Origin of the sequence: Hyphomicrobium sp. (assembly GCF_047600905.1) — a bacterium.
GTDB lineage: Bacteria > Pseudomonadota > Alphaproteobacteria > Rhizobiales > Hyphomicrobiaceae > Hyphomicrobium_B.
Window position 1 is genome coordinate 3,190,027 of record NZ_JASGKD010000001.1, and the last position, 115,343, is coordinate 3,305,369.

Here is a 115,343-nt window from a genome sequence, read left to right on the forward strand (position 1 = left end):
CGTGATGAGTTCTTCACGTGCTGCATCCATGATATGGACGTTCGTCGCTCGGCCTGAGGGGAGATCCGACGATGTGGGAAGATATCAAAGTCGTCCTCGCGATCGGCGCGCCGCTGGTTCTTGGCGTTTATCTCATCGGCCTTCTGCGCAGCGACGTCCAGCGCAAGAAGCGGAAAGCAAAATAGCAGCGCGCGGCAGATCAAACCGGCGAGTTGTGTTTGCGGTGCTGAAGCCAAACCCCCAGTTATCTTAGGCGGTTAGGTGATTGACTTTGCCGTCGGCACGTTGCGTGCGCAAGCCGTGCCGAGCGCGGGAGACGCCACATCCGACCAAATAGGGCATGGAACTCCGGACGGTGAACGGAGTATACAGGCGGGGTGGGGACCGATAGATATCGTTTTCGGGGGAAAACGGAAAATCATGACCCTTTGTCATTACAGCTCGGAAGAGCTTGATGAGCTGCAGCATTTGCTCGACAGCATCATCGCCGAAGCGCATCAGAGATCGCTCAATATCTCGGATGAAGACATTATCGAGAAACTGTTCGATTTGGCCGATCAGGGCGAGCGGGATCCCGGGCGACTTCGCGAAGCCATTCTGAACAAGGCCGCCTAGCGGCGTTGGCAACGCGCTGGGATGCACTTTGGCGGAGCCCAATTTTTCGGCGCTTGCATCTCCACGGCGATATACGTGAAGCCACCTCAGCATTTATGGGGATGGCGGTGGAAAATCTCAGGGCGCCCGTTCTTGGCGACGCGCAAATCGCTTACGCTACCGCGAAGTGATGCGAATAAGCCTTTGGAACGTGTGACCATTCACGATGGCGGTCGCTGCTAAACCTGCAATGCTGACCGACGGTGCCGAGGCTTCAACGCCAGATTCCGCGCGCGACACGCAAGCCCTCGTTGCCGTCGATCCCGAAACCGCTGAAATCCTGTCCGCTAACGCCGAAGGCAGTGCGGCGCTTGGTCTTTTTTCCTATGCGACGTTCCCGATCGCGCTCGATCCGGCGATGCCGGCTGTCGCAAGGCTACGTCAGATCGCTAGCACGGGCAGCGTTGGGAAAGGCGATGTCGAAACCCTGCTGTTCTGGAGGAGCGGGCAGCTCAAACGCGTCAAATGCAAGATCACGCAGGGAAAAGGGCGAGACCGGAAAGTCCTGATCCTTCATATCGAGACGGTGGAAGCACCGGATGAAGCCTTGCGGCGCCGCGAGCACGGGCCTTCCAGTCCTCCAAACAAGGACAAGGCGGCTGGTGTTTCATCGCCTGTATCCAACACACTCGATCCCGATGTCATCGCGAAGCTCGCGCATGAGCTCAAGACGCCGCTGACGGCCATCGCGGTTGCCGCTGAAATCATGCGCGACGAACGGCTCGGCGAGATGAAGAACGCGCGCTATCTGAGCTACGCAGCGGATATTCACGAGAGCGCCACGCATGCGCTTGACGTGATCGCGGCGCTGCTTTCGGAACGGGCGAAAACGGCTGCGCCGGCGTCGCGGCTGATCGCGATCGACCTCAATGCCATTGCCGAGCGCACGGTTTCGAGCGTAAAGGCGCTTGCGGAATCCTGCGGGCTCAATCTGTCGTTCGACGCTGGTGGCCGCAAGCCGTACGTCATCGCCAATCCGACTGCGCTGCGTCAGATCCTGCTCAATCTGTTGACCAATGCGATCAAGTTCACGCCGGCTGGCGGCGATGTTTGCATCGCGACGGGGCTTATGGACGATGGACGGGTATTTCTGACTGTTCGCGATACGGGGCGGGGGATCACGGAGCCGGGCGCAACAAGCGGTGCGGGTGCTCAGTCGGCGGCCGAGCTGCAACTGGCTTGGGCGCGCGGACACGGCATCGGATTGCCGCTGGTCGAAGCATTGGTGCGCGACATGGGGGCGGACATCGCATTCGACAGCGCGCCGCAAAAGGGTACGACGGCAACGATCCTTTTTGGCGATTTCACGCAGCGCTTCAAATGACGCTGCGACACGCTTCGATGGCTCTCTTAGCTACTTGAAAATTATAAAAATTCTAATGTGAGGCGCGCAGCTTACTAAGTGTTGACCGCATCGCTTTCGTCGCGTTACGTCAGGCTATGATGTCACCACGACGTCACGCGCCGGTTGACTGGCGCCAACCCGATACCGGGGCCTTGAACCTCGAATATTGGAGCAGACGATGACCCGATCCATTCGCGCTGTCGACAGCGCTTCTTCCGCGCTTATCTCATCCGATAATGGTGCCGCGCGCACGTGCTTCTCTGAGGAGGGCTTGTGCAATGGCTAGCTCGTCGACGAACACGGCTCCCGGACAATCGGCGCGTTCGGCCAAAATCGTGCCGCTGCCCGCACGCGCACCGGAACGGCTGGTCGCCGTCGGTTTCCGTTGCTGGCTCGCAGGACTTTCGACCGGCGACATCAAATGCTGGGAAGACGCATGGAACACGTTTTCCGGAATGCTCGGGCCCGAGAACGCCAAGACGCTTCTGCTCGACCTTTCCAAGTTTGTGCGCGCGGTCAAAGCCAACGCGCAGCGCGATATCGAAATCTCGCCCGCCGGTTGCCGCAGCTTCTGCCGCGACGAATGTCTGGCCATTTCGATCATTGCGGCGTGCCAGCACGATGAGCGGCAAGCGCTCGCTGCTTCGGCGGCGGCGCTGATCGGTTCGGACGACATCGGAGATACGCTCAACGGCGCGCAGGCGCTCGCTGCGGCGTTGCGCAAGACCAACCAGATGCTTTGCCCGGAGTCGGTCTGTCCGGCGACGTGCGCACTTCGCGCCTCGCGGCGCAAGTTGATGTAGGCGGCTCGCGGTCTAGGCTTTATCGACGCATGCCTGAATTTTTTCGGCGACGCGCTGGCGTTCGGCCGGCTGAAGATGCAGGCCCGCCTTCGTTCTCCGCCAAAGAACATCTTCGGCGGTCGTCGCCCACTCTTCGGATTTGAGATAGCAAACTTCGCGGGTGGTGAGGCCGCCGCCGAGCGCTTCGCCGAGATCTTTCTCGGAGCGCGCGCCAGCGAGTAGATCGGTCGCGCGCGTCCCATAGCGGCGCGCAAGGCGGCTCAGGAACGGCGGCGCGAAGCCAGGGTTGTTGCGAGCGAAATCTTCCGACCATGCAGCGAACGATCGACCGCCGAAGTCGCCGCCGGGAAGCGGTGTCGTCGCCGTCGATCCCTGTCTCATGTTCGGGAAATGCGGTTGCAACAGCGATAGAGCCGCTTCGGCAAGCTTGCGGTAGGTCGTGATCTTGCCGCCAATGACATGAAGGATCGGCGGCGTGTCGCCTGCGCGCAATTCGAGGTGATAGTCACGACTGGCGGCGGATGCGCTTTCGCGGCCGTCATCGTCGAGGGGGCGAACGCCGGCAAAGCTCCAGACGATATCGGCCCGCGAGGGCGCCGCGCGAAAGAAGCGGGCGGCGATGCTGAGCAGATAATCTTCTTCGTCGCGGGTCGGGGCCGCAGCGCGCGGATCGCCGGAGATCTTTTCTTCGGTGGTTCCGATCAGCGTGAAATCGGTTTCGAATGGAATCGCGAAGACCACGCGGCCGTCGCTGTTCTGGAATGTGTAGGCGTCGTCGCCGGCTGGAATGCGCGGGACGACGATGTGGCTGCCTTTGACGAGCCGGACAACAACGGGTGATCGGGACGAGGACGGGTGTGCAAGATTGGCGACGTCGGCGACCCAGGGGCCTGCCGCATTGACGACGGCTCGGGCGGCGCGGCGCTCGTCATTTCGACCAAGCGACGCGATCCATAGATTGCCTTCGGCCTTGAGCTCCGTGACTTTGGTCCGCGTTTCGATGCGCGCTCCTGCGTTTCGTGCCGCGACGGCGTTGAGGACAACGAGGCGGGAATCGTCGACGGCGCAGTCCCAATAGCTGAAGCCGCGGGTGAGGTCGGCGACCAGCGGTGCGCCGGCGGGGTCGGCGTGCAGAGCGATGGCGCGCGAACCCGGAATCGATTTGCGCGCTGCCAAATGATCGTAAAGGAAAAGGCCGGCGCGCATCATCAGGGCCGAGCGCATGCCGGGGACTTGAGGAAGAACAAATCGCAGGGGGCGAATGATATGTGGGGCTTTCCCGAGCAACACTTCGCGCTCGGCAAGGGCTTCGCGGACGAGGCGGAATTCGAAATGCTCGAGATAACGGAGGCCGCCGTGGATGAGCTTCGAACTCGCCGACGATGTCGCGCTCGCCAAGTCGTCGGCTTCCGCCAGCAGAACGGATAAACCACGTGCGGCTGCATCGGCAGCAATGCCGGCGCCGTTGATGCCGCCGCCGATAACGAGCAGATCGTAGATTTCGTCTGCCATGGAGCGCGCTCCCGCGACGTTGGCTCTAGCGCGGAACTCTAGGTGACTCGCATGCCCGAGCGAAGGCTCAGGCTTTGGCTGGGGCGGCGGCCCGGCGGGTGCGGAAGAGCAAGCTGAACAAAAGTCCGGCGACGAAGCCCGCAGGGACCGACACGAGGGTGATCGCGGCAGGTTTCAATCCGCCCCAGTTGGCAATCGCCGTCACTTGCCTGGCGAGAGCCGCGTGGGCGGCGGCCTGGGCTTCGGGGGTCGTCGCGGCGGCGAGGGCAGCCTGCAAGTCGGCGAAGCGTTTCGCGGCTTCGGGCTGGGCGTCGGACAACTGGCCGGTCAGGTTGAAGAATTCGACGGGCCAAAGGTTGACGCCCAGCAGGTAAATGCCGGTGATCGCGATGCCGACGGTCATTGCGGCGATGGCCCCGGCCTTGTTCATGTGCCGCCAATGCAGCCCTAATACGAGCGCCGGGAAGAGACCCGCGGCCAGCACGGCAAAGCCTTCCGCAGCCAGCAGCCCGGTTCCGATGGCGGCATAGAGAGCGACGAGAGCGCCTGCCACGATCAGGAAGCCGCCGACGGTCGCCGAGCGGAAATCGACGCCGGAGCGACGGTCGCCATCTCTTGTCAGCCTCACTTCGCTGTCGGCGACGACGATGCCCGAGACGAGGGCGTTGCCGGCCAGTATCGATGCTAGAACGGCACCGAGCAGCAACGGATAGGCAAGCCACGGATCTAGCCCGGAAAGCTTCGGCGCGGCGACAACGAAGCCGTCGGTCGTAAACGCGAGATCCTGCAAGCGCACGAAGCCGCGCTGGCCCGATGCTTTCTGACAGGCTGCGGTGAGATCGGCCGTTGCATCGCTGTTGCGATCACACACCTTGACCCAACCAAGCGCGCTCGCTTCCGCCAGCGATTGCGGAATATCTGCGATCTCGATGCCTTTCGACATCGCCTGCTCGAAGCCGATGCGGCTGTAGACGGCGAGCGGCGGCAGGCTGGCGATGATGATCGCGACGGCGAAGAGGGCGGCGGCCGTGCGCTTCACGGCGGCACCGGGCGCGACGGCGGATTGCGACATGTGGCGGCCGAGCAGGTGCGGCGCGGCGACGATGCCGAGCGCGACGGCGAGCAGGAGGCCGGCGAAGTTCTTCATCGACAGCAGAAGGAACGGCGACGTCATCGGTGTCAGCGATTCGACGTTCGAGAGGCGATTGATGATGAGCTTCTGATTGAGGTCGGCGTGGCTTTTGAGGGCGGCGCCGAGCGACAGATGCGGTAACGCCGATCCGCCGGTGACCAGAGCGATCGCGATCAAGGTTGCGAGCAGCCCGGCGCAGATGGCGAGGAAGCCGAGGCCGTCGATTTTTTTCGGCGGGAGAAGCGCGCTCAGCAGCCAGACAGCGGTGATCGCGAGTGTCAGGATCAGAATGGCCTGCGGCAGGGCAAGGTCGGCCAGGCTTTGGAAGGCAAGCGATCCGGCACGAATGTCGGCCGCCAGCAAAAGGCCGGTCCCGGCGAAGGCGATCAGGAACGCAAGCCGTCGCGCCAGCGTGCTGCCGTAGCGGAGGGCGAAGAAGCCGCTGATCGACTGAACGGGGTAGAGGACGAAACGGGGCGCAACGAGAATGGCCAAGAGGGCAATGCCCGCGACCATGCCGAGCGGGAGTGCGAGGCCGTCGTAGCCCATTGCCGCGATGTAGCCGGTGAAGCCGAGAAGGACGACGGCGCCCACGCATTCGCCGGCAAAGACCAACGCGGGGCCAAAGCCTTCACGCGCCGAAGTTCCGCCCGCGCGCCAGGCGTAGACAGCCACTAAGGCAACGAGGCCGATGATCGCGCCCTGGGCTGCGATCCAAAAGCCCAACGGAAAGCCGGCAAAACGAACGACATTGAGCGTCAGGGCGCATAACGGCAGCGCGACGGCCAGCAGCAGCCATAGCAGCAGGCTGGCCAGCAAAAGGCGGCCTGATGGCCGGCTCGCGCCTGCGATGTCCCCCAGACCCATTCTCGAACCTCTCCGCGTCCCCACTTTGTATCGAACGCGCGCTATTGGCGTCAGAAACGCGTTCCGATCAAGGCAAGCGAGATTACGATTGTGGGGCGTTAGGCTGCGATCGGCGAAAAGCGGAGAATGGCGGCGATAAAACCCGAATTCCGGGCGTTAGTCCCAGAAACTGAATGGGGTGGCTCGCTAAACGAGCCACCCCAATAGTTTCGTCCCTAGACTTGGACCTTTATTCGTTTTTTTTCCCCTGCGACCGGTCCCGACCATCGCAAGTGCGGGCACCATGTACCATTGTGTCTTCTGCGTCAAGTCACCGCGCGACATAAATAATTTCGATTTTGTGACTGCCTAATCGGTGGTCAATTTGCTGGTTCGAAGGCGGTCGGGAAATTGCCCTCTCATTAGTCATGGCGCGAATTGAGGCAGATATTTCGGCTTAACGCTCCACTTGCCGGAATATGCTAAAATGACTGCCGGTCGGAATTGAGCATCGGATTTGTCGCGGTGGCAGCGGGCAAGAATATTCTTCTGATAATTGGCGGCGGTATTGCAGCTTACAAATGCCTTGAGCTCATCCGCCGGCTGCGTGATCGCGGTCACCGCGTCCGTGCGGTGATGACCAAATCGGCGCAGCAGTTCGTTACGCCGTTATCGGTCGGTGCGTTGACCAACGAGCGGGTGCTGACCGACCTCTTCAACCTCGATGAGGAACGCGAGATCGGACATATCCGGCTGGCGCGCGACCCGGATGTGATCGTCGTGGCGCCCGCCACAGCTAATTTGCTGGCGCGCATGGCCGGCGGCCACGCCGACGACTTGGCGACTGCAGTACTGCTCGCGACCGACAAGCCGGTGCTGGTTGCGCCGGCGATGAACCCGGCGATGTGGCGCAATAAGGCGACGCAGCGGAACGTGACGCAGCTGAAAGCCGACGGCATCCGTTTCGCCGGCCCGGCGGTCGGCGAGATGGCCGAGCGCGGCGAGGCGGGCCCAGGGCGGCTGGTCGAGGTTCCCGAGCTCATCGCCGCGATCGAAAGCATATTCGAGGGTGAAGCTGAAACCAGCGGCGCACTGGCTGGCCGTCACGTGCTGATAACGAGCGGTCCGACGCATGAGCCGATCGATCCGATCCGATATCTCGCCAACAGATCGTCTGGAAAACAGGGTTTCGAGCTTGCCGCCGCCGCGCGAAATCTCGGCGCACGCGTGACGCTCATCACCGGGCCTGTCGCCTTGCCCGAGCCCCAAGGCATCACCATCGTGCGCATCAAAACGGCGGCAGAGATGCTTGAAGCGGTGCAGGCGGCGCTTCCCGCCGACATCGCCGTGTTCGCGGCGGCGGTCGCTGACTGGCGGGTCGACGCACCACAAACGGAAAAGATCAAGAAGGCCGAAGGAAAACGCGCGCCGACGCTGACGCTGACGGAGAACCCTGACATCTTGCGGACAATCGCGCAGTCCGGGCCGCTTCGACCGCGACTCGTCATCGGCTTTGCCGCCGAGACGGAGGACGTGCTGGCGCACGCGAAGAAGAAGCTCAAATCGAAGCGCGCCGATTGGATCATCGCAAACGACGTTTCGCCGGCGTCGGGTGTGATGGGTGGGGAGAGCAATACGGTGCACGTGATTACGGCAGGCGGCGTCGAGAACTGGCCGGAGATGAGCAAGGCGAAAGTCGCGCAGCGGATCATGGAGCGGGCGGCCGTCGAGCTTCACGCCAGGCGGACGGCGGCGGAATGAACGTGAAGATCAAGCGGCTGCCGCACGCCAAAGGCCTCGCGCTTCCCGATTATCAAACGGCCGATGCTGCAGGATTCGATCTCGTGGCGGCGATTGGCGCGAACACGACGGTGACAATTCAGCCCGGTGCGCGCGTGCTGATACCGACGGGTTTCATTTTCGAGATACCGAAGAAGATGGAAGCGCAGGTGCGGCCGCGGTCGGGGCTTGCGGTCAAGCATGGCGTGACTGTTCTCAACAGCCCCGGCACGATCGATGCCGATTACCGTGGAGAGGTTGCGGTCATCCTGATCAATCTCGGCCGGGATCCGTTCGTCGTTGCGCGGGGTGAGCGGATCGCGCAGATGATCATCGCGCCGGTCGCGCGCGTAAAACTACGCGAGGCCGGTAAACTCTCCGAGACGAAGCGTGGTGCCGGCGGTTTTGGATCGACCGGCAGCGGCGAGACATCGTCCCAAGCGAAGTCGGTCAAGAGGAATGCTGTTGCTAGCCGACGCGCGAAAACGCAAACAAAATCTCGCGCGCCCAAGCGGAAGACACTACGTTAAGCACTAAAAGTGCAATGCTTATGGGCCTCTGTGCGCGCCAATCACCTCTTGAGGCCGGGACTCGAACCTGCGAGAAACGAGCCCATCTAGTAGGTGCGGACAAGCGCCAGCAACACCCGAGACAGGCCATGACAGAGACACTTGAGATCAAGACGCTTGAAGCCACCAAAAGCTGGGGACGCGGACGCGTCTACGACAGTATTACCGAGACGATCGGACATACACCGCTTGTGCGTCTCTCAAAGATCAAAGCGGCGGCCAATCTGAAGGCTGACATCCTTTTGAAGCTCGAGTTCTTCAATCCGTTGTCATCGGTCAAAGATCGTATCGGCGTTGCGATGATCGACGTGCTCGAGGCGGAAGGGCGGATCAAACCCGGCAAGACGGTCCTGATCGAGCCGACGTCGGGCAACACGGGTATCGGTCTGGCATTCGTCGCGGCGGCACGCGGATATCGAACTCATCCTGGTGATGCCGGAGACGATGTCGATCGAGCGCCGCAAGATTCTGGCGCATCTCGGCGCCGAACTCGAATTGACGCCGGGGCCGGGCGGCATGCCCGCAGCTGTGGCTCGCGCCGAAGAACTTGCAAAATCTCTTCCCGATGCCGTCATTCCCGGACAGTTCGACAATCCGGCCAACCCGCTGGTGCACGAGAAGACAACCGCAGAAGAGATCTACAATGATACCAAGGGCAAGGTCGATGCGCTTGTTATCGGCGTCGGCACGGGCGGAACGCTGACGGGCGTCGGGCGGGCGCTGAAAAAGCGAATCCCGGGACTCAAGATTTTCGCAGTCGAGCCGACGACCAGCGCCGTGCTCTCCGGCCAGCCGCGCGGTCCGCACAAAATTCAAGGCATCGGCGCAGGCTTCATTCCGACCATTCTCGACAAGGGATTGATCGACGAAGTCGTGACGGTTTCCAGCGATACGGCGTTCGAAGTATCGCGCACCGTCGCCAAGGTCGAAGGAATTCCCGGCGGTATTTCGACGGGCGCCAATGTTGCGGCCGCCATCACGGTCGCGCAGAAGCCCGAGTTTGCCGGGAAAACGATCGTCACGTTTGCGCCGTCGTCGGCCGAGCGGTATTACTCGAGCGAACTGTTCGTCGATCCGCAGGCGCGGAGCTGATCGTTTCCAGAGGTATCGATGGCGACGCTCACGTCAGAAGAGGTGCAGCGCTACAAGCGCCACCTCGTGCTGCGTGATGTCGGCGCGCCTGGGCAACAAAAGCTCAAGGGCGCGCGGGTACTCGTCGTCGGGGCCGGCGGACTTGGTTCGCCGGTCATCACTTATCTGGCGGCGGCGGGTGTCGGAACGATCGGGATCATCGACGACGACCGCGTTTCGATCGATAACCTGCAACGGCAGATCGCACATCGCAGCGAAGACGCCGGCCGACTGAAAGTCGACAGCGCGCGAGATACAATTCTGCGTATCAATCCGCTCATCAAAGTCGAGACGCATGCGATGCGGCTTGATGCGTCGAACGCGCTGGTGCTGATCGGCGGTTACGACATCGTGGCCGACGGCTCGGACAACTTCGCGACCCGCTATCTCGTCGCCGATGCCTGCTATTTCGCGAAGCGGCCGCTTGTTTATGCGACGCTCGGCTCGTTCGATGGATATATTTCGACGTTCAAGCCCTACGAGAAAGATGCGTCGGGCACGCCATTTCCGACGCTGCGCTGCCTATTCCCTGAAGCGCCGCCCGCCGGGCTCGTCGCCAACTGTGAAGAAGTCGGCGTGCTCGGGCCGGTCGCCGGAGTGATCGGAACGCTGCAGGCGACGGAAGTCGTCAAAGAAATTCTCGGTCTGGGTGAAAGCTTGGCCGGGCGACTGCTGATCTGTGATGCGCTGGCGACGCGTTTCGAGACGGTTACCATCGCGTGGGATCCCGACAATCCGCTTTCGGGCCGACATCCGACAATTTTCGATCTCAAATCCCACCAACTGGCCGCCGGTCCGGCCTGTGCCGCGGAATGAAGCTGTCGTGATGGGCATGGATTCAAAGCACACTCTGTGCGATGGAGCGCGTGGTTCATTGCGCGCTGCTGAGGGCTCGCGGTCCTAGCGAAAGCGTCCATCGCGAGGTCGCCCGAATATGCCCTTGCTGCGAAATCTGCTGTTCTTGATCATAGAGCTTTTGCGAGTGCCGCTCGATATTCTCTCAGGCACGCGGCGGCGCATTTATGAGATCTCCCGGCCGGTCGATGCGCCCAAAAGCGTCGCTTGGGATGTTGTCTCGGCGAATAAGATCCGGCTCGAAGGGCCGCCGCAGATGGAACTCGACACCGATCCTGATCCGGCGCGGCCCGGGGTTTTTACCGGGATCTGCCAATATGGCGATAAACGGTTGCGGTTTGCTTATCAGATTCTGTCGGAAACGCCGGGCGAAGCTTTGAAGCTGCGTCTGCTTCCGGACGAATGCGATCCGATCTATCACTTCGGCGCCGATTACATCGGAGCTGTCGCGGTTTCGGGAGACGATAAACAATCCGCCATCACCGAATGCTGCGAGCTGACGCATACGAAGTTTTCGACGCGGCTGCTGATGCCGTTCACCGTTCTGCGCAGTCTCTATAGTCTGAAGCGGACCGCGGAAATTCGCGCCGGCCGGCGCGCAGTTGGCGGCGGCGGTCAAATCAAGAACGCGATCATCACAGGGGCGCTGACGCTTGCTAGCTTCTCGGCGCTCTTTGATCTGTCGATTGCGGTGATGCTGCTGATCGTCGTGCTGCTGCACGAACTCGGGCATGTGATCGCGATGCGCTCGGTCGGTATTCCGGTGCGCGGAATTTATTTCATTCCGTTTTTCGGCGGCGTGGCGGTGGGGGAGCATTTCGGCAGGAGCGAGGCCGTGCGCGGTTTCGTGGCGCTGATGGGTCCAGCCGCGAGCATGCTGACGACCGCGCTTTTCCTATGGCTGTCGCGGCAAAACGGCGATCAAAATCTCGCCGACATGGCCTTCATCAGCGCCGCCGTGAACGGTCTCAACCTGCTTCCGATCATGCCGCTCGATGGCGGCCGCATTCTGCAGGCGTTGACCTCGCGGCTGCCGCCGGGCGCTGCACGCGCGGTTCACGGCGCGACGCTGATGATCGGGATCGGACTGGCAGCGCTGATCAGGGATTACCTTTTGATGGGGCTCATTCTGCTCATCGTGCCGAGCGTTTTGTCGATGCGAACGAACACGCTCAATCAAGCGGCGCCGCTGACACGCAAGGAAGCGCTGCTGCTGACTTCAGGTTATGTTGCGACGCTCGGGTTCTATGCGGCGATCACGTTCCGCATGCTGCAGGATGCGATGGCCGAAGGCGGCTTGTAATCTCGCCTTCGGCCGGTCGCGATTAGAGCATCGCTGGATGGACGCGATCGGGCGGCGCGTGGCCGTCGGCGAAGGCCTTGATGTTGATGATGACTTTCTCGCCCATGTCGACGCGACCTTCGATCGTCGCCGAGCTCATGTGCGGCAGAGCGATGACGCGATCTGAGGCGAGAAGTCGAGGGTTCACGGCGGGCTCGTGCTCGAAGACGTCGAGGCCTGCGCCGGCGATGGCGCCCGCTTCGAGAAGGCGGACAAGCTCGTTTTCATCGACGACTTCGCCGCGGGCGGTGTTGACGATGTAGGCCGACGGCTTCAAGAGCTTCAGTCGGCGCGCGGACAGCAGATGGAACGTCGCCGGCGTGTGCGGGCAATTCACGGAAATGATGTCCATCCGCGTCAGCATCTGATCGAGGCTTTCCCAGTAGGTGGCCTCAAGCTCCTCCTCGATCTCTTCGAGGACGCGGCGGCGATTGTGATAGTGAATCTGCAACCCGAAAGCCTTCGCGCGCCGGGCGACGGCCTGGCCGATGCGGCCCATGCCGATGATGCCGAGGCGCTTGCCATAAATGCGATGGCCGAGCATCCAGGTTGGCGACCAACCGGTCCATTTGGAGTTGGGATCATGCATGTAGGCGGCGCCCTCGGCGAGCCGGCGTGGAACGGCGAGAATGAGCGCCATCGTCATGTCGGCGGTGTCTTCGGTCAAAACGCCCGGTGTGTTGGTGACGAGGATGCCGCGGTTGCGTGCCGTGTCGAGATCGACGTTATCGACGCCGGTGCCGAAGTTCGCGATCATGCGCAGGCGCGGCCCTGCCTGGGTCAGTACGGCGCGATCGATGCGGTCGGTGACGGTCGGGACGAGAACGTCGGCGTTTTTGACGGCTTCGACGAGTTCGGCATGGCTCATCGGCTTGTCATCGACGTTCAAGCGTGTGTCGAAGAGCTCGCACATGCGCGTCTCGACGACGTCCGGGAGTTTTCGGGTGACAACGACAGTGGGCTTCCTGGGGGACGTCGGCATTCTCTTCCCGTTGCTTGAAGGACGCGGCCATTCGAACGGCCGACCGCGGCGCTTGAGAAAGTGCGGCCCCGTGTCTATCAGATGGCCTTTGCGAAGACAAAGTCCTGAAATCAAATAGCAGCGCCCCGTTGGCGGGCTTCGCATCCGATCCATGCTCGAACGCCGGGGCCGCGCGCTTTCTCGAATGACTGAATTCGTCACCATAAGGCAAAACCGCTATTATTTTGGGCTGCGGTCCGGCAATTTGGGGCCGGTTGCGGCCGTCTTGCTGGCGCTCGCCGCGCTGACGGCTGTTTTTCCAGCGGCGGCTGATGATTCGCCGGCCGTCGTCGGCAGCGGTCTGCCCGTCCCACGGTTCGTCAGTCTCAAGTCCGACAGGGTCAATCTCAGGAACGGTCCAGGCACCGACTATCCGACAGGCTGGGTTTATCGTCGCGTCGGGCTGCCGGTCGAGGTCATCAAGGAGTTCGAAACCTGGCGGCAGGTTCGCGATTCGGAAGGGGCAACCGGCTGGGTCTTGCAGTCGCTGCTGTCGGGGCGCAGGACAGGCCTTGTGCTGCCGTGGGAACGGAAGACGGGTACAACGCCGCCGCTGGTGCCGATCATGGCGAGCGACAGCGAGCGCTCGGGCGTGATCGTCAACGTCGAAGCGGGCGTCATCGCCGATCTGCATTCATGCGACGGCCGCTGGTGCAGAGTGACCGTCGATCAATACAGCGGCTACATCGAGCAAAAAAAGCTCTGGGGCGTCTACGAAGGCGAGACGTTCAAATGAGATCGGCCGATTGGCGATTTAAATCTTTGCAAGACGCACGACGACGTCGACGTGCGTGATTTTCATGCCTTCCGGCGGCTCCGGCAGGCCCTCGACCGAAATGGCGTCGCCGGCAATGTCCATCAGCTCGCCGTTCGGTTCGAGCAAGAAATGATTGTGGTTCGAGGTGTTGGTGTCGAAGTAGGCTTTCGATCCCTCGATCGCCAGCTCACGCAAGAGCCCGGCACGTTTGAACTGGTGCAAGGTGTTGTAAACGGTCGCAAGCGAGACGTGCTCTCCGAGACCCGCGACCTCGGCATGCAGCTGCTCCGCCGTGACGTGGCGATCAGCGCCCTCGAACAACAAACGGCCGAGTGCCATGCGCTGCCGTGTCGGCCGCAAACCCGCCTTTCGTAGGAGATCGGACGTGGTTACCAGAGTGGCGTCTTCCATATGGTGCGGAGATTTCTCGGACATTTATGTTTGCAGAACCGTGTTGGCATCCCCACGTTGCAGCGACGAGACTGGCCGCCGAAGCAACGCGTATTGTACGCTTCAGTATAGTCACTTGCTGGAAAACCCGCAACTTTTGGGCAAAACAGGGCTTTGAGGCCAGCGATCGGCCCGTTACAGGCTCGCTGCCGGCCACGCTAGGCGGGGGCCCAAGCCTGTGTTAGGACCCCCGCTGATCTTGAGCGGCCGGAGCATATTGTGCAGCAATACGACACCATCGGCCATGAAACGAGGGGATCCATGGCGGAACGCCGTTCTAGCTACGAATTCGAAGATCTGCTGGCGTGCGGCCGGGGCGAGCTGTTCGGGCCGGGCAACGCCCAATTGCCACTGCCGCCAATGCTGATGGTGGACAGGATTGCGACGATTTCCGAGGCCGGTGGGGCGCATGGCAAGGGACTGATCGTTGCCGAGCTTAACGTCGCGGGAAATGAACGTCTCGATTGGCTGTTTGCCTGCCATTTCAAGGGCGATCCGGTGATGCCCGGCTGCCTCGGCCTCGACGCCCTATGGCAGTTGACCGGCTTTTTTCTGGGCTGGCTCGGACTTACCGGGCAGGGCCGCGCCTCCGGCGTCGGCGAGGTCAAGTTCATGCGTGAAGTGACCCCTGACGTCAAAAAGCTCGAATATGTCATAGACATCAAACGGGTGATCGCCCGCAAACTGAAGCTTGCCGAAGCTGACGGGGTCCTGAAAGCCGACGGCGAAGTGATATACACAGCCAAGGACTTGAGGGTCCTACTCAAGTCGAGTGAAGGCCCTTAAGCGTTGCGCAATGGGCCCGGCTGCCACGGCAGGCGGCAGCAGGAACCGCAGGAGTGAAGGAGCGCATGCGGCGCGTTGTTGTGACTGGCATGGGTGTGGTGTCCTCGATCGGCAACAACACCCAGGAAGTTCTCGCTTCGTTGAGAGAAGCGAAGTCCGGGATTTCTCGCGCAGAGAAATACGCTGAGCTTGGATTCAAATGCCAAGTTCATGGTGCACCCGTCATCGAATGGGAAAGCATGGTGCCGCGCAAGCCCAAGCGATTCATGGGCGCGGGCGTCGGCTGGAACTGGATCGCGATGGATCAGGCCATTCGCGACTCAGGCCTTGACCCCTCCGACGTCGTGAACGAGCGGACCGGCATCATCGTCGGTTCGGGCGGGCCTTCGACACGCGCGATTGTCGAAGCCGCCGAGACGACGCTCAAATCCGGCAGCCCGAAAAAGATCGGTCCGTTCGAAGTGCCCAAGGGCATGTGCTCGGGGCCGTCGGCGGCGCTTGCGACCGCATTCCAGATCAAGGGTGTTAACTATTCGATCGCGTCGGCCTGCGCGACGAGTTCGCACTGCATCGGGAATGCCGCCGAGATGATCCAGTGGGGCAAACAGGATGTGATGTTCGCGGGCGGCTGCGAAGAACTCGACTGGACGCTGTCGGACCTGTTCGACGCCATGGGCGCGATGTCGACGAGCTTCAATGCAACGCCGGAGCGCGCCAGCCGACCGTTCGACAAGGACCGCGACGGGTTCGTAATTGCCGGCGGTGCGGGCGTCGTAGTGCTCGAAGAGCTGGAACGTGCCAAAGCGCGCGGGGCGAAGATTTATGGCGAGCTCAAGGGCTATGCCGCGACGTCCGACGGCTACGATATGGTCGCACCCTCGGGCGAAGGCGCAGAGCGCTGCATGCGGCTTGCGATGAAGGGGTTCGACGGCAAGGGTTTGCCGCAGATCGATTACATCAATCCGCACGGCACCGGCACGCCGGTCGGCGACGCCAAGGAAATCGACGCCATCCGTGCCGTGTTCGGCAGCAAAATCCCGGCAATCTCGGCGACCAAATCGTTAACGGGGCATTCGCTCGGGGCCATCGGTGTGCAGGAAGCGATCTTCTCGCTTTTGATGATGAACAACGGCTTCATCGCTGAAAGCGCCAATATCGATGAGCTTGACCCGGCGTTCGCCGATGTGCCAATCGCTCGCAGTCGCATCGACAACGCAAGCCTTAACTGTGTGATGTCGAACAGCTTCGGTTTTGGCGGCACCAATGCCACTCTGATCTTCTGCCGGCATGATGCCTGATTAGCCGAAGCGTCCCCTGTCTCCGCTGGGACTGCTCAGCTGCGGACGGTCGAGGACGATGAGAGTATATAAGCGCGGTGCTGGTTGGTTTGACGTACGCGGGCGTACATTTGGTGACAAAACGAGGCTTCCTATGACCGATTTCGACATCACCAAGCCCGGGCCGATCATGGCCGGCAAGCGCGGTCTCATCATGGGTGTCGCCAACGATCGCTCGATCGCATGGGGCATCGCTCGCGCTCTGCACGGACAGGGCGCCGAGCTTGCTTTCACATATCAAGGTGGCGCCTTTGGCCGCCGCGCGGTGCCGCTGGCGCAAGGTCTCGGCGCGAAGATTATCGAGGAATGCAACGTTCTCGATCTCGAAAGCGTCGACCGGGTTTTCGATCGCATCAAAACCGAATGGGGCGGTCTCGATTTCGTCGTGCACGCGCTCGCCTATTCCGATCCGAAAGAACTCGGCGGCCGCTACGCCGACACGACGCGCGAGAACTTCATCAACTCGATGGTCATCTCGTGCTTCTCGTTCACCGAGATTGCGAAGCGAGCGTCGGCGCTGATGCCCAACGGCGGGTCGCTGATTACGCTGTCTTACGGCGGCGCGACGCGCTGGGTGCCGTCCTACAACGTCATGGGCGTGGCGAAGGCTGCGCTTGAGGCATCGGTCCGCTATCTCGCCGCCGATCTCGGACCGCAGGGCATTCGCGTCAACGCGCTTTCAGCCGGGCCGATGCGGACGCTTTCGGGCGCCGGCGTTTCGGACGCGCGCGTGATTTTCAATTTCCAGCGCGATAATTCTCCGCTGCAGCGCACGCCGACGCTCGATGAAGTCGCGGGCTCGGCGCTTTATCTGCTGTCGCCGCTCTCGGGCGCTGTGACGGGCGAAGTGCACTTCGTCGACTGCGGCTATAATACCGTGTCGATGCCGTCGCTGCAGAGCCTCAAGGAGCAGGACACCGAAGGCAAGGCCAAAGGGCCGAGCACGTCGCCCTCCGCCGCAGCGGAGTGATGCGGCGAAGGGCCGTTGACGTCCACAATTCTCCGTCGCAAACACTGCGGCCATGATCGGGGTATTCGATTCAGGGCTTGGCGGTTTGACGGTGCTTCGGGCACTCGTCGCGCGATTCAACACGGTCGATTTCGTCTATCTCGCCGATCACGCTCACGTTCCTTATGGAAACAAGCCATCTGAAGACGTGATCGGATACACGCGCGATTGCGTCGAGGAGCTGTTTTCACGCGGATCGAAGCTGGTCCTGCTCGGCTGCAACACGGCGACGGCGGTGGCGCTGCGCCGGCTGCAGCAGCAGTGGCTTCCTGAGAGCAAATGGGCTGCGGGTCACAACGTGCTCGGGATCGTGGCGCCGACGGTGGAGGGCGCGACGCAGACGCCGTGGGCGGTGACCTCGCCGCAGTACCCGCAGAAGTACAACACCGACACCATCGCCGTGTTCGGGACGACGCGCACGATCACATCGGGCGTCTACCCGGAAGAGATCCGCAAGCGGTGTCCGAAGGTCACCGTCGTGCAGCAGATCTGTTCGGAGCTTGCCGGCGCGATCGAGGACAAGCGGCCCGAAGCGGAGCTTGACCGTCTCGTGCGCGAGGGCGTCGAGGCGATGCTTGCGAGCAACGGCAACATGCCGCCGCATCGCGCCATCCTGGGCTGCACGCATTTCCCGCTGGTTGAGCATCTGTTCCGGAAATATCTGCCGCCGTTCACGCGCATTCTTTCCCAGCCGGAGGTGGTCGCCGACAGTTTCGAGGATTATCTCGCGCGGCGGACGAACTACTTGAACGGCGATGAGCGCGGGTCGGTCACGCTGCTTACGACCGGTGATCCGCAAGACGTCAGCGAAAAAGCACGGGTTTTCTGGTCCGACGTGCCGGCCTTCGCCAGGGCCTGACGCGCGGCGGCAACGCTCCCACATCATCTCGATTGCCGCCCGACATTGATCCGTTGTCGGAAGGCTTGCCGTGCTGCTAGCGTCGCGGGGGAGAAAAATGCTGGCGGGCGGCTACCGCCGGCAGGGGAGAGGAGAAACACCGGATGTCAGGAAAGCTTTCGATCGTCGCCGCGGCCTTGGCGGCCGGGATGGTTCTGGCGGGAACGGCCGGCATGGCGGCGACTGGAGCGTCGCTTGGTCAATTGAAGGGTGTTGCGGCCTCTTCGATAGTCGAAAAGGCGGGGTGGAACAGCCGGTGTCATTGGGGCATCGGCGGATATCACAAATGGATTCCAGGCGTCGGCCGCGTGCAGTGCACGGCGCGCAAATGCTGGCGCAACAGCTGGGGTGTTCGCCGCTGCCGTTGGTATTGATCTGACGAGGCCGTCATTCCGGGTAAGCTTCCTTGCGAGATCCGAGACCTAGAAAACATGTCGAGCGCGGTTCTGGGTCCCGGCTCTGCTCTACGCTCCGGGCGGGATGACAATCGTCGTGATTAGAGGGCGCAAAAAAAGCCGCCGGACTGCGGGTTCCGGCGGCTTTGCTATTCAGTGATTTCAGATTTCAGAACGGCTCAGCCGCGCTCGCGGCGTGGACCGCGGTTGCGGTCGCCGCGGCCGCCTTCACGACGCGGAGGACGGCTCTCGAAGACTTCTTCCGGCTCGCCTTCGGCGCGCGGGATTTCCTGGCCCGTCGTCTGATCGACGACCTTCATCGACAGGCGGGTCTTGCCGCGATCGTCAAAGCCCAGAAGCTTGACGTAGACTTCCTGGCCCTCCTTGACGACCTCGCCGACCGTCTCGGGGCGGCCCTGCGAAAGCTGCGAGATGTGGACCAGGCCGTCCTTGGCACCGAAAAAGTTCACGAAGGCGCCGAACTCCATGACCTTGACGACCTTGCCCTTGTAGATGTGGCCGACCTCGGGCTCGGAGGTGATGCCGCGGATTCGTCCGAGCGCCTTCTCGATCAACTCGCGGTTGGCGGACGCGATCTTTACCGTGCCGTCGTCCTCGATGTCGATCTTGGCGCCCGATTCGGCGACGATTTCGCGAATAACCGAGCCGCCCGAACCGATGACCTCACGGATCTTGTCGACCGGGATCTTGATCGTTTCGATGCGCGGCGCGTACTCGCCGAGCTCGGTGCGTGCGCCCGTGATGGCTTTCGACATTTCGCCAAGAATGTGGATGCGGCCTTCATGCGCCTGCTCGAGAGCGACGCGCATGATCTCTTCGGTGATGCCGGTGATCTTGATGTCCATCTGCAGCGACGTGACGCCCTTTTCGGTGCCAGCCACCTTGAAGTCCATATCGCCCAGGTGGTCTTCGTCGCCCAGGATGTCGGAGAGAACGACGAAGTCGTCGCCTTCCTTGATCAAGCCCATCGCAATACCGGCAACGGGTGCCTTCAGCGGCACGCCGGCGTCCATCAACGCGAGCGAGGAACCGCAGACGGTTGCCATCGAAGATGAGCCGTTCGAACTCGGTGATTTCGGAGACGACGCGGAGCGTATAGGGGAACTCCTCCTGGCTCGGCAGCATCGGATGGATGGCGCGCCAAGCGAGCTTGCCGTGGCCGATTTCTCTGCGGCCGGGCGATCCCATGCGGCCGACTTCACCGACCGAGTAGGGCGGGAAGTTGTAATGCAGCAGGAAACGTTCTTTCTTGGTGCCTTCGAGGCTATCGACGAACTGCTCGTCCTCGCCGGTGCCGAGCGTCGCGACGACGAGCGCCTGCGTCTCGCCACGTGTGAACAGCGCGGAGCCGTGCGTGCGCGGCAGGACGTGGACTTCGGAAAGGATCGGACGGACCGTTTTCAGGTCGCGACCGTCGATGCGCCGCTTCGTCTTCAAGACGTCGCCACGCATGATGTCCATTTCGAGCGACTTGAAAGCGTCGCCGAGAAGGACCTTCTCGTTCGGGTCGTCGGTCGGGATAGCGATGCCTTCGCTGATGGCCTTTTTGGCTTCCGCGACGAGATCCTGGCGCTTGCCCTTCTCTTTGGTGGAGAAAGCTTCCTTGAGGGTCTTTTCGGCGAGCTTCTTGACGTCGCCCGCGTACTTCGCCTTGTCGGCGATCTTGATGTCCCACGGCTCTTTGGCCGCTTTTTCTGCGAGCTTGATGATCGCCTGGATGACGGGCTGCATGTGCTTGTGGCCGAACATCACGGCTTCGAGCATCTGCGATTCAGGAAGCTCCTTGGCTTCCGATTCGACCATCATCACGGCGTCAGTGGTGCCGGCGACGACGAGGTCGAGCTGCGTTTCCGCCATCTCGTCGATCATCGGGTTCAGCACGAACTCGCCGCCGATCAGGCCGACGCGGGCAGCGCCGATCGGTCCGAGGAAGGGAAGGCCCGAGAGCGTCAGCGCAGCAGACGCTGCGACCATGCCCAAAATGTCGGGATCGTTCTCGAGGTCGTGCGACATGACCGTCACGACGACCTGGGTTTCGTTCTTGAAGCCCTCAACGAAGAGCGGGCGGATCGGGCGGTCGATCAGGCGCGACGTCAGCGTTTCCTTTTCCGACGGCCGGCCTTCGCGTTTGAAGTAGCCGCCCGGGATTTTGCCGGCTGCGTAGGTGCGTTCCTGATAGTTCACGGTCAAAGGAAAAAAGTCGATGCCCGGCTTGGCGGAACGGGCGCCGACGACGGTCGCGAGCACCGTGGTATCGCCGTACTGCGCCATGACGGCGGCGTCTGCCTGGCGAGCATAATGGCCGGTCTCAAGCTTCAGCTTGCGGCCACCCCAGTCGATTTCGACGCGATGGATGTCAAACATATTGGATCTTTCGTTTTCGCTTTTCTGTTCGGTCGGTCAGCTCAAGCGGCCTCATGCCGAATGAGCGCTCATAGCGCCGGCACCGATCTGGGCGCCGACGTCTCTCTCGTTCATTGAATTATGCGACTGGCCATCGGGCCCGTCCTGTCTCGAGCGCCCTAGGCGCGCGCAATTAGCGGCGGATGCCGTTCTTTTCGATGATCTTCTGATAGCGGGCGTTGTCCTTGGCCTTGACGTAGTCAAGGAGCTGGCGGCGCTGGCTGACCATCTTGAGCAAGCCGCGGCGCGAGTGGTTGTCTTTTTTATGGGCCTTGAAGTGTTCGGTCAGCTCGTTGATGCGGTGGGTCAGCACGGCGATCTGGACTTCCGGCGAGCCGGTGTCGTTGGCCTTCGTCGCGTTGTCCTTGATGACAGCGGTCTTGGCCTCACGGCGGTGAGGTGCGATCTGCGACATCGAATGCTCCTTTCGAAATTGGAGTTTGAGGAGAGCGGCCGCGGCCGGGATGTCGTCCAGCAGGGTCGCAAATGAAAGCCGCGCGGAACCGAGGCCCGCGCGGGTGGGCTACTTATACACGAACTCCGGCCAAAGGCGAGTTGGATTTCGCATGTAATTTAGTGTTTTTATTCAAAGTGTTATTTGATTTCATCCGAGGTTGAAGACCCGCGTCGGGTGGAGCGCGCCCTTGGCGAGCTCCCCGAGTGCAATCAGGCGCCCCTTCGACGTTGCGTAGGCGGGTCCGGTCAGAATCGGTGCGTCGCGGCCACGGATCAGCACGGTCTGGCCGCGGGCCAGCGTGGCGGCGTCGCTCTGCGAGACGAGCAACTCAGGCAAGTCGGCGAGCGCCAATTCGACGGGCAGCAGAAGCTTGGCGATGTCGTTGGGGTCTTCGAACTCGGCGGCGGCGAAGAGGGCATCCAAGCTGACAGCGCGGGCTTCGTCGAACGGTCCGACCTCAGTGCGACGGAGCGCGATGACGTGGCCGTAGCATCCCATCAGACGGCCCATGTCGCGGGCGAGCGCGCGGACATAAGTGCCCTTGCCGCAGCGGGCTTCGAAGACGCTGGTCGTGTCGTCGGGCATGTCGACGAGCTTCAGCGACTCGATGACGACCGGGCGCGGCTCGAGCACGACCGTTTCACCGTCTCGCGCCAGATCATAGGCGCGGTTGCCGTCGATCTTGATTGCCGAATAGGCGGGAGGCACCTGCATGATTTCGCCGTGGAAGCGCGGCAGCAGCGCTTCGATGTCGGCACGGGCGGGGCGCTTGTCGCTCGTCCGGCTGACGGCGCCTTCGGTGTCGTCGGTTTCGGTTTCGGCGCCCCAACGCACAGTGAAGCGGTAGGCCTTCTCGCCATCGACCGCAAACGACACGGTCTTTGTCGCTTCGCCGAGCGCAATTGGGAGAATGCCCGTTGCGAGCGGATCAAGCGTGCCGGAGTGTCCGGCTTTCTGCGCGTTGAACGCGCGCCGTACCGCGCCGACGGCCTGCGTCGATGTCATGTTGATCGGCTTATCGAGAACGAGCCAGCCGTGAACGGCATTGCCTTTTTTACGTCGTGCCATGTCTGCTTATTTCTTCTGTGTGTCTTGACGAACGCGATCGCTGTCGAGCAAGCGATCGATGCGGGTTGCTTCCTCGAAGGTTTCATCCTCACGAAAGCGGAGATCCGGCGCATAGCGCAGATTGAGCGTGTGGGCGACTTCGGCGCGGATATATTTCTTGTTGCGTGTCAGCGCTTCGATGACCGGCTTTACGTCATTGCCGCCGAGCGGCATGACGTAGACGGTCGCGAGCTTTAAGTCGGGTGATAAGCGCACCTCGGGGATCGTGACGACGTGGGATGACAGAACATCATCATGGATGTCGCCGCGTGCCAGCATTTCCGACAGCTTGTGCCTGATCAACTCGCCAACGCGCAGCATTCGCTGCGACGGGGCTTTCGAAGGCAGGGATTTCGATTTCGATCGCACGGCTAAAAATCCTCGTTCACGCGTCGCCGTCGGCTTGGCGGGATAATGTTTCTGATAGATCGGCAAACGCGCGCATGTCGTCTGCCGAGGAAAATGCCCTGACCGGCACGATGACGGCACTGCGCGGCGTCAGGCACAAAAACACATGGGCGGGCGTATCGATCACGCGTGCGATGCTGCTCCAGGAGAGCTTGCGAGGCGCGCGCCCGTCGCTGACTTGCAAATCCGATTGCGAGGCTTCGATCTCGATTTCATTTATCGGAATGTCGGCCTTGGCGATGCGCCAGTTGGTGCGAACCGTCAACGCGATCGTGCAAATCAGGTAGGCGAGAAGCGCGGCGGCGATGGATGAGACGATGTTGCGATAGTCCGTCAGCCATGAGGGCAGGATGCCGGCGATTTCTTCGTCGAAGAGGGCGAGGCCCATGCCGCAGACGAAGAAGACACCGAAGAACATCAACGTCCCCATGCGGGTGAACTCGCGCGGCAGGCGCTCGTAGGCAGCGACGTCGGCGCGCGTCAATTGATAGGAAAGCCTGAGCGGCAAGGTGATATTTTCGTCTGTCATTGTCCGACCGCTGCGGGATTGGACCGCGCGCGGCTTCTTCAATCAATTGAACTATTCTTCATGTCTCACAGCATCGCAATCCAAGCTACCTGAGGTCGCGCGGATAGCGATTGCAAGGTCGCTTAGAGCGACCTTGCAATGATCTCGACCTGGAAGCATTCGATCTGGTCGTTCTCGCGGATGTCCTGGTAGTTGGCGAAGGACATACCGCATTCCTGACCGGCGACCACTTCCTTCACGTCATCCTTGAAGCGCTTGAGGATCGACAGCGTGCCCTCGTGGATGACGACGTTGTCGCGCAGCAGGCGGACTTTGGCGCCGCGTTCAACCTTGCCTTCGGTGACAACGCAACCCGCAACCTTGCCGACCTTCGAGATGTTGAAGACCTGCTTGATCGTGGCGTAGCCGAGGAAGATTTCGCGTTTCGTCGGCGCGAGAAGGCCGGACATCGCCGCTTTCACTTCATCAACCAGATCGTAGATGATGTTGTAATAGCGGATCTCGACGCCTTGCGCGTCGGCGGCCTGCTTCGCCTGGGCGTTGGCGCGGACGTTGAAGCCGATGACGACGGCCTTGGCCGCTGCCGCAAGGGCGATATCGGATTCGGTGATGCCACCGACGCCTGAGTGCACCAGTCGGGCCTCTACCTCGTCGTTGCCGACCTTCTTCAACGCACCGGCGATGGCTTCGACGGAGCCCTGGACGTCACCCTTGACGACGAGCGGGAATTCCTTGCGGCCAGCATCTTTCAGCTGCTGCATCATCTGCTCGAGCGTGCTCTTCGTGCCGGCGGAGCCAAGCGTCTCGCGACGCTTTCTCAGGCGGTAATCGGTGAGTTCGCGGGCGCGGGCCTCGTTTTCGACGACGGCAAACTGGTCGCCGGCTTCGGGAGCGGAGTCAAAGCCCAGAACCTCGGCCGGAACCGAAGGTCCTGCCGTCTGGATGTTGGCGCCGCGATCATCGAGCAGGGCGCGAACGCGTCCCCAGGCGGTGCCGGCAACCATGATGTCGCCGACGTGCAGGGTGCCGCGCTGAACGAGCACGGTGCCGACAGGGCCACGGCCACGCTCGAGCTTCGCCTCAATGACGACGCCCTCAGCGGTGCGGTTCGGATTTGCCTTGAGGTCGAGGATTTCGGCCTGCAGGTGGATCGCTTCCAAGAGTTTGTCGAGGTTGGTGTGCTTCAGCGCCGATACCGGCACTTCCAGCGTTTCGCCGCCCATGCTTTCGACCACGATCTCGTGCGAGAGCAGTTCGGTGCGGACGCGGTTCGGATCGGCCTGCGGTTTGTCGATCTTGTTGATCGCAACGATGATCGGGACGCCGGCGGCCTTGGCGTGATTGATGGCTTCGACCGTCTGCGGCATGACGCCATCGTCGGCGGCAACGACCAGAATGACGATGTCGGTCACCTTGGCGCCGCGGGCACGCATGGCCGTGAAGGCTTCGTGGCCGGGCGTGTCGATGAACGTGATCTTGCTGCCGTCGGGCGCCGTCACCTGATAGGCGCCGATATGCTGCGTGATGCCGCCAGCTTCGCCGGAGACGACGTTCGCCGAACGGATCGCATCGAGAAGCGATGTTTTGCCGTGGTCGACGTGACCCATGATGGTCACGACCGGGGCGCGCGATTCGAGCGAGGAATCATCGGCATCCTTATCGCCGACGAAGCCGATTTCGACGTCGGCTTCGGAAACGCGCTTCGGCGTGTGGCCGAATTCCTGGACGATAAGTTCCGCCGTGTCGGCGTCGAGCACGTCGGTGATCTTATGCATCGCGCCTTGCTGCATCAGGTATTTGATGAGGTCGACGGCGCGTTCGGCCATACGGTTCGAGAGTTCCTGAATCGTGATGGCTTCAGGGATGACGACTTCGCGGGCGATCTTTTCGCGCGGCTGCTGAATGCCCATGGCCTTCAGCTTTTCCTTCTCGCGCTTGCGCTTGAGCGAGGCGAGCGAACGGACCTGAGCTTCGCGATCGAAGTTCGTGATCGTCAGCTTCTGACGCTGACGGCCGTCGTCGTTGGTCTTGACCGCGGGACGCGGGACCTTGACGCCGCCGGGGCCGCGCTTGCGGCTATCATCCTCGTCGGTCTGCTCGCGGACGATAACCGGCCGGGCTGGACGCGACGGCTTCTCGATCGTTGTGGAATCGGACGGACCGGCGCTGCGGCGCGCGGGCGTCGGAAGTTCGATTTCGCGCGGACGGCCAGCTTCACGCGGCATCAACGCTGTGTTGCCGGACGGGCGCGGGCCCCGCTGGTATTGCGGGCGACCGCCGTCGCCGCGCGGCGAAGGGGCATGGCCGCCGTCACGGCGGTTTTCGCGCGGCGGAGCATTTTCGCGAGCCACCGGCTGCGGTTGTGCCGGAGCGACGGCAGGCTGGGCCGCGGTTGCCGGGGCGGAAACTTGGACTGGGCTCGGCGCAGCCGGAGCGGCAGCAGGCTCGCTATGCGCAGGCTGGGAATGTTGTTCTTCGATGCGCGGCTGCGGCTCAGGAGCACGCGCAACGGGTTCGAAACGGATCGGCTCGACCTCTTCGGCCGGACGACTTGAATCTTCGGCGCGCGCAGCAGCGAGCGCGCTCGCACGGGCGGCGCGTTCCTGGTTTGAGAGGACACGGCCGGTCGGACGTTCGCCCGATGGCTGTTGTGCGGGAGGCGGCGGCGCAACGCGTGTCGGCTGGTGAGCCTTCTCGACCGGTGGCGGCGCTGAAGGAGCGCTGGCTTCGCCTTCCGAGCCAAACCTGCGCGTCTTCTTCTTTTCGACAACGACGGACTTGGAACGTCCGTGGCTGAAGTTTTGCCGCACGTGGCCAGACTCGACCGTTCGCTGGAGCGATAGCGGTTTTCGCGCTCCGGCCCGGATGGTCTTATCGGTCTGGTCGTTCGAATCCGTCATGCGTTATCCGTTCAGCCTTCAGCTAGAAAGTTCCGAAATATCATCTGCCGCGCCCGGGTCGGTTTCGGGTGCGGCGGCTTCAATCGTGGAGCGCCGGTAGCGGCAAAGCCGCTCCGCTTCCTCCAGAAACCGATCCGACAGTCCTCCGGGTATGAGCGCAGCATGTACCACACTTCCGCGCCCAATGGACAAGCTCATTTGTTCGATCGTCAGAACATTGACAATGGCGGCCCGCTGGCCACGATCTGCCTGAATAGCCTTGTATTTTCGATCAATTTTAGAGCAACCATCGGCGGCAGCGTCGGCGCCATGGACGATGGCTCGCACCGGGCCTTTGTCGAGAGCCGAGAAAACCTTCTCGAAACCAGCGATCGCGAGCCCGGCCTTGTTGGCGAGGGACAGCGCTCCGGCGACGCGCTTAACGATAAGGGCGTCGACCCGATCGGCAAGGTCCGGCGGGGCTTCCGCCTTGGTCTTGAGGCTTTTTGAGAAGGCCTGCGTCCGGACGGCCTTTTCCACCAAATTTCTGTCGCAGCCGATCCAGACACCGCGTCCAGGAAGGCGTCGATCGAGATCGGGAACGACGATACCGTCAGGCGACAGGACGAAGCGGATCAGATCGCGCGCGTCATGGCTTTGCCGCGTGACGGCGCACAGCCGCTCCGAACCGGCAACGGAATCTTCTTCCGTCCGGTCGAGCGTCTGCCGATTTTGCCGCTTTGCCATCACGCGCGTATGTCGCCTTTCCAGTCATTCCCGTCAGCCTTCGGCGCCGACGCCAGTGGCGTCGGTCGCTTCGGCTTCGTTTTCGGCGGGCTTCTCGAGATCTTCCGGCTTGATCCAGCCGGCGTGCACGCGAGCCGCCATGATCATGTTTTCGACGTCGGTGCGCGAAAGCTCGAAGCCGTCGAGATAGCCTTTGTGGCGAACCGGCTCGGCGTCCTTTTCCTTCTTGCGCTCGGTCCAGCCGATCAGTTCGTCGGTGGCGCAGTCGGCGAAGTCTTCGACGGTTTTGACGCCGTTTTCACCGAGCGCGACCATCATGGCCGTAGTGACGCCGGGAATCTCAGACATGTCGTCGGCAACGCCCAATTCGCGGCGCTTGGCATCGCGTTCGGCTTCCTGCTGCTCGAGATATTCGCGGGCGCGGCTCTGAATTTGCTCGGCGGTATTCTCGTCGAAGCCCTCGATGTGGGCGATTTCGGCGAGATCGACGTAGGCGACTTCCTCAATGGTGGCGAAGCCCTCGGTGACGAGAAGCTGGGCAATAACTTCGTCGACGTCGAGCGAATCCATGAGCAGTTGCGTGCGCTCAGCGAATTCCTTCTGGCGACGTTCGCTTTCTTCCTGCTCGGTCAGGATGTCGATGTCCCAGCCGGTCAACTGTGAAGCAAGCCGCACGTTCTGGCCGCGGCGGCCGATGGCGAGCGAAAGCTGCGCTTCCGGCACCACGACTTCAATGCGATTGGAATCTTCGTCGAGGACGACCTTCGTCACTTCAGCGGGCGCAAGCGCGTTGACGATGAAGCTCGCGGCATCCGGGTTCCACTGGATGATGTCGACCTTTTCGCCCTGCAATTCGTTGACGACGGCCTGGACGCGGGCGCCGCGCATACCGACGCAGGCGCCGACCGGATCGATCGAAGAATCCTTCGAGATAACGGCGATCTTCGCTCTGGAGCCGGGGTCGCGGGCGACCGACTTGATCTCGACGACGCCGTCGTAAATCTCGGGCACTTCCGAGCGGAACAGCATCGACATGAATTCGGGGCGGGCGCGAGTGAGGAAAATCTGCGGACCGCGCTGCTCGCGACGGACCTCGTAGATGTAGGCGCGGATGCGATCGCCGAGGCGGACGTTTTCGCGCGGGATCATCTCGTCGCGGCGGATGATACCTTCGGCGCGGCCAAGATCGACGATGACGTTGCCGTATTCGACGCGCTTGACGGTGCCGTTGATGACGTCGCCGGTGCGATCCTTGTATTCGGAGAACTGGCGGTCGCGCTCGGCCTCGCGCACTTTCTGGACGATGACCTGCTTGGCGTTCTGAGCAGCGACACGGCCGAACTCGAGCGGCGGCAGGGTCTCGGCGATCATGTCACCGGATTTGGCGTCGGGATTGCGCTTCTTGGCGTCTTCGACGTTGATTTGCGTCGCGTCGTTCTCGACTTCGTCGACGACGGCGAGCACGCGCGTCAGCTTGGCTTCGCCCGTCTTCGGGTCGATTTCGCAGCGGATGTCGTTTTCGGCTCCATAGCGCGACTTGGCAGCTTTCTGGATGGCGTCTTCCATCGCTTCGATGACGATCTTCTTGTCGATCGTCTTTTCGCGTGCGACGGCATCTGCGATTTGCAGAAGCTCAAGCCGGTTGGCACTGATGCCTGCCATGGCCATGGGATCAATCCTCCAGATCGTCTTCGTCGAGTTCGGCACCGTCGCCGGGCCGGGTTGAATGGCGCTCTTTGGCGCGTTGAAGTGCTTCGCGAACGAGTTCGTCAGTCAGGACGAGCTTGGCGTCCGAGATCAGATGGACGGGAAGCCCCAAATGCTGAATGCCGTGTTCGCCGGTGTCTGCTTTGATGCGGATCTCGCCGTCCTCGAAACCTTCGAGAACCCCCTTGAATCGCTTACGGCCGTCGATCGGCTCTTTCAATTCGATTTTGGCCTCATGGCCCGACCAGTCTTCGAAGTCGCTCGGGCGAACGAGCGGGCGGTCGATGCCGGGTGAAGACACTTCGAGCCGGTAGGCGCCTGAAATCGGATCGGCGACATCGAGGACCGGCGACACGCCCTTCGAGATCGTCTCGCAATCATCGACGGTGATCGAGCCGTCCGGGCGCTCGGCCATCAACTGCACGATGCGATCGCGGCCATCGCCCTGGATTTTGACGCGCACGAGACGGAAGCCGAGATCACCCAGCACCGGTTCGACAATGGCGGCGATGTCAGCCGCAATGCCGGTTTCGCGCAAAAAGCGCTCCGTCCCCGCGCTCTCTATCGCGGGCGAATCCTGGTTGCTTGCAATGGTGTCTTGCAACGGCGTTCCTGAGCTTAAAGTCCGTCTGGAGCGGGCCCTGCGGTCCACTCTCCAATCAATGCATCGTGTTATTGGAATAGCTGCTAAATAGGCGAGTTTTGCCGTTTGCGCAAGGCTTGGATCCGATCAGGCGCGCAGAAAGCGGAAATAATAGCGTCTGCGACCTTCGCGAACGGCCTTGGCCTCATAGCGCGTCTGCGGCCAATCGGACGGCCGGACGCGCCAGTCATCGGGGCTTTCGGCTTGCCACACAAAGCGCGGCTCCAGGCTAAAAGCCTCAAGCATCGTGCGGGCATAATCGCCAATGTCGGTGCCGATCCGCAGCTCGGCGCCTGAGCGCATGACATCGGCCAAAAGGCCGAGCAGGGATTTGTTAACCAGGCGCCGCTTTCGGTGTTTTCGTTTCGGCCAGGGGTCCGGAAACAGGATGAAGGCCCGGTCTATGCTGTCTGGATGAAGCTCGCGGACAATTTCTCGGGCGTCGGCCATGTGGAGGCGAACATTCTTCAGGTCTTCGTCCGCGATCGCCGTCAGAACCTTAATCACCCCGTCCTCGAAGGGTTCGCAGCCGAGCAGCAGAACATTCGGATTATGTCGGGCTTGCCAGAGCAGGTGCTCGCCGCCGCCAAAGCCGATTTCAAGCCAGGTTTGTCGATAGCCTTCGGGCGCAGCTGCGGGATCGAATGTCAGTCGCGGAAGATCGTCGCGAAGCAATGCCGACTGACGTGCGCTCGGCTTGCGGCCGCGGCGGCGCCCATATGATCTGAGCTCGTGTTCTTCGGGTTTATCGTCTGACTTCGGATTCATAATCGGTAACATCATGGCCAGGCGTGACCCGGCCATGGAGTGAGTAGAGGAAAAGGAGCCGAAAGAAAACGGCCGCCGAAGCGGCCGTCTCATAAGACTTTTAGCAGGCACCGTGGTTAGGCGACGGCCTTCGCGATCTTTTCTGCGAGATCGGTGCGTTCCCAGGAGAAGCCGCCGTCCTTTTCCGCCGGGCGGCCGAAGTGGCCATAGGCGGAGGTGCGCGAATAAATCGGTTTGTTGAGGTCGAGCTGGCTGCGAATGCCGCGCGGCGTCAGATCCATCACTTCGCCGAGTGCCTTTTCGATCAAGGCTTCGTCGACCTTACCCGTGCCGTAGGTATCGACGTAGATCGACAGCGGTTTGGCGACGCCAATGGCGTAAGAGAGCTGGATCGTGCAGCGTCCGGCGATACCGGAAGCGACGACGTTTTTCGCCAGATAGCGCGCTGCGTAGGCGGCGGAGCGATCGACCTTGGTCGGGTCCTTGCCGGAGAAGGCGCCGCCGCCATGAGGCGCTGCGCCGCCGTAGGTATCGACGATGATCTTGCGGCCCGTGAGGCCAGTATCGCCATCGGGTCCGCCGATGAAGAACTTGCCCGTCGGATTGATGTGCCAGACGGTATCATTGCTGATCCAGCTTTCCGGCAGTGCCTTGCGAACGTAGGGCTCGATGATCTCGCGAACCTGCCGCGAGCTCAGGTCTTCGACAATGTGCTGATGAGAGACGACGATCTGCGTCACGCCGACCGGCTTGCCGTCTTCGTAGCGAACGGTCACCTGGCTCTTGGCGTCGGGCCCGAGCTTGGCGGCATCGCCCTGCTTGGCTTTGCGAGCCGTGGCGAGGTCGAGCAGGATCTTGTGGGCGTAGTAGATCGGTGCCGGCATCAACTCCGGCGTCTCGTTGCAGGCATAGCCGAACATGATGCCCTGGTCGCCCGCGCCTTCTTCCTGGTTCGTCGGCTGCTTGGCATCGACACCGGCTGCGATGTCGGCTGATTGCGAGTGCAGCAGAACTTCGATGTTGCAGTTGGCCCAGTGAAAGCCTTCCTGCTCGTAGCCGATATCCTTGATGGCTTTGCGCGTCAGATCTTCGATGGCGGCGACGGTGACGCCTTTCGGTCCGCGCGATTCGCCCGCGATCACGACCCGGTTGGTGGTCGCGAGCGTTTCGCAGGCAGCGCGAATGCTCCACGGGTCGATGCCCTCCTTGGCGCCTTCGCGATAGAATGCGTCGACGACTTCATCGGAAATGCGATCGCAGACTTTGTCGGGATGGCCTTCTGAGACGGATTCACTCGTGAAAAGGAAGGACTTGCGCGCCACTTTTGGCCCCCATGGTGAAAAATTCGGTCTGCGTCTGCCGCCTTGGTCCTGCGCGGAGCGCGGCATTTCCGTTGATGAAAAGCGCCGGGTTGTCGCAGTCTTGTCGAATGCGGTCAAGCGACCGCGCGCGGAGCCCCGGTAAACCGTCTGCGACGTAGCGACCCTTCCAATAAATTGGCCGTTGCGCCGCTGTCACAAATGTCAGCTTTCCTCGCCAGCGAGAGCGCGAACGAGATCGACGATCGAGCGGCGGACTTTGGGATCGGTGACGCGGGCGAAGGCCTTGTTGAGTTCGAGCCCTTCGCGGGTGCCGAGGAAATCGACGACGTAACTTTCGTCGGGTTGCTCGGCGAAGCCCGGAGCCGAGGCGCCGGCGCTATGTGCGCCGGACGGAGCTTCGTCGTAGAAGAACTGCACGGGTACGCCGAGAACCTTGGCGAGGTCAAAGAGGCGGCTAGCACCAATGCGGTTGACGCCTTTTTCGTATTTCTGAACCTGCTGAAACGTGAGGCCCAAATGCTCGCCGAGCTTTTCCTGGCTCATGCCCAGCAGCATGCGTCGAAGCCTGACGCGCGAGCCGACATGAACGTCCATTGGGTTAGCCCGACGCGACCCCTTGGGAGACTCTTCGCCCGACTCGTCTTCGATCGAAATTTGATTGACCATCACTCTTACAGCCAGCAGTTCCAGAAACAAAGGCTCTGCACTTCCTAGGTGCACGCACGCGAGGCGTCAATGTCAGACCGCTTCCGCGACAAGTTGACTTCAAGACTTTGATTAACGGCCATTTTTCCGGAGGCCGAGAGTCATTCCGGCGTAAAGCACTAGAATGGCGGCGAACATCCAGTCGTGAAAGCGGGCGTAGGGCGTGGATGCGACCGCCTTCGGGAGCGCGCTATCGATCTGGCCGCGGACGTCGAGGCCCAAAGACTGGAGGACGCGACCGTATGGGTCGACAACCGCCGAAATGCCATTGTTGGCGGCCCTGACCAGCGGAACACCCACTTCGACGGCGCGGACGCGTGCCTGGTGGAAATGCTGATATGGGCCGGTCGTTTCGCCGAACCAGCCGTCGTTCGTGACGTTGATGATGACGCCCGGGCGTTCCGGGCCCTGAACGACGTTTCCGGGAAAGAGCGCTTCGTAGCAGACGAGCCCCAAGGCCGGGGGCAAGCCCGGAATGTTCATCAGCGGGCGCGGTTCAGGGCCGGTCGAGAACGAGCCTCGGCCGTGCGTCAGTTTTTCGATGCCGATCGCGGCGAGGGTTTGCTCGTAGGGCATGTATTCGCCGAACGGGACCAAATGCGTCTTGTCATAGGAGGCGAGGGCTCGAGCCTTCTCGTCGAGAACCAGGATGCTGTTCAGCGTCCGCGTTTCCGGCGTGATCGGCGATCCCGGCGGCAAAAGGGGATCGTGTCGCAGCGCGCCGGTTATCAGCGTGGTTCCCGGCGGCAGGATGTTGGCCAGGATGTCGAGGGCGACGGGGGCTTCGAGGGGAAAGAACGGCATTGCCGCTTCGGGCCAGACGAGATGCGTGATGCCCGCGAGCGAATCCGTCTTTCCGGAGGGATCAGTCAGCGACAGCGCGACGTGGTCGTCGAAAATGCGGCGCTGATATTCGGCCATCCATTTTTCGCGCTGGGGCACGCTCGGCTGGACGATGCGGAATTTCACGTTCGGCACGAACTCCTGCGGCGTTTCCAGTCGCCAGTTGCCGTAAGCGAACATCAGGCTGAGAGGGGCAGCGGCAAGAAGAAATGCGTCGAGCATCTTGCGCGGCGTGACGCGGCCGACGGCATCACCCAAGTAAACGAGCGGCGCAGGAAATACGAACAGGGCGATCGCGGTCAGGCCATAGGCACCGAACAGCGCCGCGCTTTGCATCAGCGGCAGCGGATAGGTGAGCGCGTACCCGGGAAGGTCCCACGGAAAGCCGGTCAGGATATGACCGCGCAGCCATTCGACAATCGAAAGCGCAATGGCGAAGACGAACAGGCGCGCGAGACCCTCGGGCCAGACCGCGCGCGCGGCCGCCGCGCCAGCGCCCCAAAAAAGCGCGAGGCCCGCGGGCAGCAATGTGATCGCAAACGGCAACAGCCACGCGAACTTGTCGGCTTCGACAAGGAAAGCTTCGCCGACCCAGAACAAATTGCAGAAGAAATAGCCGAAGCCGAACAGCCAGCCGGATGAAAATGCACGCCGCCAGTTCGTGCTGCCATCGATCAACCAGACAAAGACCGGAAGGGTAAGAAACAGGATCGGCGTGATGAACATCGGCGCGAACGCCAGCGCCGATAGACCGCCCGCCAAAATGGCGAGAAGGGCCCGGCGCCATCCGTCGAGCGTCATGATTTTGGCCCGCGCGGCTGCGATCGGCGGCCGATTTATCGCTGCGGCATCCATCACGCCTTCGGCGTTTCAGGCAAGGACTTGGCGTTGGTGGCCGGTAGACGCGGCGGATGGACCTTCAGCTTTTTGACGCGGCGCGGATCGGCATCGAGGACTTCGAATTCGACACCGGTCGGATGACGGATCAGTTCGCCGCGCGCGGGCACCCGGCCAAGCATCGAGAAGATCAAACCGCCGATGGTGTCGACATCGGATTCCTCGTCGTCGGGAACGAGCTTCACGCCAAGGTGCTTTTCAAGCTCCTCGATCGGCGTGCGTGCGGCTGCTACGATGCCGAGCTTCGGATCGACGACGATGTTGGTTTCATCATCGTCGTCGTGCTCGTCCTCGATGTTGCCGACGACTTGCTCGATCAGGTCTTCAATGGTGACGAGGCCGTCGGTGCCGCCGTACTCATCGACGACGAGCGCCATGTGGATGCGTGTCGTCTGCATCCGGATGAGAAGGTCGACTGCGGGCATCGAGGGCGGCACGTAAAGGATCTGGCGGCGGATCTTGACCGTCGTGATCGGCTTGTTGAGGTCGATGGCACGCAGATCGAAAACGTTCATGGGCTGCGGTTCAGCTTCGGCGTCGACCTTGGTGTTTTTCGGTGCCTGCCCGGTCGCTTCCGTCATCAGCCAGCGCAGCACATCCTTGATGTGGATCATGCCGCGCGGGTCGTCGAGCGTTTCGCGAAAAAGGGGAATGCGCGAAACGCCGGCTTCATTGAAGGTGTTGAGCAGCTCGGAGATCGGCTCGTTCTCATCGAGGGCCGTGATGTCGGCGCGGGGCACCATCAACGAGGCGACGCGGCTCGACCCGAACTGGAGCAGGCGCTCAAGCATCTTGCGCTCGGCGTCGGTGAAGTTCTCCGTGCCGCCGGTCTTGAGCGCGCCTTCGAGGGCGTCGCGGACGTTTTGGGGAACGATCAGTCCGAGCTTGGCGCCGAGCGCCTGGAGCCAGCCGAGCGAGCCGAAAGGTCGGGGATCGTCGGCGAATGTTTCGGACACTGGCTTTGTGTGTGTGTTGTCAGTCATGGCTATGGGTTGAAACCCGGTCAGCTCTTTGTACCGGTTTCCAACTCGCCGGTGTAGGGATTTGCGATGCCTAATTTGGAAAGTATTGCTATTTCAATGGCTTCCATACGTTCCGCATCCGCTGCCGTGAGGTGATCATAGCCTAAAAGGTGGAGCACGCCATGGACGACCAAGTGCTGCACATGGTGCGCAACGGGAATGCCCTGCTCCGCGGCTTCGCGCTCGACCGTTTCCAAACCTAGGATGATATCGCCAATCTGGCCGGGCGGCGCTCCCTCGCCCGATGGAAAAGACAAGACATTCGTGGGCTTAGGCTTGCCGCGAAAGCGGCCGTTGAGATCGCTCACGATTGCGTCGGAGGACAGGGCGACGGACACGAAACCGGAAGCGGGGCCCTGAACAGCCGCGACGGCGGCTCGGGCGGCGGTCTCGATCAGGCTTTCGAGACCCGGAATGCGCGACCAATCACCATCGTCTTCGACAATCTCGACGTCGAAGACCTGATCGGCCGCCTTGATGGACGCAGACATGGGTTACTTCGGCTTTTCGTAGGCGTCGACGATTTTGGCGACCAGGTCACGCCGGACGATGTCGCCAGCCATGAAGTTGATGATGGAGATGTCGTCGACATTGGCGAGAAGATCGACCGCTTCGACCAGGCCCGACTTAGTGCCGGGCGGAAGGTCGATCTGCGAGGGATCGCCGGTAACGACCATCTTCGAGCCTTCGCCGATACGGGTCAAAAACATCTTCATCTGCATGCTGGTGGTGTTCTGTGCTTCGTCGAGGATGACGAAGGCGTTGGACAGCGTGCGGCCGCGCATGAAGGCGAGCGGCGCTACTTCGACGACGCCGGTTTCGATATCGCGTTCGACCTTTTCCGGCGGAAGGACATCGTAAAGCGCATCATACAGCGGGCGGAGATAGGGATCGACCTTGTCGCGCATGTCGCCCGGGAGAAAGCCCAGGCGTTCACCGGCTTCGACCGCTGGCCGGGAAAGGATGATGCGCTCCACGAGGCCGCGTTCCAGGCAATGGGCGGCGAAGGCGACGGCGATATAGGTTTTGCCGGTGCCGGCGGGACCAAGACCGAACACGAGATCGTGCTTCTGGATCGCACGCATGTAGTCGCTTTGGGTTGGTGTGCGCGCCTTGACGACCTTGCGGCGCGTCGCGATCTGGGCCTGGCCGTCGCCCGCCGAGCCTTCGGCCCGGGCGTGGCGGATCAAGCCGTCGATATCGCCGGCGCCGACGGCTTCGCCCTTGCGAATGCGAGCGTAAAGCCGTTCGAGAACATTCCGGGCGATTTCGCAGGCCGGCGCCGGGCCCGTGAGAATGACGACATTGCCGTGAGCGTGGGCGTCGATGCCTAGTCGGTCTTCTATCAGGGCCAGGTGGCTGTCGTATTCCCCAAGCAGCTGCGTCAGCAGCCGATTGTCTTCGAAGGGCACAACGACGCGAGCGGTTTCAAGTTCGGCCTTGCTGGGCCTTCTCGATGCCGACGCGGAGGACCCGCGGAATGCTGCCAATCCTGACACTCCTTTGCTGGCGGTTCTTCTACCCGTAGCGTTCAAAATCGAATCGACCGTGACCTGACGTTAGCATGCGTCATAACAGTTCGGCATAGGCTGGTGTGGTTAACGCACAACAAGCCCCATTATAGGCCGATTATGCTGCCGCGATGACACCCGACAGGCTGACGCGGCGGGTTTCCGTCACCGCCACATTTGCCGTCCGACCGACGAGGTCGCCTTCAGCCGCTGCGTGAACGAGCTGTAGATAGGGTGTGCGGCCGACAAATTCACCCGGCTGGCGGCCGCGGCGCTCGAACAGCACCGGCACGACGCCTCCCAGGCTCCTGGCGTTGAAATCGGTCTGTTGCTCTTCCAGAACGGCTTGGAGACGCTGCAGGCGCTCGGATTTGACGTCTTCGGGCACTTGGGCGTCTAGCGTGGCGGCGGGCGTTCCCGGCCGGGGGCTGTACTTGAAAGAGAAGGCCTGAGCAAAACCGACGGCGCGGATGAGCGAGAGGGTATCCTCGGCGTCGGCATCCGTTTCGCCTGGAAAGCCGACAATGAAGTCACTTGAAAGCGCGATATCGGGTCGGGCCGAGCGGATGCGCGCGATGAGGTCGATATATTCCGACGCGTTATGCTTGCGGTTCATGGCGGCGAGCATGCGGTCTGAACCCGACTGCACCGGCAGATGCAGGAACGGCATCAGTTGCGGGATGTCGGCGTGGGCGGCAATCAGATCATCGTCCATGTCGCGCGGGTGGCTCGTCGTGTAGCGGATGCGTTCGACGCCATCGATGTCGGCCAGTCTGCGGATCAATTCAGCAAGGCCAATCGAGCGGCCGGCTGGGCCTTCGCCGTGATAGGCGTTGACGTTCTGGCCGAGAAGAACGAGTTCCTTGGCCCCGGCGGCGACAAGCTCGCGTGCTTCTGTCTCGATCTTCGCCAGCGAGCGGGAGAACTCGGCGCCGCGCGTATAAGGCACGACACAAAACGTGCAGAACTTATCGCAGCCTTCCTGCACGGTGAGAAAGGCCGACGGCGACGAGACGCGGCGCGGCGCTTTCAGCGATGAGAATTTTTCATCACCCGGAAATTCCGTTTCGACGATGCGCTCGCGCGTGTTTTCCGTACGGGCGATGAGTTCGGGCAGGCGATGGTAGCTCTGCGGGCCGATGACGAGATCGACCGCGGGTTGGCGCGTGGTGATCTCGCGGCCTTCCGCTTGCGCGACACAACCCGCGACCGCGATCACCGTTTCCTTGCCGTTGCGTCTGCGGGCGTCCTTCATGTCTCGCAGACGTCCGAGATCGGAATAGACTTTTTCGGCGGCCTTCTCGCGGATGTGGCAGGTGTTGAGGATCACGAGATCGGCGTGGGCGACGTCGTCGGTTTCGCTGTAGCCGTCGCGCGCAAGAGCCTCCGTCATGCGCTCGCTGTCGTAGACGTTCATCTGACAGCCAAACGTCTTCAGGAAATAGCTTTTGGTCTTGGAGCGCTGCACGTCGGTCGGCCGGTTAAGGGTGGACTTTTCGAAGGGGTTCGGAGGCCAAGCGCATAGCACAGAAAGCGGCAATCATGTCCACTTCTCGCTGCGGACCTGGGGCGAGACGAGCTTGTGGCGGCGGATTTCGTGGCTCGGTTCCACCGGCACGATCGCCGGATCGTCGGGGCGTCCGCGGAGAACGCCGAGGACCGCGGCACGGACGGTGCGTTCGGTCTTGAGAGCCAAGTCCTTGCGATCCTTGAAGGCCGAGAGCGGTACGGGCGGGCTGATTTTGATCGTCGCCGTGATCGGACCGAGTTTCAGGACGCCCCAGGCATGCGACGTCAATTCCATGTCGCCGTACCAGCCGATGCGCGGACGATCGGCACGGGTCAGCGGAACGCCGCGAACGTGGGTGTAGACGATGGCTATGGTCTGCACGACGACATCGCCGTTGGAGCCGTTCTCGGGCGGGCTGCCGTTGGCTGTGACGGCGCCGAACAGCGAGGTCTTGAATGGCAGCACGCGGTTGCCGTCGCTCGACGTTCCTTCGGCGAAAAGAACGATGGCGTCGCCCTGTTTCAATCGGGCAGCGATTTCGCCGGCGGCTTCGCCTGTTGCCTGACGGCGCGTGCGGTCGACGAAGACGGAGCGCTGCAGTCGCGCCAGTGCCGATACGAAGGGCCAGCTGCCGACTTCGAGTTTGGCGACGAACGAAACTGGCGCGACGGCGGACAGCACGGGAATGTCCAGCCAGGATGTGTGATTGCAGACGAGAAGTACGGGTTTGTCGCTGACGACGGCGCCGTCGACGTTCAATGTGATGCCGAGAATGCGGCAAACGTTCTTATGATACCAATTCGGAAAGCGACGCGCGGCCGAAGGCGAGACCTTGAGCAGAAGCGCCTGCACCGGCATCAGCGGCAGCGTGAAGCCGAAGAAGCCAGCCAGGACGGACGAAGCGCGGAGCGATCCCTGAGCCATCGCGTTGGTCAGCCTCTGCGGCCGGTCGATTTCTTCTTTGCGATCGGCACGCCGTAAAGTTCGAGGCGGTGGCCGACAAGCTCGAAGCCCAATTCGCGGGCAACACGTTCCTGCAGGGCTTCGATGGCGGAGTTGGAAAATTCGATCACGCGGCCGCTTTCGATATCGACCAGATGATCATGGTGTTCTCTCGGCGCAGGCTCGTAGCGGCCGCGGCCGTGTCCGAAGTCGTGTCGTTCGAGAATGCCCTTCTCGGAAAAGAGCCTGAGCGTGCGATAGACGGTCGACAGCGAAATGCGCGCATCGATCGTGTGGGCGCGGCGGTGGACTTCTTCGACGTCGGGATGGTCGGTCGCCGACGACAACACCTGCGCGATGACGCGGCGCTGGCCGGTCATCCGCAAACCGCACTCGGCGCATCGCAGTTCGATCGTTGTTTCAGGCTTGGCCGAAGGTGCGGTCATGACGATCAAGCTTTGGCTGAAGGCGATTCCTCGCCGCACGAATATGGCGGCGTTATAGGCAGTCACAAGCCGCCGCGTCTATATCGGGACTAAGCTTCGGCGGAATCGAAGTTCAGAACGAGCGTCAACGCGTCGGCGCGCGCGCCGCCGGGGCGTTCATAGTAGCGCTTCCGGCGGCCTGCTTCGACAAATCCGAGTTTGCGGTAAAGCGCAATGCCGGCTGCATTGTCCTCTGCAACTTCGAGGAAGATGCGCTTGGCGCCACCGCGACGGGCGGCCCGGGTCAAACCTTCGAGCAAGCCCGTCGCCAGGCCGACACGCTGCCAATCCGGCGAGACGCCGATCGAAAGGATTTCGGCTTCATCGGCTGCCAGTTGGCCGAGCACGAAAGCGATCACCGATTTCTTCTGGCTACCGGCGACGGCAACCAACGAGGTGGCGGCAGGATGTTCGAGAAGGGTCTGGATCGCGGCGGTGTCCCATGCCGGATCGAAGAGCTTGGCGTGCAGAGCCGCGATTTCTTCCGCCCGGTCCGGCGACGCCCAGAGCATGCTTGCGTGCTTGACGTTTCGGAATGGCGTGACGTTCGTCATACGCCGGCTCCGAGATAAGGGCTCGGGGCGGGAGGCTTGGCATCGGGTGGCCTGAGGTACAGCGGCCGCAACATGTCGGTCACGGGCAGCTCGCATGCGGGAAACAGCACGTCGAGCGCATCAGGCAAAAGATCTGGCAAAATGGCGGTTGCTTCGATGCCGTTGCGATTGGCCTTCGCAGCAAGCCGTTCGGCGCCGGAGCCCGCGATCACGATAGGGCCTGGCCCCAGAACGCCGGCTGCGTCTTCGATCGCCAGGCATTGCGGGCCATTCACGCTTTGGAGCGAATGGCGGTCGAATACCTCGATATAAACTTCGTCGCGTCGGGCGTCGGTCGCTATGGCGATGTGCCGGGTGGGAGCAGCGGGGATCCGCGCGCTCATCGCCATCAGCTGCAGGCTCGAGAGCGCGACGAACTCGGCGCCGGTCGCGAGCGCCAGGGCACGCGCGGCTGAGACGCAAATACGCGTGCCGGTAAATGTACCGGGTCCAAAGGTTGCGGCGATGCGATCGAGGGATTTGAATTCGAGGCCTGCCTCGGCCATGACCATTTCGATCATGGGCATCAATCGCTCGGAATGGCCTTTCTGCATGCCTTCAAATGCGAAGGAAATGCCGGGAGTGAGCGAGCGCAGCCCCCGGCCCGCCGCGACGGAGCAGGCATCGAAACAGGTATCCAGCGAGAGAATATTCATTCCGAGCGGGTCTTTTATACGATTGTAGCCATTTCGTCGAAGCTAAATCGTGGCGAACGCGGGTAAATGCCCGCCGGGTCCCCATATCCCAAATTACATAGGAAATTCGATTTTATATCGGTTCCAGAGAAGAATTCGGCATCGACGGCAGCATTGTTAAATCCGGACATCGGGCCGCAATCCAATCCCAAAGCGCGCGCCGCGAGAATGAAATAACCACCTTGCAGGCTGCCATTTCGGAATGCCGTCGTATCCGCGTGGTCCTTTTTTCCGACGAACCAGCTCTTGGCATCGGCGGGAGGATAAAGCTTCGGCAGATATTCGTAGAACTTCAGGTCGTAGCCAATAATTGCCGTTGCCGGCGCGGCCATCGTCTTTTCGACATTGCCTGGGCTCAGATGCGGTTTCAGTCGCGCCTTTGCTTCCGGCGATTTGACGAAGACTAGTCGGGCCGGAGAACAGTTCACGCTGGTCGGGCCCCATTTCATATGCTCGACGATCTGCTTCAGAAGTTCGTCGGGGACTTCGCGAGGCAGCCATTTGTTATTTGTGCGCGCCTTGTCGAACAATTGATCGAGTGCTGCCTGATCGAGAGAAACGTTCATTAGAATTCCTGCCTTGCAACGGGGCCAAATACGAAGAACCCCGCCGGGGCGGGGTTCGAAGGAAGACATCTGAAGCTCAGGCCGCCTGGACCGACCGCACTTCCGGGCAGAAGTGCTTCAGAAGGTTTTCGATGCCATTCCGCAGCGTGGCCGTCGAACTCGGGCAGCCGGAGCAGGCGCCGCGCATGTGGAGATAAACGACGCCGTCGCGGAAGCCGGAGAACGTGATGTCGCCGCCGTCCTGTGCGACCGCCGGGCGAACGCGGGTTTCAAGCAGTTCCTTGATCGTCGCGACAACCGATTCATCTTCCGGATCGTAATTTTCGGCCGCGCCGTCGTTGGAATCTTCCTCGTCCGTCGCGGTCGCGCCGGACATGTAATGCTCCATGATGGCGCCGAGGATCATCGGTTTCAAATGCTGCCACTCGATGTCGCCCTTCGTCACGGAAATGAAGTCGGAGCCGAGGAACACGCCGTGGACGCCTTCAATGGCGAAAAGGCGTGTCGCGAGCGGGGAAGCCGCGGCCTCGCTTTTCGAGCGAAAATCGGCGGTGCCGTCCGAGAGGACGTCGCGGCCCGGGATGAACTTCAGCGTCGCCGGATTGGGCGTGGCTTCGGTCTGGATAAACATGCTGCCTCACTTCGTATTCGGCGTCCGTACTGGGCACGGTCCGAGGGCCACCAATTAGAGAAATTCTAATATAGGTATGCCCACCAACGGTGTCGAGTAATCGGCCGTAGAGCTACGCCAATTTAGGCCAATGCCTTAATCTCGGCGAGTGAAAGTTGCCCGGGCACGACCGTGACGGGCACCGGAAATCCGCCCGCCGCGCGGCCCGCCGCGAGAGACGCGACAAGCGGTCCCGGTCCCTTGGCGTCGATCGAAGCGCCAAGGACGAGAATGGCAATGTCTTCATCGTCGGCGATCAGCTTGTTGATCTCTTCGGCGGTCCGGCCTTCGCGGATGACGTCTTCAATTTCGACGGCTTCAAAACCGGCATGAGCGAGCTTGCGACGGAAGAGCCGGAACAAGGCCTTGGCTTTTGTCGATTCCTCTTCGATCTGCACCTGTCGGATGCCGGCCCAATTCTGAAGCTCGCTCGGCTCGATGACGTAGAGCATGACGATCAGACCTGACGAGCGCTGCACGCGGCTCGCGGCATAATAAAGCGCGCTCTCGACCTCCTGGCTCTCGTCAACGACGATCAGGAACTTGCGGCGATGGCCTTCTTCGAATGAGCGTCGAAGTTTCATAGCGGCGATGCTGCCATTCCGCGCGAGCCCCCGCAATGGTCTCGCGTCGGCATCCTATGCAACCTGGGAGCGGCCGGGCTACGGCTGCTCAGCTGCGGATGAAGCCGACGATGTCTTTCACCTTGTCCATGATCGGCGTCGCGATTTCGCGGGCTCGCGCCGAGCCGTCGCCGAGGATGCGGTCGATTTCGGCGGGATCGGAGGAGAGGCGCTCGATCTCGTTTGCGATCGGCTCGAGGCGGGCCACCAAAGCATCTGCCAAGAGCTTCTTGAAGGACGAGAACTGTTGACCACCGAATTCGGCCAGAACTGCATCGACCGGCTTGTCGACCAGCGTCGCGTAAATGCCGATCAGATTTTCGGCTTCGGGGCGGCCCGCGAAGCCTTTTTCGTCGCTCGGCAGCGGCTCAGGATCGGTTTTAGCCTTCTGCACCTTTTTCGCGATGGTGTCGGCGTCGTCCGTCATGTTGATGCGCGAAAGATCGGATGGGTCCGACTTCGACATTTTCTTGGTGCCGTCACGCAGGCTCATGACGCGTGTCGCCGAGCCGGTGATGACGGGCTCGGGTTGCGGGAAAAAGATGCCGTCGGCGAAGCCGTTGGCGATGATCGAGGATGCGAAGTCGTTGTTGAACTTCTGAGCGATGTCGCGGGCGAGTTCGAGGTGCTGCTTCTGGTCTTCGCCGACCGGAACATGGGTCGCGCGATAGGCGAGAATGTCGGCCGCCATCAGATTCGGATAGGCGTAAAGGCCGACGGAGGCCTGCTCGCGATCCTTGCCGGCTTTTTCCTTGAACTGCGTCATGCGGTTCAGCCAGCCGAGACGGGCGACGCAGTTGAAGACCCAGGCGAGCTCGGCGTGGGCCGAGACCTGCGACTGGTTGAAGAGGATGCTTTTCTTCGGATCGAGGCCGGCGGCAATATAGGCGGCCGTCACCTGGCGGATGGCGGTTCTCAATTCAGCCGGATCTTGCGCGACCGTGATGGCGTGGAGATCGACGACGCAGTAAATGCACTCGTGCGTCTCCTGCATTTTGATCCAGTTGACCATCGCGCCGAGATAGTTGCCGAGATGCAGGCTGCCAGTCGGCTGCATGCCGGAGAAGACGCGCGGCGTGATTTTCATGGGATCTGCTACCGTGTTGAAGGCGAATTGGGCGGCCTTATCGCGTGCGGGCGGCGTCGGCGCAAGTCCGAAGGTCGCAGCTAACGGCGGCCGCGGGTCAATCGGCCGAGCTGGCCGAAGGTCATGACGCCGCTCGCGAGCACGATCAGGGCATAGACGGCCAAGCCGACGGAAATTTCCGCCGCCAGGATCGATGCCTTCACGAAGAAACCGCTGCCGGGTGACAGAAAGTGGCTCGTTCCAAGGAGCGCGGCGACCATCAGCGCGCTCGCCAACAGGATTAACGGGATGTTGCGCTTGATGCGGCTGTCGGCGACGAAATCGCCGCGGCGGCTCAACGTGGCCCAAAGAAGATAGGCGTTAAGCCAGCCGCCGAGCGCTGTCGCGATGGCGATGCCGAGCTGAGGCATCATCCCCAAGTGACGGAAAACGAAGAACAGCGCGATCGAGCCAAGCGTATTGGCGGTCAGGCTGATGGTCGCGTATTTCATCGGCGTCTTGGTATCTTCGCGTGCGTAATAGGCGGGCGAGAACACCTTGATCATCACAAAGGCCGGAAGGCCCAACGCGAACATCGCCAATACGGAGGATGTAACGTGGGTGTCGTTCGGGCCGAAGGCTCCGCGTTCGAAAAGCACGCGAACGATATCGGTCGGGATGGCGACGAGCGCGAGCGCAGCCGGGACCGTCAGCAAAAGCGCGAATTCGAGCGAACGGTTCTGGCTGTCCATCACGGCGGTGGTATCGCCGGCGCGCAGCTGACGGGCGACGTCCGGCAACAGGACGATACCGACGGCGATGCCGACGATCGCGAGCGGAAGCTCATAGACGCGATCGGCGTAGTAGAGATGCGAAACAGCGCCCGGCTGCAATGATGCGATGATCGTTCCGATGGCAATGTTGAGTTGGGTGACGCCGCCCGAAATAACGCCCGGAATGCCGAGTTGAATGAGATGGCGGACGTCGCCGGTCATGCGTGGCCGGCGGATCCGAAGATGCATGCCGGCGCGACGCATGCCCCACATCAAAAGTGCAAGTTGCAGGAAGCCCGCTACGAAAACGCCCCACGCCTGGATGACGCCGGCCTCCGGTTCGGCTTTGTAGCCGATCCACATCGAGATCAGCGTGGCGATCATCATCACGCCGTTGAGCACGATCGAGACGGATGCGCTTTCGGCGAAGCGGCCGACGGAATTCAACGCGCCCGACATCAGCGCGACGATCGACATGCAGAGCAGGTAGGGCATTGTGATGCGCGTCAGCATCACGGAGAGGTCGAACTTCTGCGGCGTGGCGTCAAAGCCTGGAGCGAGCGCATACATCAGCACCGGCATGGCGATTTCAGAGACGACGGTGACGATCAGCAGGATGAACAGCAGGCCTGCCATGGCGTCTTCGGCGAAGCGGCGGGCTGCTTCCGGTCCGTCGCCTTCGAGCTTTTTTGCAAAGATCGGGACGAACGCCGAGTTGAAGGCCCCTTCGCCGAACAGCCGGCGGAAGAGATTGGGAAAGCGGAAGGCAACGACGAATGCGTCCGCGACCCAACCCGATCCGAGTGTGGCGGCGATCAGGATGTCGCGCATGAAGCCGAACACACGGCTCAGCAGCGTCAGGCCGCCGACGGTGGCAAAGGATTTATAGAGTTTCATTGCCTATACGGATGAATGATTTGCGGTTTCGACCCAAACAAAGACTGGCCCTCATAGACCGGGTTGAGGCGGCACACATCGGGCAATTTGATGGCTCGCGGGCCTCGCCTGTGGGCCGTGGCCGCGAAGTCACGGCCGGACCAGAAAAGTTTTGCTGTGACCTCGCAAGCCTTAGACGTGGGCGGCTTCCGATGCCGGTTTGGTGCGAGTGGGATCGAGAATCGATCTGAGGCGGGTGCGAAGGGCCGCCTGGCGGCTCTCGTTGATGATCTGCTTGCCGACGAGATCGGTCACGTAAAAGACGTCGACGGCCTTCTCGCCGAAGGTCGTCACGTGTGCCGATGAGATGTCGAGCGACAGATCCGATAGAGCCGACGTCAATTCGTAAAGCAGGCCCGGCCGGTCCCGGCCCGCTACTTCGAGCACCGTCAGGCGATCGGACAACGCGTTATTGATGACGATCTCAGGTTCGACTGTGAACGCGTCAAGACCGCGTGTTCCGATCCGCCGCTTTCTAATAAGTGCCGCAAGCTGCTCTTTGCCGTTCAGCAGCCGCTCGATGGTGTCGGTGATGCGTTTGGCGCGACGAAGCTCGTCTTCGTCTTCAACGAATTCCCGGTTCAACAGGAACGTATCGAGGGCGTAGCCGTCGCGCGTGGTCGTGATATGGGCGCCGGCGATGTTGGCACCTGCAGCAGCGCATGCGCCCGCGAATAGCGACAGAAGCCGGGCGTGGTTCGGTGCGAATACCGTCAGCTCGGTGATCGCCGTAAAGGCGTCGGTTTTGACGTTGGTCGCGAATTTGGTGCGCGACGTCATCGCGTCGCGGACGACGTTGGCATGCACGACCTGGGTCGCAAGATCGGTGCGCAGCCAGTAATTGGGATAATGCCGGTCGATGAAGTCATCGACGGCCTTCTCGGGCCAATCGGAAAGCATCTGACGCAGCGCCGCCTGCGCTTTGCCAATCCGTTCGTCGCGCGGGATTTGCGTGTGGCCACCTGCCACGAGCGGCTCGGTCTCGTGATAAAGCGTGCGCAGAAGCTGGCCCTTCCAGCCGTTCCATACTCCCGGCCCCACGGCGCGGATGTCAGCGCAGGTGAGCAGAAGAAGCAGCTTCAGGCGCTCCGGACTTTGCACGATGTCGGCGAAGGCGCGGATGGTGTCGGGATCGGAAATGTCGCGCGAGTGAGCGAAATTGCTCATCGTCAGGTGTTCCTGCAGCAGCCATGCGACGAGTTCGGTCTCGGCAGCCGTCAGGCCGAGTCGCGGACAAAGCTTGCGCGCGATGCGAGCGCCGACGAGCGAGTGGCTTTCCTTCCGGCCCTTGCCGATATCGTGGATGAAGGCTGCGACGAGCAGCGCGCGACGGTTCTGAATCGAGGAGAACACCGCCGTACAAAGGGGCAGCTCGGAGGCAAGCTCGCCGCGCTCGATCGCGACGATGTTGCCGAGCGTGCGGAGCAGATGTTCGTCGACCGTATAATGATGATACATGTTGAACTGCATCATCGCGACGATGCGTCCGAACTCGGGCAGGAAGCGGCCGAGCACGCCTGCGTCGTTCATATGCCTCAGGGAGGCTTCGGGATTTCCCTTGGCGGTGAGCAGCGAAAGAAAGATGGCGTTGGCTTCCGGATCATTGCGAAGCTTGTCGTCGATCAGGCGAAGCGAACCACGAAGCAGGCGGATGGCGTCGGGGTGAAGGTATGCGCCGGTGTTTGCGGCTTGAGCAAAGAATCGGATGAGGTTGACGGGATCGCGCGCGAAGACCTCGGGATCGGAGACGTTGAGGCGATCGTTATCGATGCGAAAATCGGTCTTTTCGCGCACTTCACGGCGGGTCTTCCAGCTTGCCGGGCTGGGAACGCTTTTATAGCCGGGCGACGTCTTCAGCTGCTGCATTTCGAGCGCGCCGCAGAGAATCGTCGTCAGGTCGCCGACGTCTTTGGCGATCAGGAAGTAGTGCTTCATGAAGCGTTCGACGGCGCGCAAGCCTTCCCGCGACGTGTAGCCGAGATTGTTCGCCATCTGAGGCTGGACTTCGAACGATAGAACCTCTTCGGCGCGTCCGGTCATGAAATGGAGGAAGCAGCGCACGCGCCAGAGGAAATCCTCGCAGCGGCGGAACGTCTGGACTTCCTCGGGTGTGAAAATGCCGGCTTCGACGGCGGCGGCGCCGACTTCCTGATTGAAGATGTATTTCGAAAGCCACTGCAGGGTGTGAAGGTCGCGCAAACCACCCTTGCCGTCCTTGATGTTGGGCTCGACCTTGTAGCGGCTTTCACCGGCGCGGCGCGTGCGCTCGTCGCGCTCGGCCATCTTGGCATCGATGAATTGGCGTGCGGTGCCGGCGACGACGTCGGCGCGGAAGCGATCCTCGAACTCGGCAAAGAGCTGGCCGTCGCCGAGGATCAAGCGCGAATCGAGGAGCGCGGTGCGGATGGTGATGTCGGCCTGGCTGAGCTTGACGCATTGCTCGACCGTGCGGGTGGCGTGGCCGACTTTGAAGCCCAAATCCCAGAGCATGTAGAGCATGTATTCGGCGACGCTCTCACCCCATGGCGTCTGCTTGTAGGGCAGCAGGAACAAGAGGTCGATGTCGGAGCCGGGCGCCAGAAGGCCGCGGCCATAGCCGCCGGTGGCGACGATCGCCATACGCTCGGCATCGGAAGGGTTGGTGGCACGATAAACATGGGTGACGGTGTAGTCGTAGATCAGACGGATAAGCTCGTCCTGAAACAGGCTCAGGCCCGCCGCGCAGCGGCGTCCGTTGCCGTCGGCGTCGAGTGCGATTCGGGCTGCTTCGCGTGCATCTTTCGAAAGTCTTTTCAGGGTTTCGAGCACGGCCGGACGGGCGTCGGCGGCAGAGGCGTTATTGTCGTTGAAATGCGCCGTCAGCTCGCGACGGGCCGCAAGCCGGTCGAAGTAAGGCGGAGGGATGAGCAGGTTCGCGGTATCGTCGGTCAAGGCTTCGTCTTCTTCAGGGTTTCGGCCAGAGCCTTGAGTTCATAGAGCTTCTCGAGCGCCGCTTTCGGCGTCAGATCGTCAGGATGCATGGCAAGCAGGAGCTTTTCAACGGCTGAGGGCGAATCGTCTGGTGCTGCGCCTCTCGGCCGCGCCGCCGAGAATAGGGGCAGATCGTCAATACTTTCGTCACCGACACGCGGGCGGCGATCGGCCTTTTCGAGCCGAGCCAGGACCTGACGGGCGCGGGACACGACGGTTTCCGGCAAGCCGGCGAGCTTGGCGACCTGGATGCCATAGGAGCGGTCGGCGGCGCCGGGTTTAACCTTATGCAGGAAAACAATGCTGTCCTGCCACTCGGCGACGTCCATCGTGACGTTGGCGATGCCGTCGAGGCGGCGCGCGAGCGCGGTCAGCTCGTGGTAATGGGTCGCGAACAGAGCGCGCGCCTTGGTGACGGCATGGAGGTATTCGACCGTCGCCCAGGCGATCGAGAGACCGTCGAAAGTCGCAGTTCCACGGCCGATTTCGTCGAGAATAACGAGCGAGCGCTCCGTTGCCTGGTTCAAGATCGCAGCCGTCTCGACCATTTCGACCATGAAAGTCGAACGGCCGCGCGCGAGGTCATCGGAGGCGCCGACGCGCGAGAACAGGCGATCGACGATGCCGATGCGTGCCGAGCGGGCGGGCACATAGGAGCCCATCTGGGCCATCACGGTGATGAGCGCGTTCTGGCGCAGGAAGGTCGATTTGCCCGCCATGTTCGGGCCGGTGACGAGCCAGATGCGGGCGTCGGGGAGGGCTGAGGCACCGTCGGTCTCTTTGGCAGCGGGGCCATTTCCCAAAATGCAATCGTTCTCGATGAAAGCGGCGGCGGCGTGCTTGGCGAGGGCTTGCTGGACCACGGGATGGCGGCCGCCACGGATGTCGAAGACCGTACTTTCGTCGATGATCGGCCGGACATATCCCTGTTCGAGGGCGAGCGAGGCTAACGCCGTATAGACGTCGAGTTCCGCCAAAGCCGCGGCGGCGGCAGAAAGGGCGTCGTTCGCGGCGGCGATGTCGCGCGTCAGGGACGTGAAAATCTCCTGCTCGAGATTGAGCGCGCGTTCGCTCGCGGAGGCGATCTGGCCTTCGGTTTCGAGAAGCTCGGCGGTGGCGAAACGGACGGCGTTGGCCATGGTCTGGCGATGGCGAAAGCGCTCGGCCAGCGGAGGCGACATCAGCGGCTTGGCGTTGAGCTGCGTGACTTCGATGTAAAACCCGAGAATGTTGTTGTGGCGGACGCGCAAGGTTTTGATGCCGGTTTCTTCGATGTAGCGCGCCTCGAGTTCCGCCATGACGCGGCGGCTGTCATTGCGCAGGGTGCGGGCGGCATCGAGGTCGGCGTTGAAGCCTTCGCGGATGAAGCCGCCGTCACGACGGAGCAGGGGCGGGTCATCGACAAGGGCGTTATCGAGCGCCTGCGAAAGGGATGCGGGGACGGCTTTCAGGCGCGTGCAAATCGACAAAAGCTCGGGCGGAAGCGGCAGGGCGCTCGCGTCATCATTCAACATGCCGACGATGCTGGATGCGGCTTCGAGGGCATCGCGAACGGCTGCGAGATCACGAGGGCCGCCGCGACCGAACGCCAAGCGTGGGAGTGCGCGCGCTAGGTCGGGCGTGCCGCGGAGTGCGAAGCGAATATCGTCAGTCAGGCTGCGATTATCGACAAGCGACGACACGGCATCGAGGCGTGCCTCGATCGTGGCGGCGGCGATGAGCGGGCTGGATATGCGAGCCTGAAGCTCGCGTGCGCCGGCGCCAGTGACGGTGCGATCCATCGCGGCAAGAAGCGTCGATGACTTGTCGGACGATGTTGTTTTTACGAGTTCGAGGCTGGCGCGGCTTGCAGCATCGATGAAGAGCGAGGCGTTCCCCGACCGGCGCGGGGCGCGGAGCAGCGGCTTCCGGCCCATTTGTGTCAGATCGATGTATTTGAGGATGGCGGCGATGGCCGCGAGTTCGGGGCGCGAAAACGAGCCGAAGCCCGCGAGATCGACAACGCCGAGGCAGCCTTTGAGGTCGCGCGATCCGGATGCGCTGTCAAAATAGGCGGAAGGGACAGGCGTGATCTTGCCGCCGGAATATTCGACCATGCGCGCGAGCGCCTCGTCTCCGATCAGCGTGTCGGGCGCGATTACTTCGCTGGAAGCCAGTCGGATCAATTCGCCGGAGAGGTCGATGCCCGAGACTTCCGAGACCTCGAATTCGCCGGTCGAGATATCGACGGACGCCAGGGCGATGCGCGCTTGAGGTGCGGCTAACCCATTCTCGGCCGGTGTCGCGAGGAAGATTGCGGTCAGGTAGTTGCGCGCCTTGGCATCAAGAAGCGCTTCCTCCGTCAGAGTTCCGGGTGTCACAAGTCGGACGACGTCGCGTTTTACGACAGCCTTGGCGCCCCGCTTTCGGGCCTCGGCCGGGTCTTCCATCTGCTCACAGACGGCAACGCGAAAACCTTGCCGGATCAGACGTTGTAAATATTCGTCGGCCCGATGCACGGGCACCCCGCACATCGGAATATCTTCGCCCCTGTGCTTGCCGCGCTTGGTCAGGACGATCGAGAGCGCTTCAGATGCAGCCACGGCATCGTCGAAGAACAGCTCGTAAAAGTCACCCATGCGGTACCAGAGCAGGCTGCCGGGGTTTGCAGCCTTAATTTCAAGATATTGGGCCATCGAAGGCGTTGCCTCGGCGGCGGCGGTGGGGGCATCGTCATTGTGCGACACTTCGACAGGCGCAGCCGCCGTCGATTGGGCCTGCCTGTTCTTGCGCGGCTCAGCGGTTCTGGACATCAAGAGATTACGTTTCAATTTGCACTGTTCGGATTCACGGATCGCGCAATAAGGAACGCCCCACCGTCCCTGTCCCCGCGCCCGATATGCATAGGTTGCCGTTCCGGCCGCCGCAACCTATCGTGCCGGCCCTTATCCCCTGATGTGTGCCCCGGCTGCCCGCCCTGGCGCACGGAATCCTGAACGGTCAACACCATGCCTTCCCTTCACCGCGCGGCCCAAGTGACGGCCCAAGAAGCGCTCGCCTTTCACGCCAACGGCAAGCCCGGAAAACTCGAAATTACGCCGACCAAACCGCTGGCGACACAGCGCGATCTTTCGCTTGCCTATTCGCCGGGTGTGGCGATTCCGGTTCAGGCCATCGCGGAAAATCCGCGCGACGCTTACGCCTACACGAGCAAAGGCAATTTTGTTGCCGTGGTGTCGAACGGCACGGCGATTCTGGGGCTCGGCAATCTCGGCGCCCTGGCGGCAAAGCCCGTGATGGAAGGCAAGGCGGCCCTGTTCAAGCGATTTGCCGATATCGACTCCATCGATCTGCTCGTCGATACGCCGGATCCGGACGCATTCATCAATTCGGTGCGGTATCTCGGGCCTTCGTTCGGCGGGATCAATCTCGAAGATATCAAATCGCCGGACTGCTTCGTCATCGAAGAGACGCTCAAAGGCCTGCTCGACATTCCGGTTTTCCATGACGATCAGCATGGGACGGCGATCGTCGTGGCGGCGGGCGTGTTGAACGGACTGCGCGTCGTCGAAAAAGACATCGGCGATGTGAAGCTCGTGTGCTCGGGTGCGGGGGCGGCGGCGCTGGCATGCCTCAATCTGCTCGTGAAGATCGGAGTGAAGCGCGAGAATATCTCTGTGTGCGACATCAAAGGGCTCGTCTACGAGGGCCGCAAGGAATTGATGGATCCTTACAAGGCGCCTTTCGCACAGAAGACGAATGCGCGGACCTTGGCCGATGTCATCGGTGGCGCCGACATCTTCCTTGGGTTGTCCGCGGGCGGCGTGCTTTCTCAGGACATGGTCGCGCAGATGGGGCCGAAGCCGCTGATCTTCGCGATGGCGAACCCCGATCCCGAAATCACGCCCGAGGAAGTCAAGGCTGTCCGCTCAGACGCGGTGATGGCGACGGGGCGGTCGGACTATCCGAACCAGATCAACAATGTTCTGTGCTTTCCCTTCATCTTCCGCGGCGCGCTCGATGTGCATGCGACGACCATCAACGACGCGATGAAGATCGCGGCGGCGGAGGCGATCGCGGCGCTGGCGCGGGCGGAGGTTCCCGATCAGGTCGCGGCGGCATTTCTTGGCGAGCGGCCGACGTTCGGGCCGGGCTACATCATTCCGGCACCGTTCGATCCGCGCCTGTTGCCGCATGTCTCGGCGGCGGTGGCGAAGGCGGCGATGGATTCGGGCGTCGCGCGCAATCCGATCGTCGATATGGACGGCTACGTCGCCCGGCTCAACGCGCGGCTCGATCCAGTGCAAGGATGGTTGCAATCGACGTTCGATGCGGTTCGCAACGATCCAAAACGAGTGGTTTTCGCCGAGGGCGAGGAACCTGCCGTCATCCGTGCCGCGCATACATTCTTTCAGCAAGGGTTCGGTCAACCGATCCTGGTCGGACGCAAGAAGGTCGTCGCGGACCGCTTTCGCGAACTCGGAATCCAGCTCAGGCCAGAGTATGAGCTGATCGATACCAGCGAATCACCGTTTATCGAGGAATTCACGGATTTCCTTTATTCGCGCCTGCAGCGGCGAGGATATCTCAAGCGCGATTGCGAGCGGCTCGTGACCAACGAGCGCAACGTGTTCGGGGCGCTGATGGTGGCGCACGGTCATGCCGATGCGATGGTTTCTGGTGTCACGCGCAACTGGACCAGCGTTTATGCGGACATCCATCGGGTGATGGACGAAAAACCGGGTCGGCTCGTCATCGGCGTGTCGCTGGTGTTGATCCGCGGCCGCGCCGTGCTCATTGCCGATACCAGCATCCACGATTTGCCGACCGGCGAGCAGCTTGCGAACATCGCAGTCGAAGCCGCACACGCGGCTCGGGCGTTCGGAATCGAGCCGCGGGTGGCGTTGCTCGCCTATTCGACCTTCGGGCAGCCGCGAAGCGAGCGCTCCGAGCAGGTGCGCCAGGCCGTGCGCCTTCTCGACGAGCGTCTTGTCGATTTCGAGTACGACGGCGACATGGCGGCCGACGTGGCGCTCAACAAGGCGCTGATGGAGCACTATCCGTTCTGCCGGCTGTCGGACACGGCCAATGTACTCGTGATGCCTGCGTTTCACGCGGCGTCGATCTCGACGAAGATGATCAAGGAACTCGCCGGGGCGACGCTCATCGGCCCGATCGTCGTGGGCTTGTCGCATCCCGTCCAGATCTGCACGTTCGGCGCGACGGACGCCGATATCGTCAACATGGCGGCATTGGCCGCTTACGGTGCGCGCCGGGAGTGATGCGGGGTTGCGTTCGGCCTAGGCGTCGACAGCGATCCGGCTCTTGGTTTCGTGCGGCGTGCCGTAGTGCTCGAAATAGCGTGGATCGATGTTGGCAACCGGCATGATGACGAGAACGTCCGTCGTGCCGAACTGCCTGTCGATCACCGCTCCGTCGCCGAAATAGGCGCCGAGCCGCAGATAGGCTTTGATCAGCGGCGGCATCGATTTCAGGGCCGATTTCGGATCGAGCTTCGATTCCGGAACGAGGTTCATCGCAACCGACAGCGGCGCACGGGCGGAACAGCGCCATTCCTCAGGCGCCAGTGCCTTATGGTAGAGATAGCTCAGCGCCATCTTGTGCTCTTCCAGATCGATGCCTTCGAAGCTGGCGCAGCCGATCATGACGTCGATGCGATTTTCGCGCACGTAGGTCCAAAGGCCGTGCCACAGCAGCTCGACCGAGCGCTTGCTGCGATAGGGCGCGAGGACGCAGGAGCGGCCGAGTTCCATAAACCGGTGTGTCGGCGATTTGCTTCTCAGGAGCGGGGCGATGTCGTATTCGCCGGCGGAATAAAATCCGGGGCCGCGCTCGGCAACTTCCTGGCGCAGGATGCGGTAGGTGCCGATAACTTTGGGACGCTCCGGGCGGCCATGGCGGCCTGGCGTCGTCTTGTCGAGATCGACGACGAGAAGATGATCACAGAGCGCATCGTAGGCATCTTCGTCGCGGCGGCGGAATTGCGCGAGGCGGGACGGGACCGCCGACATCTCCTCAAAGAACACCTGATAGCGCAGCCGCTGCGCGAGCTTGATTTCAGCCCAGGTGCGGGCGAGGCGCACTTCGAGGTTGCCGACGCGGCCATAGATCTTGGGTTCGATGTCGCGAGAAAATTTCTTGAAGGGGCGGGTCGAGGCGCTCAGGGCGCCGAGCGCGGCGAGGCTAGGCGGAAGTTTCGCGGCCCGGGCCGGGCTACGCTTGCTGCGGTCTGCGATTGCCTGCCACATCGAACGCCAATCCTTAGAATGCACCGGGAACGCGGCTAGCACGATTCCGTGACAGTTTTTAGATCGGACAGTCGTCTGATCAAGCGGCAGGTGGGGCCGCACGGGCCGAAGGGGGCGCCCATCGCAACAGGAGATCGTGGAGATCGCGGGCGTCAAATGGCTTGGCGAGATAGTCATCCATGCCGGCGGCCCGGCAACGGTCGCGGTCCTCGGCGAAGGCGTTGGCCGTCAGCGCGATAATCGGCGGGCAGGGATGATCGAGATCTTTTCGTTCCCGGTAGAGAGCCTTGATCGATTTTGTCGCCATGATGCCGTCGATCTCGGGCATCAAGACGTCCATCAGGATCAGGTCGAACGGCGGCCGCTTGCGTTCGAGCGTCTGCCAGATCGCCGCTATCGCGGACCTGCCGTTCTCGACGACGGATGCCCGGCCGCCGGCGCGTTCGATGATCTTGCAGGCGAGAAGGGCATTGATCTGGTTGTCTTCCGCCACCAGGACGCGAAATGGAGGTTGGGCGACAATCCGGCGGCCGTCGTTGTAATGGCCTTCGGCGATTCCGTTGTTTGCTTCTGCGAATACGGAATTTGCGGCGCTGGGGGCATCGGCTGCGCGAAGCTCGATGCGGGCCGTGAAAACGGCGCCCCTGTTTGGACCGGCGGTGGCTACAATCTCGCCGGACATCGCTTGGGCGATCCGTTTCGATATCGCAAGGCCGAGGCCAGTGCCAAACGGGTTTCGATTGATGGCGCTGGCATCCTGCTCGAACTCGCCGAACAATCTACGCGCCGCCTCGAGCGAAAATCCGATGCCGGAATCGGCGACTTCGATTGCGATGCGTACGCCCCCGGTTTCGGCGGGCCGATCGTTGGCGATGCCGACGCGCAAGGAGACGCTACCTTTGTCGGTGAATTTAATGGCATTCGACAGCAGATTGAGAACGATCTGGCGCAGACGGATCTCATCGCCGTGCACCCATTCCGGCACAGTCTCCAATACGGAAGACGTCAGCAGAAGTTTTTTGGCGACGGCTTCGGGCGACATGAGCTGGATCATCTGGGCGATGCAAGCCCGCAGGGAGAAGATCTCGTTTGCGAGTTCGAGGCGGCCCGCTTCGATCTTGGAAAAATCGAGAATGCCGTCGATCAGTCCGAGCAGAGCGCGCGCGGAATCCTCTGCAACCCGGGCAAAAGTTCGCTGTTCGGGATCAAGCTCGGTGTCGCGCAGCAAGCTAATCATGCCGATGATGCCGTTCATCGGCGTGCGAATTTCGTGGCTCATTGCCGCCAAGAACCGAGATTTTTCACGGGTTGCGCTTTCGGCGCGGTCGCGCGCGCTTCTCAGCGTTTCCTCGATTTCACGTTCGATCGTCACGTCGCGACCGACGCTTTGGATTTCGATGTCGCCTGCCGTCGCCGCGATCTCTGTCTCGTCCCATGCAATCCAGCGATCGCCGGCGCATGTCGGCAAAAGCTCAAGTGTTCGACGGCCCAAGGTCAATGAGCCCAAGGGCTCTTCCGTTCTGAGAGCCGGCGGGCGGTAGCGTGAACCCAGTACCTCGTCGTTGCGCAGGTTGAAGGCGTCGAGAAACGCCGAATTGGCAAAGACGATACGACCATCGCGCGTGCGGCGGACGACGAACTCGCGCTGTGAATCGAGAAACTGGCGGTAGCGGATGGCGCTATCGGACAGGCGCCAACGGGCGTCGTCCAAATCTTCGAGTTGCGCGCATAGCAGCGACCGATCTTGTGCCCGTTTCTGTCTTATCCGCGGCCTCGGCGATCGGAGGACCAACACAAGATTGCAAACGGCGGCGGCGGTCAGCGTGGCGAAGCCGACCAGCGTGGCGAGTATTCCGGTTTCAAAGCCCGCGAGGATCGCAACAAGGCCGAGCACGATCAGCAGCATGCCGGTGGCCGCCGCGATCGAAGCGCTCATGCGCAATGTCCAAGCCGCTCGCTTTTGCCCGTCGTAGGATGAGGACGTATCCACGCCCTCCTCGACGGATTGCGAGTAGATTCTTTTCCGCAGCAATGTTGTGGCCCCTGAATGCGCGGAGACAGTCGGCCGGGGGCCTTTTACAGAATCTAAAGAGACGTGGTTAAGCGCAGCATCGCGGCGATCAAATTTTTTGCATGAGCAGAGGCGCCGGTCGTGCGCGTCAGAGCCGGCGAAGATCTGCGTCGGTCAATTTTCGCGCGGCTTCCTCGATCATCAGCGGCACCCCGTTGCGGATCGGAAATGCCAGACCCGCCGCCTTGCTCAAAAGCTCTTGCGTGTCGGCGTTGTAAACGAGCCTTGTCTTGGTCAACGGACAGACCAGAAACTCGAGCAGTTTCGGATCTACGGCGTTCAAGGCTTCCTCGCCGCCGTCCTCGACGTCATTGCTCATCGTCAATCTCCGGCACTATTGCAGCGTCGTGCCGCTGCTGCCGTTGGAGGCCAAATCGATTTCGGCCAAAGCAACAAGAACTTCGGCTCGCGAGCGCAGATCCTTAGCTTCGAGCAACGCTTGCTTCTCTTCGGGGCCGTAGGGGCACATCACCGACAGGGCATTGATCAGGAATTCGTTCGAGGCGCGCTGGATCGTAGACCAATCCGTCTTGAGGCGGTTGGCTTCAAGGTAGGTTTTCAAGACGCGCAACAAATTCTGGCGGTCGACAAGCTCTTCGCCGAGGCCCTCGGTCAAATCGCTGGCGAACTTGTCGTAGCTTGCCGTCATGATGCGATAAGGCATTTCGGTTTCGGCTTCGCCGACGCATTCGAAACGTGTGATGCCCGTCAGAGTGATGATCAGGCGGCCGTCGTCGAGTTCCTGATAGGACGTCACACGACCGGCACAGCCGACGGTGCGAAGCTCTGCGGTTTTTTCGATCGGGCTTTCCTGCTCGTCATCGCCTGCCACGGCAGGCTGCAGGATGCCGATGACGCGGGCGCCGGACATGACGTGGTCGATCATTTCGAGATAGCGCGGCTCGAAGATGTTGAGGGGCAGGGTGGCCCGCGGCAGCAGGATCGCGCCGCGTAGAGGAAAGACGGGAATCCTCGAGGGCAAATCGGCCGGTCGGCGATAGCGGTCGGTGAGCGTCAAGAGGGATCGTCTCCGCTGGAGGTCGACGGGATCAGCTGAACAGGATGGATGATAGCCTTCGCCGGCCCTCGGCGACCAGCGGCTCTTTCGGGCCCCAGGCGTCGAAAAACTGCAGAAGCTGCTTGCGGGCGGCTTCGTCATTCCATTTGCGGTCCACCCTGACGAGATCAAGCAGAAGTTCAAGCGCGTCCTGGCGGTCGCCGGATGCGCCCAGACCCACAGCGAGATCGAGACGGGCCTGGAAATCCTGGGGATTTTCGAGCACGCGGTTTTTCAGCTCAGTGAGGGCGCCAGTGTCGGCGCCCTTTTCGGCGAGCAGGATCGCCGCCTCGATGCTTTTGACGGCTGCGAGTTCCCGCTTGTCGGGCGGCACGAGTTCGAGCGTCTGCTTGGCGCGTTCGACGTCGCCGCTTTTCATATAGCAGGAGGCGAGACCGGCGATGGCTTCGGCGTTGGTGCGATCTTCCTGGAGTACGGCGGCGAATACCTCGGCGGCGCCTTGCAAGTCGTCCTGCTCGAGAAGTTCAGTGCCGGTCTTCAAAAGATCGGCGATGCCGACCTCGGCGTCGTCGGCGACGAGGCGGTCGATGAAGGCCTTGATGGAGCTTTCCGGCTGCACGCCGACGAAGCCGTCGACGGGCTGACCGTCGCGAAAGGCGTAAACGGTCGGCAGCGATTGAATGCGAAGTTGCGCAGAGATCGCCTGGTTTTCATCGACGTTGACTTTGACGAGGCGAACCTTGCCGCGATAGCTGCGGACCACCTTCTCGATTACCGGTGTCAGTTGTTTGCACGGACCGCACCACGCCGCCCAAAAATCGACGATGACCGGCATCGACTTCGAGGCGTCGATGACATCGGCCTTGAAGGTGGCGGTCGTCGCGTCCTTGACGATATCGGCAGCGCCTGTCGCGCCGAACTCTGCGCCCGCTCCCTTTGCACCGAATTCCATAGAACCAATCTCCTCCCCGCCTAAACCTTCAAGCTGCGGTCAATACCATGACGCGGGGTTCATGACCGGTCGTGCGAATGAACCGCAAAAGGTCGTCGCACGCAATGTTTGTGGTCGCCGTGTTTTCAAGAGGATGACAATTCAGCGTTTCGTCAGCCATCAACGCTTCGTCAACCACGATCTTCACGCGGTTGGCGGTGTCGTTGATGACGGCAAATGCCGTGACGGAGCCTGGCGTCACGCCAAGCGTTTCCATCAGCAACTCGGGTTTGCCAAAGGAAAAGCGGCCGGCGCCCAAGCGCTTTGAAAGGGCTTTGAGATCGACGCGCGTCTCAGCGTTGGCGATGACGAGAAAAAGCGCGCCTTTGTCGTCTTTGAGAAAAAGGTTCTTGGTATGGGCTCCGGGCAGGGGAATCTCGACCTTGTCGCTTTCGGCGACCGTGAAGACGGCGGAATGGTCGACGGTTTCGGTTTTGATCCCGAGGTCAGCCAGGGCGGAAAAGAGTTCTTGACGCGTCAATGGCATCGGTTCTGGGTTCTCTTCATTGGCATAATCGTTGTCCAAGGCGGCTCGCCCGGCCTTCCCGTCCCCGATATATAAGGCGAAGAGCCGCTTTTGCCGCCGTGACTCAAGGGCCTTGCATTGCCCGAACACTTGCGCCATAAGGCGGGTCTTCCGCCGCCGCAAGGCGGCGTAAGCATCTGGATATGCGGGTGTAGCTCAGGGGTAGAGCACGACCTTGCCAAGGTCGGGGTCGAGGGTTCGAATCCCTTCGCCCGCTCCAGTCTCTTCGGATTTCAGCCATACCTCCTGAAATCGACTTTCGGCCAAGCCCGGTTTGGCTTTTCGTCAGGCGGGGTTCGCCTTTCGAAGGGTAGGGCGGCGCCGCATTGTAACACTCGGGCGGCGCATTAGGCCGACCCGTCTCTCTTTACCAAACCGTATTGAGGAGCCGCGCTTTGGTGCGGCTATAGATGGCGCCGCGTCCGGCGTCAGACCGACGCGCGCAAGCAAGGAGAGACTTGATGAAATCAATGTTGGGAGTAGCTATTGCCGCTGCAGTGATGGTTCTTGGCGCGAGTTTCGCGAACGCGGCGAGCCTCAGCAGCGACGTGCATTCGCTCAAACTCATTTCCGAGCAGTCTTCTTCGACTCAGGATGTCTACTGGCGTCGTTGGCATCATCGCCATTGCTGGTGGAGAAATGGTCACCGTCATTGCCGTTACTGGTGAGATCGCATACGGCGCCCGATGCGGCGCCGTATTTCTTTTGACTCATTTCCTTCGCACCGCCGCCGTCGCGACGCCCATCTCACGCCACGAGAAGGGAGAATAATTGCATCCTGCTGGGGTATGAAAGGGTGCAACTCACTTGAAACGCTATGTGCAGTTTCTTCAGGCGGCACTTATCGGCGGAATTCTGGTCGTTCTGATTTTCAGCATTCCGGTCGTCATGGCCGCAACGCCAATCCGCCTTGGTATTTCGTTCATGAGTCCCGCGCAATTTATGCTTGGCCACCAAGGCACGAACGGATAGCGCGCGCATCTGATGCCGCAAACGAAACCGGCCCCTTTCGGGGCCGGAATCGACTGATCGTCAATAGTAGCAATAGGGATGGTGGCGACGATACCAATAGTCGTCGCAAGCGTATCCGCCATAATAGTCGTCGTAATAGGGACCACCGCCGTAGAAATAGATGCCGGGCCCCCAACCGTAATAGCCGCCGCGCCAACCGCGATGACCATACCATCCGTGTCCGCCGTGCCATCGTCCAGCGTATGCGTAATGGCCGCCGAAATGTCCGCCACGGAACCCGCCTCCGTGGAAGCCACCATGAAAGCCGCCACCGCCGTGATAGCCATGCGCATCGGCCGCTGCGGAAAATCCGCCGAGCGCCAAGGCTGCTATCGCCCCGGCGATCACCTTTTTAAATTTTTCCATCTTTTGCTCCATACGATATCGAATCTCGAAACGTTCGATCGCCGGCTGGAAGGAACGTGGTGTCATTAAACAACGTTTCCAATGCATTTCCTGCAATTTTGCATGGCAGGCAGACGACATTCGCGAGGCAGTTTAAGGCGTAGACCAACGATCCATTTTCCATGGCAACGCGGTCCCGTGAGCTTGTGTGAGCGAGTGCAGAAATCTGGGTTTCGTTGGCTATGCGCCGCGAACAATTGCCGTTAAGACACGCGAACCTTAGGTGCCGTTCCAACTTTCGCGGGACCGGACAAACGTTTCGGCATCCATCTAAGAGGATGAATGTTTCGTGCCATAGACAAGCTCTGGCGCGGCTTGTGTTATATTGAGGCCGGTAAACTGAACGCTGGCTGAATAATCGTTAGCCGCGGCGCATCGGGCAAACGGTCGAGGTAACTCTTCCCGTGTTCGCGCTGACGTTTGCTCTAAAGTCGTGACGGTGTCGCTTGAACGTTGCAAACGAAAATCATACGACAAGCGTGCGGTTCAAAGACCGCCTGACAGCATTTCCATCGTCGACACCGAGACCTTCCGATCAGCAACGAGGATCACCTGCGCCATGATCGCCAGCACAAGAACTCTCATTGTTCGTCCGATCGCATTTTTCGCGCTCATCGCCGCGGCCCTGGCGATGGCCGGGTGCGGCGTCAACACGATCCCGACCAAAGAACAGCAGGCCAAGGCTGCCTGGAGCGAGGTGCTGAACCAATATAAGCGCCGCTCCGATCTCATTCCGAATCTGGTCGAGACGGTGAAGGGCTTCGCCGATCAGGAAAAGAGCGTCCTGACGGAGGTGACGAAAGCGCGCGAGCAGACGACGAACATCCAGTTGCCGCCAGATATTCTGACCAATCCGGATGCAATGAAGAAATTCCAGGATGCGCAGGCGACACTCTCAGGTGCGCTCGGGCGATTGATGGCGGTCGTCGAACGCTATCCCGACATCAAATCGGGACAGAACTTCCTGGCCTTGCAGAGCGAGCTTGCGGGAACGGAGAACCGGATCGCCATAGCGCGACGCGACTATATTGCCGCCGTGCAGTCTTATAACACCGAGATCAACACGTTCCCGGGCCGGTTGTGGAAGATGGCGATGTATCCGCAGGCGAAAGACATGGCGACGTTCGACATCTCACCGGCGGAGCAGCAGGTTCCGAAGGTCGATTTCAGCAAGCCTTGAGACGCTGACCGCGTCGACTTTGCCAGGAGCCTGTCCGATGGCTGGCGCCATGCACGCCGCTCGGTCTTCGACATCGCGCAGCGGCGCGTTCGTGCTGCTGCGAGCGATGGCGATACTGTCGTCGCTCGTGGTCATGGTGCTTTCGGTTCCGGCCTTTGCCGATCCGGTCTATCCCGAGCTTGCAGGGCGGGTGACGGATGAAGCGGGCTTGCTGACGCCGGCGGAAAAGGCGGATATCGAAAGCGATCTGGCGTCGCTCGAGCAGACGTCGACTGATCAACTCGCCGTCGTGACCGTCAAATCGCTGCAAGGCTATTCGATCGAGGATTACGGCATCGGCCTCGCGCGAAAATGGGGGATCGGGCAGAAGGGCAAGGACAACGGCATTCTTCTGATCGTCGCGCCGAATGACCGCAAGGTTCGGATCGAGGTCGGCCGCCGGCTCGAACCGTTTCTGACCGACACGATGTCGGCGCTGATCATCGAGAATGCCATCCTGCCGAAATTCCGGCGCGGCGACTTTGCCGGCGGCATCAAGGACGGCGTGCGCGACATCAAATCGGTGGTGCTCGGCGACGCCGAAGAAGTGAAACGGCGCGCGGCGGGATCGCGTGCGCCGGAAGATGATCCGACTGTGATCCTGCATCTCGTCATCTTTTTCCTGATCGTCGCTTTCATCATTTGGGTCAACTATCGCAACGCCCAGGCGATGCGGGCCGGCATGCCGGGTTCGCCGCGGCGGCGCGGAGGCGTTATCATCATTCCAGGCGGCTCAGGCGACTGGGGCGGCGGCTGGTCGAGCGGTGGCGACGGCGGAGGTGGCGGGGGCTGGTCCGGCGGCGGTGGCGATTTCGGCGGTGGCGGGGCTTCGGGGGGCTGGTAACGATGACGATGGCAACGCGAGCGGGTGGCCCACAACGATGAGCTTCATCAGCGCCAAAGATGCGGAACGGATTTCGGCGGCCATAACAAAGGCCGAGCGCCATACGTCGGGCGAGATCGTTGCTGTGGTCGCCGATCAGAGCAGCCGGTATCAGCACATTCCCTTCATGTGGGCGGCGCTGCTGGCATTGATCGTGCCGTGGCCTCTGATCCATTTCACTTGGATGAAGGTGCAGTGGATCTTCCTCATTCAGCTACTGGTCTTCCTCGGACTGCTGGCGCTGGCCTGGCATCCGCGCGTGCGAATGTCGCTCGTGCCGAAAGCGATTCTCAACGCCAACACGCGGCGGCGGGCGAGCGAGCAGTTCCTTGCGCAAAACCTGCATACGACGAGCGGGCGGACCGGTGTCTTGATTTTCGTGTCGGTCGCGGAAAAACGCGTCGAGATCATCGCCGACAGCGGCATCGATGCGCTGGTCGAAAAGGGGACGTGGCAGAACATCGTCGACGATTTCACGGCGGACATCAGCGCACGAAAGCAGGTTGAAGGTTTCGAAAAAGCCATCGCGCGCATCGGCGAGCGGTTGGCCGCGCATTTTCCGCCGGGGACAATCGATCCGAATGAACTGCCAGATCATTTGATCGTCTTGCGAAGCTGATGTTCTGACGAGGGGTTCACAGCCGGAAAACGAGGGGCGGGGATGGCAATCGCAGAACTTGGCACGGGAGCTGTGGCACGTGCGCCGCTTCGCGCGCGCATTTCGTGGATGCTTTTCGATTGGTCGGTTCAGCCTTACTACACGCTGGTGCAGACGTTCCTGTTCGCGCCGTATTTCGCCAATGCGGTGGTTCAGAATTCCGTGTGCGGGACGATGATCGCGGAAGGCAGCGCGAAAGCCGCGTGTGGACAGGCGTTATGGGGATATGCCGCGTCGGTCGCTGGATTGCTGATTGCGATTCTCAGTCCATTGCTCGGCGCGGCGGCCGATGGGCGAGGTTCGCGCAAGCCGTGGATGGCCTGTCTGTCGTTGCTCTTTCTCGCCGGGTTATCAAGCTTGTGGCTCGGCGTGCCGGACGCGGACATGCGAACCGTGCTCATGGTACTTGCGAGCTTCATCGTCGCGACGCTGGCGGCGGAGCTCATGGGGGTGTTTTCGAACGCCATCATGGCCGGCCTGGTGCCGAACGACGAGCTTGGCCGGCTTTCGGGGACCGGATGGGCGGTCGGATATTTCGGCGGGCTTGTCAGCCTTGCAGTCGTCGCCGGATTGCTGGTGCCGATGCCGGGCGAAGCGACGACGATGCTCGGGTTCGAACCGTTGCTACATCTCGATAGCGCCACGCACCAGGGCGATCGGATCACAGGGCCGTTCTCCGCGGTCTGGTTCGTCATCTTCATCATCCCATTTTTCCTGTTCGTCCCCGATCGACACAAGGCCGTTGTTCATCAGGGACGATCGGCCGTGGGCGAACTGTGGGATACGATCAAGTCGTTGCCGTCGATGCCGAGCCTGATGATCTTCCTGATCGCGCGGATGCTCTACACCGATGGGCTTACGGCGATCTTCACCTTCGGCGGCATCTACGGCGCATCGGTGTTCGGATGGGGTCCGCTCGAACTTGGAATTTTTGGGATTGTGCTGGCGCTGGTCGGTGCCTTCGGCGCTCTGTTGGGCGGTTGGCTCGACGACAGCATCGGTGCCAAGACCGTGATCATTCTGGCGCTCGTCGCGCTGATCGCCGGAGCGATCGGTATTCTGTCGGTCGACAAGAACCATATTTTCTTCACGACCGAAGTTGCGGAGAAAGCGGCGGGCTCGAAGCCGTTTTCGTCGCCGGGCGAGCAAGTTTTCCTGGCGTTCGCAATCCTGGTCGGCATCGTATCGGCGCCGGTTCAGGCGGCCAGCCGCTCGCTCCTTGCGCGCATCGCTCCGGCCGACAAGATCACGCAGTTTTTCGGGCTGTTCGCCTTTTCGGGCAAGGTCACGGCGTTTCTGGCGCCGTTCTTCGTCGCGTTTCTCACGCAGGAAACCGGCAGCCAGCGGATCGGCATGAGCGCGATCCTGGCATTTCTGGCAATCGGGGCCGTGATGATGCTGTTCGTCAGAGCGCGGCCGGCGCGCTGAGTTGCCTGCCGGTCAATGGCGGAAGTGGCGGACGCCGGTAAAGACCATCGCGAGCCCGCGCTCGTCGGCGGCCTTGATGACGTCGTCGTCGCGCATCGAGCCGCCGGGCTGAATGACGGCGGTGACGCCTGCTTCAGCCGCTGTGATCAAGCCGTCGGCGAATGGGAAAAACGCGTCCGACGCGACAACCGATCCAATCGTCAGCGATTGGCCAAGACCGAGCGCCTTGGCGGCTTCGGCGGCCTTCCACGCGGCGATGCGTGAGGATTCGACCCGGCTCATCTGGCCGGCGCCGACGCCGACGGTCGCCTGATCTTTCGCATAAACGATGGCGTTCGATTTGACGTGCTTTGCGATCTTGAAGGCGAAGCGGAGGTCTTTCAGTTCGCCTTCGGTCGGGGCGCGCTTGCTGACGACCTTCAGATCGAGATCGTCGGCGTTGCTTGCGTCGCGCGATTGGACGAGGAAGCCTCCGGCGACAGATTTGAAATTGAGACCGGGTGCACGCGAATTTGCCAGCCCACCGGTCAACAGCAAGCGCAGGTTTTTCTTGGCGGCGAAGATGGCCTTGGCGTCGTCGGTCGCATCCGGCGCGATGACGACCTCGGTGAAGATCTTCGTCATCTCTTCAGCGGTTTCGGCGTCGATCATCTTGTTGAGAGCGATGATGCCGCCAAAGGCGCTGACGGGATCGCACGCGAGCGCTTTGCGATAGGCTTCGGCAAGGGAAGCATTGACCGCGACACCGCACGGGTTGGCATGTTTGATGATGGCGACGGCCGGTGTTTTCGCGTCGAATTCGGAGACGAGTTCGAAGGCAGCATCGGTGTCGTTGATGTTGTTGTAGGAGAGTTCCTTACCCTGGACCTGACGCGCCGTCGCGACGCCGACGCGCTCGTCGGCCGACAAATAGAGCGCTGCCGTCTGGTGGGCGTTCTCGCCGTAGCGCAACGCCTGGCCAAGATGACCGCCGAATGCGCGCCAGTCGGGCGCAATCGTGGCAAGCTTGCGGGCGAACCAATTGCTGATCGCCGCATCATAGGCAGCCGTGCGTGCGAAGGCCTTGGCGGCGAGCGCCTGTCGCGTCGCGCGCGTCGTTGCTCCGGCATTCGCGGCGATTTCGGCGAGTATACGTTGATAGTCGGACGGCTCGACCACGACGGTGACGCTGTCGTGGTTCTTAGCGGCGCCGCGGATCATGGCAGGGCCGCCGACGTCGATGTTCTCGACGCAGTCGTCGTAGGATGCACCCTTCGCGACTGTCGTCTCGAACGGATAGAGGTTCACGACCAGAAGGTCGATCGGAACGATGCCGTGTTCGCGAGCGGCGGCGTCATGGACGGCGTTGCCGCGGATGGCGAGAAGGCCGCCGTGAACTTTGGGGTGCAAAGTTTTCACTCGGCCGTCCATCATTTCAGGAAAGCCGGTCAATTCGGAAACGTCCTTGACCGCGAGCCCGGCGGATTTCAAGGCGGCGGCGGTGCCGCCTGTCGAGACCAGCTCAATACCGCGCGCTGCGAGCGTGGCGGCAAATTCGATAAGTCCGGTCTTGTCCGAGACGGAAAGTAAAGCCCGGCGTATTTTTTGATCGGCCATGTTCACCCCAGCTTTTTGCACTGGCCGTTATCACGCGGGGACGCGCGAGGCCATCCCACCGGCGAGCGGCCGCGCGATTGTGCCGCGCAGCGCGCCGGCCATCAGACCCTAGTGACTTCCGGAGCGTCGATCCGCATCGACCAATGGACCGAGGTTTCGCCGTAGGTGGTGCCGCGAAGTACGATCTGGAGGCTCGGGCGCGGGCCGGCGCTATCGACGAAATAAAGACTTTCCTCGATCGAGGTTCGGGCCGTGTCGTCGGCGGTAAAAATCCAGTTTTCGCCGTCGGGGAGCGTAATGCGGCATCGGCCATGACCGTCGGCGCTGCAGCGGCAATCGGGGTGGAGATGAAAATGGATGGCGTACGGCAGATCCTGTTTCAGCCGCAGCGTGCCTTTCGGCGGTTCCAGCGTGTCGACGCCGTCAAGCCTGTCGCCTTTGGACGACAGTGACAGACGTCGGCTGTGAATCAGTCCGAAGCGTTTGACGTAGCCATCGTGGCTGGCGAGCACTTCCGCCTGATTGGAGCCGTCGTGGAATTCGCAGGTGACGGTGTCGGGTCCGCGAATGGGCAGGCCGTCGATCATCGTCTCCAATTGGTCGTGGCGGATGAGGCGCGAGGAGGATGTTTCGGCGAGGCAAAGCGTGTTGTGACTGACGGTTGCCCGTGCGGCGGATTCCCAATCGCGGTCCGCTGGTCCCGGAAAGCCGCCGTTGGCAAAAATCAGATGTTGTCGCGAGGTCATTTCGAACGACAGAGCGCCGGCCTGAGCTTCGGTCGAGAGTTCAAGCGGCGGCGGCGAGCCGATATCGACCAAGACGATGGTCGGGCCGCGCTCGAGCCGGGCGTAGCCTGACGGACGCGCGATCGGCATCACATCGAATTCGCCGCTGGCATAGCCGAGGACGGTGGCCAGTGCGGCGGGCGATCCGGTGCTGACGCCGTTGAAGCGCGCGAGCATGCCATTGCCAAGGCGCATGAAACGCAAGAAGCGCAGAGATTTCTTGATCGCGGCGTTGATTTCCTCCGGCGCAACGAGGGCACGCGAGCTGAAGCATTGGCCGAGAGGCAGAAGATCGAGCACGAGATCGGAGAGGGTGCTGGCGCTCCGGCTGATGTGGCCGCCGTCGTCGAGGATCTGCCGTTTCAGCTCGGCGACGAGCAAGGCTTCCGTTTCTTTCAGCTGCTTGTCGTGGCCGGAAATGGCCAATCCGGACAAGACGAGCGCGATGAGGCAGATCATACGCGGGACGCCATCAGGAGCGTTCCGCCATGTCGTCCGCAGCGCCACGATCTGTTGGCCGATGCTCGACATGATCTGCGTGTAGGCCCGCGCATCGAGGTTTTCGAGCAGCATGTTGGCTTGCGAGATCCAGGAGATCAGCCGTCGGGCGATCACCTCGGGCTCGTAAGCGGTGCCGTGCGACATCTTCTTCAGCGCGATCCATTCAAGGACCAAATCGCGGGCGGCGGTCGCGGGTTCTTCCTCTTCGGTCGCGGCGAGGTGACGAAGCCAGCCGAAGCCGTGGAGTTCGCGTTCCCAGGCGATGCTCGGCGGCGCGATGCGAAACGGAGAGGCACCCTTGAGGTCGGCGATTTGTGCGGCGAGGCCGAAATAGCCATGAGCGACTTCGGTCCAGAAGCTTGGATCGGCGGCTCTCAGCTCTTGCGGAACGATGAGGATTTGATCGGCGCCGTTGCTCGCGTAGCGCCAGCGCAGAAGAGGTGAGGATAGCGTCAGGGTCACGGCGCGGCGACGCAATCGCTCGACCGAGAGCGAGCGGATCTTCAGCCGTTCCGAGACGTTGAGGCTCAAAGTCCGGCTCCCCTCCTGCGCCATGCCGTTTCAGAATGGCTTAGACGGCGACCTCATTCAAAACAAGGCGGACCTGTTCGCTGGCCGGCGCACTCAACAGGACTTCACCAGAGTGGCGGCGAAAAAGCCGTCAAGTCCTTGGAGACCTTCGGGTAAATCGGCGAAATGCGTCGGCAGCGTCCGAAGGTCGCCGCCTTCTGTGCGCCAGGACATCGGAACAGTCATTTCATCGAGCATGACCGGTCGCCGGGTGAAATTCAGGTGACGGGCAAGGAAGGCTGCGACCTGCTGCTCGCCTTCTTCAGGCTCAAGCGAACAAATGCAATAGACGAGCGTGCCGCCTGGCTTCAGCAACTCTGTCGCATGGTCGAGCAGCTTGGCCTGCAGCGCGGCGAGCGCAGGGATATCCTCCGGCCGCTTCAGGTAGAGAACATCGGGATGGCGCCGAATGGTGCCGGTTGCCGTGCAAGGCGCGTCGAGAAGGATGGCGTCGAACGCCTTGCCGGTGGGGAAGGTGAGCGCATCGGAGACGACGGTTTTTGCGGTGAGCCCGAGGCGTGAAAGGTTCTCGGTGAGACGCGCCAATCGGCCGGAGGATTTGTCGACGGCGGTGACGTCGGCGCCTGCGGCAGCAAGTTGGGCGGTCTTGCCGCCCGGGGCGGCACAGAGATCGAGTACGGACTGTCCGGCGACATCTCCGAAAAGTTTGATCGGCAAAGCCGCGGCGGCGTCCTGGACCCACCACGCTCCTTCGGTATAGCCAGGAAGATCTTCGATGCGTCCGGCTTCGGCGCAGCGAACCGATCCTGTCGGCAGAACGACTGCGCCGATTTTGGCGGCCCACGCTTCCGGATCGGATTTGACGGTCAGATCGAGAGCAGGCTCGATCAAAGATGCTCGCGCGATCTGCCGCGCGGTCGCGGCGCCATACGCATCTGTCCAACGCGACAGCATCCAATCGGGGAACGTCAGCGCGACGTTATCGAGGGAAGACAGTCTTCCCTGTCCGCTTTCACTGACGCGGCGCAGAACGGCATTCGCCAGGTTGGCGAACCGCTTGGCCGAGCGGTCGGCGCGGCACTGATCGACGGCGAGCGAAATGGCGGCATGCGGTGGCGTCTTTAAAATCAAAAGCTGCGTGACGGCAGCGAGCAGAATTTCGTCGAGGCGGCCCATACGTTCGGGCAGGGGCTTCGCCAGATAGGTGCTGAGCATGGCTTGCAAAGCTCCGCGCTGGCGCAGCGCCGTCGTCGCGATCAGGCGGGCGAATGCACGATCGCGGGCGGGCAGGTCGCGGGCGGCCGCGGCGCGCGAGAAGGCTTCATCGAAGGGCCGGCGTTCGACCAATACCGTGTAGAGCGCTGACACGGCGACATCGCGTGTTTTCAGACCGTCATTGGTCTGGGCGCCGCGTCGGCCTGCGGCGGGTCCTGGCGAAACGCGCCCGGCGCGCGCCGGCCCCGGCTGCGCGGCAGATTTCCTGGATTTCGTGATGTCTTTCACATCAACCCCAGGGGCTCGGCGGCTTCGTGTAGTTTTGTCCGCCGATCCAGACTTCACCCGGCGTGCCGTCCCTGTCCGATGGACGCGAACTTGCCGATCCGGAGCTGCCGCTCACGCCCATTTCGCGCGCCAAGGCTTCGAGGGCGGCGATGCGATTTTCGACGTTCGGGTGGGTCGAGAACAGGTTATCGACGCCGTGGCCGTTGAGCGGATTGATGATGAACATATGCGCGGCCGCGGGAACGGCTTCGGCCTCTTCGTTTGGAACACGGCGCGCGATGCGGTCGATCTTGCGAAGCGCGGTGGCAAGCCATATCGGATTGCCGCAGATCATCGCGCCCATCCGGTCCGCCTGATATTCGCGCGAACGGCTGATCGCCATCTGGACGAGGCCCGCAGCCATTGGGGCGACGATCACGGCAAGAAGCGTTCCGATGATGCCGAGGCCACCACGATCGCTGTCACGATTGCCGCCAAAGATCATGCCGAACTGCATGTATTGCGCAAACATCGACACGGCACCGCCGATCGTGGCAGCAACGGCCATCGTGAGGGTGTCGCGGTTCTTCACGTGCGCAAGCTCATGCGCGATGACGCCTGAAAGCTCTTGCCGGTCGAGCGTTTCCAAGAGACCGGTCGAGGCGCAAACCGCCGCGTGAGACGGGCTGCGGCCGGTCGCGAATGCGTTCGGCTGCGGATTGTTCATGATATAGACGCGCGGCATCGGCAGTTCGGCACGGCGCGCAAGGTCACGGACGATGCCGACGAGTTCGGGTGCGGTCGCGTCGGTCACTTCCTGCGCATTGAACATATGCAGGACGACGCTATCGGACTTCCAGAGGCTGAAGGCGTTCATCGCCAGCGCCATGAAGAACGCGAATATAAGGCCGGTTTTACCGCCGACGGCGGCGCCGAGCACAAGGAAAATGCCGGTCAGCACGGCGAGAAGCAGCGCAGTCTTGGCATAGTTCATAGGCATTGGTTCACTCGCGACGTCATGGCCCGGATCTGGTTTACGACCTTACAGCCGCGTATATATTGATCGTTCGACCATTCATAAAGGTGACGTGCCGAAAAAGGTAGCGCTGCCCTATAGGGAAACAAGTCCGGAGATGACGGTCAACGACGACGCTTCGACTGAAGATCATGGCCAATCGGTCCGCGTCCTGACACCAGAGGCGAAACGAGCGCTGGCGGAAGCGGAAGCGCGCCGAAAGCAGCAAGACGGCGCTCCGGCAAAGCCCAAGGAGGTCGGCGGCCGCGACGGTCCCGAGCCGACCCGCTTCGGCGATTGGGAAAAAGGCGGCATAACCTCCGACTTCTGATCAATGGATCAGTCCTCGCAAAAAATATTTTGAACAGGCGAAAAACGGGGCGGCGCAAAGTCGATCGCGAAATTCTGCGTGTCTTATCTGCCTGTCCGGCATCCGAGTTGCATAACCGCATAAATAACGGCGGGGATGTATCAAGGAGGGACAGATGCTGATGCGTCGGATTGCTGGCGTTCTACCTTTCGACCGTAATGAACGCCATTCGAGCCTGATTATTTTTCTCGCGATGATCGTGGCGCTGCTGTTTGCGACGGGCGCTGCGCTCGACTATGCGCGGGTCGTCAATATGCGCGAAGGCATTGCGCTCGCGGTAAATGCGGCGTCTGCGGCGGGCCTCGAAGCCATGGACGATACCGCGCTTACGGACGAAGGGATCAAAGCAATCGTTTTGTCCCATTTCGACAAGGTGGCGACCTTGGCTCGTCATGTCGGGACAGTGGCGTCACCGTCCATCAGCATCGATCGGCAGGCTGGCGCGATCACGGTCGACGCAAAGGGTAGCGTCGCGATGGTCATCAGCAGCTGGTGCGGGGTCAGGCAAGTCGCGGTGCCGGCGACGTCAACGGCAAGCAGGGCGCCGCGTAACGCGGACGCCCTGTAGAGCAATTTTTCTGACCTTAGGCCGGCCGGCGGTTCTGCCGGTTGGAAATCAGATCGTCGACGACCGCCGGATCGGCGAGTGTCGAGGTGTCTCCGAGGCTGCCAAAATCATCCTCGGCGATTTTCCGCAGGATGCGCCGCATGATCTTGCCCGAGCGCGTCTTGGGAAGGCCGGGTGAGAACTGGATCAGATCGGGCGAGGCGATCGGACCGATCTCCTTGCGCACGTGGGCGACGAGATCCTTTTTCAAGCTGTCGTCGCCGTTCTCGCCCGAGTTCAGGGTAACGTAGCAATAGATCCCTTGGCCCTTGAGATCGTGGGGGTAGCCGACGACAGCGGCTTCGGCCACCTTCGGGTGGGACACGAGAGCGCTTTCGACTTCGGCTGTTCCCATGCGGTGGCCCGAGACGTTTATGACGTCATCGACGCGGCCGGTGATCCAGTAATAGCCGTCTGCATCGCGGCGGCAGCCGTCGCCGGTGAAGTACGTGCCGGGATAAGCGGAGAAATAGGTCTGCACAAAGCGATCGTGGTCGCCGTAGACCGTGCGTGACTGGCCGGGCCAGCTGTCGAGGATGACGAGATTGCCCTGCGTATCGCCGTCGAGGACTTTGCCCTTGTCGTCGACCAGCGCGGGTCTCACCCCGAAGAACGGCTTCGTCGCCGAGCCGGGCTTCAGCTCGGTTGCGCCGGGGAGCGGCGAAATCAGAATGCCGCCAGTTTCCGTCTGCCACCAAGTGTCGACGATCGGGCAGCGACCCTCGCCGACGACGTTATGATACCATTCCCATGCTTCGGGATTGATCGGTTCGCCAACCGATCCCAAAAGGCGCAACGACGCACGGCTCGACTTTTTCACCAACGCATCGCCGGCGCCCATGAGCGAGCGGATGGCGGTTGGAGCGGTATAGAAGATCGAGACTTTCCATTTGTCGACGACGTCCCAGAAGCGCGACGCCGACGGATAGGTCGGGATGCCTTCGAACATCAGCGTCGTGGCGCCGTTCGTAAGTGGGCCGTAGACGATGTAGCTGTGGCCGGTGACCCAGCCGACGTCGGCGGTGCACCAATAAATATCGTTGTCGCGGCAGTCGAAAACGTATTGGTGAGTCATCGAGGCGTAGACGAGGTATCCGCCTGTCGTATGCACCACGCCTTTCGGTTTTCCTGTCGAACCGGACGTGTAGAGAATGAACAGCGGGTCTTCGGCCGCCATTTCCTCCGGTTCGCATTGCGCAGGGACCGTGATGATTTCTTCGTGAAGCCAGAAGTCTCGCCCCGGAGTCCAAGGGACCGGATTGCCGGTGCGGCGGACAACCAAGACTTTTTCATCGCCCGCGCATTTGGAGAGGGCGGCGTCGGCGTTTTTCTTCAAAGCCACCGGCTTGCCGCCGCGCAGGCCTTCGTCGGCCGTGATGATGAGCTTCGAGCCCGCATCTTCAATGCGGTTCTGCAGGCTGTCGGGCGAGAAGCCGCCGAAAACGATCGAATGGATGGCGCCGATGCGCGTACACGCCAGCATCGCATAGGCGGCTTCCGGGATCATCGGAAGATAGATGGTGACGCGGTCGCCTTTCTTGACGCCATGTTTTTTCAAGACGTTGGCAAAACGCTGCACGCGGTCGTGCAGCTGGCGATAGGTGATCTGCTCGCTTTCGTTGGGATTGTCGCCTTCCCAGATGATGGCGACTTTGTCGCCTCGCGACTCGACATGACGATCGATGCAGTTCGCCGAAACGTTGAGCGTGCCGTCTTCGAACCAGCGAATGTCGACGTGGCCTGGCGCAAAGCTCGTATTCTTGGCGCGGGTATAAGGCGTGATCCAATGCAGGCGCTTGCCAGCTTCCGACCAGAAGCCCTCGGGATCCTCAACCGAGCGCCGATACATTTCATCGTAACTGGCGGCATTGACATATGCCCGTTCCGCCCACGCAGGGGGAACCGAATAAACCTTATCCGACATCGAGCGCTCCTCCGTTTGGCCGTCTACGTTGCAGCCATTTCTTCGTATTATGCGGCGACGCGCCGCGCTCCACAACATATTCGATCGTGGAGGGATGGGGGTTGCCGGCAAAATGACCAGGATCAATCTCGCACTGCGGCGCGGCTTCTTCAGCCACGCCAGACCGTCGTCCGCTTGATCTCGAAGTCCTCAAGTTCGCGGGTGACCGGTACCTGATATTCGACCAGCGGCATAAACTTTCCTTGCGGAAAGTAACTACGGCGCGGATCGCCGATGTAGACCGAGCAACCTTGTTCTTTAGACCTATCGATAAAGCGCAGGACCCGGTCGGCAAGCTCGCGCTCGTAGAAGAGGTCGCCTACGATGACGACGCCTGATCGGGGAGGGGGCGACGACAGGAGATCGCTATCAGTCGTTTCCAGTGTCACGGCGTTGGCCGCGGCATTGATCGAACAGGCCGCGAGCGCCAGCCGGTCGATATCGGCTGCGAGAACTTGGGCGGCGCCTGTCATCGCGGCCGCGATTGCGGAAATTCCCGAGCCGGCGCCGAGGTCTAGGACCGGGAGGCCTGCGCAGGCATTGGGGTTATCGAGAAGGTAGCGGCTCACGGCCTGGCCGCCCGCCCAGGCAAAAGCCCAGTAGGGGGGCGGGACATTCAGCTCGCCCAACTCATCCTCGGTCTTTTGCCATATCGGGAGGGATTCTTCTGCCAGCCGCAGCGTGATCTCCGGCACCAGCGGCGGCGCGATCGCCTTGGTATTTTCGAGGATGAAGCGCTTGGCGTCGCGAGGGTCGGAGGGATCGAGCCTGCCCGAGGTCATGTGCCCTTAAGCTTCTTTAAGTCGACGCCGCCCATTTTGCAGATTTCCTTCCATTCGTCCGGGGCAACGGGCTGCACGGACAAACGCGAATTGTTAACGAGAACCATGCGCGCGAGATGGGGGTTCGCCTTCACCGCGTCGAGGCTGACGGGCGTCGGGACCGGCGTGACGGACGCAACGTCGACGCATTCCCATTTGCCGGTTTGATCTTTCGCTTCGGGATGCGCGAGCGCAATCACGCGCATGATTCCGACGATCTCCTTGCCTTCATTGGAATGGTAGAAGAAGCCAAGGTCGCCGACCTTCATCGCCCGCATGTTGTTGCGGGCTTGGTAATTGCGGACACCATCCCAAGCTTCCCCTTTTGGCCCGCGCGCCACAAGGTCGCTCCAGGAGAAAACGTCAGGCTCGGATTTGAACAGCCAAGTTTGCATGAGAGTGAGCATTCCACGAGACAGACGTGCGTAGCGTGGAACGCAGACGACCTCAAGCGTGCAAAACGCAGAACCTCCGCACCCTGGGGGTACGGAGGTCCGGACGCGACACAACCTTGAAAATCTAGTTGCCGTACGGTGAGCGTTGTCCCGTATGGCCGTGAAAGCCAATGTTAGTCGGAAGACACTGATTTTGCGTAAACGTGCAGGGTTTCCAATTCGTTTGCATTTGACGCCGGCGCGAACACGATCCAGCGGCGCAGCAAAAAAACGGCGAGGAAACTGACGACGACGGCGATTGCCTTGGCGAAAATTGCCGATGCGGCAAAATGCGTTGTGAGCGCCGCGATGATAAAGCCGGTGAGGACGAGCCCAAGCAAACCGGAGCCCGCGAATTCGGCCAATCGGCGCGGCGCGGACTTGCGCGCGTGGGCGACGTCGAAGACGAAAGCGGACGACAATGCGTAGTGGGCGATCATGCCGACAGCGTATCCGATAACACCTGCTACCGGAGCGTTAACGGCCAATGCGCAGAGCGACAGGTAGACGCCAAAGTCCGTGGCAAGCGCGATGACGCTGACTACGGAATAACGTGAAAGCTGCGGCACGAACGCTGCGGTGCCTGGGCAAGCGCCGCTTGCTATCGTTGCCTCATTGGTCGTTGCGAGTGCCATTCAATCAGCTCGCTTTGCGAAGCCTGGTCGGGACCATGCGGACGCTCTTCAACGCTTCCTCGGCGCCCGAGTCACCTGCCTCGTGATATTCGGCGTCCTCGTTGACGTTCCAGATGTCGTAGAGCATTTCGCCAGCAGCGATGTTCTTGACCGTCAACATCGAGGTCATCATCGCGTGATCCTGGTTGTTGTACTTGTGCATGCCGTTGCGGCCGACGAGATGCAGCGTCGGATATTTTTCGACAAGCTCGGAGCGAATGGCTTCGACGTTGCGCTTGTAGCCGTCGTCGTAAACCGGATAGGCCTTCTTCTGACGGACGACGCAGCCGTCGATGCACTCGTCTTCCGATGCGAGGCCGATGATCGCCAGCTCTTTGCGGGCGAGCGCGAGGAGATCGCTGTCGGCGGCAGCCCAAAGTCCGTCGCCCTCGAAGCAGAAATATTCAAGACCAAGGCAGGCGAGGTTGCTGTCGGGCACCATTTCCGGCGACCAAGAGCGGAAATTCTGGATGCGGCCAACCTTCACGCTCGGTTCGTGAATGTAGATCCAGTTGTCCGGGAAAAGGTCGGGCTTCTTGACGATGAGCGAGACCGTGATGAAGTCGCGATAGCGCAAGGCATCAGCGGCGGCGAGGCTCGACGGCTTGTCGGCGAAAGAGTGCATCAGTTCGCGGATCGGCGCTGACGAGATGACATGGCGTGCGGTAAACGTTGCGGTATCGCCGGAGGGCGTGTGCGCCTTGATGGTCCAGAGGTTCTGTTTCTTGTCGTAGGCGAGGCTTGAAAGTTCGGTGCCCATGTGGATCTTGCCGCCCTGAGCGCGTGTTTTCGCGGCGGCGGCATCCCACATCATGCCCGGGCCCTTGCGGGGGTATTGGAAGCTGTCGATCAGTGTCTTGATGACCTCGCCGTCATGGGCGGAGGTGCCATCTTTAACGCCCTTGGGCTTGACCGAATTGCGCAGGGCATTCGCCATCGCCGACCAGAGGTCGAGACCCTTGATGCGCTGGGCGGCCCAATCGGCCGAGATCTCATCGCAGCTCATTCCCCACACCTTCTCAGTGTAGGTCTTGAAGAAGATCGAGAACAGGCGCTCGCCGAACTGGTTGGAGACCCATTCGTGGAATGTTTCCGGCTTCTCGTTCGGGAAAGCCTGCTTGTACATGAACGAAAGCACGCACATTGCGCTCTCGACGACGCCGAGGTTGCCGAGTGCTTCGAAGGCTTTCAGCGGATAGGAATAGTATTTGCCGTCATAGTAGATGCGGCTCATGCGCGGACGGCTGATGAAATCCTGAGGCAGGATTTCCTTCCACAGATCGACGACCTCTTTCGACTTCGAAAAGAAGCGATGGCCACCGATGTCGAACAGAAAATCCTTGTAGTTGACGGTTCTGCTGATGCCGCCGACGTAGCGCGGATCTGCTTCGATGACCGTCGTCGAGATGCCTTGCTTTGTCAGAAGGTAGGACGCGGTGAGGCCGGCCGGGCCTGCGCCGATGACAAACACTTCGCTGTGGGACATGTGGTACGCCTACGCCTACGCTTGCGAACAGATAAACAAACGGTTTCCGGCGCGGCCGATATCACGAGCTCAGTGCACCTCAGGTGTCAGACTAGGGATTATGGGTAAACAAAAGCTGATATTTGCGAATAATTCGACGAAAGCCTCGGATGAAATCGCGCACTCTTTTTTGTGATCGGCCAACCAAAGTTTACGGTCCCCTAATTGCGCTTGGATAAACTGCGGGCTTTCCCAGGGACCAACGCATGCATTCCGCCACACTGAAAGCTTCGGCCGAACGGCAGGGCATTGCCCGCATTCGCGACATTCCGAACTGGGCGTGGTGGCTGCTCGCGCTAAGCTATGTCGGCGTCCGCAGCTGGTATGTGGGCGGCGTCGGGGTCTACGGCTTTTTCGGCGATCCGGACGACGCGACGCGCCTCATTCAAGTTCGCGAACTGATGGCTTCGTGGCATTGGTTCGATACCACGACGATGAAAGTCGGCGGCGATGCCGGAATGCTGTCGCATTGGTCGCGGCTCGTTGATCTTCCACTTGCGACGCTGATTGCGACATTCAATCTTGTCATGCCGCTCGATGACGCCGAGCGGTTGACGCACATCGTCTGGCCGCTTTCACTGCTCGGCGCGCTGATGTGGGTGTTGTTCAGGGCGACCGCAAAGGTCGGCGGTGAAACGGCCGGCCGTCTGTCCATCCTCTTCGTGGCCTTGACGCCGCTTGCCTGGTATCAATTCGCAGTCGGGCGCATCGATCATCACAACGTCATGATCGCTGCCACGGTTTCCGCCGCATTGCTGATGTGGGCCTATCCTTGCCGTATCGAGGTGTGGCGGGTTGCGGGACTGTTGCTCGGTCTTGCCTTGGCGGTGGGATATGAAGCGCTGGCTCCTGCCGTTGCGCTCAGCACCTTCGTGGCGGCGTGGGCTCTGTTCGATCGTCAAGCGGAGAAGAGCGCTGCAGCATTTGCGATTGCACTGGCGCTGACGTTCACGGCGGCATTCTTTGCGACAATCCCGCCGTCGCGATGGATGGATATCCGCTGCGATGCAATCTCACTCAACATGGTGGCGCTCATTGGTTCGGGCGTCACAGGATTTCTGGTCGCGCTTGGCCCTGGAAAAGGCTGGCCACTTGCCGCGCGAATTGGTGCGATCGCCGCTTGCGGAGCCATCGGTATCGCCATTTACGGCATGCTGGAGCCGAAATGCCTTGCCGGCCCTAAGGGTCAGCTGCCGCCGTTGGTGCTTGAGATCTGGCTCAATAAAGTCGCTGAGAACGCAAGCTTCGTCGACGATCTCGTTCATCGGAAATTGGAGCAATCGTTTGGATTGCTGATTTTCTTCAGCATTGCCATCGCAGCACAGGTTTACCGGCTGAGAGATCGCTGGCGGGCGGCGGATTTATTTCTGCTGGCGTCGCTCGTGACGTTTATCGGGCTTGCGTGCTGGCAATACAAATTCATGTCGTATGCGTCGTTTTTGAGCCTTGCGCCCGTGGCGATCGTTTTCAGCGGGCTCGGTTCGATCGGGGAGATCAGCGCCGCGACGGTGAAGCTCGGCGCCATCGTCCTGCTCAACCAATCGACGCTCGCCTGGATGTCGGGTGGCGTTAACGCACTGCTGGGCGCGCCGAACGTCGAGACCGCCGAAGCGATCGAGGATGCTCGTGCGTGCTCCAAGCCCGAGAACATTCATGACCTCGCCGGTTTGTCGCCGGGGATCATCGCGTCGCATATCGATGTCGGCGCCTTCATTGCCGTCAACACGCCGCTCAGGGCGTTGGCGGCGCCGTATCATCGGATCGCCAATGCGATCATTGCCAACCATGAAATTTTTTCGGCACACGATGCGAGAACGGCCGCGGGCTTGCTGAAGCAGCAGGACGTCGACTACGTGGCGATCTGCGACGGGCTCGACAAGCCGATGCTGAAAGATCCGGAGTGGAAAGGCACGCTCAAAGCCGATCTGATCAACGGAAAGGCGCCGAGCTTTCTTACGCCCGCAACGCTTTCCAACCCACATTCCATCTATCACGTTTGGAAAGTCGATCGGGCGGCACTCAATCTTCAGCTTTCAAAGGCCGCTGCATCAGCGCCGTAATGGCTTCTTCGACCGTCAGGCGGCCTTCGATGATGCCGTTGACGGCTTTGGCGATCGGCATATCGACGCCGTTGTCGTGAGCCAGCCGGACGAGCGCCTTGCACGTATAGACGCCCTCCGTGACGGCGGCACGCGCGCCCAGAATGTCTGAAAGTGCGCGGCCTTCTCCAAGGGCACGACCCAGGGACATGTTGCGCGATTGAGGGCTGCCGCAGGTCAGGATGAGGTCGCCCAATCCGGACAAACCCAGCAGCGTTTCAGGACGCGCTCCCATGGCTTCGCCAAAGCGGCGCAATTCGGCGAAGCCACGGGTCACCAAGGCGGCATGCGCACTGGCACCGAGGCCGCGGCCTTCGACGATGCCGGCGGCGATGGCGAGGACATTCTTGACGGCGCCGCCAAGCTCGGCACCGAGCACGTCGCTCGACCAATAAAGCCTCATCTGACGGGACGACAGGGCGGTGGTAAGATTCCGGCCGACCGTCTCGTTGCGGCAGGCAAGCGTCAGAGCGGAAGGAAGGCCGCGGGCCACATCGGCCGCGAAGCTCGGGCCTGAGAGCACGACGCGCAGAACGTGGGGCGCAACTTCCTCGAGAACGTCGCCCATGAACCGGCCCGTCGCTTGCTCGATGCCTTTGGCGCATATGATGACGGGCGTGTCGGGCGCGATTTTTTTTGCCAGCGTCGCCATGATATCGCGAAGATGCTGAGCGGGGACGACCGCAAGAATTGTGTCGGCGGTCGCGACGGCTGTGAGATCGCCGGTGGCGCGAATGGCAGGATTGAGATCGACGCCCGGCAAGAAGGTGCGATTGACGTGACGAGCGTTGATATCGTCGACAACTTCCGACTCGCGCGCCCACAGGGTGACGTCTATGCCGCCGTGCGACAATGTTTGAGCGAGCGCCGTTCCCCAGGCGCCGCCGCCGACAACACTGACAGAACGAATTTGCAAAAGCGCCCCCGAAGACAATGTCGAATTCAATCTAGCACGGCAATTTGACTTCTGCGTACTAGGCCTTGACGCCGGCGCCCGCAGCTTTGGGTGCCTCCGCATCGAGCGGCCAGCGCGGCCGTGCGGGCGCGTCGAGCGGATCGGCAAGCCCACGAGCCAATCGTTCGGCGCCGGCCCAGGCAATCATGACGCCGTTGTCGCCGCAAAGCTCGAAGGGTGGCGCGTAGAATGTGAAATCATGTGCGGTGGCGACCTTTACAAGAGTTGAGCGGAGCGCCTTGTTCGCAGCGACGCCGCCGGCAACGACGAACGGGCGATGGCCGGCATCGGGAAAGAGTGGCAAGACCGCGCGCATGGCTCGTTCGACGCGATCGCTGACGCTGTCGCAAACCGCGGCCTGGAACGACGCGCAAAGGTCGTCGATATCCGTCGCGGCCAACGGCGCGTTCTGCATCGCGGCGTGGCGGACGGCCGTTTTCAATCCGGCGAAGGAAAAGTGCGGGTCTTCGCGGCCTTTCATCGGCCGGGGCAAATCGAAACGCGCGCCGTTGCCGGCGAGCGCCGCCTTTTCGACCGACGGTCCGCCGGGCATCGGCAGCCCGAGCAGCTTTGCGGTTTTGTCGAAGGCTTCGCCCAAGGCATCATCGATCGTGGTGGCGAGGCGGCGATAGCGGCCGACGTCTTCGACCAGCAGCAATTGCGTATGGCCGCCGGACACGAGCAGCATCAGATAAGGCGGGCGGACATTCTCCGTCAGGCCGACCGTCAGGGCGTGCGCTTCGAGATGGTTGATGGCGAGAAAAGGACGTTTGGTCGCGAGCGCCAAGGCTTTGGCCGTGGTGGCGCCGACGATCAAGCCGCCGATGAGGCCGGGTCCCGTCGCCGCGGCGATGCCTGATAGGTCAGGCAGGCTGACGCCGGCCTGATTGAGAGCGGCCTTGATGAGATAATCGAGGCTTTCGGCGTGTGCGCGAGCGGCGATCTCGGGGACGACGCCGCCATAGATCGCGTGCTTGTCGAACTGCGAAAGGACGACGTTGGCAAGGATCCGCCCGCGGCCCGCCGAATTGCGGGCGACGACGGCCACGGCGGTCTCGTCGCAGCTCGTCTCGATGCCGAGAACAAGCGCGTCGGAAGATGCAATATCGGAAAGCTCGGTCATCTGTTCAGGAAGTTATCGGCGCGAGGTTGGAATCCGCGCCTCTTTGGAGCATACCTGTCGCCCGAATTACCGGCACCCGGGCCCGACGGCCCCCGCCTAGCATCCGGAGAAACCTTTTTGCAAGCTATCCGCATCGGGACCCGAGGTTCACCCTTGGCCCTCGCCCAGGCGCATGAGGTGAAGGACAGGTTGATCGCCGCCCATGGCTTTAGCGCAGAGGCGGTAACGGTCAACGTCATCAAGACGACGGGTGACCGCGTTCTCGACCGGCCGCTCTCGGAGATTGGCGGCAAGGGTCTGTTTACGAAGGAAATCGAGGAAGCGCTGCTCGCCAACGAGATCGACGTCGCGGTCCATTCGATGAAGGACATGCAGACCGTGTTGCCGGACGGCCTCGTCATCGGGGCGGTGCTGCCGCGCGAAGATCCGCGTGACGCGTTCATTTCGCTGCGGCACCGGTCGTTCGATGGACTTCCCAAAGGCGCAGTCGTCGGGACGTCGTCGTTGCGGCGGAAGGCGCAGGTGCTACACGCACGCCCCGATCTTCGCGTCGTCGATTTTCGCGGCAATGTGCAGACGCGGTTGCGCAAGCTCGAAGACGGCGTCGCTGAGGCGACGTTTCTTGCTGTCGCCGGTCTCAAAAGGCTTGGCCTGCAAGAGCGGATCACGTCGCCGGTTTCAGCCGAACAAATGCTGCCGGCCGTGGCGCAAGGCGTGATCGGGCTCGAAATCCGGGACGGCGATGAAACGATCACGCCGATCGTCTCCGCTTTGAACGACGCGAAGACGGCATTCGCCGTCGCCGCAGAGAGGGCATTCCTGGCGCGGCTCGAAGGCTCCTGCCGGACACCGATCGCGGGGCACGCGACGATCGACGGGACCAAGGTCCATTTCCGCGGGCAGCTCCTCTCGCCGGATGGCGCCAAGTGCTACGATGTCGCCCGCAGCGGCAGCGTCGAAGATGCTCGAGCGCTCGGGCTTTCGGCAGCCGATGAAATCCTGGGCAAGGCCGACGCCGCGCTTCTTGTTCGTTCGAACGCCTGATGCACGTTCTTGTTACGCGTCCTGTTCAAGATGCCGGGCCGTTCAAGACGAGCCTGGAAGCTCTGGGCTGCCGTGTCAGCATCGCGCCGCTGATCGAGACATTGGCAAACGATATTTCGCTGGACGCTCTAAGCGGGGCGACCGGGATCGTCGTCACGAGCCGGAATGCGCTGGCGGCGCTCGCCAAGTCGCCGGCATTGCCGTCGGCGATGACACTGCCATTGTACGTGGTCGGTCCCGGGACGGCGGCTGAGGCGCGCCGGATAGGGTTCACGCAGATTGTCGAGGGGACGAACGGGCGAGCCGAAGGCCTCGTTCCCGTCGTCGCCAAGGGCGCCCCCGCTGGCGGACGTTTGATCTATCTCAGAGGCGACGAGATTGCGTACGACCTCGCGGCCGCCTTGGCCGAAAGTGGCGTTAACGTCGTGTCCGTTCTCGCTTATCGCTCGATCGCCGCCGACACATTACCCGCTGCGGTCATCAAAGAGCTGCAAACGGGCGGCATTGATGTCATCACGCTGATGTCGCCGCGGACGGCAAAAATCTGGTCAAGTCTTACCGCCGAAATCATGCCGCCGGTACAACTTTCCGGGGTCATATACGTGTGTCTATCCGAGCGTGTACGGGGGGCCTTGGGCCCGTCAGCAAAAGCCGGTAAGGTTCTGGTCCCGTCGCATCCCAATGTCGAGGAAATGCTTGCGCTGGTAAAACGTCTCGCGGCAGGTTGGAAAGCGGAGTAACACAGGCCGGCTGGCAGCCTCGGCGGGAAAGCTCTCTCAAAACATAAATTTCGCCTGAAACACCCGGATGGTTGGAACGGGACTGAATGGCATATCGAGTTTCGTAAGAAGGATTAGGCGCCGATGGCAGACGAAAAATCGGGTGCAGGATCGAACGGTGGCGCCGGCAAGCGGCCCTATGCCACGATCGATCTCAAGGCGACCGAAATCAAGGTGACGCCGGTCAAAGGTTCGCAGACGGAAAGCTCGAGCGCGGCGGCGGGCGATGTTCCGCGTCCGGCAGCGGCGCGGTCCTATGCCGAAACGGCAGGCGAAGCGAAGAGTTCTGCAAGTGCGGCGGCCGGGACATCCGCTAAAAGTGAAAGGCCCGCCGCAGCGGCCTCATCAGCCCGGTCTGGTTTCGACGACGATGCGCCGAAGACCATACCGGCGAAAAAGGCGGGCGGCTTTTTCAGCCATCTCGCTGCCGGCATCGTCGGCGGTGCGCTGGCATTCGGGGCGGCGATCTGGGCATTGCCGCAGCTTGGTGTGGAGGAGGGCGCGGAAGATCAGATCGCGAACCTCTCGCAGCGTCTCGCCATGGTTGAGAAGAACGACCAAAAAGTGCCGCCTGCGCCGGATCTCAGCGAAATCCAATCGCGCATCTCGAATCTTGAAAACGCGGCGCAGAAAATTCCTTCGCTGATCGAGAGTCAGGCGCGTCTCGTCGCGGAAACGAAGGCGGCATTGGCAGCTGCCGCATCCGATGCAGGTTCGACGCAACTCATCGAGCGCCTCGGCAAAGTCGAAGACCGGCTCAAGGCAATGGCGGACGCCGGCGTCAATGATCCCAACGGAACGCATAGCGAGCAGCTTGCAGCCTTGATCGGTAAAGTCTCCGATCTTCAGACCAGTCTCGCCACGCAGCTCACAGAGCTTCGGACCAATGTCGCTAAGGACGTCGACGGCCGCATTCAATCAGCGACGGAAGTGAGCGAAACGGCGCGGGCCGGGACGCAGCGGATCGACAAGGATGTCGCCGGCCTCAAGACCGACAATGTGCGAGTCGGGACCGAGATCGACGCGGTCAAAACGACAGCCGATCACATCGCCGCCGATCTTAAGGTGACGCAGGATCAGCTACAAAGTCTGAAGACCGCGCTGGAGGGCCTCAGCACCGCCGCGGCCAAGCCCGCCGATATCACCGCCGCCGTGCGCCCGGTCGAGGAGAAGACGGCGGCGCTCGAAAAGAGCGTGCAGGATGTGGTTCAGAGCGACGCTCTGCGCAAAGAGAGCGCGCAACGGATCGTCCTTGCGCTCGAACTGCAGAACTTGCAGCGAGCGCTCGACAGTGGACAGAATTTCTCGGCGCAGCTTGCGGAGGTTAAAAAAATCGCCGGTCCGCAACTCGATCTATCGGCGCTCGAAAAGCTGCAGGAATCGGGCGTTCCGACTCTCGCGGAGCTGACACAGCAGTTTCGTACCGCCGCTGATCGCGCCATCGATGCAGATTCAGAATCGGAAAACGCCGGCGTCGTCGATCGGCTGTGGGCAGGCGCGAAATCGGTCGTGAGGGTGCGCCGCATCGATCTCAAGGCCGATGACAAGAGCACGGAGGCGGTCGTCGGGCGCATGCAGGTCGCGCTGGCGGATGGGCGTCTTGCCGACGTTCTGTCGGAAGCCAAGGATCTTTCGCCCAAAGCGCACGATGCGATGCAGCCGTTTCTAGACAAGGTCTCTGCGCGCGTCAGCGTCGATGACGCCCTCGCCAACCTCAATTCGCAACTGAAGACGTCGATTGCGGGCGTTGCTCAGCCATCGGCAAAGCCGCAGCCATAATCGATAAAGGTAAAGCGTCATGGTGCGCCTCGTCGTCTATCTGCTAACGATCGCCCTTATCGCCTCAGGCCTCGCGTGGCTTGCCGACAGGCCCGGCACGCTGCAAATCGTCTGGCAGGGTTACGATATCGAGACGTCGGTTTTTCGCGCCATTGTCATGTTGGCTGCGGCGGTCGCTTCCTTGATCTTTCTGTGGTCGGTGTTCCGCACGCTTTGGAACAGCCCGGCCGCGCTCGGAAATCGGCTGGCGCGGCAACGCCAGCGCAAGGGCCTCGACGCACTCTCGAGCGGCATGATCGCGATCGGCGCGGGCGACAGCGCGCTCGCCGCACGCTATGCGCTGCAGGCGCGCAAAGCGTTACCGCATGAGCCTTTGACGCAGCTTCTGCGCGCGCAGTCGGCAGAGCTTTCGGGCGACCGGGCGGCGGCAAGACGGATTTACGAAGCGATGCTCGCGTCGCCCGAAACAGAGCAGCTCGGGCTCAGACATCTGTTTCTCGAAGCGCAGCACGAGGGCGCCGGCGAAGCCGCCCGGCAATTCGCCGCCCGTGCGCTCAAGGCCAATCCGAAGCTCGAGTGGTCGTCGACGGCTCTCTTCGATCAACAGTGCAAGCAAAAAGACTGGTCGGGGGCGTTGGCGACTCTCGATCACGCGCGAAAAGGCGGCCACCTGCCGAAGGCTATTGCCGATCGCAAGCGCGCGGTGCTGTTGACTGCCAAGGCGATCGGGGCGGAAGAGGATAGTCCGGACAAGGCGCTTGGCTGGGCGCTCGAAGCGCATGCGCTGGCTCCCGATCTCGTGCCGGCGGCCGTCCTCGCCGGGCGAATTCTGGCGTCGCGCGGAAACACGTCCAAGGCCGCGAAGGTCATCCAGAAGACGTGGACGAAGTCGCCGCATCCCGATCTTGCGATGGTCTATGCCCACGCCCGCGTCGGCGACAGCACGCGCGATAGGCTCGATCGCGTGCGCCAGCTCGCCGCCCTCAATCCGCATTCGATCGAAAGCCCGATCGCGGTAGCAACCACGGCGACCGAAGCGCGGATGTACGATGAGGCCCGGCGCGCGCTCGAGCCGCTTCTGGCCGAGCGTCTTACGCAACGCGTGGCACTTCTGATGGCGCGTATCGAAGCGGGCGAGAACGGCGAGAAGGGACGCGTCCGCGAATGGCTGGCGCGGGCGATGAACGCAGCGCGCGACCCTGCCTGGACCGCCGACGGCGTGATTTCGGATCACTGGGAGCCGACGTCGCCGGTCGATGGCCGTCTCGATGCTTTCCAATGGCGCGTTCCCGTCGAGACGCGGGATGCCGGCGGCACGGAAATCCTGGCGACAAAGCTGGACGAACTCATTGCCATTGCGCCCGCGAGGACTGAGATCGAGGGTGCGGATGCGGAAAGCAAGGTTGAAGAGCAGCCAGCACATCAGCCTGAAACGAAAGTGGACGAGCCGGACGTCGTGACGGTCGAGCCCGTGACAGTCACTGTTGCGCCAGTTGCCGCTGCGGGAGGCCCGAAGGAGCCCGCGGCGGAAAATGCAAACGGCGCGGCGCGCCCGTCCGCGATTGGCGTGGCGGGATCTCCAACTCAGTCCAACGATGGGGTGAGCGCCACGGTGAAGACACTCCCGCAGGAGCGATCGTCCACAGCGCGCTCCGACCCTGCGGTATTCGTTGCACCCCGAGCGCCGGACGATCCCGGAACTGAGCCGCTCGAGCCGGAATTGGAGCAGCCTGTCGCGCGGCGAACCTACCGCTCGGTCAATTAGTTGGCGGGTCGACGGGGTGCTTGCCTCGCCGTCCGCGCAAGGCCTGCGGCAGTCGAGCCTTTTGGGGCGCCGACCCTTGCAATTCCCAGCGGCGCAGAGTATCCCTCGCGCCTTCCCGGGGTGCCTCGTCGCCCGACGGAGAAACGCCGCTTTAGCTCAGCCGGTAGAGCACGTCATTCGTAATGACGGGGTCGTGTGTTCGAGTCACACAAGCGGCACCATGAATTTAATCCAATAAAATCAGTGGTTTCTTGGCGGAAGCTCTTACTTCTCTTGAGCTGGGTTTCGTCCCCCGAAATCGCTCCCTGGTATAAGCCTGGTATATTCCGCACATAAAGGTGGCCCTTCTGCGCCCTCTTCTGGAACCGCCGCAAATCACCGATGCTCGCCGCTCAACGATAGGCGGGGGCACCGATGCGGCGGGTCACATTGGAAGAGGCGAAAGCGCTTGCTGACCAGTGGAAGGCGCAACGCGAAGACGTCGAACGGATGCCCAACGCCGACTACTTCCGCGATGCCAGTCCGCATGACCTTATTCGAATGTGGAAGACCGGGAAGAGCACCAGCGGCAAGAAGCTGACGGATCGCGAGTTCGGTTGCCTGGTTGAGCGCTGGGTTCAAGTCTTCGATGCTTTTCCGCCTTCGAATGACGAAGCCGACGTCAGTGAGGCGGTTCCGCTGGCCAAGCTTCCGGAGCTGCCGCCCGACGATACCGTGGTGCGCCCTGTCGAAGTTGTGCGCCTGACTGGCCTGTCGAAGAGTACCATCAATCGCATGGTCTCGGCCGGCACGTTCCCACCACCGCTACGCATTGGAGAGCGTGCACGTGGATGGCTGTCGCGGGACCTGAAAGCCTGGCGTGAATTGCTCGACGAACAGCGCCGTCGTCCCCGGCAGTAGCCCCCGCGAGATGCCGAGATGGTGCGCGCACTGCTATAAGGCGGCCACCACCCGGGTTGAAATGCAATTGGTGGCGGGGGGTGGGGACCAAAACGCCAGCCAGGACCCGTGATTATTGTTATTGGTTGTCTGACATGGGGCGCGATTTCCGGACAAAATCTATTTCAGTGATTTAGTTCGATGTATCAACAACGAATGCCTACGCGCGCTGAAAGCCTCGTCCTATCCACCGTCCAACCCAAACAATCACGTAAGCGACCAGCCAAGCGAAGGGAACGGGAATTAGCGCCCATCCGATCGCATTGCCAACGCTACCTTCCATCATCCTATCGAAGACCACATGCGATTTTGGTCCGCACGAAGCAGTGTCTTCTTGCTTTCGAACCTTCTCCTGAACACAGAGTTGATAATCCAGGTTCGAAAGGCCACCCGCAAATTTCAAGCTGGTGTTCATGCTGGTGAAGTACGCGGCAACCGCCCAAATCACAGTCGCGACAATTCCTAATCGCTGCCAGCCATTCAGCCTCATCGCCTGTCCCTCTCAATTCCGTGGACCCCCAATATACTCCGCCGTGGATAAAACCGCGACCGCGCTTGATTGAACAACTGCACGCCCGTCACTTGGCCGAATAACCTCGAATGGATTTCAGCCGATGCCCTTCATTCGCAATTCTTCGATTGCTGCCGCCGCACTGTTTCTCTCTGCATGTTCGATGACGCTGCCAGTTCAAGGTGTCGTGGATGGCGGCAAAGAGACGATGACCGGAACAGCGACTGGCTACACGAACGGTGCCGGCACTCTCGAAATTAAAACGAGCAAAGGGACGACCTGCAAAGGGAACTTCGTCTACGTCACGCCACGACAAGGCAGCGGCGTCTTCAACTGCGACGATGGTAGGTCCGGTCCATTCCAATTCGTTTCGACGGGTTCGCAAGGAACTGGCACAGGCACGTTTGGCGGGCAGAGTTTTACGTTCACGTTTGGGTAGGGCTGCCGATGGCCAAACCTCTCACTCATCATATCGACTTGAAGCAAATTGCCGACCTTGGGCATACCGGCATTCGCCGTGCCGCTATTTTCATGGGGCTCGGTCTGAACGCGGCTAATCGGCCCGACTTCAAAGAATACCAGCTCACCGAGATACCTCGATACGCGAAGACCATCGGCTATAAGATAATTGGTCCGGTCGACGACGCGCGTATCGAACAATTCAAAGCTACATTTGCCGATTGGATAGTCGCGTGCGGTTTGCGAGAGATCTTGGAGCACTATGGCTTGTTGCTCGCGCGACTGCATCACGAGGCAATGATCGTTCTGCAAACTCGCGACCTGCTGAAGTACCTAGGTGATCCGGCAACTTTGCAGCGGAACCACTTCGAAAACCCGGGTTTAGCCGCCAAGTTTCAGGACCTACGTGCGCGTTTCAAAATAGAGACTAAGTTCGAGGAACAGATAACTCAACTCTATAAGCTGCGAAACATCATTGACCATAATTTTCAAACGGTCACAGACAAGCCGCTGAATGCCGAGAATAAGTTCGTTGTCAGTTGGGAAGCCTTCGACGTGTTTGGTGTCGGAGAGGGAAGCGGTGCGATTACTCCATACGCAGAACTTATAGATAAGGTGTTGCCAGAACCGACTAAGATTGTCGGGAAGCGTGTTCGCCGCGAAAAGGTCTACGAAAGAGGGGATCGAGTAACGCTGGATGGGAAAGAACTAGAGGAAATTTGCTTCTTCTTCTCGTTTTGCTGCATACCGTCGATCCTGAAATCGTTTGTCGAGTTTGGGAAACGGCATGGTGTAAACCCGGCCTCTGGCGACGACGAACTATGACCGGGCTATCATCGAGTGAAGTCGTCTCTTTCGTGTTTACGGAAGCCGCGCGATTTCAAGAGCAATTTGCACGAGGCGATTTTCGAACAGGACTTGAGCGACCACTGGACGGGTTGCATTCAATTCCAGATCCAAAAGGTGACGGTTACGGCGCGCTATGCATCGGTCCGAACGCCGAACGGAGACTACGGGAGTTTGTCGAAAGCCAGGTCGCGAACGGCCGCTACGCAGGCAAACTCGAAGTTGAACCTCTGGTTCGGCAATTCAAAGAAGAAATCGTGGATCGCTTCATTAGGCGATGCGTTGAATTGTCAGACGACGAAGCATCAGCAGCCTTTGCATCTAGCCTCGTTTGCTCGGTCAGTCGGACAAAGGAGCTGACGCACTTAATTCCGTGCCAGCTAGTGAACACAAGCGATCCGAGCGCATTCGAAATAGGACCAGTTAAGTTTAGCCACTATGATTGGCGTTGGCCGGAGATAGAGCGGCAGCTTCAGAACTGGCCGACCAATCCGAATTATAACGACAATACGCGACAGCGCTTACGTCAGGACATTCGAACGTATTATGCGGAATTCAACTGGCTTGCAGAAGTGACGCTTGCCGGTTGGGAGCCGACGCCCTCACGAAAAGCCGCACTAGAGATAACCACGGCAGCAGTCGAAGGCCTCAGGCTCTTGTTGGGAGGACGGCAGTCCAATCGGCTGCTAGTCGCGGGTGCGGCCGGTCATAGTCATGTTCGATCCCACATAGTATTAGCATCAGGAAAAATCGAACAAACAGAAGTGGCTCACCACTCCTCGATATATCCTCTCGACGAAGGCGATTGGAAGTGGATTGAAAGCGACGAAGGTACTTTCCTCAGACGCATTCTTGGCGTCGCAATATCCTCTCGATTTCTAGTGGCAGAACCCACGCCACTCGCCATTCGATTTACGGACGCGCTACATTGGTATGGGCTCGCGACGGAAGACACTTCGGCCGCCGCAAAACTAGTGCTGTATTTAATGGCAGTTGAGCGACTTCTGCTTCCAACAAAGACAGGGGCTATACGTTCAACTGTAAAGAACCGCTCTGCGTATTTCTGCGATTGGGAGAAACATAACGAAAAAATCGAGAGATTGTACGGTGCGCGAAATGATCTTTCTCATGGAAAGCGTTCACCTCTTTCGCCCGATCTTGCGGACACCGCAGAGCTGGCAAGATGGTTTGCGCGCCAAGTCTTGATCGGAACGTTGTGGCAGAGCGAAAGTGCACTCAAAGTCGAGGACTTCTCGTCTGAGACCCTAGCGGCGGTGCTCGACGATTTCCATGAGCGGCACAAACGGCTGGGCAAGAGAGGCCAAAAAGCCAACAAAGTGGAACGGCCGCATGACGACCGATAACATAGGTGGACGTCGTGATAATTTCCAATTCACCCGAAATTCGCGAGCCTATTGATGCGCGGCACGTTCTTTCAGTCTCCGACGCGACGGTTGCCACATATTTGGACCGCAAACCCGGAACAGGCGATCTGGGACCTGTTGCGAGTTCTCCAACAACCCGCTGCGGTGGAGAACATCTTGACGGGGAATAGTGGCGCTCGTGGTGGCGAGAATGTCTTTTCAAGTGAACTTGCGGGTAGAAGATCGCGCGACATCGCCTATCTGATTGTTCAAGCGGAGGAGTACTACAGATCGGCAGAAGTCGCTTCGTTGGCGACCCGGCCTCTTCCTCTCTACTACGGCATGCTCACTTTGTCGAAAGCCGCCATATTAGCCTGGAACGACGAGATATCGCTACTCGATTTGAAATATCACGGGCTCGATAGTCGGCCTCGCTCTGGGGATCTGAAGTTATATAAGGAAACTCCCGATAAGTGGACGCTCTCGGACGAGTACGCATCTGCCAATAGCGGTGTATTCACGCGCTTAGCAGGTTTATATGGCGTGCAAAACATTGCGGTGGGAGATGTCTTTACGTTCGACGATATTCTTAAGACCGACGCGGAACTTGCCGTCGCATACAACAGAATGAATAATTTCGGTTCGCTCACGTTTCCATTATACAGCTCCACCGTCTCGGATGATCCGGTAAAGATCGTGATGTACCCCTCAACAAGATCAGTGGACGAATTTAAAAAAATCTTCGCTTTCATCGAACCGGATTTCGAAATTTCCCCGGCGCTTCTCCATGATCAAGCCATCACTGTGACGAGCCGAAATCATCTATTAAAAAGTCCAGCATATTTGGGCTTCGAGCACCCCGATGTTGGCGGCAGGTATATTGTGGGACCGGCACTGAACTTGTCAGACGGGAAAAAACGTAGATATGTTCCCCGGCCAATTGCAGATTACGCCGGCATGTTCATTCTTTCTGACTTAGTCCGTTATCGACCTCAGTTCTGGGTTGAAGTCGTGAGAGGTGACCCTCGCGGTAACGTCGGCTTGGTGAGCCTATTTGTTGCATCGTGCCGCAGACGTTTTGCGCACGCAATGTTGAACGCTCTGTATGGGGAACGGTTTTCATTCGGCACTGCGGCGCGTCTGGGGTAATGCCTCGTTGGCAGCTGACAGCGCTTACTCACGCACTCGACTACTTCGAGCGCTCAATCAAGTTTACGGAGCGACGAAACGCTTTTTGATTAAGGCCCAAGTAGTTAGAAATGCGCGAAGTAAGTGTTTTGCTGACGTTGAACTCGATGAGCTGTTTGCCGTCTAAGTGGAGACACAGAAGCGAAGCCGCCGCCGCAATAATTTCAATGTGGAAAGCATTAAGCGGCTCTATTGACGAGGGCTCGACCATTAAGTGCATCTGCCCGATTTTGCCTCTAACCACATTGTTGGGTGGCCCGCCAAACGTCATGGCATCCGCCGCTGCTTCCATCGCTTTGTGAGTTTCGTCGCGCTCTGCATCGAAGTGGACGCCGCCAAGTTTGTTAGCAACAAACTTTATGATTTCTTCGCAGGTGAAAAAGCGTCCCGAAAAATATATCCGCTTTTGCCTTTTGAAGGCGCCAAGTTTGAAGAGTTCGAACTTCATCGTATGAGCCGGTACCCGCAACTTACCATTGAACGGCGAACTTGAAGAATAAATCCCGGACATCTCCGCGCCATTGAAACGTACCCCACCCGTTAAGAAGATGGTTACGTCCGGCGCATTCTGTAAAGCGCTAACAACGTGTTCGTTGTTCAAGGCAGGTAGTTTAGGAACACGGCTTACCGCACGACAGAACTTGTCCAGTAAGCCCTCGATAAGCCAACGTCGCAGAATAGGTGAAGCAGCGCGTATGCTGCCTTCGTCAAGTGCCTCCTGATGGCGCACAATAAGTCGAAAAAGCGTCTCCAAATCGCTCCGCAGAAGCGCGTCCCACTGTGCAACTTGTTCTTCTGGATAAGTTGTTTTTGCCAACTGTTCAGGGGCCCCGAAGTTAGTTCTCCATTCACTATCAGCAATCATTCACCGAGCGCGAGAACCGATGAGAAATTTTTAATCTCGACGGTTCATTACGGTGTCGATTTCACGAAGGCGGTCCATTACCCAATTAAAATCCTGCCTATCCCCGTACATCATGTCCTGCATTCGCGCGTAATCTTGCTCGAGCACTTGGCGTACTTCATTGGCGGGCATGATTTGAAGACGTCCATGATGAAGCTCATCGTGTTTGCGCCATGCGCTTCGAAATGCAAGTTTATCATGTTCCCGTACGTCATCTAACAGCTCGGCATTTCTCATGGCGCGTCGTCCCATGGGATGGAGGCTCAATCTTGCCAAATCCGAGTAATGTCTCGATAGGCGGTTTCTATCGCCAGGGACGCGAGCGTCGTCTCTAAAACGACAGTTGTGGCCATGTACTATCGCGATCTTCTCCAAGAACGTTCGTGCGGGCGATATCATCGTGACGTTGCTGATCTCCAAGTTCAGCCCATTTCCGAGTTCGTGTTGGACGTACGGAACGACCGGTCGCTCGACCGAGGGGGACTGAGCAGATCGCGCACCTCCCTCGATTTTCACGCGCGGCAAGAAGTAGCCGTGTTCATCGTCTTCTTGAGCGTCGAGATTGGCCTCGACAAATAGAGAGGGATACCTGACGAAAAGTGTCTGAGGTTCCTCACAGGACGTAACAACTCGGCATTCGGGCAACGCTCGACTGAGCTTGTCCTTCATAGGTCCGGATATAAATCTGCCGCAAGCGTCTTGCAGCTTCTCGAACCTCTGCTCTCGCTTCTTTTGCGAGGGTCTTCCGTCGTTTCCCAGAAACACTACTTCCGGATCGGCGGGGTCGAAGTCGCCCTTAAAAGCGATGCCTTCATCGCACTTCAATGTGTGCCTGTTGAATACAATATCGATATCCTCAGAAAATCTCTCGATTATTCCAAAGCCCTTCGATAAGGACGTCCCGCCTTTGAAAAATCTCTTGGGTGCCCAAGGAGGTTCCTTCATAACCAAGTCTATGACGCGGCATACCCAATAATCCTTCTCCGCGAGGAAGTCGGATATTCCGATCCGTCGGGCCGTCTCCGTAAAGACACCGCGTCTGTCGTCAGCGCTTTGGGCTTGGAACCGTTCGTACTCCCTCTTCCGCATCCGCTATCACCGCATTGACCACACGAATTGCCCAGTCTGGTAGGTACGCCTTCTTTTGCGCCAAATCTCTTTTCACTTTTTTTGGAAGTCGCGCTCGTAAAGCCGCTATTGTGTCCGGCGACGACCCCAAGTCTTTGCCCAACCAAAGTAGGGTTTGTACGATATGCTGTCCGGGGCTGCCCAACCAAGGGCGAAGATACGTGCTCGCCCTATTTAGACGGATTTTTCCCCCATCAATTGCGATGCTTCGTGAAGGTCCATCGGTAACATATACGGGCCGAGCCGGTACCGCGTTTGTTAGGCCAAGACCGTTGGCGGCGGCGATATTATCGGGAGCGATCTTCAATCCGTGGCGCCGTGCAACGGCATCAACTACCGCGCTTGTTTTAGCAGGCGAGGGGCGCTTCAGGAGTGGATTGGAGCGAGGCAAATCGTACAGCCCTCTTCCTACCCGACGGAGTTTGCCTGCCTTAGCTAAACGTGAAAGTGCCTGGTCAATTGACGCGCGTGAAGCAAGGTGCAAGAAGTCCTTCGCAGAGTACACATTATTTCCACGACCACTACCTCTTACAATTTTCAGTATTTTATGATTTATACCAGTCACTTATGAAATCCAAATTGACAGTATCTTGTCAGAAATATATAGCATTTTTTCCGACAAATCAAGAGCTGCCTGCCGTGCCCTCCTACTCGTTCTTCCGCGCCCTATCAACCGCCCGCTTCCAAGGACCTACTGGTCGCGACACCAGGCTGCGCATCTCTCGCAACGCATCCCTCGTAGCCAACCTATAACTTCTATCGACCGCGTTCTTACGCGCCCTCTTCTCTTCCGCCGTAAGCACTCGATGCTCAGACACTGGCACGCCCTCCTGTGGTCCGCCGCCGCGCGCACGACCAGTCTTCTCACGAACAGCACGCAACGCGTCCCGCGCTCGCACTCGATGCCTACGGGCGCTTGCTTTTCGTCTTTCCTTTCTCTCTAACGCCTTCGCCGCGATTTCTTCAGTTGTAGGCTTCAGCTTCGATGCTCTTAGCGCGGCACGCTTGGCTTTCACTTTGTCTAAGGCGCGGCGCTTAACGGCCTTCGTCCGCGCCTGACGCTCTTCTGCGGATAGTTCAGGGTGCAAATCGCCACTGGCAATACGCTGCTCAATGTAGGCGTTGTGCTTGGCTATTTCGTCTTCAAGCGTCGTTCCGTGCATTTCGGCCAGCTTGGCCAGCACGTCGATTAGTGCCATTCGTGTTTGATCCTTTGAAATGAAAGAGGCCGGGAAGTTGATGCTTCCCAGCCTCGGAATTATTCGCTAGCGCCCCCGTCGAGTGGCTTTGGCTCCCTTTTCGGAATATCGACATAGACAATCAGATGAAGCCGGGTTGCCCCTGAAGCTAATGCCTCGGAACCGTAACCCACAAAGATCAACCTCTTCAGCTTTCGCCAGAAGTATGCAGCCATAACTGCAAGCAATAGCCCAACCCCAATGGCTTCAGGGTGCTGCAATACTTCGAACAAGCCCATGGCGATCTCTCTAACCGACCGAGCGCACGCAATGCGCCCTTAAATCTTCGTCAGATGGAGAGAGCAAAAGGATAGTTGGCGCGCTCAGCCGCACCGTCAAGGGGATTTAATATGGATGTTGGGGAGGCGCATGCAACCGATACTAGATGTAGTAGTGCTCTCACCTCCGACCCCTCGAAGGGCGTGTCGTCCTTCTAGTGCCGCGTCGGTTCCGGCGGAGCACCCATCGCCGACGCAGAAAAATCAGCGATTGCGTTTAGGCTTTGCTGGATGCCAGGGACGGCGTGGTATGGCAGCAAATTCTGGAAGCGTCGAAGATCACTTCGCGAAATCTCACCGCCACTAACAGCTTTACTCAGTGTGCGGCCCGAATGGACAGCGTCTTCCGCCATGCCGGCGGTCGGTCCGAGCAACACACCGCCGAGCCCAATATCCTGCACTTTACGCGGGTCGCTGCGGTCAGCGTCGCCTGCAAGCCAAGACATGCCACCACGAAGACTGAACTGGCCGAATGGAAGTTTGGACGCTGTATTGGACGCAGTGAACAGTGAGCCCATGATGCCCGACCTGTCCAATGCGTCGTACATTGAAGCCCCGGGATTGCGGTTCCACCTTTCCGAGAACTCGTTCCAATCAGCGTCGTTGTCACGAAGAGCCCGTTTCATGGCGTCAACGAACACCGCGCCAAGCACAAGGCTGGAAAGGCCCGCGCCTAATGCAATTCGTTGACGCATTCTTTCCGCTGCATCAGTTCCTACGTTTGCCAGCTGGACCTGACGCGCAAGGAAGCGGGTTTGGTCAATGAGCATAAACGTTTGGAACTGATACATCAGCTTGCCAGTGGCGTCGTAAGTGAACTGCGGACGATCACCTAAGCCAGGCGTGACAATCGTGTTGCGGTTCTCACGACGAAGCGCAGTTTCAAAGCGCGCCGCTAAATCCTGGTCGGACCATTTGTCGAGGTCCGCATAAAGGACGCCGGCGACGTGCTTCAAATCCTGCCTGCTGTATTCCTCGCCGATCTTCGCAAGGTCGTGCGCTTCAATGCCAAGGTTCGCCAACCAAGCAACATTCTTCGCCGATAGTCGGTCGTGTCCAATCTGCGAATAGCCGAGGATGCGCGAACTGGACACGTTGTGAGTGATTTGTTTGACGAAGTCCGTCCAGTAGCTAATGCCGGAAAGTCTGGTTGCCCAACGCGTGGTTCTATCGACGAACTCCAACCACGGGTCGCCAATCTGATGCGGGTTGTTGAGTTCGAACGCGTCACGAAGGCGAGTGGCGTGGACGGCTTCGGCAACGGTTCCCATGCGCAAACCTTGCTGTCGCATCACACCGCCTTTGCGCACGGCATTCCGAAAGTCCGTGAACATCGGCATCACGCCATATCGAAACGTGTTACCAAGACCTTGGGCAATCGCAATCTTCGGCGCGTCAGTCAGAGACGACACCGTCACGCCACCGAGACGTACTGCGTAGGACAGTGACGCGAGAGTGTGCGCGGCTTTCGGACCAAGAAAACCGAAGCCCTTCCCCTGGTCATAGACACCTAGGAAGTTCTCAACCTCGTTGCGAACGCCCTGCATGTACTTGTCGCGTTCGTCGATCAGCTTTGTCTTTTCATCACCAACGGCAGCGTCAATCCTTGCTTTTGCTTCCTTCTCAATATCGACGAGAATACCGTTGCCCGTGTAGTCGCCGACTTCATTGCCGTAACCATCGACGGTCTTGAAGACGGAGCCGAACGCAGCCTGCTTGCCGGACGTGTTGTGAAGAAGTTCCGCGTGGTCCAACAGGTCGGTGCGAAGGAAGAAGTTGTCGGCCAGGCTATCGTCAGGAATGTCGATAACACGACCCTGAAGGTAGCCGGTCCTTACACGCACGCGGCTTGTCGTGGCATTCGGAATGGTGGACCGAATTCCCGCGACAGTGTCATAAACGTCTTGAGCCAGGGCGCGCGCATATTCGGGAATTTTGTCCCGCGTCATCGGCACGCCGTACTTGCCCTTCGGAACAGCCGGCTTCGCATTCCCTTCAGTGATTGTCGGCTTGTCGCCTTTGCGTGGACGCGGGCCGAACTCCTGTTCGAATGACTTGATGCCGCCTTCGTATTCACCAACCAGCGGTTTCTTCGGCTTCGGTGTTCCTTTGTCGTAACCCTCTTCGAACGTCTTGAAGTCGCTGCGCTTGGGCTTAATTTCCTTGAAAGATTTACCTTCGTTGGCCGGGTCAGATAAAAATTCACGCGCTCTGTCTTCCCACACGCGATACGCGTCTTTGAACAACGCTTCGTCTTGGGCAACAGCATCAGTCCGGCCAACGTCGTGGTCAGCAACGCGCTCCCGCCAGTTGGCCATCGCTGTTTGATAGTCGGCTTTGTCCTGTGCCAGCGCGACGTCTCGACGATTTTCCCATTGCGCCAATCGCTCCGGATGTTTGTTCCAGAAGTCCATACGCTGTTCGAATGATGCAACGCTGGCGTCGTGTGCGGCAAGGCGTTCCGTGTATTTCGTGTGCGCTAGCTCTTCTTCGACGTCCGCTGTCACTTTCCGCGTAGCCCATGCCTCTAACATCGACATGGCGCGACCCTTATCATTGCGGAGCGCAGTCTGATTGTATACCCGGGAGACATACGAGTTAGCGCCCAACGTGGCCAAATCCTCGGGCAGTTTCCCGTTCTTAACGTGCTTGTCTTTTTGCTGGTCAACGTACTTCCGAAACTCGCGTGCGACGGCTTCAATGGCAGGATCAGACGAAACGCTGTCGATGCCTTCGTTCAACGCCGCGTAGTAGGCACGCTGCGCTAAGTCCTGGACGTTCTTAAAGCGGCCGGAGTTCTTCGCGTAAATGTCTTCGACTGACGCCTTGAACCGACCAAGTGCAGCGCGGTCTTCATCAAGGTGATCCTCGACAGTTTTGCGCCGGCTGTTGGCCAGGCCACGGACGTTGGCTTCGGAGATTTCGGGTGCGGAGTAAAAGCGCTGTCCAAAATTCCTCACGGTGTCTAGTGGCGATTGGCGAAGGGCGTCGCGCGGTCTTCCTAATAGTGTCTTACCTCCTAAGAATTTGCCCAGGAGTTCAGTGGGAACGGTCGTAATGGACGGCACCTTGTCGAAAAGGCTTGCGGAAACCTTAGCGTCGGCCAGCTCGCCGCGGGCATTAGCTTCCGCCTTCAATTCGTCCCAGTTGACGGCAGCGGCGCCCGCGCTGGACGGGGTCGGCTTGTCGGACTGGACACCGCCATTGGACACGTCCACACCGTTGGCTTTGGACACTTCAGCGTCCAGCCTGTCCACCGCCGCACGGGCTTCAGGGAAGTTGTTCGAGGCGTCTTCCCGGTACTTGTCCAGATTGGCTTCGACGTGGGGTGCACGGTCTCCAAGAATAGCGTGGATAGAACCGCCGATGGCCGCACCAAGGATGGCACCGGACGCAATATTGACCGCGCCTTCCTCCGGCGTCCGAAGTTCCTGTGTTGTCTGAAGTCCAGCTTCCGAAATGCCGGCGTCCACTGCACCAGCCACCGCAGACTTGCCGGCTGTTTCGAGAAGTGACGCGCCGGCCTTCCCTAGCTGAAGCGCTTTGCCAACCGGAATGAGGGTCGGAATATCCACGATGCCGGCCACCAGCAACGCGGCTGTACCGGTCAATCCCGACGCTTCCAGAATGTCCAGGTTCTTCTGTTCGCGCTCAATGTCGGCCAGACGCGCATCAAGTTGAGCTTGGTTCGTCACTCCCTGAAACTTCTGAAGCAAGGGAGAGAGACCAGCCTTTGAGACCTGGTCGATGATTTCTTCGTCGGTCAGCTGTCGGCTTGCGCGGGTCGGAGAAAGTGTTTCTGCCAATGACTGACTGGACAGTGCAGAGCCGATTACGTTGCCCGTCTGGAACGCTGCCTTCAGCGTCGCGTCGAGAGACGGATTTTCCACTTCTGGCTTCGGCAGGTTCGCCGTCACATGCGAGCGGTAGGCATTGTCCAGCTGAGCGTTGAATGCGTTGTCGTCGAAGTGTGGTGCGTAGATTTCCTGCTGTTGGGCGGGCGCCATCTGCGCGGCTTGTTTGGTGAGAGCGTTCGATAGTGCGAACGCGTTGACGTCTTTGTTTACGTCGGCGTTGATGGCGCCAACCTGGTCAAAGGTCTTCATGTAATTGCTTTCTAGGCTATGCCTTTTTGGTGTGAAAACGCACGTAACAAAGGCCCGCAAGCGTGGTGTGCTCGCGAGCCGTGCAATTTCTCAATCGAGTGGAAGGAAACGGGACAAACGCCCCGTTTCTCTCTCGTTGTTAGTTCCAGATCAAAGGAGCAAAACGGACAGCACGACGTTGCAGCTCTGCTTGCAAAGCATCGCCTTGTCTTTTCCAATCAGAATGTCGTTTGGTTCCGTATGGTGCCAACAAACCTTGGCGTTCAAAAATTAAGTCGATAAATTGAGCGCCTCGTATGCCTTCCAGCATCATCAAAAGCGCGGTCGTTGAAAATAAACTCACTTTACTTATTCAATTCCTTTTTTGTGTTTTCGCTGGACCAATTTCCAGACAAAGAAAGTATAACGCAAAACGACGTTCAAACCCAGAGCTAATTTGCTATTTTGAGACCCAACTCGAAATATCGCGTCGATTAAGCGTCAGAGGAAACCTAACGTCGCCAGCACCCGCTGCCGCCTACCCAATAGGAATTTGATGCGGTTCCGCGACCAGCATTTGAAACTCGTCTTTGAAAAATACTTCGACGCCACCGCCGGCCTGTCCGAAATGGGGAAGCGCAGTGCCCATCCGATAAGGCCCATTGGTCATGATCGGAAACATGAACTCTGCTGCTGCGGATACGGGCAACGCATACCGACCGACTGCGGCAAGCCCGCTTGGTATCATACGGCTGTCATTGTATGTCGTGGCGTAAGTGCCAGCCTTAATACGTCCATTCTTCATCACGCGGGGATCAGAATGATTGGCGGAGTAACGGAAGAACAATTCTGGGTGACCGCCAGGCATTGAATAAAACAACTCGACCGGCGCAACCTTAGGCTTCTCGATAGGGCCGGCATGAAGGAGCGAGTACACCAGCGGGTTATCTCTTGTTAGCAGCGTTCCCCACTCGGCGCGGGAATAAAATTCGGCTTGAATGTCTGAACTGTCGAAGGGAAATTTGTAAATTGTATTCACTTCGAAAATTAAATCGTTAGCAATAGGAAGTGCCTCGAACAGCTCTGATCGTTCGGCGAAGCTAACGACAACCAAACTTGCGACAACGAGCGCGTAAGAATTGCGTCTGACTTCGAATAACTGAAACCCCATACCAGTCTCGGGGTATGATACGACTGATTGAACGTCGTGCTGACGAATTACGTTGACGCTCGCCAAGGTCGTCTCCGATCGACGCGTAAAAAAGACCGGCAGGTGTGAAACTACCGGTCCGGCTTTTGCAGGACAGAATGCGGAAGTGCATCCTGTTGGACGTCGCTCAATGCCGGGGTTTGAGGTCGGCACTGAGCGACAGCCTTGAGCAAATCCCCACTTCAGATTGAGCACAAGAACGTCTGACGCTCACGGACGGATTTGCGGGAAAGTGTATCTGGATCGCATCGCGCGGCTACGCGGCCAACCGAATGACCGTCCCCATCTTGTTGGCTTCGACGGTCACTTGGCCTGCCGCAGTCAATTCCCTTAAGACGTTCGCGACATGGCCGCTGCTGCACCCTAACGCTTTGCCCAATGCACGATGGCCTGAGTAAAGCTCGCCGCCACGCTCGCCGACCATCTTCAGCAACCGTCCACCGAAGCTCTTATCGACTGTACGCTTCCGCAAAGCCCGATTGGACACGACCTTAAGCGCCGGGCGGGCTTCGATTTGCTTCGGCGCTTCCTGACTTTCGACGGCCAGTTGCGGGACGGGACGGGACGCCATGTCTTTGGGCTTCGTTGTCACGGGCGCCATGACGGGCTCGCGAAGGATGGCGGACAGTGCGAAAGCCAAGCCGGCGCCGAATTCAACGACAGCTACTGCCAACAGCGCCAGCCATTGATTGATGGCGGCCACCGAAATTGTGATGCCGGCAACGGCTAGGTATCCACTGATAGCAGTCGCGTCTGTGTTCGCGGGTTTGGACGGTCCTAGCTCCTTCAGCCCGTCGTCCGCGTTCGTCATCTTGGCCTGCAACTCTTCCCGACGTGACGCCCGCGCCTTTTCGACTTCCAGGGCGGACGCTTCCGGACAAACCCGCCTGGTCACAGGTCCGTCTATGGCGGTACACCCGTTTGCGCCCGGCGTTTGCTTCAGGGCGTCAATCTTCGCGTCCAGCTCTGCCACGGTAGCGGAGACGGGAAGCAGCCCTGCCAGATCGTCCTTGGCCGTCTGGTACGCGGTCTGAAGCCTGGCGCGAGTGCCACCGGTGTCGGTCTGGCTGACTTGCGCTGAAAGCCTCTGGCCAGCTGATGCCCCGATTGCGGCTGTGAGGGAATAGGAACCAGTCAGGGCGATGGCGATGCTGGCCACGATGCTGCCGGCGAGTGACCGTGCCTTGATCGACTTGAGAAGTGCGGTAGGGCCAAGGGCGAGGATGGCGGACGCCGCGACGCTGACAGCTGCCCATGTCAGTTGGTAGCCAATGTCGCCGTCGTAGCGGTGCCAGCCATAAAGCACGTTGGTCGAGGCTGAAGCCAGTCCGAGGGTTAGGCCAGCGGTCAGTGCGAGGGCCGACCAGGGCGTGTGTTTGTATCGGTCTAGCCGATTGATGGTATCGGGTAAATTCGTTTGTAGTTTGGACGCAATTCGGGTGTGGTGTGACATCGGGTTGTTCCTATCAACGGTAGGTTCAATCAAGAGCGGAGCCGGCCTGCCAGGGCTTAGGCTCCGTTCGCCTTTTGTGGGCGCCTTCGACGGTGCCGTGATTTGGTGAATAATTCCTTCCGCATTTCGAAATTAGCGGCGACGGCGTTTCGCTTGACGCTTATTCGAACGTCTTTTCTTCGCGGTTTTCTTCGGCGGCGTCAGGAGAGTGGTCGCGGGTGCCGATTTAATTTCCTTCAATTCCACTTCGGCCGACGCCGCACCGTAAATCCCAATTCGAACTTGGCCTAAATACGCTTCGACTTGCGGCATCTTCCGGAACCAATTGTCGGCGCACGTTCTGGTCCGAAACTTTTGCAACGCCTTCAGGTGAGCAGAGACGTCCGATACTGTTGCTGGCAGCCAAGACCGAAGCGCCAACATATGCGGGTTTCCATGCTGAACTGCCAACAAAGCATCGGAAACACGGCCTTTCGGGCACCATGCGATATGCAGCGCATCGACCTCGTTGAGCGCGTAGCCGATGACGACCATGAAGCCGTCTTCGTTTTTTTCGGCGGTCGCGTGGTTGCGGAAATCGGCCATGATCTCCGCCGCCCGCCGGGCTTCTCTATTCCATTCGTTTGTCGGTGTTGCGTAGTCCATTTGCGTGTCCTTTCTCTTGACGCGGATATGCGCTTTTTGATTTCGTCGATTTGAGATTGGACTGGGCAACGAATAGAATTGCTGATTTGGAAAGCTAATTAAATAAGGCCGTCGCGCGTGCATAATTCAGTTGCGCGTGACCAGCCGGATATTTTTCAAGAAGTTCAATGCCGTCGTCGGGAATGCTTTTATTTTCGTCGCGGTCGCTTTCGCCTTACAACGCGACGTCTCTGTTTTGCCATCAGCTTCGCCACTCGCTTCGCTGCCTTTCGCTCTCCGACGCTGACGTAACTGACTGCACGGCGGACAGCGTCACGACCGCCTAGTGCCTCTTCCAACGGGAACCCGGCGCGCAGTCTTCGCCAAATGTCCACGGGTTTGAGGCCGCAGCCTGTGCGACGTGACCATTGGAAGAGCGTCAGGGATTTGCCTTTGTGGCTCACCACCAGAGCTTGAATGCCGCCGGCCAGCTTGGCGTTAGAGGCGAGCTTCGGCCTTCCTCTTCTGAGACGCATGACGGGCGCCTGAAGGGCTTGAGCGCAAAGCGCGGGCTGCGCCGTTAAGACCTGCGGTCGCGCGGGATGCTTGGACGCGGTCTGCGCGGCGTTGTTCGATGGCTTCGTAATGAGCCTTGTATTTCGCCGCCCGTCGTTCTGCGGCTTCGTCCAGCATCGTATCGTCATCAATCGTTCCGACCAGTTTGAGGCGGTACATGCTTGGCCGTTCCCTGCCTTCCAGGAGAAAGCCGGTCGGACTGTCGGGGTGCGGGCAGTGTGCGACGCGCTCTGGCGTGCCGTTCGGTCCGGTGGCGGAATGGGAATGGACGTGGTTGCAGTAGGGGCAAGGGACCAGCCATACGCCCTTCAACTCCGGTCGTTCTTTCAGGAAGGCTTCGCTGGCTGTGTACGCATCGACTTCAGGGTACTTCGACATTTGTACGGTACTTTCTATTCAGCTTTTCGGGGCTTCGTTTTTCGCTTCGAAATGGACGGGTTCGCGTTCGCCATACTTTCCGTCGCCGGCCGCCCATGCGCTCTGTGTGTAGTGGACCAGGGCGCGCGCATGGCTGGCTGATGCCCAGACGAACACGAAGCGGCCATCCGTAGGCGGGAAGAAGACAGCGTGAAGGGCACCAAGGAACTCAGCCTTGGCCACGCGTAGAGCAGCGCCGTTTTCCAGCGGGGCGATGTTGTCGGCTGCCAGGTCTTCAGCGCGCAGGGTGGCAACGGCTTCTAGGAAGGCGTCTTGATGTTCATGTTTGGGGAAGGCGTCGGCGAGCGCGGCTGTGCGTCCGGCAACGGTGGTCTTTCGTTTTGTCATTCGGTTCTCGGATTGAAGGCGCACGGTGGCGCGGCCGGCTGGATGGCCAGCGGCGGATGAGTGCGGGTTGTTGAAGAGGTGAGGAACGCAGCACAAACGAAGGGCTATCGGGGCGCCGTCGCGTCATTCTCTCTGCCACTCAAAACATTTGACGTGACGGGTGAAAAACATGCGGAAAAGCCCGTATTTATTGGGCTTTTGCGTCACGTCACTTTCTCAAAATGATTTGACGCGACGAGGCCGTCACGTCACGAACTTACCGTCACGTCAAATTCTCCCGTCACGTCAAAAGATTTGCACTCCATGACGTGACGTAAATATATATATAATTCAATGTGTTATACGTACTATAGAACCCGTCGCGTCAAATGTTTGGAGCCTTAGAGAAGATGACGCGACGGGATGCAGACTAATGGCGTGCGGACAACTGCCATTCCGACCCGGCGCCACCCACGCTTGGCCGCTTAATTTCCACGCCGATGGTGCGAGCGGCCCGGAGAAACGTGCTCTTGCTCTTGTCGTGGCCGGCCCGCCTTGCAGCCTCTTCGATCTTCTCGAATGGATGCCGGTAGCCGTCTGCGAGATACTTGGAGAGAAACGTCTCTAACCCTTCGCGACCTTCCTTCCTGCCGTCGCGCTTCTCGTCCTTGCCGCGCAGCACGTCGTCGGCCGTCATGGGAAGCGCTTCCAGCCATTGCACGCGCGACGTTTCAATGGGACCGTCTGACGTCATCACCTGGTGCCCATCGATTTTGAACGAGAGGGCTTCGACATTCGGCGCCAAGTTTGTCTTGCCGGCGACAAACATCTTGGTTGTTTCGTCAGCGCCTTCCTCCGGACTTGCTCCGACGAGGTATACGGCCCTCGCCGCCGCGCTAAACGCCAAACTTCCCGTGACGCGGTCCGTTACCTTTCCGCCATTTCCCTTGTTCAAGTGGCTCACGCAAACTATCGCGACGTTGTGCTTTTCGGCCAGCCGAGCTAACGGCGCAAGGATGCCGCGAACTTCGCTGTTGTTGTGGCTGTCCACTTTTCCAAGGTACGCGGATATTGGGTCGATGATCACGAGGCCGACGTCACGGCGTTCGCTCAACACGGCGTCAAGGGTCTGAATGTCTTGTGCCAGCGACACGTCAGTTTCGGTGGGATTTCCTTTTTCGTCGTAACGCAAAACGCTTTTGATCGTGAAGACTTTCGATACGTCCGCGCCGGCCGCAATAAGCCGTGGCTTGATGACGTTTTCGGCCGCATCTTCTGCATTCAGCAGTATGACTGACTGAGCTTCGCGCGTCCTATTCCGTTCGTCGTCTATCCATGCTCCGCCGGTAGAAACGGTTGCAGACATATAGCAGGTAATCTGCGACTTTCCCTGTGACGGGTCTCCGGCGATAATACTTAGCGCCCCCTTGGGAATACGCTTCGGCCAGAGCCATTCCACTGGCTTGGCTTCAACATCGGCCATACTAAGAAGTTGTGCGATGCGCGTGTTGCGCGGCCTTTCGGATTTAGCAGCATCGCCCTGGCCGGCATCAGCTTCGCCGCCCTCGCCGTCGTCCCGACAATCGTCATCGACACGCGCACGTTTCGCATTGACGTGCGATAAGTCACGCGGATGAAGTAAACCCCACTCAAATTGGCCATCCACCGTAGCGTCGATTGCTCGCCGTCCCGCTGCATCGTTCCAGGGGCGCGACGGGTCTAACGCCCTCATGGACAGAGCGGCGGCCTTGATTTCCTTCTTAAGCCATTCAGCGTCGGCGCTGCCAGACGCAATACCCATTCCGCCGAGCAACGTGCCGAGTGATGCGCTTCGCCGGGACAGGTTGTCGTTCTGGTCTTTCAAAGCTCTCGCGATGCCAGTCAGCTCGGCTTCGATTGTCGTGGCGATGTATGGGGTGTCGAAGTCCAGATCGGTGCGTGGCTTTGCGCCAGAAGCAAGCCGCTGAAGTCCACACGTCGAAAACGTCCGTGCGAGATTGTATTCGTCCCGCCAGCTTGTGCGCGGCGTGACCAAAATCTTTTTCCGAAGCCCTGGCGTGCTCGCGATAACAGCAAGCTCGACTTTCGAAAAACAAAGTGCCAAAGCCAAGCCATCGGGGATTGTGGACGGCGTGTCAGTGTCGGTCCTGATCCAGACGTAACGCTTCCCGTCTACGGTACTCGGCGCGGCCAAGACGTAACCGCTACCACTGCCGTCAGCATTGCCAGAACGCAGGTCGATTGCCTCGCCGGCCTTGCCCGCGTTCGAATTGAAAGGCGCTTCGCTATATTCGTACCAGTGGTGGCTTCCACCTGACGGCGTGCTAACCATCAACCCGCTGGCATATTCCCCGTGAGCATCTTCTAACGCCTCCGCGCTCGCCTTCCCGCCCTTGCCGTCCTTCACGTCAATGTCGATAACGGCGAGGTTTGAAGCCGGGCCGGTCAGAACGCCAATGTTGGCGTCAGGCCATTTCGACCACCACCAATCAATTTGAGCCCGGTCCGACGACGCTGCTTTCGGCCATTCCTTGATGAGCGGCAATTTATCCGTGCCGACCGGAAAGACCATCTTGCCTTGGCTGGCGTAGAATTGCGCCGCGCGTTTCATCGTCCAGCTTGCGTTCGGATAGCGGGCTGCGCTTTCCCCCGGCGAGGTGTCTTCTGTTTGTCCTACTTCCATTCTCATTTCCCATTGTATTCATCCGCCCCGGCCTCTTTCCGGCTCACGGGCTCTATCCTCAAAATCGGCCGCCACTCAACGGACAGCGACGCAGCAACCAAGTCTCCTAGACGATCTAGGAGACGGTCGCTGCGAGCCTGACGAATGGCTTCCTGCTCTAAACGCAAATACTCGAACTCGACTTCTCGCCGCCGTCGTTCTCTGAACTCCGACGATCTAACTTCACTCGCCCGGACACGATCCATTGAGAGACGCCGCTGACGTTTGTGCGGACGAAGGGCGAAGGACGGCGGGCCGGTTGCTTGAACCAGCATGATTGCCTCGGGTTTGTTGGATGGCTTCACGCCGCACACAGAACGCGCAAGGGCGGCAAACGCACGCTACAGACTACTTTGGTGCCGATGGCCGGGGACGCTGGCCTTTCAGACGCCGTCTAGAATGTGCGCCGGTTCGTCGCCAGCGGCCGTTTCGTCGTCTTCGGCTACCAAGCTACCTGATACACCTTCGAACGGCCTGTACGGAACTACTCGCAGACCGCCTTTGTCAGTCTCTTGAACGGTCAACTTCGCGCCCGCATGGATGCTGCCGATACGGGCAGTGACCATATCGCTGCCAGCACGGACAAACTCGACAGGACCGTCCAGGTAGCCGAGCGCAACCAACGCCCGGCAGGAAGCATACATCGGAACGGAGGTCGGCACAGTCACAAGCGGATTTTCGTTGAGCGACGTCACGGCCTTTCCGCGACCTACGGAATGGATTGTTACCCTGACCATTGGATCAAGCCTCCGGGTGCTGGACGACTTCGAGCCACCTAGGGCGCGCGCCGCGTTTGCTAACCGGCCGATTGCGAAGGAACTCGTCTACGGCCTCAATGGACCAAAGAACGTGTTGGCCGCTTCGCTTCCGGGCGCTCGCCGACCACCCGGCGTAGCGTGTCCACTGATGCAGTGTCTGAATGCTGACATTGTACCGGTTGCCCATCTGCATGGTGGTCAGCCAGCCAGGTTCGTTAGGTAGTTCGTTCATTATGTTGTTCTCCAAAGTATTGTTGTCGTGGTTGCTGGAACAAATAAAAGCCCGCACCATCGCCGACGTCGAAGCGCTCCGAACCGGGAGGAAGACCGGTGAGCGGCTAGCAGAACGGTGACGATGGTGCGGGGATCGGGGCGAACGGTGAACTTAGAAATGCGCCCTTACACTATGCGGAAAACATTCGGACCCGTAACCGACGACTACACACTGTGTGACGTGCAGTTAGACCCGTTTTTATTGATCGAATTGAATGTCTGTTGCCAAATTGACACCATGAGTTTTTGCGTATTCTCGAAATCTTCTGTCGCACGCTGCTGCCGCCCTCTTCGCCTTGCGAGCATCGACTGTCTTCTTCCCGATGTACTTACGTCCGACATAGCGAGTGTTCATTTCGGCTGTCTTCCGCCGCTTATGCAGCTCTTTGCCGACCACACTTTCCGCAAGTCGCATGGATAGGTATTCGAGTTCGAGACGCGCACGATTGAGTTGTGTAGCGAGGCGTTCTCGCTGCACCTCGCGGGTCCAACGCCGCAAGTCTTTCGTCCATTCAGTGCTGTGCTGACTGAGCGCATCAGACCGCTCTGACACGACGTGGCCGCAGTCCTTCCACCAATAGTCAAGACTTGAGCTGCCCGCCCTTTTGGGGGCGCCTGGCACTTCGTCTTTCTCGCTTTCGCCTGTATTGCCAAAGACGGCGCCCCAATCTGTCGGACCGTCGCCAAGCGCATGCAACTTACTCATGCCGGGCGAATGCCCCGCTTCGTAGAACTTGGAATATCATTGAAAGGCCGTTGCCGACAAAGCGGCGATTACTCAAGGCACACGGCTCGACGCGCAAACACAGGGCAGCCTACCCAAAACACTATTATAACAGTAATTGAGTGATTTGTCCGCTGGCGCCGCAATCGCATTCCGCCGACACAAGAGATTTTTGGCGCCAGCGTCTGCTAAATGGGGGTTATAAGAAAGTGCGATTGCCGGAATTAATTGGCGATATGCGCAATTCCAAAGTCATGTTCTGCGGTAATCAACCGCGCGTCTAACCGGTGATATGGACATTCATACGGCCCCGTGCACGCGAGAAGCCGGCTAGGCCCTCTTCAGTTCGTGGACGTTCGAGCTTTCGTCGGCTTCATCAGACACAAGCCTCTCAACGCGACGCGACCACAGCTCCAACGCTGCCCGCACCTGCGTCAGCATCCTAGCGTCCTGGCTGTAGTGCTGGCCATCAACGGAACCGTCAGCATGGTTCAACACGAGGTCCCGAACTTCCCGGCCTACGCCGTTGTCCTTGAGGTAATTCGATAGTGCGCGGCGCATATCGTGGATAGATACGTCTTCGATGCCAGCGCTTACACGTAGTCGGCGCATGGCCTTGGAGACCGACTCCCCATGAACGTGCGGGGTGCGCGGCTTGTCGGCTTTGGTTTTGGTCGCGTCGGCCGGGAACAGATATTCGCGGTTCGCACACTCTGCTAGCGCCTGTTTGAAGAGCGTCACGGCTAGCGGCGACAATGGCACGATTTGCGTTCTGCCATTCTTGGTGCGCCCTTCTACGACCTTGCCACGTTTGTTCACGTCGCCTGGAATGGTCCAACGCGGGTCTTTGCCGTCCAGGTCCGACAGCTCAGACCTACGCACGCCCGCAACCTCCGTACGCCGCTGGCCGGTCACGATGCCGAGCCTGATAATCAGCTTCATGGCCGGGGAAAGCTTGGCAACGGGCGTGTCGTCGTCCTCGTCGCGCTGGGTCTCGACGACGTCCATAGCCTTCCACAGGGCGGCAATCTCGTCTCCTGTCGGGTTGCGATCCCGTGCAACCTTCGGCCCGCGACGCCCAATGCCTAGACATGGGTTGTCGTCGCAAAGACCCTGGTTGCGTCCATACCGATAGACGCCGCCAACAATGGACTTCAGCATGTTGGATAGTGCGAAGTTGCTCTTAGCTTCCGCCTTCCGGCAAATCGCGAGGACGTCCTGGTTCGTCACGGACTGGCAAGGCTTGTCGCCGATCACGTCGTAGATATGGGTTTCAAGGTGGCGTTCATAGTTGGCGCGGGTGTTGGCTGCCAGCTTGCCGTTTGCGAGAAGCGCCTTGGCCAGTTCCTTAAAAGTCATCGCCTGGCGCAGCGCGTGCTTCTCGTCTACCGGGCTGGTGCCGCCGGCAATCGATAGCGAATTGTCTTCCCAGAGCTTCCTAGCGCCTTCCAGGCCAATCTCGTCGTAGTCGCCCAGCCGCAGCTTCTTCAGCTTGCCGACCGTGTTGCGATAGAATTTGTAGAAGACGCCTTTGCCGGTCGGCTGTGTGACCAAGACCAGGCCAGGCATGGGCGCCCGTCGCTCGCCACCCTTGCCAGGATTGAGTACGCGCTCGAACCGCCATTCCTTCTGCGGCTGTGCTTTCGCTTCCTCGATTGCTTGCTTCACGACCAGGTTGTTGAAGACCAGGACGTTGGTCGCGGTCCGTGCCATTTCGCTTGCCCTCTTTGAACGACCCCATCTTTAATATACCAGGAAAATCGCTTTCATGCAAGCCGCCCTGGTATACCCCTGGTTTATTCTGAATGGGTCGTAGTGATGACGTGGTCAGAACCTGTCACGATATTCGGAGTCAATCCAATTGCATAAGTGACGTATTAAAAGGATAAAATGCACTTGCAACGCAATGCGCGAGAGGGCCGCCTGACTCCCAGAAATTCAAAGACCACATAATTCGTAATGACGGGGTCGTGTGTTCGAGTCACACAAGCGGCACCATTTTCGTACGATTTCTCACGCTTCGCTTCGGCCTCGTATCCTCGTCAAATTCAGTGCTGCCGCGGCGCGCTATTTTCGCCGCCCAATGACGCATGCCGTCATGCACACGAAGCGATTCCGGCGCTCGTTGATCCATCAACTATCCGTAAGGTTGCGGTTTTGAAACTCGCTGAAGGCGGCTTCGGTTCTCTCTTCAAACGCTACGTTCAAAGGAGAGAACATCCGATGGTCAAGTTCAAACAAACAGCTACAGCAATCGCCGCCGCGTGCGCCTTGGCTGCGTTCTCAATTCCGGCGTCCGCGGCCCATTTCAGTGGCGGCCATATGGGTGGTGGCCACATGGGCGGTTTCGGTCATGGTGGGCATTTTGGCGGCGGTCATTTCGCTCATGGCGGCAACTGGCACGGCGGAGGGCATTGGCATGGCGGCCGTGGTTGGCGTGGCGGTGGATGGTACGGTTACGGTTGGGGTCCCGGGATCTATCTCGGCGACGACGATTATTACGACGACGATTACGATTATTGCTATTGGCGCCACGGTCGTCGCTTTTGCCGCTACTGAACTACCTTTTCCAAAAGCATGTTTCGCCCCGGTTTCCTTAAAGAAAGCCGGGGCGGTTTCTTATCGCCGATTTGCCGCAACGCCGCGTCTCGGAACCCTGCATTCCCGGGTTCGGTTCAAAGGTTAGTCGAGACCAAGGGACCGTCAAAGAATGGCTGAACTGATCGTACTGCAAGACCAGCGGCTGCGGCTTACGAAAGAGCAGGACCGTCTCGTATCGCAAGTCGGAGACTTGCTCAAACAGGCGCGCAGCGGCCGGATCCGAGGGTTGGTTTACGCTTCGATCGGTGGCGAGGACGACGCAATATCGCTTTGCGCTTTGAATACCGATGATTGCGGCACGCACGAACTCGTCGGGCTATCGCAAATGTTGAACGATTGGCTATTGGCGGCGGCCAGAAGCGGCAGCGACTGATTTTTTGATTTTCGAGCGGGCCTAGCAAAAGAGCGACGGGTGTGAACCATCGCTCCCTGGCCTTTACCGGTCAGAATGCGGAAATGCATTCTGATTGTGCGTCGCTCGATGCCGGGGGTTGAGGTCGGCAGCCGAGCGACTGGTCCCAGCAAATGCCCGCGAGCGGACGTTCGCAAGCACATCTGAGGTATACGGAACGATTTGCCGTTGGCGTGTAGCAGGACGGCATCTGAATTCGGAGAGGGTGCTGCGGCGCATCTAATCCGACGCGACAGATGCCTGCGACTTAAGAATGATTTGCGGACGTAAGGGGCTAGAAAGCGGAAGGCCCTGCCATTTGACTGGCAGGGCCTACAGGATTGTGCCGCCCTCGCGCCGATCGGTTTCGGTCCCGCTCGTCCGACCTGATTGGCAGCGACACGTTTCCCGCTGAGACTTGCAGCGATACCTAATGCTGCTGTCATGAACAATTCACAAAGCGTGTCAGACGCCGTAACAAATCGATGAACGATCGGCCCGTTGCGGGCAGGCCCAGCCGTGCCGTTGCCACCCGTCAGGCGCGCGAGTGACATACGCCTCCGACGGCTATGCCTGCCGTCATCGTCGCTCAGTACTCGTCGTCCTCCTCGACGCGATAACCGTATGGAAGATGACCGCAGTATTCCGACGCGGCTTTCTGCGCGTCTTCCCAGGTTTCGAATGAACTACCGATCGTTTCGGTGCCGCCACCGAAACATCCTTCGGCGTCATTCAGACAATGATCACACCAAACAACGACCTTGAATTTTGGCATATCGGCTTCTCCGTTGAGAAAAGCCCTCGGCGTCGCTCCCGTTCGCGCACAACGTGTCGGAGTGCAAAGCGCGGGGAGATGGCGGCATGCTTCGGCCGCCTAAGTTTTTTGTCGTTCCCTCGCGCTACGCGACAACGACAGATTCGAATTGAGGCTACCATTGGACGAGGAGACAAAACGTGACCAGCGCGTAACACTTGCAACGAAATGTGCCGGAGAGGCATCGGCGAAGCTGCTGAAACTGCAGCGTTTCCGCGGCGATTTCGGGTGCATAAGGTCACATTGGCCATTTCTGCACGGAGTCTGCCACATTCTCGCTGATACGGTCGGAGATCATTGGACGGCTTTATTTCCGGGACGGGGACCAGACATCGTGAATGCGCAATCGAAAACCTTTCTGCTTGCTGCCAGCCTCAGCGTCATCGCGTCGAGCGCATACGCGGAATGCACCATGAACGAGATCCAAAAGCCGGAGACGCGGGTCGGCTTATGCAGACAGCAACCCGGAATTGCCACCGGTTACGGCTGTACATCGCTGCTGATGAAAGAGCAGGCTGCCGATCAGTTCCAGCAGGTGGAATTGGCGCGTCGCTGTGGGTTCAATGCCGAAGCGGACAAGCTCGAAAAATTCTATAAGGCAACGACGCCCTATATTCTGAGCCTCTACCAATGCGTCGACACCGCCGTTGACCGCGCAGACGTCGAGCAAAAGGCAAAGGCGGAAGTGGCTAAAAACCTTGCCAGCCTTGCGCCCGGATGTCCGGCCGAGCTGAAAGAAAAAATGGCGAAGCGACTGCCGAAGCTGATCGAAATCGATGAAAAGTCGCTCTCGCAAATCAAAGTGCTTGCCGAGGGCATCAATCTGACTCCGGTCACGCCGACTGCCGCGTCGAAGTAGGCATCTACCGGGCCGTCAGAGTTAGATGAATCAAGGCTTTATTCACTCTAACTTCGCTCGATACTCTCAAATTTAAGGTTCGTCGCCTAAGATCGTCCGATCCCCGACCGGGTCAGGAATGTATCTGGGAGACGTCCCATGTCTGGTTTGAAGTTTGTCGTCGGCGCTCTGGCCGCGGGTTTGAGCCTTGCAGCTTTCTCGTCGGCTGCCGATGCAACATTCTATCGTGGCTGCGGGTACGACCCCTATGGCTACCACGCACCCGATTACCGCGGCTGCCCGACGTATATCCGGCGTGCGTATCGCAAGGGCTGGGGTTTCTATCCCGCCTACGGATTTTATCCGGCGGGCAGCTACTACGCGCTGCCGCGCTATTATCCGGTCTATCCGGTGCCGGCGCCCGTCTATCCCGCGTATCCCGTGCGATATTGCTATTACGACAACGGCTACGATTTTCGTGTTCGCAGCGTGTGCGTTCCGGCTTGGTGAAGCGCCCACCGTCTGCCGCGTACGGAGGAGCCGGTGTTCCGGCATCCTCCCGATAGGCGGATTTAAAGAGTCTTAACGGATCCAGCCGAACGGCCGCGGCCCGTAGCAGAAGTCACGATGGTGGAGATAGTGACAGCGGCCACCGTCATAGTAGTCGTCGCGCGCGAAGGGATCGCCGGCGTAAGTCGCAAATCCGAAGCGATAGCCATGGGGCGGACCGGCGCGATGGTAGCCGAGCCGGAATTCGCCATTGTGGCGATGATGCCAATGATGGGCTTGGGCCGCTGAGGGCGCCAGGATCGCCAGGCCTAATGCGGCGCCGGCGAGGGGTAGGAACTTCGTCATCTGCTGCCTCTTGCTTGTTGTCTTCAATTCAGTTGCTCGCTGCTGCCGCAAACGCAACGATGAATTCCAGCTTTGGCAAATTCCGCGTCGGGCGGTTTCGGCGTTTTTAATCAAAACGCGAAATTCCTTGGCATTTCGTGCGCGCGGCGCTTCAAATCTCGCGCGGATGCAAAACGTGGGTCGCTCGATGTATCGGATAGGTATGAACAAGTCGCTGCTGGCGGCGATGCTTATTTCGTGGGCGAATGTCGGAAGCGCCGAAGCCGCCGACGTCTGCGATGCGCTTTGGCGCGCGAGAAACGCGATTTTTGCCAACAAGGGTTATTGTTTCACAAGTCCGGACGCGCAAGCGATTTTCGGCAAGGGATGCTTCGCGCCGTTCGGCAAGTTGACGCCTGGCGAAGAAGCGGATGTCCAGCGAATTAAAGACATCGAGGCTCATCAAGGGTGCGCGGCCGCCTCGGCCCATGCTGCCGGACCAACGCAGTCAACTGTGGGCGGCGCACGCGTCGTTCCGAGGTACATCGTACAGCTTACGCTTTCCCCGGCCGCTGCCGCCAAGCTCTCGGCGTCAGGCGAAACTGTCCGCGTGTCGGCTTCCTACTATGGGACGGCGAAGACCGGGATTGCTGCCGGTGATGACGGCGAGATCGGTCTGGCGAACGAGGTCGTCGATCTGCCGAATGGCACGACGGCGATCAATCTCGGCGGCATTTCAATTTCCGAAGCCGATATCGGAAAGACGTCCGAGGGCCGTCCCATGCTGCTCATCAACGTCTATACGAGCCGAAAGGTGTTCCAGGACAATCTGCTCAACTGCGGCATCTATCAGGGCGACGCCGCGATGGCCGGGCAAGTCGAAATCGACTGCAAGCTGATCGGCGAATGAGGCCGCTTACTGAAGACCTGGCGAGGATGGATTGTGCGGCGGCGTCGTTGCTTCCGGTCCGCTGCCTTTTTCGCCGGTGCTGCCGCCAGCACCGGAATCTGCCGGCAGGCTGATCTCGGGCGGCGGCTGCTTGTTAATCGGCACAGAGGGCGACGTCGGCGAAACAACCGCGTTATTTTCGCTTCCCGGCCCAACTTTTCCTGGTT

At 60.3% G+C, this 115,343-nt stretch carries 103 protein-coding genes, 2 tRNA genes and 3 pseudogenes (1 of these 108 running past the window's edge); 40 read left to right on the plus strand and 68 right to left on the minus strand.

Annotated elements, in window-relative coordinates; all coding sequences use genetic code 11:
• Positions 1 to 420: 420 nt before the first annotated feature.
• From QM780_RS15380 to QM780_RS15390, 3 genes are all read left to right on the plus strand, one after another.
• Positions 421 to 615, plus strand: a complete 195-nt coding sequence (locus tag QM780_RS15380; RefSeq protein ID WP_415071319.1) for a hypothetical protein — start codon at positions 421 to 423, stop codon at positions 613 to 615.
• Between the two features lie 205 nt (positions 616 to 820).
• The gene (locus tag QM780_RS15385) at positions 821 to 1,978 is read left to right on the plus strand and encodes a sensor histidine kinase (RefSeq protein WP_415071320.1); all 1,158 of its coding nucleotides are present in this window, start codon (positions 821 to 823) and stop codon (positions 1,976 to 1,978) included.
• A gap of 299 nt (positions 1,979 to 2,277) precedes the next feature.
• Positions 2,278 to 2,802: a hypothetical protein gene (locus QM780_RS15390; protein ID WP_415071321.1), complete on the plus strand. Its 525-nt coding sequence runs from the start codon at positions 2,278 to 2,280 to the stop codon at positions 2,800 to 2,802.
• A 12-nt stretch (positions 2,803 to 2,814) separates the two neighbouring features.
• Here QM780_RS15390 and glpD read toward each other — a convergent pair whose 3' ends face one another.
• On the minus strand, positions 2,815 to 4,314 hold the full coding sequence (glpD, locus tag QM780_RS15395; RefSeq protein WP_415071322.1) for a glycerol-3-phosphate dehydrogenase: 1,500 nt from the start codon (positions 4,312 to 4,314) through the stop codon (positions 2,815 to 2,817).
• 67 nt (positions 4,315 to 4,381) lie between these two features.
• Entirely contained in the window at positions 4,382 to 6,313 is a 1,932-nt protein-coding gene (locus tag QM780_RS15400) for a sodium/substrate symporter small subunit (RefSeq protein WP_415071323.1), read from the minus strand.
• A gap of 483 nt (positions 6,314 to 6,796) precedes the next feature.
• On the opposite strand from QM780_RS15400, the gene coaBC reads away from it, so the two are divergent.
• From coaBC to QM780_RS15425, 5 genes and pseudogenes are all read left to right on the plus strand, one after another.
• Positions 6,797 to 8,053, plus strand: coding sequence for a bifunctional phosphopantothenoylcysteine decarboxylase/phosphopantothenate--cysteine ligase CoaBC (coaBC, locus tag QM780_RS15405; RefSeq protein WP_415071324.1), 1,257 nt, complete (start codon positions 6,797 to 6,799; stop codon positions 8,051 to 8,053).
• Positions 8,050 to 8,493 (plus strand): annotated as a pseudogene (gene dut / locus QM780_RS15410) (dUTP diphosphatase); the annotation flags it as partial. The gene coaBC and the pseudogene dut, both read left to right, overlap by 4 nt.
• A 236-nt stretch (positions 8,494 to 8,729) precedes the next feature.
• Positions 8,730 to 9,732 (plus strand): annotated as a pseudogene (gene cysK / locus QM780_RS15415) (cysteine synthase A).
• Positions 9,733 to 9,750: 18 nt separating this feature from the next.
• Positions 9,751 to 10,587, plus strand: coding sequence for a HesA/MoeB/ThiF family protein (locus tag QM780_RS15420; RefSeq protein ID WP_415071325.1), 837 nt, complete (start codon positions 9,751 to 9,753; stop codon positions 10,585 to 10,587).
• A 118-nt stretch (positions 10,588 to 10,705) separates the two neighbouring features.
• On the plus strand, positions 10,706 to 11,929 hold the full coding sequence (locus tag QM780_RS15425; protein ID WP_415071326.1) for a metalloprotease: 1,224 nt from the start codon (positions 10,706 to 10,708) through the stop codon (positions 11,927 to 11,929).
• A gap of 22 nt (positions 11,930 to 11,951) precedes the next feature.
• Here QM780_RS15425 and QM780_RS15430 read toward each other — a convergent pair whose 3' ends face one another.
• Positions 11,952 to 12,950, minus strand: a complete 999-nt coding sequence (locus QM780_RS15430) for a 2-hydroxyacid dehydrogenase (RefSeq protein ID WP_415071327.1) — start codon at positions 12,948 to 12,950, stop codon at positions 11,952 to 11,954.
• Positions 12,951 to 13,134: 184 nt separating this feature from the next.
• Between QM780_RS15430 and QM780_RS15435 the strand changes: the two genes are divergently transcribed.
• Positions 13,135 to 13,725, plus strand: coding sequence for an SH3 domain-containing protein (locus QM780_RS15435; protein ID WP_415071328.1), 591 nt, complete (start codon positions 13,135 to 13,137; stop codon positions 13,723 to 13,725).
• Between the two features lie 18 nt (positions 13,726 to 13,743).
• Here QM780_RS15435 and irrA read toward each other — a convergent pair whose 3' ends face one another.
• Positions 13,744 to 14,181 (minus strand): iron response transcriptional regulator IrrA, encoded by a 438-nt coding sequence (gene irrA / locus QM780_RS15440; protein WP_415071329.1) that lies wholly within the window; start codon positions 14,179 to 14,181, stop codon positions 13,744 to 13,746.
• Between the two features lie 276 nt (positions 14,182 to 14,457).
• On the opposite strand from irrA, the gene fabA reads away from it, so the two are divergent.
• The 5 genes from fabA (at position 14,458) to QM780_RS15465 (ending at position 18,600) form a co-directional block, all read left to right on the plus strand.
• Positions 14,458 to 14,982 carry a 3-hydroxyacyl-[acyl-carrier-protein] dehydratase FabA gene (fabA, locus tag QM780_RS15445; RefSeq protein ID WP_415072061.1) on the plus strand — a complete coding sequence of 175 codons (525 nt, stop codon included), beginning with the start codon at positions 14,458 to 14,460 and terminating at the stop codon, positions 14,980 to 14,982.
• Between the two features lie 65 nt (positions 14,983 to 15,047).
• The gene (gene fabB / locus QM780_RS15450) at positions 15,048 to 16,280 is read left to right on the plus strand and encodes a beta-ketoacyl-ACP synthase I (RefSeq protein WP_415071330.1); all 1,233 of its coding nucleotides are present in this window, start codon (positions 15,048 to 15,050) and stop codon (positions 16,278 to 16,280) included.
• A 133-nt stretch (positions 16,281 to 16,413) separates the two neighbouring features.
• Positions 16,414 to 17,289 (plus strand): enoyl-ACP reductase FabI, encoded by an 876-nt coding sequence (gene fabI / locus QM780_RS15455; protein WP_415071331.1) that lies wholly within the window; start codon positions 16,414 to 16,416, stop codon positions 17,287 to 17,289.
• 52 nt (positions 17,290 to 17,341) lie between these two features.
• Entirely contained in the window at positions 17,342 to 18,187 is an 846-nt protein-coding gene (locus tag QM780_RS15460; protein WP_415071332.1) for a glutamate racemase, read from the plus strand.
• Positions 18,188 to 18,330: 143 nt separating this feature from the next.
• On the plus strand, positions 18,331 to 18,600 hold the full coding sequence (locus QM780_RS15465) for a hypothetical protein (protein ID WP_415071333.1): 270 nt from the start codon (positions 18,331 to 18,333) through the stop codon (positions 18,598 to 18,600).
• Positions 18,601 to 18,800: 200 nt separating this feature from the next.
• Here QM780_RS15465 and pnp read toward each other — a convergent pair.
• The 28 genes and pseudogenes from pnp to mutS form a co-directional block, all read right to left on the minus strand.
• A pseudogene (gene pnp / locus QM780_RS15470) lies at positions 18,801 to 21,006 on the minus strand (polyribonucleotide nucleotidyltransferase).
• 172 nt (positions 21,007 to 21,178) lie between these two features.
• On the minus strand, positions 21,179 to 21,460 hold the full coding sequence (gene rpsO / locus QM780_RS15475; RefSeq protein ID WP_415071334.1) for a 30S ribosomal protein S15: 282 nt from the start codon (positions 21,458 to 21,460) through the stop codon (positions 21,179 to 21,181).
• 189 nt (positions 21,461 to 21,649) lie between these two features.
• Positions 21,650 to 22,570, minus strand: coding sequence for a tRNA pseudouridine(55) synthase TruB (gene truB / locus QM780_RS15480; RefSeq protein ID WP_415071335.1), 921 nt, complete (start codon positions 22,568 to 22,570; stop codon positions 21,650 to 21,652).
• 6 nt (positions 22,571 to 22,576) lie between these two features.
• Positions 22,577 to 22,978, minus strand: a complete 402-nt coding sequence (rbfA, locus tag QM780_RS15485; RefSeq protein ID WP_415071336.1) for a 30S ribosome-binding factor RbfA — start codon at positions 22,976 to 22,978, stop codon at positions 22,577 to 22,579.
• A gap of 16 nt (positions 22,979 to 22,994) precedes the next feature.
• The gene (locus QM780_RS15490; RefSeq protein WP_415071337.1) at positions 22,995 to 23,546 is read right to left on the minus strand and encodes a YcxB family protein; all 552 of its coding nucleotides are present in this window, start codon (positions 23,544 to 23,546) and stop codon (positions 22,995 to 22,997) included.
• 122 nt (positions 23,547 to 23,668) lie between these two features.
• Positions 23,669 to 26,446 carry a translation initiation factor IF-2 gene (gene infB, locus QM780_RS15495; RefSeq protein ID WP_415071338.1) on the minus strand — a complete coding sequence of 926 codons (2,778 nt, stop codon included), beginning with the start codon at positions 26,444 to 26,446 and terminating at the stop codon, positions 23,669 to 23,671.
• An 18-nt stretch (positions 26,447 to 26,464) separates the two neighbouring features.
• Entirely contained in the window at positions 26,465 to 27,172 is a 708-nt protein-coding gene (locus QM780_RS15500) for an RNA-binding protein (protein WP_415071339.1), read from the minus strand.
• A 33-nt stretch (positions 27,173 to 27,205) separates the two neighbouring features.
• A complete protein-coding gene (nusA, locus tag QM780_RS15505) occupies positions 27,206 to 28,840 on the minus strand; it encodes a transcription termination factor NusA (RefSeq protein WP_415071340.1) in 1,635 nt (544 codons plus the stop codon).
• A 4-nt stretch (positions 28,841 to 28,844) separates the two neighbouring features.
• Positions 28,845 to 29,483: a ribosome maturation factor RimP gene (gene rimP, locus QM780_RS15510; RefSeq protein ID WP_415071341.1), complete on the minus strand. Its 639-nt coding sequence runs from the start codon at positions 29,481 to 29,483 to the stop codon at positions 28,845 to 28,847.
• 126 nt (positions 29,484 to 29,609) lie between these two features.
• Complete coding sequence (trmB, locus tag QM780_RS15515) at positions 29,610 to 30,290, minus strand: tRNA (guanosine(46)-N7)-methyltransferase TrmB (RefSeq protein ID WP_415071342.1); 681 nt, start codon at positions 30,288 to 30,290, stop codon at positions 29,610 to 29,612.
• A gap of 116 nt (positions 30,291 to 30,406) precedes the next feature.
• The gene (gene metK / locus QM780_RS15520) at positions 30,407 to 31,612 is read right to left on the minus strand and encodes a methionine adenosyltransferase (protein WP_415071343.1); all 1,206 of its coding nucleotides are present in this window, start codon (positions 31,610 to 31,612) and stop codon (positions 30,407 to 30,409) included.
• Positions 31,613 to 31,813: 201 nt separating this feature from the next.
• A complete protein-coding gene (locus QM780_RS15525) occupies positions 31,814 to 32,278 on the minus strand; it encodes a helix-turn-helix domain-containing protein (RefSeq protein ID WP_415072062.1) in 465 nt (154 codons plus the stop codon).
• A 111-nt stretch (positions 32,279 to 32,389) separates the two neighbouring features.
• On the minus strand, positions 32,390 to 34,015 hold the full coding sequence (gene lnt / locus QM780_RS15530; RefSeq protein WP_415071344.1) for an apolipoprotein N-acyltransferase: 1,626 nt from the start codon (positions 34,013 to 34,015) through the stop codon (positions 32,390 to 32,392).
• Positions 34,015 to 35,040 (minus strand): hemolysin family protein, encoded by a 1,026-nt coding sequence (locus tag QM780_RS15535; RefSeq protein WP_415071345.1) that lies wholly within the window; start codon positions 35,038 to 35,040, stop codon positions 34,015 to 34,017. Before QM780_RS15535 ends, lnt begins: the two co-directional genes overlap by 1 nt.
• Positions 35,041 to 35,060: 20 nt before the next feature.
• Entirely contained in the window at positions 35,061 to 35,570 is a 510-nt protein-coding gene (gene ybeY, locus QM780_RS15540; RefSeq protein ID WP_415071346.1) for an rRNA maturation RNase YbeY, read from the minus strand.
• A 3-nt stretch (positions 35,571 to 35,573) separates the two neighbouring features.
• Positions 35,574 to 36,569, minus strand: coding sequence for a PhoH family protein (locus QM780_RS15545; protein ID WP_415071347.1), 996 nt, complete (start codon positions 36,567 to 36,569; stop codon positions 35,574 to 35,576).
• A 139-nt stretch (positions 36,570 to 36,708) separates the two neighbouring features.
• Entirely contained in the window at positions 36,709 to 38,058 is a 1,350-nt protein-coding gene (miaB, locus tag QM780_RS15550; protein WP_415072063.1) for a tRNA (N6-isopentenyl adenosine(37)-C2)-methylthiotransferase MiaB, read from the minus strand.
• Positions 38,059 to 38,130: 72 nt separating this feature from the next.
• A complete protein-coding gene (locus QM780_RS15555) occupies positions 38,131 to 39,024 on the minus strand; it encodes a lysophospholipid acyltransferase family protein (RefSeq protein WP_415071348.1) in 894 nt (297 codons plus the stop codon).
• An 8-nt stretch (positions 39,025 to 39,032) separates the two neighbouring features.
• Positions 39,033 to 39,488, minus strand: a complete 456-nt coding sequence (locus QM780_RS15560; RefSeq protein ID WP_415071349.1) for a Fur family transcriptional regulator — start codon at positions 39,486 to 39,488, stop codon at positions 39,033 to 39,035.
• 89 nt (positions 39,489 to 39,577) lie between these two features.
• Positions 39,578 to 40,081 (minus strand): ribosomal protein S18-alanine N-acetyltransferase, encoded by a 504-nt coding sequence (gene rimI, locus QM780_RS15565; RefSeq protein WP_415071350.1) that lies wholly within the window; start codon positions 40,079 to 40,081, stop codon positions 39,578 to 39,580.
• Positions 40,078 to 40,776 (minus strand): tRNA (adenosine(37)-N6)-threonylcarbamoyltransferase complex dimerization subunit type 1 TsaB, encoded by a 699-nt coding sequence (gene tsaB, locus QM780_RS15570; protein ID WP_415071351.1) that lies wholly within the window; start codon positions 40,774 to 40,776, stop codon positions 40,078 to 40,080. The genes rimI and tsaB overlap by 4 nt, the downstream gene beginning before the upstream one ends.
• A 14-nt stretch (positions 40,777 to 40,790) precedes the next feature.
• On the minus strand, positions 40,791 to 41,381 hold the full coding sequence (locus tag QM780_RS15575; protein WP_415071352.1) for a malonic semialdehyde reductase: 591 nt from the start codon (positions 41,379 to 41,381) through the stop codon (positions 40,791 to 40,793).
• A 76-nt stretch (positions 41,382 to 41,457) separates the two neighbouring features.
• A complete protein-coding gene (locus QM780_RS15580; protein WP_415071353.1) occupies positions 41,458 to 42,012 on the minus strand; it encodes a NifU family protein in 555 nt (184 codons plus the stop codon).
• Between the two features lie 122 nt (positions 42,013 to 42,134).
• Positions 42,135 to 42,635: a universal stress protein gene (locus QM780_RS15585; protein ID WP_415071354.1), complete on the minus strand. Its 501-nt coding sequence runs from the start codon at positions 42,633 to 42,635 to the stop codon at positions 42,135 to 42,137.
• A gap of 88 nt (positions 42,636 to 42,723) precedes the next feature.
• On the minus strand, positions 42,724 to 43,761 hold the full coding sequence (gene trpS, locus QM780_RS15590; RefSeq protein ID WP_415071355.1) for a tryptophan--tRNA ligase: 1,038 nt from the start codon (positions 43,759 to 43,761) through the stop codon (positions 42,724 to 42,726).
• Between the two features lie 80 nt (positions 43,762 to 43,841).
• Positions 43,842 to 45,410 (minus strand): murein biosynthesis integral membrane protein MurJ, encoded by a 1,569-nt coding sequence (gene murJ, locus QM780_RS15595; RefSeq protein WP_415071356.1) that lies wholly within the window; start codon positions 45,408 to 45,410, stop codon positions 43,842 to 43,844.
• A 171-nt stretch (positions 45,411 to 45,581) separates the two neighbouring features.
• Positions 45,582 to 48,380: a [protein-PII] uridylyltransferase gene (locus tag QM780_RS15600; protein ID WP_415071357.1), complete on the minus strand. Its 2,799-nt coding sequence runs from the start codon at positions 48,378 to 48,380 to the stop codon at positions 45,582 to 45,584.
• Positions 48,377 to 51,211, minus strand: a complete 2,835-nt coding sequence (mutS, locus tag QM780_RS15605) for a DNA mismatch repair protein MutS (protein WP_415071358.1) — start codon at positions 51,209 to 51,211, stop codon at positions 48,377 to 48,379. The genes QM780_RS15600 and mutS overlap by 4 nt, the downstream gene beginning before the upstream one ends.
• 195 nt (positions 51,212 to 51,406) lie before the next feature.
• On the opposite strand from mutS, the gene QM780_RS15610 reads away from it, so the two are divergent.
• The gene (locus QM780_RS15610; RefSeq protein ID WP_415071359.1) at positions 51,407 to 53,680 is read left to right on the plus strand and encodes an NADP-dependent malic enzyme; all 2,274 of its coding nucleotides are present in this window, start codon (positions 51,407 to 51,409) and stop codon (positions 53,678 to 53,680) included.
• 18 nt (positions 53,681 to 53,698) lie between these two features.
• On the opposite strand, the gene QM780_RS15615 is transcribed toward QM780_RS15610, so the two are convergent.
• The 6 genes from QM780_RS15615 to QM780_RS15640 all read right to left on the minus strand — a co-directional run bounded on the left by QM780_RS15615 (position 53,699) and on the right by QM780_RS15640 (position 59,234).
• Positions 53,699 to 54,667 (minus strand): GNAT family N-acetyltransferase, encoded by a 969-nt coding sequence (locus QM780_RS15615; protein ID WP_415071360.1) that lies wholly within the window; start codon positions 54,665 to 54,667, stop codon positions 53,699 to 53,701.
• 79 nt (positions 54,668 to 54,746) lie between these two features.
• Positions 54,747 to 56,603 carry an ATP-binding protein gene (locus QM780_RS15620; RefSeq protein WP_415071361.1) on the minus strand — a complete coding sequence of 619 codons (1,857 nt, stop codon included), beginning with the start codon at positions 56,601 to 56,603 and terminating at the stop codon, positions 54,747 to 54,749.
• 223 nt (positions 56,604 to 56,826) lie between these two features.
• A complete protein-coding gene (locus tag QM780_RS15625) occupies positions 56,827 to 57,057 on the minus strand; it encodes a Trm112 family protein (RefSeq protein WP_415071362.1) in 231 nt (76 codons plus the stop codon).
• Positions 57,058 to 57,072: 15 nt separating this feature from the next.
• Positions 57,073 to 57,756: an LON peptidase substrate-binding domain-containing protein gene (locus QM780_RS15630; protein ID WP_415071363.1), complete on the minus strand. Its 684-nt coding sequence runs from the start codon at positions 57,754 to 57,756 to the stop codon at positions 57,073 to 57,075.
• A 31-nt stretch (positions 57,757 to 57,787) separates the two neighbouring features.
• The gene (trxA, locus tag QM780_RS15635) at positions 57,788 to 58,708 is read right to left on the minus strand and encodes a thioredoxin (protein WP_415071364.1); all 921 of its coding nucleotides are present in this window, start codon (positions 58,706 to 58,708) and stop codon (positions 57,788 to 57,790) included.
• A 28-nt stretch (positions 58,709 to 58,736) separates the two neighbouring features.
• Complete coding sequence (locus QM780_RS15640; protein ID WP_415071365.1) at positions 58,737 to 59,234, minus strand: prolyl-tRNA synthetase associated domain-containing protein; 498 nt, start codon at positions 59,232 to 59,234, stop codon at positions 58,737 to 58,739.
• Between the two features lie 184 nt (positions 59,235 to 59,418).
• Between QM780_RS15640 and QM780_RS15645 the strand changes: the two genes are divergently transcribed.
• The 3 genes from QM780_RS15645 to QM780_RS15655 all read left to right on the plus strand — a co-directional run bounded on the left by QM780_RS15645 (position 59,419) and on the right by QM780_RS15655 (position 60,245).
• A tRNA-Gly gene (locus tag QM780_RS15645) sits at positions 59,419 to 59,493 on the plus strand.
• Positions 59,494 to 59,734: 241 nt separating this feature from the next.
• Positions 59,735 to 59,941, plus strand: coding sequence for a hypothetical protein (locus QM780_RS15650; RefSeq protein WP_415071366.1), 207 nt, complete (start codon positions 59,735 to 59,737; stop codon positions 59,939 to 59,941).
• A gap of 139 nt (positions 59,942 to 60,080) precedes the next feature.
• Positions 60,081 to 60,245, plus strand: coding sequence for a hypothetical protein (locus QM780_RS15655; RefSeq protein ID WP_415071367.1), 165 nt, complete (start codon positions 60,081 to 60,083; stop codon positions 60,243 to 60,245).
• 60 nt (positions 60,246 to 60,305) lie between these two features.
• On the opposite strand, the gene QM780_RS15660 is transcribed toward QM780_RS15655, so the two are convergent.
• Positions 60,306 to 60,650, minus strand: a complete 345-nt coding sequence (locus QM780_RS15660) for a hypothetical protein (RefSeq protein WP_415071368.1) — start codon at positions 60,648 to 60,650, stop codon at positions 60,306 to 60,308.
• A gap of 598 nt (positions 60,651 to 61,248) precedes the next feature.
• Here QM780_RS15660 and QM780_RS15665 point away from each other — a divergent pair.
• Genes QM780_RS15665 through QM780_RS15680 form a run of 4 tightly spaced genes read left to right on the plus strand, consistent with a single transcriptional unit; the run spans position 61,249 to position 64,877 of the window.
• Positions 61,249 to 61,869, plus strand: coding sequence for a LemA family protein (locus tag QM780_RS15665; protein ID WP_415071369.1), 621 nt, complete (start codon positions 61,249 to 61,251; stop codon positions 61,867 to 61,869).
• A 37-nt stretch (positions 61,870 to 61,906) separates the two neighbouring features.
• On the plus strand, positions 61,907 to 62,752 hold the full coding sequence (locus QM780_RS15670; RefSeq protein WP_415071370.1) for a TPM domain-containing protein: 846 nt from the start codon (positions 61,907 to 61,909) through the stop codon (positions 62,750 to 62,752).
• 37 nt (positions 62,753 to 62,789) lie between these two features.
• Positions 62,790 to 63,410, plus strand: a complete 621-nt coding sequence (locus tag QM780_RS15675; protein WP_415071371.1) for a TPM domain-containing protein — start codon at positions 62,790 to 62,792, stop codon at positions 63,408 to 63,410.
• Positions 63,411 to 63,452: 42 nt separating this feature from the next.
• Positions 63,453 to 64,877 carry an MFS transporter gene (locus tag QM780_RS15680; protein WP_415071372.1) on the plus strand — a complete coding sequence of 475 codons (1,425 nt, stop codon included), beginning with the start codon at positions 63,453 to 63,455 and terminating at the stop codon, positions 64,875 to 64,877.
• Between the two features lie 12 nt (positions 64,878 to 64,889).
• Here the strand turns inward: QM780_RS15680 and purH are convergent, their stop codons facing one another.
• From purH to htpX, 4 genes are all read right to left on the minus strand, one after another.
• Complete coding sequence (gene purH / locus QM780_RS15685; protein ID WP_415071373.1) at positions 64,890 to 66,473, minus strand: bifunctional phosphoribosylaminoimidazolecarboxamide formyltransferase/IMP cyclohydrolase; 1,584 nt, start codon at positions 66,471 to 66,473, stop codon at positions 64,890 to 64,892.
• A gap of 101 nt (positions 66,474 to 66,574) precedes the next feature.
• Positions 66,575 to 68,290 carry a heparinase II/III family protein gene (locus QM780_RS15690; protein WP_415071374.1) on the minus strand — a complete coding sequence of 572 codons (1,716 nt, stop codon included), beginning with the start codon at positions 68,288 to 68,290 and terminating at the stop codon, positions 66,575 to 66,577.
• 93 nt (positions 68,291 to 68,383) lie between these two features.
• On the minus strand, positions 68,384 to 69,793 hold the full coding sequence (locus QM780_RS15695; RefSeq protein WP_415071375.1) for an RsmB/NOP family class I SAM-dependent RNA methyltransferase: 1,410 nt from the start codon (positions 69,791 to 69,793) through the stop codon (positions 68,384 to 68,386).
• A 1-nt stretch (position 69,794) separates the two neighbouring features.
• The gene (htpX, locus tag QM780_RS15700; protein ID WP_415071376.1) at positions 69,795 to 70,772 is read right to left on the minus strand and encodes a zinc metalloprotease HtpX; all 978 of its coding nucleotides are present in this window, start codon (positions 70,770 to 70,772) and stop codon (positions 69,795 to 69,797) included.
• A gap of 133 nt (positions 70,773 to 70,905) precedes the next feature.
• Between htpX and QM780_RS15705 the strand changes: the two genes are divergently transcribed.
• Both QM780_RS15705 and QM780_RS15710 read left to right on the plus strand, forming a co-directional pair.
• Positions 70,906 to 71,118 carry a DUF1674 domain-containing protein gene (locus tag QM780_RS15705; protein WP_415072064.1) on the plus strand — a complete coding sequence of 71 codons (213 nt, stop codon included), beginning with the start codon at positions 70,906 to 70,908 and terminating at the stop codon, positions 71,116 to 71,118.
• 154 nt (positions 71,119 to 71,272) lie between these two features.
• Positions 71,273 to 71,725, plus strand: coding sequence for a hypothetical protein (locus QM780_RS15710; RefSeq protein WP_415071377.1), 453 nt, complete (start codon positions 71,273 to 71,275; stop codon positions 71,723 to 71,725).
• A 16-nt stretch (positions 71,726 to 71,741) separates the two neighbouring features.
• Here QM780_RS15710 and acs read toward each other — a convergent pair whose 3' ends face one another.
• The 5 genes from acs to QM780_RS15735 all read right to left on the minus strand — a co-directional run bounded on the left by acs (position 71,742) and on the right by QM780_RS15735 (position 77,142).
• Positions 71,742 to 73,688 (minus strand): acetate--CoA ligase, encoded by a 1,947-nt coding sequence (gene acs, locus QM780_RS15715; RefSeq protein ID WP_415071378.1) that lies wholly within the window; start codon positions 73,686 to 73,688, stop codon positions 71,742 to 71,744.
• Positions 73,689 to 73,837: 149 nt separating this feature from the next.
• On the minus strand, positions 73,838 to 74,509 hold the full coding sequence (locus QM780_RS15720; RefSeq protein ID WP_415071379.1) for a class I SAM-dependent methyltransferase: 672 nt from the start codon (positions 74,507 to 74,509) through the stop codon (positions 73,838 to 73,840).
• Positions 74,506 to 74,943 carry an EVE domain-containing protein gene (locus QM780_RS15725; RefSeq protein ID WP_415071380.1) on the minus strand — a complete coding sequence of 146 codons (438 nt, stop codon included), beginning with the start codon at positions 74,941 to 74,943 and terminating at the stop codon, positions 74,506 to 74,508. Before QM780_RS15725 ends, QM780_RS15720 begins: the two co-directional genes overlap by 4 nt.
• A gap of 173 nt (positions 74,944 to 75,116) precedes the next feature.
• Positions 75,117 to 75,617 carry a GtrA family protein gene (locus QM780_RS15730; RefSeq protein WP_415071381.1) on the minus strand — a complete coding sequence of 167 codons (501 nt, stop codon included), beginning with the start codon at positions 75,615 to 75,617 and terminating at the stop codon, positions 75,117 to 75,119.
• Between the two features lie 4 nt (positions 75,618 to 75,621).
• Complete coding sequence (locus QM780_RS15735; protein WP_415071382.1) at positions 75,622 to 77,142, minus strand: NAD(P)/FAD-dependent oxidoreductase; 1,521 nt, start codon at positions 77,140 to 77,142, stop codon at positions 75,622 to 75,624.
• A gap of 245 nt (positions 77,143 to 77,387) precedes the next feature.
• Between QM780_RS15735 and QM780_RS15740 the strand changes: the two genes are divergently transcribed.
• Complete coding sequence (locus QM780_RS15740) at positions 77,388 to 79,241, plus strand: hypothetical protein (protein WP_415071383.1); 1,854 nt, start codon at positions 77,388 to 77,390, stop codon at positions 79,239 to 79,241.
• Here the strand turns inward: QM780_RS15740 and QM780_RS15745 are convergent.
• Both QM780_RS15745 and tsaD read right to left on the minus strand, forming a co-directional pair.
• Positions 79,201 to 80,196, minus strand: a complete 996-nt coding sequence (locus QM780_RS15745; RefSeq protein WP_415071384.1) for an NAD(P)H-dependent glycerol-3-phosphate dehydrogenase — start codon at positions 80,194 to 80,196, stop codon at positions 79,201 to 79,203. The genes QM780_RS15740 and QM780_RS15745 overlap by 41 nt on opposite strands.
• Before the next feature lie 58 nt (positions 80,197 to 80,254).
• Complete coding sequence (tsaD, locus tag QM780_RS15750) at positions 80,255 to 81,358, minus strand: tRNA (adenosine(37)-N6)-threonylcarbamoyltransferase complex transferase subunit TsaD (RefSeq protein WP_415071385.1); 1,104 nt, start codon at positions 81,356 to 81,358, stop codon at positions 80,255 to 80,257.
• 117 nt (positions 81,359 to 81,475) lie between these two features.
• On the opposite strand from tsaD, the gene hemC reads away from it, so the two are divergent.
• The 10 genes from hemC (at position 81,476) to QM780_RS15800 (ending at position 91,993) form a co-directional block, all read left to right on the plus strand.
• The gene (gene hemC / locus QM780_RS15755; RefSeq protein WP_415071386.1) at positions 81,476 to 82,402 is read left to right on the plus strand and encodes a hydroxymethylbilane synthase; all 927 of its coding nucleotides are present in this window, start codon (positions 81,476 to 81,478) and stop codon (positions 82,400 to 82,402) included.
• On the plus strand, positions 82,402 to 83,142 hold the full coding sequence (locus QM780_RS15760) for a uroporphyrinogen-III synthase (protein WP_415071387.1): 741 nt from the start codon (positions 82,402 to 82,404) through the stop codon (positions 83,140 to 83,142). Before hemC ends, QM780_RS15760 begins: the two co-directional genes overlap by 1 nt.
• 123 nt (positions 83,143 to 83,265) lie before the next feature.
• Positions 83,266 to 84,960, plus strand: a complete 1,695-nt coding sequence (locus tag QM780_RS15765) for a COG4223 family protein (protein ID WP_415071388.1) — start codon at positions 83,266 to 83,268, stop codon at positions 84,958 to 84,960.
• Between the two features lie 19 nt (positions 84,961 to 84,979).
• The gene (locus QM780_RS15770) at positions 84,980 to 86,725 is read left to right on the plus strand and encodes a heme biosynthesis protein HemY (protein ID WP_415071389.1); all 1,746 of its coding nucleotides are present in this window, start codon (positions 84,980 to 84,982) and stop codon (positions 86,723 to 86,725) included.
• 145 nt (positions 86,726 to 86,870) lie between these two features.
• Positions 86,871 to 86,946: transfer RNA gene (locus QM780_RS15775), tRNA-Thr, on the plus strand.
• Between the two features lie 193 nt (positions 86,947 to 87,139).
• Positions 87,140 to 87,625, plus strand: a complete 486-nt coding sequence (locus QM780_RS15780; RefSeq protein WP_415071390.1) for a helix-turn-helix transcriptional regulator — start codon at positions 87,140 to 87,142, stop codon at positions 87,623 to 87,625.
• A gap of 653 nt (positions 87,626 to 88,278) precedes the next feature.
• Positions 88,279 to 88,614: a hypothetical protein gene (locus QM780_RS15785; RefSeq protein ID WP_415071391.1), complete on the plus strand. Its 336-nt coding sequence runs from the start codon at positions 88,279 to 88,281 to the stop codon at positions 88,612 to 88,614.
• 8 nt (positions 88,615 to 88,622) lie between these two features.
• The gene (locus tag QM780_RS15790) at positions 88,623 to 89,459 is read left to right on the plus strand and encodes a hypothetical protein (RefSeq protein WP_415071392.1); all 837 of its coding nucleotides are present in this window, start codon (positions 88,623 to 88,625) and stop codon (positions 89,457 to 89,459) included.
• Positions 89,456 to 90,844: a hypothetical protein gene (locus QM780_RS15795; protein WP_415071393.1), complete on the plus strand. Its 1,389-nt coding sequence runs from the start codon at positions 89,456 to 89,458 to the stop codon at positions 90,842 to 90,844. The genes QM780_RS15790 and QM780_RS15795 overlap by 4 nt, the downstream gene beginning before the upstream one ends.
• A 54-nt stretch (positions 90,845 to 90,898) precedes the next feature.
• Entirely contained in the window at positions 90,899 to 91,993 is a 1,095-nt protein-coding gene (locus QM780_RS15800; RefSeq protein ID WP_415071394.1) for a YaaC family protein, read from the plus strand.
• A gap of 40 nt (positions 91,994 to 92,033) precedes the next feature.
• Here QM780_RS15800 and QM780_RS15805 read toward each other — a convergent pair whose 3' ends face one another.
• The 15 genes from QM780_RS15805 to QM780_RS15875 all read right to left on the minus strand — a co-directional run bounded on the left by QM780_RS15805 (position 92,034) and on the right by QM780_RS15875 (position 110,462).
• The gene (locus QM780_RS15805) at positions 92,034 to 92,897 is read right to left on the minus strand and encodes a hypothetical protein (protein WP_415071395.1); all 864 of its coding nucleotides are present in this window, start codon (positions 92,895 to 92,897) and stop codon (positions 92,034 to 92,036) included.
• Between the two features lie 30 nt (positions 92,898 to 92,927).
• Positions 92,928 to 94,025: a nucleotidyl transferase AbiEii/AbiGii toxin family protein gene (locus QM780_RS15810; RefSeq protein WP_415071396.1), complete on the minus strand. Its 1,098-nt coding sequence runs from the start codon at positions 94,023 to 94,025 to the stop codon at positions 92,928 to 92,930.
• Positions 93,982 to 94,629, minus strand: a complete 648-nt coding sequence (locus QM780_RS15815; RefSeq protein ID WP_415071397.1) for a DUF6088 family protein — start codon at positions 94,627 to 94,629, stop codon at positions 93,982 to 93,984. The genes QM780_RS15810 and QM780_RS15815 overlap by 44 nt, the downstream gene beginning before the upstream one ends.
• A gap of 82 nt (positions 94,630 to 94,711) precedes the next feature.
• Positions 94,712 to 95,263 carry a hypothetical protein gene (locus QM780_RS15820; RefSeq protein ID WP_415071398.1) on the minus strand — a complete coding sequence of 184 codons (552 nt, stop codon included), beginning with the start codon at positions 95,261 to 95,263 and terminating at the stop codon, positions 94,712 to 94,714.
• 472 nt (positions 95,264 to 95,735) lie between these two features.
• Positions 95,736 to 99,686, minus strand: coding sequence for a hypothetical protein (locus QM780_RS15825; RefSeq protein ID WP_415071399.1), 3,951 nt, complete (start codon positions 99,684 to 99,686; stop codon positions 95,736 to 95,738).
• Between the two features lie 139 nt (positions 99,687 to 99,825).
• The gene (locus QM780_RS15830) at positions 99,826 to 100,029 is read right to left on the minus strand and encodes a hypothetical protein (protein ID WP_415071400.1); all 204 of its coding nucleotides are present in this window, start codon (positions 100,027 to 100,029) and stop codon (positions 99,826 to 99,828) included.
• Between the two features lie 174 nt (positions 100,030 to 100,203).
• Positions 100,204 to 100,836: a hypothetical protein gene (locus QM780_RS15835; protein ID WP_415071401.1), complete on the minus strand. Its 633-nt coding sequence runs from the start codon at positions 100,834 to 100,836 to the stop codon at positions 100,204 to 100,206.
• 295 nt (positions 100,837 to 101,131) lie between these two features.
• Positions 101,132 to 102,328, minus strand: a complete 1,197-nt coding sequence (locus QM780_RS15840) for a hypothetical protein (RefSeq protein ID WP_415071402.1) — start codon at positions 102,326 to 102,328, stop codon at positions 101,132 to 101,134.
• Between the two features lie 132 nt (positions 102,329 to 102,460).
• Positions 102,461 to 102,973 (minus strand): hypothetical protein, encoded by a 513-nt coding sequence (locus tag QM780_RS15845; RefSeq protein ID WP_415071403.1) that lies wholly within the window; start codon positions 102,971 to 102,973, stop codon positions 102,461 to 102,463.
• 477 nt (positions 102,974 to 103,450) lie between these two features.
• On the minus strand, positions 103,451 to 103,906 hold the full coding sequence (locus tag QM780_RS15850; RefSeq protein WP_415071404.1) for a hypothetical protein: 456 nt from the start codon (positions 103,904 to 103,906) through the stop codon (positions 103,451 to 103,453).
• Positions 103,907 to 103,924: 18 nt separating this feature from the next.
• A complete protein-coding gene (locus QM780_RS15855; RefSeq protein ID WP_415071405.1) occupies positions 103,925 to 104,293 on the minus strand; it encodes a hypothetical protein in 369 nt (122 codons plus the stop codon).
• Positions 104,294 to 104,702: 409 nt separating this feature from the next.
• A complete protein-coding gene (locus QM780_RS15860; RefSeq protein ID WP_415071406.1) occupies positions 104,703 to 106,955 on the minus strand; it encodes an AAA family ATPase in 2,253 nt (750 codons plus the stop codon).
• Between the two features lie 422 nt (positions 106,956 to 107,377).
• Positions 107,378 to 107,731 (minus strand): hypothetical protein, encoded by a 354-nt coding sequence (locus QM780_RS15865; protein ID WP_415071407.1) that lies wholly within the window; start codon positions 107,729 to 107,731, stop codon positions 107,378 to 107,380.
• Between the two features lie 4 nt (positions 107,732 to 107,735).
• On the minus strand, positions 107,736 to 107,984 hold the full coding sequence (locus QM780_RS15870; RefSeq protein ID WP_415071408.1) for a hypothetical protein: 249 nt from the start codon (positions 107,982 to 107,984) through the stop codon (positions 107,736 to 107,738).
• Positions 107,985 to 109,079: 1,095 nt separating this feature from the next.
• The gene (locus tag QM780_RS15875; RefSeq protein WP_415071409.1) at positions 109,080 to 110,462 is read right to left on the minus strand and encodes a tyrosine-type recombinase/integrase; all 1,383 of its coding nucleotides are present in this window, start codon (positions 110,460 to 110,462) and stop codon (positions 109,080 to 109,082) included.
• 510 nt (positions 110,463 to 110,972) lie between these two features.
• On the opposite strand from QM780_RS15875, the gene QM780_RS15880 reads away from it, so the two are divergent.
• The gene (locus tag QM780_RS15880; protein WP_415071410.1) at positions 110,973 to 111,308 is read left to right on the plus strand and encodes a hypothetical protein; all 336 of its coding nucleotides are present in this window, start codon (positions 110,973 to 110,975) and stop codon (positions 111,306 to 111,308) included.
• 151 nt (positions 111,309 to 111,459) lie between these two features.
• Positions 111,460 to 111,723 carry a hypothetical protein gene (locus QM780_RS15885; RefSeq protein WP_415071411.1) on the plus strand — a complete coding sequence of 88 codons (264 nt, stop codon included), beginning with the start codon at positions 111,460 to 111,462 and terminating at the stop codon, positions 111,721 to 111,723.
• Between the two features lie 607 nt (positions 111,724 to 112,330).
• Here QM780_RS15885 and QM780_RS15890 read toward each other — a convergent pair.
• Positions 112,331 to 112,516 (minus strand): hypothetical protein, encoded by a 186-nt coding sequence (locus QM780_RS15890; protein WP_415071412.1) that lies wholly within the window; start codon positions 112,514 to 112,516, stop codon positions 112,331 to 112,333.
• 451 nt (positions 112,517 to 112,967) lie between these two features.
• Here QM780_RS15890 and QM780_RS15895 point away from each other — a divergent pair, with 451 nt between their 5' ends.
• Positions 112,968 to 113,414: a hypothetical protein gene (locus QM780_RS15895; protein WP_415071413.1), complete on the plus strand. Its 447-nt coding sequence runs from the start codon at positions 112,968 to 112,970 to the stop codon at positions 113,412 to 113,414.
• Between the two features lie 138 nt (positions 113,415 to 113,552).
• Entirely contained in the window at positions 113,553 to 113,903 is a 351-nt protein-coding gene (locus QM780_RS15900; RefSeq protein WP_415071414.1) for a hypothetical protein, read from the plus strand.
• A gap of 72 nt (positions 113,904 to 113,975) precedes the next feature.
• Here the strand turns inward: QM780_RS15900 and QM780_RS15905 are convergent, their stop codons facing one another.
• The gene (locus QM780_RS15905; protein WP_415071415.1) at positions 113,976 to 114,248 is read right to left on the minus strand and encodes a hypothetical protein; all 273 of its coding nucleotides are present in this window, start codon (positions 114,246 to 114,248) and stop codon (positions 113,976 to 113,978) included.
• A 187-nt stretch (positions 114,249 to 114,435) separates the two neighbouring features.
• Between QM780_RS15905 and QM780_RS15910 the strand changes: the two genes are divergently transcribed.
• Positions 114,436 to 115,137, plus strand: coding sequence for a YARHG domain-containing protein (locus QM780_RS15910; protein ID WP_415071416.1), 702 nt, complete (start codon positions 114,436 to 114,438; stop codon positions 115,135 to 115,137).
• 6 nt (positions 115,138 to 115,143) lie between these two features.
• Here QM780_RS15910 and QM780_RS15915 read toward each other — a convergent pair whose 3' ends face one another.
• Positions 115,144 to 115,343: the 3' portion of a hypothetical protein gene (locus QM780_RS15915; RefSeq protein WP_415071417.1), read on the minus strand. 112 nt of this gene lie beyond the right edge of the window; 200 of the gene's 312 nt are visible here — the last part of the coding sequence; its start codon lies beyond the right edge, outside the window — the gene reads right to left on this strand; it ends in the stop codon at positions 115,144 to 115,146.

Coding starts and splice junctions, on each gene's coding strand:
- rimI (WP_415071350.1), bottom strand. CDS start 40,081: ATGACGAACGTCACGCCATTCCGAAACGTCAAGCACGCAAGCATGCTC.
- QM780_RS15560 (WP_415071349.1), bottom strand. CDS start 39,488: ATGACCGCACCTTCGGCCAAGCCTGAAACAACGATCGAACTGCGATGC.
- QM780_RS15860 (WP_415071406.1), bottom strand. CDS start 106,955: ATGGAAGTAGGACAAACAGAAGACACCTCGCCGGGGGAAAGCGCAGCC.
- QM780_RS15465 (WP_415071333.1), top strand. CDS start 18,331: ATGTCAGGAAAGCTTTCGATCGTCGCCGCGGCCTTGGCGGCCGGGATG.
- trmB (WP_415071342.1), bottom strand. CDS start 30,290: ATGAATCCGAAGTCAGACGATAAACCCGAAGAACACGAGCTCAGATCA.
- QM780_RS15865 (WP_415071407.1), bottom strand. CDS start 107,731: ATGGTCAGGGTAACAATCCATTCCGTAGGTCGCGGAAAGGCCGTGACG.
- rpsO (WP_415071334.1), bottom strand. CDS start 21,460: ATGTCGCAGATCGCACCTCACCGCCGTGAGGCCAAGACCGCTGTCATC.
- QM780_RS15535 (WP_415071345.1), bottom strand. CDS start 35,040: ATGACTGACAACACACACACAAAGCCAGTGTCCGAAACATTCGCCGAC.
- infB (WP_415071338.1), bottom strand. CDS start 26,446: ATGACGGATTCGAACGACCAGACCGATAAGACCATCCGGGCCGGAGCG.
- QM780_RS15425 (WP_415071326.1), top strand. CDS start 10,706: ATGCCCTTGCTGCGAAATCTGCTGTTCTTGATCATAGAGCTTTTGCGA.
- QM780_RS15805 (WP_415071395.1), bottom strand. CDS start 92,897: ATGATTGCTGATAGTGAATGGAGAACTAACTTCGGGGCCCCTGAACAG.
- QM780_RS15820 (WP_415071398.1), bottom strand. CDS start 95,263: ATGGCACTAATCGACGTGCTGGCCAAGCTGGCCGAAATGCACGGAACG.
- QM780_RS15875 (WP_415071409.1), bottom strand. CDS start 110,462: ATGGCACGGACCGCGACCAACGTCCTGGTCTTCAACAACCTGGTCGTG.
- QM780_RS15580 (WP_415071353.1), bottom strand. CDS start 42,012: ATGTTTATCCAGACCGAAGCCACGCCCAATCCGGCGACGCTGAAGTTC.
- QM780_RS15610 (WP_415071359.1), top strand. CDS start 51,407: ATGCCTTCCCTTCACCGCGCGGCCCAAGTGACGGCCCAAGAAGCGCTC.
- QM780_RS15390 (WP_415071321.1), top strand. CDS start 2,278: ATGGCTAGCTCGTCGACGAACACGGCTCCCGGACAATCGGCGCGTTCG.
- QM780_RS15500 (WP_415071339.1), bottom strand. CDS start 27,172: ATGGCAAAGCGGCAAAATCGGCAGACGCTCGACCGGACGGAAGAAGAT.
- QM780_RS15665 (WP_415071369.1), top strand. CDS start 61,249: ATGATCGCCAGCACAAGAACTCTCATTGTTCGTCCGATCGCATTTTTC.
- mutS (WP_415071358.1), bottom strand. CDS start 51,211: ATGTCCAGAACCGCTGAGCCGCGCAAGAACAGGCAGGCCCAATCGACG.
- QM780_RS15525 (WP_415072062.1), bottom strand. CDS start 32,278: ATGGTCAATCAAATTTCGATCGAAGACGAGTCGGGCGAAGAGTCTCCC.
- QM780_RS15380 (WP_415071319.1), top strand. CDS start 421: ATGACCCTTTGTCATTACAGCTCGGAAGAGCTTGATGAGCTGCAGCAT.
- QM780_RS15895 (WP_415071413.1), top strand. CDS start 112,968: ATGAACGAGATCCAAAAGCCGGAGACGCGGGTCGGCTTATGCAGACAG.
- QM780_RS15730 (WP_415071381.1), bottom strand. CDS start 75,617: ATGGCACTCGCAACGACCAATGAGGCAACGATAGCAAGCGGCGCTTGC.
- QM780_RS15810 (WP_415071396.1), bottom strand. CDS start 94,025: ATGCGGAAGAGGGAGTACGAACGGTTCCAAGCCCAAAGCGCTGACGAC.
- QM780_RS15555 (WP_415071348.1), bottom strand. CDS start 39,024: ATGGCTCAGGGATCGCTCCGCGCTTCGTCCGTCCTGGCTGGCTTCTTC.
- QM780_RS15795 (WP_415071393.1), top strand. CDS start 89,456: ATGACCGGGCTATCATCGAGTGAAGTCGTCTCTTTCGTGTTTACGGAA.
- QM780_RS15385 (WP_415071320.1), top strand. CDS start 821: ATGGCGGTCGCTGCTAAACCTGCAATGCTGACCGACGGTGCCGAGGCT.
- QM780_RS15835 (WP_415071401.1), bottom strand. CDS start 100,836: ATGGGGTTTCAGTTATTCGAAGTCAGACGCAATTCTTACGCGCTCGTT.
- QM780_RS15885 (WP_415071411.1), top strand. CDS start 111,460: ATGGCTGAACTGATCGTACTGCAAGACCAGCGGCTGCGGCTTACGAAA.
- QM780_RS15890 (WP_415071412.1), bottom strand. CDS start 112,516: ATGCCAAAATTCAAGGTCGTTGTTTGGTGTGATCATTGTCTGAATGAC.
- QM780_RS15845 (WP_415071403.1), bottom strand. CDS start 102,973: ATGGACTACGCAACACCGACAAACGAATGGAATAGAGAAGCCCGGCGG.
- QM780_RS15615 (WP_415071360.1), bottom strand. CDS start 54,667: ATGTGGCAGGCAATCGCAGACCGCAGCAAGCGTAGCCCGGCCCGGGCC.
- tsaB (WP_415071351.1), bottom strand. CDS start 40,776: ATGAATATTCTCTCGCTGGATACCTGTTTCGATGCCTGCTCCGTCGCG.
- QM780_RS15785 (WP_415071391.1), top strand. CDS start 88,279: ATGCCCTTCATTCGCAATTCTTCGATTGCTGCCGCCGCACTGTTTCTC.
- murJ (WP_415071356.1), bottom strand. CDS start 45,410: ATGAAACTCTATAAATCCTTTGCCACCGTCGGCGGCCTGACGCTGCTG.
- glpD (WP_415071322.1), bottom strand. CDS start 4,314: ATGGCAGACGAAATCTACGATCTGCTCGTTATCGGCGGCGGCATCAAC.
- truB (WP_415071335.1), bottom strand. CDS start 22,570: ATGGCACGACGTAAAAAAGGCAATGCCGTTCACGGCTGGCTCGTTCTC.
- QM780_RS15400 (WP_415071323.1), bottom strand. CDS start 6,313: ATGGGTCTGGGGGACATCGCAGGCGCGAGCCGGCCATCAGGCCGCCTT.
- QM780_RS15670 (WP_415071370.1), top strand. CDS start 61,907: ATGGCTGGCGCCATGCACGCCGCTCGGTCTTCGACATCGCGCAGCGGC.
- fabI (WP_415071331.1), top strand. CDS start 16,414: ATGACCGATTTCGACATCACCAAGCCCGGGCCGATCATGGCCGGCAAG.
- QM780_RS15840 (WP_415071402.1), bottom strand. CDS start 102,328: ATGTCACACCACACCCGAATTGCGTCCAAACTACAAACGAATTTACCC.
- tsaD (WP_415071385.1), bottom strand. CDS start 81,358: ATGACCGAGCTTTCCGATATTGCATCTTCCGACGCGCTTGTTCTCGGC.
- ybeY (WP_415071346.1), bottom strand. CDS start 35,570: ATGTCTGCGTCCATCAAGGCGGCCGATCAGGTCTTCGACGTCGAGATT.
- QM780_RS15900 (WP_415071414.1), top strand. CDS start 113,553: ATGTCTGGTTTGAAGTTTGTCGTCGGCGCTCTGGCCGCGGGTTTGAGC.
- QM780_RS15910 (WP_415071416.1), top strand. CDS start 114,436: ATGTATCGGATAGGTATGAACAAGTCGCTGCTGGCGGCGATGCTTATT.
- QM780_RS15705 (WP_415072064.1), top strand. CDS start 70,906: ATGACGGTCAACGACGACGCTTCGACTGAAGATCATGGCCAATCGGTC.
- nusA (WP_415071340.1), bottom strand. CDS start 28,840: ATGGCCATGGCAGGCATCAGTGCCAACCGGCTTGAGCTTCTGCAAATC.
- QM780_RS15675 (WP_415071371.1), top strand. CDS start 62,790: ATGAGCTTCATCAGCGCCAAAGATGCGGAACGGATTTCGGCGGCCATA.
- QM780_RS15490 (WP_415071337.1), bottom strand. CDS start 23,546: ATGACAGACGAAAATATCACCTTGCCGCTCAGGCTTTCCTATCAATTG.
- QM780_RS15710 (WP_415071377.1), top strand. CDS start 71,273: ATGCTGATGCGTCGGATTGCTGGCGTTCTACCTTTCGACCGTAATGAA.
- fabB (WP_415071330.1), top strand. CDS start 15,048: ATGCGGCGCGTTGTTGTGACTGGCATGGGTGTGGTGTCCTCGATCGGC.
- QM780_RS15660 (WP_415071368.1), bottom strand. CDS start 60,650: ATGGAAAAATTTAAAAAGGTGATCGCCGGGGCGATAGCAGCCTTGGCG.
- QM780_RS15680 (WP_415071372.1), top strand. CDS start 63,453: ATGGCAATCGCAGAACTTGGCACGGGAGCTGTGGCACGTGCGCCGCTT.
- irrA (WP_415071329.1), bottom strand. CDS start 14,181: ATGTCCGAGAAATCTCCGCACCATATGGAAGACGCCACTCTGGTAACC.
- lnt (WP_415071344.1), bottom strand. CDS start 34,015: ATGGATGCCGCAGCGATAAATCGGCCGCCGATCGCAGCCGCGCGGGCC.
- QM780_RS15650 (WP_415071366.1), top strand. CDS start 59,735: ATGAAATCAATGTTGGGAGTAGCTATTGCCGCTGCAGTGATGGTTCTT.
- QM780_RS15460 (WP_415071332.1), top strand. CDS start 17,342: ATGATCGGGGTATTCGATTCAGGGCTTGGCGGTTTGACGGTGCTTCGG.
- QM780_RS15760 (WP_415071387.1), top strand. CDS start 82,402: ATGCACGTTCTTGTTACGCGTCCTGTTCAAGATGCCGGGCCGTTCAAG.
- QM780_RS15850 (WP_415071404.1), bottom strand. CDS start 103,906: ATGTCGAAGTACCCTGAAGTCGATGCGTACACAGCCAGCGAAGCCTTC.
- QM780_RS15620 (WP_415071361.1), bottom strand. CDS start 56,603: ATGAGCGCTTCGATCGCGGCGGCCACCGGCATGCTGCTGATCGTGCTC.
- QM780_RS15430 (WP_415071327.1), bottom strand. CDS start 12,950: ATGCCGACGTCCCCCAGGAAGCCCACTGTCGTTGTCACCCGAAAACTC.
- fabA (WP_415072061.1), top strand. CDS start 14,458: ATGGCGGAACGCCGTTCTAGCTACGAATTCGAAGATCTGCTGGCGTGC.
- htpX (WP_415071376.1), bottom strand. CDS start 70,772: ATGCCTATGAACTATGCCAAGACTGCGCTGCTTCTCGCCGTGCTGACC.
- QM780_RS15585 (WP_415071354.1), bottom strand. CDS start 42,635: ATGAAACTTCGACGCTCATTCGAAGAAGGCCATCGCCGCAAGTTCCTG.
- QM780_RS15870 (WP_415071408.1), bottom strand. CDS start 107,984: ATGAACGAACTACCTAACGAACCTGGCTGGCTGACCACCATGCAGATG.
- QM780_RS15640 (WP_415071365.1), bottom strand. CDS start 59,234: ATGCCATTGACGCGTCAAGAACTCTTTTCCGCCCTGGCTGACCTCGGG.
- QM780_RS15740 (WP_415071383.1), top strand. CDS start 77,388: ATGCATTCCGCCACACTGAAAGCTTCGGCCGAACGGCAGGGCATTGCC.
- QM780_RS15575 (WP_415071352.1), bottom strand. CDS start 41,381: ATGAACGTTTCTCTCGATCAGGCAGCACTCGATCAATTGTTCGACAAG.
- QM780_RS15735 (WP_415071382.1), bottom strand. CDS start 77,142: ATGTCCCACAGCGAAGTGTTTGTCATCGGCGCAGGCCCGGCCGGCCTC.
- purH (WP_415071373.1), bottom strand. CDS start 66,473: ATGGCCGATCAAAAAATACGCCGGGCTTTACTTTCCGTCTCGGACAAG.
- QM780_RS15765 (WP_415071388.1), top strand. CDS start 83,266: ATGGCAGACGAAAAATCGGGTGCAGGATCGAACGGTGGCGCCGGCAAG.
- QM780_RS15790 (WP_415071392.1), top strand. CDS start 88,623: ATGGCCAAACCTCTCACTCATCATATCGACTTGAAGCAAATTGCCGAC.
- QM780_RS15435 (WP_415071328.1), top strand. CDS start 13,135: ATGACTGAATTCGTCACCATAAGGCAAAACCGCTATTATTTTGGGCTG.
- QM780_RS15420 (WP_415071325.1), top strand. CDS start 9,751: ATGGCGACGCTCACGTCAGAAGAGGTGCAGCGCTACAAGCGCCACCTC.
- QM780_RS15770 (WP_415071389.1), top strand. CDS start 84,980: ATGGTGCGCCTCGTCGTCTATCTGCTAACGATCGCCCTTATCGCCTCA.
- QM780_RS15800 (WP_415071394.1), top strand. CDS start 90,899: ATGCGCGGCACGTTCTTTCAGTCTCCGACGCGACGGTTGCCACATATT.
- QM780_RS15720 (WP_415071379.1), bottom strand. CDS start 74,509: ATGACCTCGGGCAGGCTCGATCCCTCCGACCCTCGCGACGCCAAGCGC.
- QM780_RS15625 (WP_415071362.1), bottom strand. CDS start 57,057: ATGAGCAATGACGTCGAGGACGGCGGCGAGGAAGCCTTGAACGCCGTA.
- QM780_RS15725 (WP_415071380.1), bottom strand. CDS start 74,943: ATGCAAACTTGGCTGTTCAAATCCGAGCCTGACGTTTTCTCCTGGAGC.
- QM780_RS15905 (WP_415071415.1), bottom strand. CDS start 114,248: ATGACGAAGTTCCTACCCCTCGCCGGCGCCGCATTAGGCCTGGCGATC.
- QM780_RS15780 (WP_415071390.1), top strand. CDS start 87,140: ATGCGGCGGGTCACATTGGAAGAGGCGAAAGCGCTTGCTGACCAGTGG.
- QM780_RS15855 (WP_415071405.1), bottom strand. CDS start 104,293: ATGACAAAACGAAAGACCACCGTTGCCGGACGCACAGCCGCGCTCGCC.
- QM780_RS15880 (WP_415071410.1), top strand. CDS start 110,973: ATGGTCAAGTTCAAACAAACAGCTACAGCAATCGCCGCCGCGTGCGCC.
- QM780_RS15825 (WP_415071399.1), bottom strand. CDS start 99,686: ATGAAGACCTTTGACCAGGTTGGCGCCATCAACGCCGACGTAAACAAA.
- trpS (WP_415071355.1), bottom strand. CDS start 43,761: ATGAAAATCACGCCGCGCGTCTTCTCCGGCATGCAGCCGACTGGCAGC.
- trxA (WP_415071364.1), bottom strand. CDS start 58,708: ATGGAATTCGGTGCAAAGGGAGCGGGCGCAGAGTTCGGCGCGACAGGC.
- acs (WP_415071378.1), bottom strand. CDS start 73,688: ATGTCGGATAAGGTTTATTCGGTTCCCCCTGCGTGGGCGGAACGGGCA.